General features: G+C 71.9%; 101 protein-coding genes and 1 pseudogene (2 of these 102 running past the window's edge). 64 read left to right on the forward strand and 38 right to left on the reverse strand.

Annotated elements, in window-relative coordinates:
* Positions 1-1533, forward strand: the 3' portion of a protein-coding gene (locus JK364_RS35020; RefSeq protein WP_201855487.1) for a polysaccharide lyase family 8 super-sandwich domain-containing protein. The gene continues 1029 nt to the left of window position 1, outside the view; only the last 1533 of its 2562 coding nucleotides appear in the window; the start codon falls outside the window, past its left edge; it ends in the stop codon at positions 1531-1533.
* Here JK364_RS35020 and JK364_RS35025 read toward each other — a convergent pair.
* The gene (locus JK364_RS35025; RefSeq protein WP_201855390.1) at positions 1514-3124 is read right to left on the reverse strand and encodes an APC family permease; all 1611 of its coding nucleotides are present in this window, start codon (positions 3122-3124) and stop codon (positions 1514-1516) included. The two genes, JK364_RS35020 and JK364_RS35025, sit on opposite strands and share 20 nt — an antisense overlap.
* A gap of 193 nt (positions 3125-3317) precedes the next feature.
* Between JK364_RS35025 and JK364_RS35030 the strand changes: the two genes are divergently transcribed.
* From JK364_RS35030 to JK364_RS35045, 4 genes are all read left to right on the forward strand, one after another.
* Positions 3318-4181: a polysaccharide deacetylase family protein gene (locus JK364_RS35030; RefSeq protein ID WP_201855391.1), complete on the forward strand. Its 864-nt coding sequence runs from the start codon at positions 3318-3320 to the stop codon at positions 4179-4181.
* Between the two features lie 84 nt (positions 4182-4265).
* On the forward strand, positions 4266-4799 hold the full coding sequence (locus JK364_RS35035; protein ID WP_201855488.1) for a DoxX family protein: 534 nt from the start codon (positions 4266-4268) through the stop codon (positions 4797-4799).
* Between the two features lie 113 nt (positions 4800-4912).
* The gene (locus tag JK364_RS35040) at positions 4913-5974 is read left to right on the forward strand and encodes an alpha/beta fold hydrolase (protein ID WP_201855392.1); all 1062 of its coding nucleotides are present in this window, start codon (positions 4913-4915) and stop codon (positions 5972-5974) included.
* 65 nt (positions 5975-6039) lie between these two features.
* Complete coding sequence (locus tag JK364_RS35045) at positions 6040-6510, forward strand: hypothetical protein (RefSeq protein ID WP_201855393.1); 471 nt, start codon at positions 6040-6042, stop codon at positions 6508-6510.
* 109 nt (positions 6511-6619) lie between these two features.
* Here the strand turns inward: JK364_RS35045 and JK364_RS35050 are convergent, their stop codons facing one another.
* Positions 6620-7387, reverse strand: a complete 768-nt coding sequence (locus tag JK364_RS35050; protein WP_201855394.1) for an NPP1 family protein — start codon at positions 7385-7387, stop codon at positions 6620-6622.
* Between the two features lie 280 nt (positions 7388-7667).
* Here JK364_RS35050 and JK364_RS35055 point away from each other — a divergent pair, with 280 nt between their 5' ends.
* The 11 genes from JK364_RS35055 to JK364_RS35105 all read left to right on the forward strand — a co-directional run bounded on the left by JK364_RS35055 (position 7668) and on the right by JK364_RS35105 (position 20962).
* Positions 7668-8870 carry an ROK family transcriptional regulator gene (locus JK364_RS35055; protein ID WP_201855489.1) on the forward strand — a complete coding sequence of 401 codons (1203 nt, stop codon included), beginning with the start codon at positions 7668-7670 and terminating at the stop codon, positions 8868-8870.
* Between the two features lie 53 nt (positions 8871-8923).
* A complete protein-coding gene (locus JK364_RS35060) occupies positions 8924-9733 on the forward strand; it encodes an ABC transporter permease (RefSeq protein ID WP_201855395.1) in 810 nt (269 codons plus the stop codon).
* Positions 9730-10509 carry an ABC transporter ATP-binding protein gene (locus JK364_RS35065; RefSeq protein ID WP_201855396.1) on the forward strand — a complete coding sequence of 260 codons (780 nt, stop codon included), beginning with the start codon at positions 9730-9732 and terminating at the stop codon, positions 10507-10509. Before JK364_RS35060 ends, JK364_RS35065 begins: the two co-directional genes overlap by 4 nt.
* 44 nt (positions 10510-10553) lie before the next feature.
* The gene (locus tag JK364_RS35070; protein WP_201855397.1) at positions 10554-11531 is read left to right on the forward strand and encodes an aliphatic sulfonate ABC transporter substrate-binding protein; all 978 of its coding nucleotides are present in this window, start codon (positions 10554-10556) and stop codon (positions 11529-11531) included.
* Positions 11528-12994 (forward strand): sulfatase family protein, encoded by a 1467-nt coding sequence (locus tag JK364_RS35075; RefSeq protein ID WP_201855398.1) that lies wholly within the window; start codon positions 11528-11530, stop codon positions 12992-12994. Before JK364_RS35070 ends, JK364_RS35075 begins: the two co-directional genes overlap by 4 nt.
* Positions 12995-15391, forward strand: a complete 2397-nt coding sequence (locus JK364_RS35080; protein ID WP_201855399.1) for a glycoside hydrolase family 43 protein — start codon at positions 12995-12997, stop codon at positions 15389-15391.
* 87 nt (positions 15392-15478) lie between these two features.
* Positions 15479-15712 carry a hypothetical protein gene (locus JK364_RS35085; RefSeq protein WP_201855400.1) on the forward strand — a complete coding sequence of 78 codons (234 nt, stop codon included), beginning with the start codon at positions 15479-15481 and terminating at the stop codon, positions 15710-15712.
* A 122-nt stretch (positions 15713-15834) separates the two neighbouring features.
* Positions 15835-17730, forward strand: a complete 1896-nt coding sequence (locus JK364_RS35090) for a glycoside hydrolase family 2 protein (RefSeq protein WP_201855401.1) — start codon at positions 15835-15837, stop codon at positions 17728-17730.
* Entirely contained in the window at positions 17727-19034 is a 1308-nt protein-coding gene (locus JK364_RS35095; RefSeq protein WP_201855402.1) for an extracellular solute-binding protein, read from the forward strand. Before JK364_RS35090 ends, JK364_RS35095 begins: the two co-directional genes overlap by 4 nt.
* A gap of 34 nt (positions 19035-19068) precedes the next feature.
* Positions 19069-20016, forward strand: a complete 948-nt coding sequence (locus JK364_RS35100) for a carbohydrate ABC transporter permease (RefSeq protein WP_201855403.1) — start codon at positions 19069-19071, stop codon at positions 20014-20016.
* A 7-nt stretch (positions 20017-20023) separates the two neighbouring features.
* Positions 20024-20962, forward strand: coding sequence for a carbohydrate ABC transporter permease (locus JK364_RS35105; protein ID WP_201855404.1), 939 nt, complete (start codon positions 20024-20026; stop codon positions 20960-20962).
* On the opposite strand, the gene JK364_RS35110 is transcribed toward JK364_RS35105, so the two are convergent.
* Positions 20956-22053, reverse strand: a complete 1098-nt coding sequence (locus JK364_RS35110; RefSeq protein WP_201855405.1) for a LacI family DNA-binding transcriptional regulator — start codon at positions 22051-22053, stop codon at positions 20956-20958. The two genes, JK364_RS35105 and JK364_RS35110, sit on opposite strands and share 7 nt — an antisense overlap.
* Before the next feature lie 667 nt (positions 22054-22720).
* Between JK364_RS35110 and JK364_RS35115 the strand changes: the two genes are divergently transcribed.
* Genes JK364_RS35115 through JK364_RS35155 form a run of 9 tightly spaced genes read left to right on the forward strand, consistent with a single transcriptional unit; the run spans position 22721 to position 32692 of the window.
* Positions 22721-24052: an SUMF1/EgtB/PvdO family nonheme iron enzyme gene (locus tag JK364_RS35115; RefSeq protein ID WP_230992968.1), complete on the forward strand. Its 1332-nt coding sequence runs from the start codon at positions 22721-22723 to the stop codon at positions 24050-24052.
* Between the two features lie 9 nt (positions 24053-24061).
* The gene (locus JK364_RS35120; RefSeq protein WP_201855407.1) at positions 24062-24775 is read left to right on the forward strand and encodes a class II aldolase/adducin family protein; all 714 of its coding nucleotides are present in this window, start codon (positions 24062-24064) and stop codon (positions 24773-24775) included.
* 4 nt (positions 24776-24779) lie between these two features.
* Positions 24780-25844, forward strand: coding sequence for an LLM class flavin-dependent oxidoreductase (locus JK364_RS35125; protein WP_201855408.1), 1065 nt, complete (start codon positions 24780-24782; stop codon positions 25842-25844).
* Positions 25841-27235, forward strand: a complete 1395-nt coding sequence (locus JK364_RS35130) for a condensation domain-containing protein (protein ID WP_201855409.1) — start codon at positions 25841-25843, stop codon at positions 27233-27235. Before JK364_RS35125 ends, JK364_RS35130 begins: the two co-directional genes overlap by 4 nt.
* Positions 27219-28976, forward strand: a complete 1758-nt coding sequence (locus tag JK364_RS35135) for a non-ribosomal peptide synthetase (protein WP_201855410.1) — start codon at positions 27219-27221, stop codon at positions 28974-28976. Before JK364_RS35130 ends, JK364_RS35135 begins: the two co-directional genes overlap by 17 nt.
* Positions 28973-30193 carry an aminotransferase-like domain-containing protein gene (locus JK364_RS35140; RefSeq protein WP_201855411.1) on the forward strand — a complete coding sequence of 407 codons (1221 nt, stop codon included), beginning with the start codon at positions 28973-28975 and terminating at the stop codon, positions 30191-30193. Before JK364_RS35135 ends, JK364_RS35140 begins: the two co-directional genes overlap by 4 nt.
* Positions 30190-30681 (forward strand): pyridoxamine 5'-phosphate oxidase family protein, encoded by a 492-nt coding sequence (locus JK364_RS35145; RefSeq protein ID WP_201855412.1) that lies wholly within the window; start codon positions 30190-30192, stop codon positions 30679-30681. Before JK364_RS35140 ends, JK364_RS35145 begins: the two co-directional genes overlap by 4 nt.
* Positions 30678-31931: an MFS transporter gene (locus tag JK364_RS35150; protein ID WP_201855413.1), complete on the forward strand. Its 1254-nt coding sequence runs from the start codon at positions 30678-30680 to the stop codon at positions 31929-31931. The genes JK364_RS35145 and JK364_RS35150 overlap by 4 nt, the downstream gene beginning before the upstream one ends.
* Before the next feature lie 17 nt (positions 31932-31948).
* Entirely contained in the window at positions 31949-32692 is a 744-nt protein-coding gene (locus JK364_RS35155) for a class I SAM-dependent methyltransferase (protein WP_201855414.1), read from the forward strand.
* A 4-nt stretch (positions 32693-32696) separates the two neighbouring features.
* Here JK364_RS35155 and JK364_RS35160 read toward each other — a convergent pair whose 3' ends face one another.
* The gene (locus JK364_RS35160; protein WP_201855415.1) at positions 32697-33719 is read right to left on the reverse strand and encodes a Gfo/Idh/MocA family oxidoreductase; all 1023 of its coding nucleotides are present in this window, start codon (positions 33717-33719) and stop codon (positions 32697-32699) included.
* Between the two features lie 69 nt (positions 33720-33788).
* The gene (locus JK364_RS35165) at positions 33789-34571 is read right to left on the reverse strand and encodes a TIM barrel protein (RefSeq protein WP_201855490.1); all 783 of its coding nucleotides are present in this window, start codon (positions 34569-34571) and stop codon (positions 33789-33791) included.
* Between the two features lie 255 nt (positions 34572-34826).
* Here JK364_RS35165 and JK364_RS35170 point away from each other — a divergent pair, with 255 nt between their 5' ends.
* A complete protein-coding gene (locus tag JK364_RS35170) occupies positions 34827-35858 on the forward strand; it encodes a LacI family DNA-binding transcriptional regulator (RefSeq protein ID WP_201855416.1) in 1032 nt (343 codons plus the stop codon).
* Positions 35859-35889: 31 nt separating this feature from the next.
* On the opposite strand, the gene JK364_RS35175 is transcribed toward JK364_RS35170, so the two are convergent.
* A complete protein-coding gene (locus tag JK364_RS35175) occupies positions 35890-37011 on the reverse strand; it encodes an FAD-dependent oxidoreductase (RefSeq protein ID WP_201855417.1) in 1122 nt (373 codons plus the stop codon).
* Positions 37012-37396: 385 nt separating this feature from the next.
* On the opposite strand from JK364_RS35175, the gene JK364_RS35180 reads away from it, so the two are divergent.
* A complete protein-coding gene (locus tag JK364_RS35180; protein WP_201855418.1) occupies positions 37397-39460 on the forward strand; it encodes a phosphorylase family protein in 2064 nt (687 codons plus the stop codon).
* Here the strand turns inward: JK364_RS35180 and JK364_RS35185 are convergent.
* Positions 39444-40139, reverse strand: coding sequence for a type 1 glutamine amidotransferase domain-containing protein (locus JK364_RS35185; protein WP_201855419.1), 696 nt, complete (start codon positions 40137-40139; stop codon positions 39444-39446). The genes JK364_RS35180 and JK364_RS35185 overlap by 17 nt on opposite strands.
* A gap of 205 nt (positions 40140-40344) precedes the next feature.
* Here JK364_RS35185 and JK364_RS35190 point away from each other — a divergent pair, with 205 nt between their 5' ends.
* Positions 40345-41298 carry a LysR family transcriptional regulator gene (locus JK364_RS35190; RefSeq protein ID WP_230992969.1) on the forward strand — a complete coding sequence of 318 codons (954 nt, stop codon included), beginning with the start codon at positions 40345-40347 and terminating at the stop codon, positions 41296-41298.
* 32 nt (positions 41299-41330) lie between these two features.
* Here the strand turns inward: JK364_RS35190 and JK364_RS35195 are convergent, their stop codons facing one another.
* Both JK364_RS35195 and JK364_RS35200 read right to left on the reverse strand, forming a co-directional pair.
* On the reverse strand, positions 41331-42056 hold the full coding sequence (locus tag JK364_RS35195; protein ID WP_372462048.1) for a response regulator transcription factor: 726 nt from the start codon (positions 42054-42056) through the stop codon (positions 41331-41333).
* On the reverse strand, positions 42049-43299 hold the full coding sequence (locus JK364_RS35200) for a sensor histidine kinase (protein WP_201855421.1): 1251 nt from the start codon (positions 43297-43299) through the stop codon (positions 42049-42051). The genes JK364_RS35195 and JK364_RS35200 overlap by 8 nt, the downstream gene beginning before the upstream one ends.
* Positions 43300-43559: 260 nt before the next feature.
* Here JK364_RS35200 and JK364_RS35205 point away from each other — a divergent pair, with 260 nt between their 5' ends.
* The 3 genes from JK364_RS35205 (at position 43560) to JK364_RS35215 (ending at position 48619) form a co-directional block, all read left to right on the forward strand.
* Positions 43560-46019 carry an ABC transporter permease gene (locus JK364_RS35205; protein ID WP_307841469.1) on the forward strand — a complete coding sequence of 820 codons (2460 nt, stop codon included), beginning with the start codon at positions 43560-43562 and terminating at the stop codon, positions 46017-46019.
* 127 nt (positions 46020-46146) lie between these two features.
* Positions 46147-47580, forward strand: a complete 1434-nt coding sequence (locus tag JK364_RS35210) for a cytochrome ubiquinol oxidase subunit I (RefSeq protein ID WP_307841470.1) — start codon at positions 46147-46149, stop codon at positions 47578-47580.
* Positions 47581-47596: 16 nt separating this feature from the next.
* Entirely contained in the window at positions 47597-48619 is a 1023-nt protein-coding gene (locus JK364_RS35215; RefSeq protein ID WP_201855423.1) for a cytochrome d ubiquinol oxidase subunit II, read from the forward strand.
* 53 nt (positions 48620-48672) lie between these two features.
* Here the strand turns inward: JK364_RS35215 and JK364_RS35220 are convergent, their stop codons facing one another.
* The 7 genes from JK364_RS35220 to JK364_RS35250 form a co-directional block, all read right to left on the reverse strand.
* Positions 48673-49542 carry an FHA domain-containing protein gene (locus tag JK364_RS35220; protein ID WP_230992970.1) on the reverse strand — a complete coding sequence of 290 codons (870 nt, stop codon included), beginning with the start codon at positions 49540-49542 and terminating at the stop codon, positions 48673-48675.
* Positions 49539-51479, reverse strand: a complete 1941-nt coding sequence (locus tag JK364_RS35225) for a serine/threonine-protein kinase (RefSeq protein ID WP_201855424.1) — start codon at positions 51477-51479, stop codon at positions 49539-49541. The genes JK364_RS35220 and JK364_RS35225 overlap by 4 nt, the downstream gene beginning before the upstream one ends.
* 214 nt (positions 51480-51693) lie before the next feature.
* The gene (locus tag JK364_RS35230) at positions 51694-52128 is read right to left on the reverse strand and encodes a septal ring lytic transglycosylase RlpA family protein (protein WP_201855425.1); all 435 of its coding nucleotides are present in this window, start codon (positions 52126-52128) and stop codon (positions 51694-51696) included.
* A 79-nt stretch (positions 52129-52207) separates the two neighbouring features.
* Entirely contained in the window at positions 52208-53056 is an 849-nt protein-coding gene (locus JK364_RS35235; RefSeq protein WP_201855426.1) for a glycoside hydrolase family protein, read from the reverse strand.
* Between the two features lie 2 nt (positions 53057-53058).
* Entirely contained in the window at positions 53059-53856 is a 798-nt protein-coding gene (locus JK364_RS35240; RefSeq protein ID WP_201855427.1) for a thaumatin family protein, read from the reverse strand.
* Positions 53857-53878: 22 nt separating this feature from the next.
* Positions 53879-54634 carry a chitinase gene (locus tag JK364_RS35245; protein ID WP_201855428.1) on the reverse strand — a complete coding sequence of 252 codons (756 nt, stop codon included), beginning with the start codon at positions 54632-54634 and terminating at the stop codon, positions 53879-53881.
* A 598-nt stretch (positions 54635-55232) separates the two neighbouring features.
* Positions 55233-55859 carry an alpha-ketoglutarate-dependent dioxygenase AlkB gene (locus JK364_RS35250; RefSeq protein WP_201855429.1) on the reverse strand — a complete coding sequence of 209 codons (627 nt, stop codon included), beginning with the start codon at positions 55857-55859 and terminating at the stop codon, positions 55233-55235.
* A 195-nt stretch (positions 55860-56054) separates the two neighbouring features.
* Between JK364_RS35250 and JK364_RS35255 the strand changes: the two genes are divergently transcribed.
* Entirely contained in the window at positions 56055-56717 is a 663-nt protein-coding gene (locus JK364_RS35255) for a L,D-transpeptidase family protein (protein WP_372462049.1), read from the forward strand.
* A gap of 92 nt (positions 56718-56809) precedes the next feature.
* Here the strand turns inward: JK364_RS35255 and JK364_RS35260 are convergent, their stop codons facing one another.
* Positions 56810-57745, reverse strand: a complete 936-nt coding sequence (locus JK364_RS35260) for a fumarylacetoacetate hydrolase family protein (protein WP_201855430.1) — start codon at positions 57743-57745, stop codon at positions 56810-56812.
* Positions 57746-58011: 266 nt separating this feature from the next.
* Between JK364_RS35260 and JK364_RS35265 the strand changes: the two genes are divergently transcribed.
* Entirely contained in the window at positions 58012-59361 is a 1350-nt protein-coding gene (locus tag JK364_RS35265; protein WP_201855431.1) for an enolase C-terminal domain-like protein, read from the forward strand.
* Positions 59362-59378: 17 nt separating this feature from the next.
* A complete protein-coding gene (locus JK364_RS35270; protein WP_201855432.1) occupies positions 59379-60128 on the forward strand; it encodes a FadR/GntR family transcriptional regulator in 750 nt (249 codons plus the stop codon).
* Positions 60129-60275: 147 nt separating this feature from the next.
* Here the strand turns inward: JK364_RS35270 and JK364_RS35275 are convergent, their stop codons facing one another.
* The 4 genes from JK364_RS35275 to JK364_RS35290 all read right to left on the reverse strand — a co-directional run bounded on the left by JK364_RS35275 (position 60276) and on the right by JK364_RS35290 (position 63757).
* On the reverse strand, positions 60276-61367 hold the full coding sequence (locus JK364_RS35275) for a polyprenyl synthetase family protein (protein WP_372462050.1): 1092 nt from the start codon (positions 61365-61367) through the stop codon (positions 60276-60278).
* Positions 61364-62410 (reverse strand): tetratricopeptide repeat protein, encoded by a 1047-nt coding sequence (locus JK364_RS35280; protein WP_201855433.1) that lies wholly within the window; start codon positions 62408-62410, stop codon positions 61364-61366. Before JK364_RS35280 ends, JK364_RS35275 begins: the two co-directional genes overlap by 4 nt.
* A 210-nt stretch (positions 62411-62620) precedes the next feature.
* Positions 62621-63118 carry a DUF4186 domain-containing protein gene (locus JK364_RS35285; protein ID WP_201855434.1) on the reverse strand — a complete coding sequence of 166 codons (498 nt, stop codon included), beginning with the start codon at positions 63116-63118 and terminating at the stop codon, positions 62621-62623.
* Positions 63119-63196: 78 nt separating this feature from the next.
* Entirely contained in the window at positions 63197-63757 is a 561-nt protein-coding gene (locus JK364_RS35290) for a GNAT family N-acetyltransferase (protein WP_201855435.1), read from the reverse strand.
* Positions 63758-63864: 107 nt separating this feature from the next.
* Here JK364_RS35290 and JK364_RS35295 point away from each other — a divergent pair, with 107 nt between their 5' ends.
* The 8 genes from JK364_RS35295 (at position 63865) to JK364_RS35330 (ending at position 69986) form a co-directional block, all read left to right on the forward strand.
* Positions 63865-64428 (forward strand): TetR/AcrR family transcriptional regulator, encoded by a 564-nt coding sequence (locus JK364_RS35295; protein ID WP_201855495.1) that lies wholly within the window; start codon positions 63865-63867, stop codon positions 64426-64428.
* Positions 64429-64484: 56 nt separating this feature from the next.
* The gene (locus JK364_RS35300) at positions 64485-64871 is read left to right on the forward strand and encodes a tautomerase family protein (protein ID WP_201855436.1); all 387 of its coding nucleotides are present in this window, start codon (positions 64485-64487) and stop codon (positions 64869-64871) included.
* A gap of 166 nt (positions 64872-65037) precedes the next feature.
* Complete coding sequence (locus tag JK364_RS35305) at positions 65038-65505, forward strand: DUF2269 family protein (protein WP_201855437.1); 468 nt, start codon at positions 65038-65040, stop codon at positions 65503-65505.
* Between the two features lie 113 nt (positions 65506-65618).
* Complete coding sequence (gene lplAB / locus JK364_RS35310) at positions 65619-66674, forward strand: lipoate-protein ligase LplAB (RefSeq protein WP_201855496.1); 1056 nt, start codon at positions 65619-65621, stop codon at positions 66672-66674.
* A 121-nt stretch (positions 66675-66795) separates the two neighbouring features.
* The gene (locus JK364_RS35315; protein ID WP_230992971.1) at positions 66796-67425 is read left to right on the forward strand and encodes a TetR/AcrR family transcriptional regulator; all 630 of its coding nucleotides are present in this window, start codon (positions 66796-66798) and stop codon (positions 67423-67425) included.
* 130 nt (positions 67426-67555) lie between these two features.
* Positions 67556-68227, forward strand: a complete 672-nt coding sequence (locus JK364_RS35320) for an enoyl-CoA hydratase-related protein (protein ID WP_201855438.1) — start codon at positions 67556-67558, stop codon at positions 68225-68227.
* Between the two features lie 132 nt (positions 68228-68359).
* A complete protein-coding gene (locus JK364_RS35325; RefSeq protein ID WP_201855439.1) occupies positions 68360-68815 on the forward strand; it encodes a PaaI family thioesterase in 456 nt (151 codons plus the stop codon).
* A gap of 76 nt (positions 68816-68891) precedes the next feature.
* Positions 68892-69986 (forward strand): CapA family protein, encoded by a 1095-nt coding sequence (locus JK364_RS35330; RefSeq protein ID WP_201855440.1) that lies wholly within the window; start codon positions 68892-68894, stop codon positions 69984-69986.
* A gap of 103 nt (positions 69987-70089) precedes the next feature.
* Here JK364_RS35330 and JK364_RS35335 read toward each other — a convergent pair whose 3' ends face one another.
* Positions 70090-70527 carry a TIGR03618 family F420-dependent PPOX class oxidoreductase gene (locus tag JK364_RS35335; protein WP_201855441.1) on the reverse strand — a complete coding sequence of 146 codons (438 nt, stop codon included), beginning with the start codon at positions 70525-70527 and terminating at the stop codon, positions 70090-70092.
* Positions 70528-70744: 217 nt separating this feature from the next.
* Between JK364_RS35335 and JK364_RS35340 the strand changes: the two are divergent.
* Positions 70745-71506 (forward strand): annotated as a pseudogene (locus tag JK364_RS35340) (sensor histidine kinase); the annotation flags it as partial.
* Positions 71507-71537: 31 nt separating this feature from the next.
* Here the strand turns inward: JK364_RS35340 and JK364_RS35345 are convergent.
* On the reverse strand, positions 71538-74291 hold the full coding sequence (locus JK364_RS35345; RefSeq protein ID WP_201855498.1) for a helix-turn-helix transcriptional regulator: 2754 nt from the start codon (positions 74289-74291) through the stop codon (positions 71538-71540).
* Between the two features lie 78 nt (positions 74292-74369).
* Here JK364_RS35345 and JK364_RS35350 point away from each other — a divergent pair, with 78 nt between their 5' ends.
* The gene (locus JK364_RS35350) at positions 74370-75266 is read left to right on the forward strand and encodes an MBL fold metallo-hydrolase (RefSeq protein ID WP_201855443.1); all 897 of its coding nucleotides are present in this window, start codon (positions 74370-74372) and stop codon (positions 75264-75266) included.
* Positions 75257-76426, forward strand: coding sequence for a carboxylesterase family protein (locus JK364_RS35355; protein ID WP_201855444.1), 1170 nt, complete (start codon positions 75257-75259; stop codon positions 76424-76426). The genes JK364_RS35350 and JK364_RS35355 overlap by 10 nt, the downstream gene beginning before the upstream one ends.
* A 132-nt stretch (positions 76427-76558) precedes the next feature.
* On the opposite strand, the gene JK364_RS35360 is transcribed toward JK364_RS35355, so the two are convergent.
* Positions 76559-77455, reverse strand: a complete 897-nt coding sequence (locus JK364_RS35360; protein WP_201855445.1) for an MHYT domain-containing protein — start codon at positions 77453-77455, stop codon at positions 76559-76561.
* Positions 77456-77750: 295 nt separating this feature from the next.
* On the reverse strand, positions 77751-77993 hold the full coding sequence (locus JK364_RS35365) for a hypothetical protein (RefSeq protein ID WP_201855446.1): 243 nt from the start codon (positions 77991-77993) through the stop codon (positions 77751-77753).
* A gap of 197 nt (positions 77994-78190) precedes the next feature.
* On the opposite strand from JK364_RS35365, the gene JK364_RS35370 reads away from it, so the two are divergent.
* From JK364_RS35370 to JK364_RS35380, 3 genes are read left to right on the forward strand one after another with little or no spacing between them, the layout of a single operon-like run.
* Positions 78191-82024, forward strand: a complete 3834-nt coding sequence (locus tag JK364_RS35370) for a CHAT domain-containing protein (RefSeq protein WP_201855447.1) — start codon at positions 78191-78193, stop codon at positions 82022-82024.
* A complete protein-coding gene (locus tag JK364_RS35375) occupies positions 82021-82707 on the forward strand; it encodes a hypothetical protein (protein ID WP_201855448.1) in 687 nt (228 codons plus the stop codon). The genes JK364_RS35370 and JK364_RS35375 overlap by 4 nt, the downstream gene beginning before the upstream one ends.
* A 26-nt stretch (positions 82708-82733) precedes the next feature.
* Positions 82734-83360 (forward strand): RES family NAD+ phosphorylase, encoded by a 627-nt coding sequence (locus JK364_RS35380; RefSeq protein WP_230992973.1) that lies wholly within the window; start codon positions 82734-82736, stop codon positions 83358-83360.
* Between the two features lie 50 nt (positions 83361-83410).
* Here JK364_RS35380 and JK364_RS35385 read toward each other — a convergent pair whose 3' ends face one another.
* From JK364_RS35385 to JK364_RS35400, 4 genes are read right to left on the reverse strand one after another with little or no spacing between them, the layout of a single operon-like run.
* Complete coding sequence (locus tag JK364_RS35385) at positions 83411-84049, reverse strand: FHA domain-containing protein (RefSeq protein ID WP_230992974.1); 639 nt, start codon at positions 84047-84049, stop codon at positions 83411-83413.
* Positions 84046-86109, reverse strand: a complete 2064-nt coding sequence (locus JK364_RS35390; protein ID WP_201855450.1) for an AAA family ATPase — start codon at positions 86107-86109, stop codon at positions 84046-84048. Before JK364_RS35390 ends, JK364_RS35385 begins: the two co-directional genes overlap by 4 nt.
* Positions 86106-87752 carry a hypothetical protein gene (locus JK364_RS35395; protein WP_201855451.1) on the reverse strand — a complete coding sequence of 549 codons (1647 nt, stop codon included), beginning with the start codon at positions 87750-87752 and terminating at the stop codon, positions 86106-86108. The genes JK364_RS35390 and JK364_RS35395 overlap by 4 nt, the downstream gene beginning before the upstream one ends.
* Entirely contained in the window at positions 87749-90223 is a 2475-nt protein-coding gene (locus tag JK364_RS35400; protein WP_201855452.1) for a protein kinase domain-containing protein, read from the reverse strand. The genes JK364_RS35395 and JK364_RS35400 overlap by 4 nt, the downstream gene beginning before the upstream one ends.
* A gap of 235 nt (positions 90224-90458) precedes the next feature.
* Between JK364_RS35400 and JK364_RS35405 the strand changes: the two genes are divergently transcribed.
* Complete coding sequence (locus JK364_RS35405) at positions 90459-91616, forward strand: macro domain-containing protein (protein WP_230992975.1); 1158 nt, start codon at positions 90459-90461, stop codon at positions 91614-91616.
* A gap of 244 nt (positions 91617-91860) precedes the next feature.
* On the opposite strand, the gene JK364_RS35410 is transcribed toward JK364_RS35405, so the two are convergent.
* Positions 91861-92568 carry a 4Fe-4S single cluster domain-containing protein gene (locus JK364_RS35410; RefSeq protein ID WP_201855454.1) on the reverse strand — a complete coding sequence of 236 codons (708 nt, stop codon included), beginning with the start codon at positions 92566-92568 and terminating at the stop codon, positions 91861-91863.
* Positions 92569-92902: 334 nt separating this feature from the next.
* Between JK364_RS35410 and JK364_RS35415 the strand changes: the two genes are divergently transcribed.
* Genes JK364_RS35415 through JK364_RS35430 form a run of 4 tightly spaced genes read left to right on the forward strand, consistent with a single transcriptional unit; the run spans position 92903 to position 97352 of the window.
* Positions 92903-93589 (forward strand): hypothetical protein, encoded by a 687-nt coding sequence (locus tag JK364_RS35415; protein WP_201855455.1) that lies wholly within the window; start codon positions 92903-92905, stop codon positions 93587-93589.
* The gene (locus JK364_RS35420) at positions 93586-94377 is read left to right on the forward strand and encodes a hypothetical protein (RefSeq protein WP_201855456.1); all 792 of its coding nucleotides are present in this window, start codon (positions 93586-93588) and stop codon (positions 94375-94377) included. Before JK364_RS35415 ends, JK364_RS35420 begins: the two co-directional genes overlap by 4 nt.
* Positions 94352-95887 (forward strand): hypothetical protein, encoded by a 1536-nt coding sequence (locus JK364_RS35425; protein ID WP_201855457.1) that lies wholly within the window; start codon positions 94352-94354, stop codon positions 95885-95887. Before JK364_RS35420 ends, JK364_RS35425 begins: the two co-directional genes overlap by 26 nt.
* A 49-nt stretch (positions 95888-95936) precedes the next feature.
* Positions 95937-97352 (forward strand): hypothetical protein, encoded by a 1416-nt coding sequence (locus JK364_RS35430; protein WP_201855458.1) that lies wholly within the window; start codon positions 95937-95939, stop codon positions 97350-97352.
* Positions 97353-97370: 18 nt separating this feature from the next.
* Here JK364_RS35430 and JK364_RS35435 read toward each other — a convergent pair whose 3' ends face one another.
* The 3 genes from JK364_RS35435 to JK364_RS35445 form a co-directional block, all read right to left on the reverse strand.
* Entirely contained in the window at positions 97371-98195 is an 825-nt protein-coding gene (locus JK364_RS35435) for a MerR family transcriptional regulator (RefSeq protein WP_201855459.1), read from the reverse strand.
* A gap of 53 nt (positions 98196-98248) precedes the next feature.
* A complete protein-coding gene (locus JK364_RS35440) occupies positions 98249-99142 on the reverse strand; it encodes an ROK family protein (protein WP_307841471.1) in 894 nt (297 codons plus the stop codon).
* A gap of 76 nt (positions 99143-99218) precedes the next feature.
* On the reverse strand, positions 99219-99653 hold the full coding sequence (locus JK364_RS35445) for a type II 3-dehydroquinate dehydratase (protein WP_037956014.1): 435 nt from the start codon (positions 99651-99653) through the stop codon (positions 99219-99221).
* Positions 99654-99879: 226 nt separating this feature from the next.
* Between JK364_RS35445 and JK364_RS35450 the strand changes: the two genes are divergently transcribed.
* The 4 genes from JK364_RS35450 to JK364_RS35465 all read left to right on the forward strand — a co-directional run bounded on the left by JK364_RS35450 (position 99880) and on the right by JK364_RS35465 (position 104055).
* On the forward strand, positions 99880-101046 hold the full coding sequence (locus tag JK364_RS35450) for a DegT/DnrJ/EryC1/StrS family aminotransferase (RefSeq protein ID WP_201855460.1): 1167 nt from the start codon (positions 99880-99882) through the stop codon (positions 101044-101046).
* Positions 101043-102194, forward strand: a complete 1152-nt coding sequence (locus JK364_RS35455) for a Gfo/Idh/MocA family protein (RefSeq protein WP_201855461.1) — start codon at positions 101043-101045, stop codon at positions 102192-102194. The genes JK364_RS35450 and JK364_RS35455 overlap by 4 nt, the downstream gene beginning before the upstream one ends.
* A 177-nt stretch (positions 102195-102371) precedes the next feature.
* A complete protein-coding gene (locus JK364_RS35460; protein ID WP_201855462.1) occupies positions 102372-103055 on the forward strand; it encodes an HAD-IA family hydrolase in 684 nt (227 codons plus the stop codon).
* Between the two features lie 358 nt (positions 103056-103413).
* Complete coding sequence (locus JK364_RS35465) at positions 103414-104055, forward strand: DJ-1/PfpI family protein (protein WP_443732268.1); 642 nt, start codon at positions 103414-103416, stop codon at positions 104053-104055.
* Between the two features lie 53 nt (positions 104056-104108).
* Here the strand turns inward: JK364_RS35465 and JK364_RS35470 are convergent, their stop codons facing one another.
* A complete protein-coding gene (locus JK364_RS35470) occupies positions 104109-104630 on the reverse strand; it encodes a hypothetical protein (RefSeq protein WP_201855464.1) in 522 nt (173 codons plus the stop codon).
* 83 nt (positions 104631-104713) lie between these two features.
* Here JK364_RS35470 and JK364_RS35475 point away from each other — a divergent pair, with 83 nt between their 5' ends.
* Complete coding sequence (locus tag JK364_RS35475; RefSeq protein WP_201855465.1) at positions 104714-105055, forward strand: PadR family transcriptional regulator; 342 nt, start codon at positions 104714-104716, stop codon at positions 105053-105055.
* The gene (locus tag JK364_RS35480; protein WP_230992976.1) at positions 105052-105777 is read left to right on the forward strand and encodes a permease prefix domain 1-containing protein; all 726 of its coding nucleotides are present in this window, start codon (positions 105052-105054) and stop codon (positions 105775-105777) included. The genes JK364_RS35475 and JK364_RS35480 overlap by 4 nt, the downstream gene beginning before the upstream one ends.
* 131 nt (positions 105778-105908) lie before the next feature.
* Here JK364_RS35480 and JK364_RS35485 read toward each other — a convergent pair whose 3' ends face one another.
* The 3 genes from JK364_RS35485 to JK364_RS35495 form a co-directional block, all read right to left on the reverse strand.
* On the reverse strand, positions 105909-106550 hold the full coding sequence (locus JK364_RS35485) for a sigma-70 family RNA polymerase sigma factor (protein WP_504942249.1): 642 nt from the start codon (positions 106548-106550) through the stop codon (positions 105909-105911).
* Positions 106551-106713: 163 nt separating this feature from the next.
* On the reverse strand, positions 106714-106878 hold the full coding sequence (locus JK364_RS35490) for a hypothetical protein (protein ID WP_201855467.1): 165 nt from the start codon (positions 106876-106878) through the stop codon (positions 106714-106716).
* A 43-nt stretch (positions 106879-106921) separates the two neighbouring features.
* Positions 106922-107617: a hypothetical protein gene (locus tag JK364_RS35495; RefSeq protein WP_201855468.1), complete on the reverse strand. Its 696-nt coding sequence runs from the start codon at positions 107615-107617 to the stop codon at positions 106922-106924.
* A 217-nt stretch (positions 107618-107834) separates the two neighbouring features.
* On the opposite strand from JK364_RS35495, the gene JK364_RS35500 reads away from it, so the two are divergent.
* Positions 107835-109325 carry a PepSY-associated TM helix domain-containing protein gene (locus JK364_RS35500; protein WP_201855469.1) on the forward strand — a complete coding sequence of 497 codons (1491 nt, stop codon included), beginning with the start codon at positions 107835-107837 and terminating at the stop codon, positions 109323-109325.
* A gap of 99 nt (positions 109326-109424) precedes the next feature.
* Positions 109425-110456 carry an NAD(P)/FAD-dependent oxidoreductase gene (locus JK364_RS35505; protein ID WP_201855470.1) on the forward strand — a complete coding sequence of 344 codons (1032 nt, stop codon included), beginning with the start codon at positions 109425-109427 and terminating at the stop codon, positions 110454-110456.
* Between the two features lie 157 nt (positions 110457-110613).
* Here JK364_RS35505 and JK364_RS35510 read toward each other — a convergent pair whose 3' ends face one another.
* Positions 110614-111579, reverse strand: coding sequence for a S1 family peptidase (locus tag JK364_RS35510; RefSeq protein WP_201855471.1), 966 nt, complete (start codon positions 111577-111579; stop codon positions 110614-110616).
* A 189-nt stretch (positions 111580-111768) separates the two neighbouring features.
* Here JK364_RS35510 and JK364_RS35515 point away from each other — a divergent pair, with 189 nt between their 5' ends.
* From JK364_RS35515 to JK364_RS35525, 3 genes are all read left to right on the forward strand, one after another.
* A complete protein-coding gene (locus tag JK364_RS35515; protein WP_201855472.1) occupies positions 111769-114444 on the forward strand; it encodes a SpoIIE family protein phosphatase in 2676 nt (891 codons plus the stop codon).
* A gap of 101 nt (positions 114445-114545) precedes the next feature.
* Positions 114546-115202 carry a hypothetical protein gene (locus JK364_RS35520; protein ID WP_201855473.1) on the forward strand — a complete coding sequence of 219 codons (657 nt, stop codon included), beginning with the start codon at positions 114546-114548 and terminating at the stop codon, positions 115200-115202.
* Positions 115203-115307: 105 nt separating this feature from the next.
* Positions 115308-115343, forward strand: partial view of an ATP-binding protein gene (locus JK364_RS35525; RefSeq protein WP_201855474.1) — the 5' end (the start) only. The gene runs 3600 nt beyond the window's last position; the window shows 36 of its 3636 coding nt (coding positions 1-36); its start codon is at positions 115308-115310; its stop codon lies beyond the right edge, outside the window.

Genomic DNA, 115343 nt, shown 5'->3' on the forward strand with positions numbered 1-115343 from the left:
GGGGTGTCCCGGCCGGCCACCGGATACGCCGACGCGGCCGAGGTGGTGGAGGCCGTGGTGGGCCTCTCCGCCCATGCCACCGGCGCCGACGCCACGGCGCTCAAGGGCTATGTGGCGTATCTGCGGCAGACCTCGAAGGCCACGCTCGACCCTTCGGCGTTCGTGTCCCCGGTGAGCGTCGCGGCCTACGCCGACATCCTCGCCGACTCCTCGATCCCGGCGAGCGACCTCGGGCCCGCCGAGCGCCATGTGGCGTTCAACGCGATGGACAGAACCGTCCACCGGCGCCCCGGCTACGCCTTCGCCCTGGCCCGGAGCTCGTCCAGGATCAGCAGATACGAGTACATGAGCGGGGAGAACCTGATGCCCTGGTTCCAGGGGGACGGCGCCCACCATCTGTATCTGTCCGGCCAGGACCAGACCCAGGCGTTCGGCATCGACTACCTCACCACCGTCCCGCCCCAGCGCCTCGCCGGTGTCACCGCCCCCGTGGAGACCCGCCGCACGATCCCCGAGCTGTACGGCACGCTCTGGTACGACAACCCCGAGCGTGGCTTCACCTCCTCCTCGGAGGCGCAGAACACCTATGTCTACTTCCCCCGGTCCACCCACCCGTTCTCCGGTGGCGCCGCCCTGGGGCCGTACGGGGTGGCCGGGCTCGTCCAGTCCGACGACGTGGCGTACGCCGCGAAGCGGGCGGGCGACCTGCCGGAGGACTTCGTGGTGTACCGCAACGCCGACGCCACCAAGTCGTGGTTCCTGTTCGACGACGAGATCGTGGTACTGGCCGCGGGGGTCGGCGATGCCACCGGCCGCGCGGTGACGACCACCCTCGACACCCGGATCGCCGCCCCCTCGGACACCCTCACCCTCACCGGGCGGCTCCGCGGCGGCGCGCCCTGGTCCGGCACCGGCACCGGCTCGCTCACATGGCTGCGCTACGCCAATGCCACCCGGGCCGCCTCGGTCGGATATGTCTTCCTCGAGGGGCCACCGCCCACCGTCACGCTGGACACCGTCACCCGCAGCCGCCGCGCGGTCCGCCTCGCCAACCCCGACACCCCGGTGACCAAACGGCTCTTCGCCCTGGCCGTGGACCGGGCGGCGGGCGCGCCGCACACCTCGATGGCGTACGCCCTCGTCCCGAATGCCACCGAGCGCCGACTGGGCGGCTACGCCCGTCGCCCGCTCACCGTCCTGGCCAACACCACCCGGCTCCAAGCCGTGGCCCACCGGGGCCTGCGGATCACCGCGCTCAACGCCTTCACCCCCGGCAGCCACCACGCCGGACGGCTGTCGGTGCGCGGGCCCGGCTCGGTGATCCTGCGGGAGACGCGGGACGGCGGTGTGGCGGTCGCGGTGTCCGATCCGACCACCGAGCGCGACACGGTCTCGGTGGTCGTCCGGGGCCGGAGGATGAGGGCCGTGGCGGTGGACGAGGGTGTCCGGGTGGGCCGGGTCCCCGGCGGCACCCGGATCGTCGTCACCACCCGGCACGCCTACGGCCGGAGCTTCACGGCGACGCTGCGCTGAGCCGCGAGGTGCGCAGGTGCTGGGCGCCCGCGCGGACCGCCCACAGGAACACGGCGAGCGCGAGGACGCCCACCGTCACGGTGTCGTACGGCGCCGGTAGGCGGCCGGAACCACCGAAGGTGCCCAGCCACGACAGCACGGTCAGCGCGGCCAGATGGAAGACCAGCCAGGCGCCGCGCCGCAGCTCCTCCCCCAGCGGTGTGCCTCCGTCCTCGCGGCGCTGCAGCAGGAACAACACCGCGCCGACCAGGACGAAGGGCAGCGCGAGCCGCAGATCGTGCCAGCCGGACCAGTAGACGAACTCGCTGGCCACCACGAAGCTCACCGGTGCGATCCAGCGCACCCCCGGCACCTGGCCCTCGGCCCGCGCCACGCCCCGCTCACGGTCGTGTGCCCGGAACGCCGCGACGGCCACCGCCGAGGCCGCGTAGATCAACAAGTACATGTCGCCCATCACGCTCACGATGTCCTGCCAGCCGCCGAACGGCAGCATGAAGACGACGATGACCGCGAGGTTGAGCAGCAGCGCCCGGCGCGCCACCCCGGACCAGGGGTGGATGCGCATGAAGAAGCGGGGCAGCAGACCGTTCTTGGCCAGGGCGTACGTATGGCGAGCGTCGATGGCCACGCCCACATAGGCCGATCCGCCCGGTGAGATCACCGCGTCCGCGTAGAGCAGCGTGGCCAGCCAGTGGAGGTTGAGCACCAGGGCGAGCTGTCCGAAGGGCGACTCGAAGTCGACTCCCTTCCAGCCGTGGCCCAGCAGCGACTCGGGCACCGTGTAGAGGAACGCCAGTTGGAGCCCGAGGTAGACCAGCACGGCGAGGCCGATGCCGGTGAGCACCGCGGCCGGTACGGTACGGCGCGGATTGCGGGCCTCACCGGAGAAGTCGAGCGGGGCCTGGAAGCCGTTGACGGAGTACACGATGCCGCCGCCGGCGAGCGCGGTCAGGCAGGCCGCGTAGCCGTACGGGGCGAAACCGCCGTGATCGGTGAGGCGCCCGGAGTGGGTGCCGGACAGGAACAGCGCGACGATGGTGAGGATGGGAACGACGACCTTGAACACCGAGATCAGGTTGTTCAGCCGGGCGAATATCCGTACGGCGAACCAGTTGCACGCCGTCAGCACGACACTCAGAGCCACGGCCACCGCGAGACCCGAGGCGCTCAGAGTGCCGCCGTTGTAGAGCCCCGGCAGATAGTGGGCGGCGTACTGCATGATCGCGCTGATCTCGGCCGCCGTACCGCCCACCGAGAGCAGCACCGACCAGCCGATCATCGTGCCGACCAGCCGTCCGCTGGCGTACAGCGGCCAGCGCACGGTGCCGCCGCCCTCCGGGCGGGTGGCGCCGAGTTCCACCATGACCAGCGCGATCAGGGCACACAGCACACCCGCCGCGATCCAGGACAGCAGGGCGGCGGGGCCGGCGGTCTGGGCGGCGTACAGGGCCGCGAACAGCCACCCGGACCCCAGGATGTTGGAGAACCCGATCGCGGTCAGGGCCCAGAATCCGAGGTCCTTGTGGAGTCGTCGCTCCTCGGCGAGCACCGCCGGCTCGGCGATGGACTCCGGTGGGTGGTTCTGCGGCACGGTGGCTCGTCTCCTCGGTGGTGCACGAACAGGCAAAGGCCCAGCGTGCCATGCGTGCCGACGGGCTCCGGCGACGCGCCCCGGACCTCGGACCCCTGGCCCCGGACCCCGGTGCGAGCCCGTGCGAGGCGATCGACGGAAAAACACACTCCACCGGAGAGGAATCGCCGGATATCGGCCGGGGCGTGTTCTCATGCTGCAGGTGTCCTCTCCCTCCCGCCGTGATGTCCTGCGGTCCGCGAGCGGTGCCGTGGCGGCCACGACGTGCGGCGCCGGCTGCGGCCACCACGCCGACTCCTCGTCGTCCCGGCCGGCCGGTCCCACCGAGGCGCCCTCCTCCGGTGCGGCCTCGGACCCGGCCATGCCCGCCGGGCACGCGCCACGCGGACCGGTGCGCTTCCCCGGGCTGCCACCGGAGATCGCCCACGGGCCGCGCGGCGGAAGCGCGGTGGCCCTCACCTTCCACGGCCAGGGCGACGCGGAGCTCGCCCGCTCGCTGCTGTCCGAGGCCGAGCGGGCGGGGGCCCGTGTCACCGTCCTCGCCGTCGGCACCTGGCTGGACGAGCATCCGGAGCTGGCCCGGCGGGTCCTGGACGGCGGCCATGAGCTGGGCAACCACACCATGCGGCACCGCGCCGTGTGCGCCCTGCCGGCCGACGAGGCGTACGCGGAGATCGCCGAGTGCGCCGACCGGCTGCGCCGCCTCACCGGGACCATCGGCAGCTGGTTCCGGCCGTCGCGGGCCCGGACCGCCACGGACCTCGTGACCCGTCTCGCGGCCCGCGCCGGATACCCGCACGTCCTCTCCTACGACGTGGACTCCCTCGACTTCCAGGACCCGGGGCCGGACGCGGTGCGGGAGGCGGTCCTCGGCCAGGTCCGCGCCGGTTCGGTGGTCAGTCTGCACTTCGGCCACTCCGGGACCCTGACCGCGCTGCCCGCGGTCCTCGACGGTCTGCGCCGACGGGGTCTGCGCGCGGTCACCACGACGGAGCTGATGCACTCCGATGGCGTAGCAGCGACGGCGGGACCCGGGAGGCGTACCGAGACTGGGTGAGACGCCGGGCGGCCGCCCGTGGTGTGCCCGTACGGGAGCGGAGGAGACCCCATGCCGCGGAGCGGAGGAGACCCCATGGACCCCATGCCCCACCGCAAGGACCTCGGACTGCTCGCCCTGCGCCTCGGCGTGGGCGGGGTGCTGGTCGCGCACGGCACGCAGAAGCTCTTCGGCTGGTGCGGGGGCGACGGCCTGGACCGTACCGCCGAGGCCATGGAGGCGATGGGCTTCCGTCCGGGGCTGGTCAGCGCCGTGGTGGCCGGGCTGGGCGAGGCGGGCGGCGGGCTGCTGCTCGCGCTAGGGTTCGCCACTCCGGCGGCCGGGGCGGCGGCCGCGGGCACGATGGCGGGGGCGGTGTCGGTGAACGCGCCGGCCGGGTTCTTCGCCCAGTCCGGAGGATATGAGTTCCCGGCCCTGCTGGGGTGCTCGGCGGCGGCGCTCGGGATCGCGGGGCCCGGCCGCTACTCCCTCGACCACCTCACCCGCCATGTGCTGGACCGGCCGTGGCTGATCGCGACGGCGTTCACCACGAGCGCGCTGGCGGCGGCCGCCGTGATCAAGCGCAGGATGGCGGTGACCGCGGAGCGTGAGCTCGCCGAGGAGGAGGAGTACGAGTAGAGACCCGACCGCCCGAGTAAAGACCCCTCGCACGGCGTGCGAGGGGCAGCCGTGTGCGCCATGGTGGATGCCAGGGCCGGGGAGCGGTTCGCACTGGTGGAGGGTGGGTGCGGATGTTCAGCAGGCGCAGCTTCTGGAAGATCGTGGGTGCGGGTGCGGTCGGGGCACCGCTCGCCGTCCGGGCCGCCACCGGCCCGGCGGAGGCCGCGGGGATGCTGTCGGACTCGGTGGAGCAGGGGATGTCGGCCGCGCGGCCGCCCCCGTCCTTCGCCGCCCTGCGGCAGATCAGGGCCGGGGTGCTGAACGTCGGCTACGCCGAGGCCGGTCCGGCCCATGGCCCCGCGGTCGTCCTGCTGCACGGCTGGCCCTATGACATCCACAGCTATGCCGAGGTGGCGCCGTTGCTGGCCGCCAAGGGCTATCGGGTGATCGTCCCCTATCTGCGCGGCTACGGAACGACGCGCTTTCTGTCGCCCCGGACGTTCCGCGACGGCCAGCAGGCGGCGTTCGCCGTCGATCTCATCGCCCTGATGGACGCCCTCGGGATCGAGCGGGCGATCCTCGCCGGATTCGACTGGGGCTCGCGAACGGCCGACATCGTCGCGGCGCTGTGGCCGGAGCGCTGCAAGGCCCTGGTCTCGGTGACCGGCTATCTGATCACCAACCGGAAGGCGAACAGACAGCCGCAGCCACCGAAGGTCGAATGGGCCTGGTGGTATCAGTACTACTTCGCCACCGAGAGAGGTGTGCTCGGGCTGGAGAACCCCGACTACCGACGCCAACTGGCGCGGCTCGTCTGGCGGTTCAACTCCCCGACCTGGCATTTCGACGACGCCACCTTCGCGCGCACCGCCGCCGCCTTCAGGAATCCGGACTATGTGCGCGTCGTGATAAACAACTATCGCTGGCGGCTGGGGCTCGCGGCGGGCGATCCCCGGTACGACGGTCTGGAGCGGCGTCTGGCCAAGGGTCCCGTCATCGGTGTCCCCACGGTCACGCTGGATGGCGGGCGCGATCCGTTCACTCCGCCGGGGGGCGGTGCCGCGTACCGGGACAAGTTCTCGGGCCCGTACGCCCATCGGACGCTGAAGGGCATCGGCCACAATGTGCCCCAGGAGGCTCCGGAAGCCTTCGCCGATGCCGTGGTCGAGGCCGACCGTCTACGACGGCGCTGAGCAGCGCGGCCGGGCCACGAGAGGCCACGGGAGGCCGCGGAAGGCCAGGTCGAGGGGGGCAGGGAATGGCGGAGTTCGAGGTGGCCACCGGCGCCGCGGAGCTCCCCGCCGGCGACGACCGGGGCCGCGAGGCCGCGGTGCGGACCGCGTTCGAGGGGCTGCTGCAGATCCGCCGGCTGATGAACGCCGACACCGCGGGCCCCGAAGGGGTGCCCGCCGAGTGGGAGCGGCGTCAACCGGTGCGGGCCGTGGCCCTGGCGCTGGAGGCCGCCGGTGTTCCGCCGTCGGCCGTCGACGCGGCGGGCCGCCGTACGGCGACCGGATACTGCCTCGGCGCGGCGGAGCGGACCGGGGTGGTGCGGGTCGAGTGGCTGGGGCCGCCGGGAAGTGGCGCCGGCTACGCGGCGGAGGACGCGCTGCGGAACTGCGCGGCCGTACTGCGGAGGCTGGGCTGGGAGGCGCTGGAGTACCGGGGGCCGCGCCGCCACCGCTACCTCGAGGTCGAGCCGCCCCCGGCCGGGCCTCCCCGGCGCTGACCGGACCGGTGACCGGGCCGCTGACCGGGCCGGTGACCGGACCGGTGGGTCGCACCCGGGCCCCGGGAGGCGGGGGCTGGCGCCATGTCGCCTCCCGGGGCGGTCTCGCTCACGCGTTGGGGTCGAAGGGGATGTCGGACGGCTTGGCCTTCGCGAGGTGGGAGTTGAGCGTGCTGTCCTTCAGGCCGAGGGTGGCGCTGCCGAAGTCGGCCTGGCTCAGCTTGTCGCGCAGCCCGGCGGGGTAGCCGTTCCAGCCGACCAGCGCGGGGTACTGCCAGGCGTGGTAGTGGTTCTCCGGCGGCTCGTCGTTGGAGTTCGCCGGGCGGAAGCAGTGGGTGCTCAGGCCGTCCTTGTGGTACACGACCTTGGGGTGGGTGCCGTCCCAGCGGATCTGGTCCCGGTTGTAGATGTTGAAGTTGCCGTGGGCCGAGGTGGCGACGTACTTGGCCTCGTTGTTCTGCACCCACACCACGACGTGTTCCCAGTCGTGGCGGTGGCCGCCGAGACCGCTCCCGGCCACGGCCTGGTCCTTCTCGAAGTACAGGCCGTAGATGATCGCGCACCAGCCGTTGTTGCACTTGGAGCGGGAGTAACTGTTGGTGTTGTCCAGGTCCGAGGAGTCGTGGCACTGGCCGTTGAGGGCGCCACTCGGGTTGAGCCCGCCCGCGATCGTCCCGTCGGGGCTGATGGCGGGCGTGGGGTAACAGCCGTCGGTGTCGTAGTCGAAGGCCGGCTGGAACGTCTGCTCCGTGCCGTCCGCGTTGGCGGGCAGGGCCTTGGGCGGGTCCGCGAGCGCACTGCCCGGGAAGGCCACGACCAGCACGATGGCACTGCCGAGGATGGCGGACACTCTGCCGATCCGCGAACTCTTCTTCACTGGGTCCTCCTGAACGACCGCGGCGTGGCGGCACACCGGGAAGGTGGGGGGTTGGCATGCTCAGGTCAGCATGATCGCATTCCTTGAGCGGCGGCGGGAGATGTCGCCGTGATGAAGAGTCAGCCAACAGCTATAGCAGGTGTGGTGGGGCGGGATGAAGGAGGGCGCGAGCACCGGGCGGGGAAGGTGAGCGCCGCCCGGCGACCTCGGTTTCCGCCGCGTCCGCGGCGCCCGAGCCCTCTTTTATTCCGGGGTGTTGACGAAATAGATTGGCGTGCGCATGCTGGTCGGCATGCACCCCCATCAGGACGGCCCCCTGGCCCGGCTACGGCGGGGACACGAAGACTTGGTACTCGACCTGTTGCGCAAACACGGCCCGCTCAGCCGGGCCGAACTGGGTCAGCACAGTGGGCTCTCCCGGACCACCTTGAGCGATATCGTCACCGAGCTGATCGAGAGCGGCGCCGTGGTCGCCACGGCGCCCGGAACGGCCCCGCGCAGGCGGGGGCGGCCGGTGGAGGCGCTGACGCTCAACCCCAGCGCGGGCCAGGCCATCGGTATCGACTTCGCCCGCCGGGCGGTGCATGTCTCCGCGGTCAACGTCGCCCACGAGGTGATCGGTTCGGCCGGCGAACCGCATGACCCGGGGCTGCCCTGGGAGGAGCGGATCGCCCTGGCCGAACGGCTGGTCGGCACGCTCGCCGACGGGGCCCTGCGGCTGGGCGCGCTGAACGCCATCGGTGTGGGTGTCGTCGGCCCGGTTGAGGACCCCGACGCGGGGCCCGACACGGGGCCCGCGCAACCCTGGCCCTCCGCCGAGCTGCCCGCCCTGCTGCGCAAGCGCTTCGAGGCCCCGGTGCTGGTGGACAACAACACCCGGCTCGCCGCGCTCGCCGAGGCCACCTGGGGCGCCGCGGCCGGCGGTCAGGACGTGCTGTATCTGCGGCTGTCGCACGGTGTGGGCGGCGGGCTGGTGGTGGCCGGCGCCCTGCACCGCGGGGCGTACGGCCTGTCCGGCGAGTTCGGGCACATCGCGGTCGAGTCGGGCGACGGACGATGTTCGTGCGGCGCCACCGGCTGCCTGGAAACGGTGGCCTCGGTGGGCGCCGTGCTCGCCGCCTACCGCCGCGCGGGCGGCCACGCGGACGGCCTGGCCGCGCTCCTCGGGGCGCTGGAGGCCGGCGATCCGGTGGCGCTGCGCACGCTGGAGGCGGCCGGCACCCATATCGGCACCGTGCTGGCGGCGGTGTGCAACGCGATCGGCCCCGGGGTCATCGTGCTCGGAGGCGAACTCGCCGCGGCCGGCCCACCGCTCTTCGAGCCGGTCGAACGGGCGCTGCGCGCACACATCATGCCGATCTCACGGGACCGTGTGGACCTGAGGCCGGCGGCGCTCGGCGAGGCCGGCGGCGCCCTGGGCGGTATCGCCCTTGTCCTGCGTGAATCCCCCCTGCTCAGCCATTACCCGGCCCGTCCGGGCTGATCCGGCCCGGTCCCGGGCCGAAGAGGAGGACCCATGTACCCCGCGAGGCGTCCATGACGGTGGTCACCGCGCCCGAGAAGACCCCCACGACACCGCAAGCGCCACGCGGCGCACGACGCACCGTCCACCCCCTCGTGTTCAATCTGATCGCCCTCGTCCTGGCCATCGCCCTCTGGGCGCTGACCGCCGCGGCGGGGCTCGCGGACATTCCCGGACCGCTCTCCGTGAGCTCCCGAGCGCGGGAACTGCTCTCCGACGGAACCCTCACCGAGGACGCGCTGGCCAGCCTCCAGCGGGTGCTCCTGGGGTTCGCGCTGGGCACCCTGGTCGCCGTGCCCGTGGGATTTCTGATGGGCTGGTATCCGGTGGCCCGGGGCCTGCTGGAGCCGTACGTCCAGTTCTTCCGCACGATCCCGCCACTCGCGCTGATCCCGCTGGTGATCGTGTTGATGGGCATCGGCGAGACACCGAAGATCTTCGTCATCTTCCTGGCGGCGTTCATGTCCTGTGTGGTGGCCGCCTTCCAGGGGGTGACCGGAGTGGACCGGACGCTGATCGACGCGGCGCGGGTGCTCGGCGCCTCGGACCGGACCGTCTTCCTCAAGGTGGTCATCCCGGCGTCCACGCCGTTCATCCTGGTGGGCATGCGCATCGGGCTCGGCGCGGCCTGGGCGACCGTGGTGGCGGCCGAGATGATCGGCGCCCAGAAGGGTCTCGGTTTCGAGATGGTCCACGCCCAGACCTACTACGACGTTCCCACGATCTTCGTGGGTCTGATCAGCATCGGTGTCATCGGCCTGGTCATGGACCGGCTGTTGCTGCTGGCCGAACACCGTCTCACCGCGTGGCAGGAGCGTCGATGAGCCCCAAGATCTCTTTTCGGGACGTGGTCAAGACGTACCCGATGAAGGGCACCACCTTCACCGCCCTCGGTCAGGTCTCCCTGGACATCGGGGACCGGGAGTTCGTCGCGGTCGTCGGCCCGTCCGGCTGCGGCAAGTCCACCCTGCTGTCCATGGTGGCCGGGCTGGTGGAGCCCACCTCCGGCACGGTCACGGTGGACGGCACGCCGGTCGCCGGGCCGGGGCCGGACCGCGGGGTGATCTTCCAGCAGTACGCGCTGTTCCCGTGGCTGACGGTGCGCGGCAATGTCGAGTTCGGGCTGAAGCTGGCACACGTCCCCGCCGCGGAGCGCCGGCGGCGCGCCGATCACGCCATCGAGCTGGTCGGGCTCGCCGACTTCGCCGACGCCCTGCCCAAGACCCTCTCCGGGGGGATGAAACAGCGCTGCGCCATCGCCCGGGCCTACGCCGTGGACCCCGAAGTCCTGCTGATGGACGAGCCGTTCGGGGCGCTGGACGCGCTGACCCGGGTGCAGTTGCAGGACCAGTTGCTGGACACCTGGACTCAGGAGCGGCGCACCGTCCTGTTCATCACCCATGACGTCGACGAGGCGGTGTATCTGGCCGGCCGGGTGGTCGTGATGGCCGCGAGGCCCGGCCGGATCCACCGGGTCATCGATGTGGACCTCCCCTACCCGCGGACCGAGGAGATGCGGCTCTCCGCGGAGTTCGCGCGCATCCGCAACGACGTCTGGACCGACGTCTACCACCAGTCACCGGCCGGCTCCGCCGCCTGACCTCACTCACCGACCGCACTTCTTCCCGAAAGGACTCACCCGAGATGAGGATGAGCCGACGCGACTTCATGATCTCACTCTCCGCAACCGGGGCGGCACTGTCGGTGGCGGCGTGTTCGTCCTCCGGCGGCGGCGGCTCCGCGGTCAGGTTCGGCTATATCGCCGACTACAACGGCGCGAGCCTGCTGGCCATCGCCGAGGAGCGGGGTCTGTGGAAGAAGCACGGCCTGACCGCCGAGCCCAAGGTGTTCGTCAACGGCCCGGTCCAGATCCAGGCCCTGCGCACCGGCAATCTCGACTACGGCTACATCGGGCCTGGCGCCCTGTGGCTGCCCGCCTCCGGCAAGGCCACCATCGTGGCCATCGACACCCTCACCTACGCCGACCGGGTCATCGCCAGGCCCGGTATCACCTCGATCCAGGGTCTGAGAGGGAAGAAGGTCGGCGTCCCGGAGGGCACTTCCGGTGAGATGGCGCTCAATCTGGCGCTCCAGAAGGCCGGGATGACCATGAAGGACATCTCGAAGGTGGTGATGGACGCGCCCACCGTGGTCTCCGCGTTCTCCTCCGGGCAGATCGACGGCGCCGGGATCTGGTATCCGCTCATCGACACCATCAAGGAGAAGGTGCCGGGGATGAAGGAGGTGGCGAGCACCGAGGACCTCCCCGGCTCCTCCTTCCCCACCGCGTTCGTCTCCGCCGCCAAGGCGAAGCCGGAGCGCGATCAGAAGGTCGTGAAGGTCCTCCAGGAGGCCAACGACTGGCGGGCCGCGCACCCCAAGGAGTCCATCGCGCTGGCCGCGAAGCTGCTCAAGGCCGATGAGGCGAAGGTCGCGGCGGACGCGGAGCATGTGAAGACGATGACGACCGCCGAGCTGGTGACCAGGACCAAGGACGGCACCGTCGAGAAGTGGCTGGACGGCATGAGCCAATTCTTCGTCCGGACCGGGCAGCTGCCGAAGGCTCCCGACCCGTCCTCGTTCTACGCCGGTGACCTATACGCGAAGGCGGCCGCCCGATGAACCTGCTGTTCCTGATGACCGATCAGCACCGCGTCGACACCCTCGGCTGTTACGGCAATCCGCATGTGGCCACGCCGAACCTCGACCGGCTGGCGGCGACCGGCACCCGCTTCGACCGCTGCTACACCCCCACCGCCATCTGCACCCCGGCCCGCGCCAGTCTGCTCACCGGGCAGGCGCCCTTCCGCCACCGGCTGCTGGCCAACTACGAGCGCAACGTCGGCTATCTGGAGGATCTGCGCGAGGACGCCTTCACCTTCCCCGGCGCCCTGGCCGAGCGCGGCTACCAGCTCGGCCTGGTCGGCAAGTGGCATGTCGGCACCCACCGCAACGCCGCCTCGTACGGCTTCGACGGACCCGATCTGCCCGGCTGGCACAACCCCGTCGACCACCCGGACTACGCGGCGTATCTCAAGGAGCGGGGCCTGCCGCCGTACCGGATATCCGATTCCGTACGCGGCACCACGCCCAACGGCAATCCGGGCAATCTGCTGGCGGCGCGGCTGCACCAGCCGGTGGAGGCCACCTTCGAGCACTATCTGGCCACCCGCGCCATCGAGCAGCTGGAGCGCTACGCCGCGGACGGGCGGCCGTTCTTCCTGGCCACCCACTTCTTCGGACCGCATCTGCCGTATCTGCTGCCCGACGCGTACTTCGACCGCTACGACCCCGACCTGGTGGACCTGCCCGTCTCGATCGCCGAGACCTTCGAGGGAAAGCCACCGGTACAGCGCAACTACAGCGCCCACTGGACCTTCGACACCATCCCCATCGAGGTGACCCGCAAGCTGATCGCGGTCTACTGGGGCTATGTCACGCTGATCGACGAGCAGATCGGGCGCATCCTCACCCGCCTCGACGAACTCGGGCTGGCCGATGACACCTCGGTGTTCTTCACCGCCGACCACGGCGAGTTCACCGGCGCCCACCGGCTGCACGACAAGGGCCCGGCGATGTACGAGGACATCTACCGCATCCCCGGCATCATCCGCGTCCCCGGGGAAGCCCCCCAGGTGCGCCAGGAGTTCGTCAGCCTCACCGACTGCACCGCCACCATCCTGGACCTCGCGGGCTGCGACACCTCACCGGCCGTGGACAGCCGGAGCCTGGTGCCACTGGTGCGGGGTGAACATCCGCGGTGGCCGGCCGAGCTGCTCGCCGAGTTCCACGGCCACCACTTCCCGTATCCGCAGCGGATGATCCGCGACGAGCGCCACAAGCTCATCGTCAACCCCGAGTCGGTCAACGAGCTGTACGACCTGGACACCGACCCCCATGAGCTGACCAACCGCTATGAGCACCCCGAGCTGCTGCCCGTGCGCCGCCGTCTGATGCGCCGCCTGTACGACCTGCTGCGGGAGCGCGGCGACAACTTCTACCACTGGATGACCCCGATGTTCGACATCGGAGATCTGGACTACGACCCGAGCCTGAGCTCCTTCGAGCCGGAAGGGACCGCGTAGATGAGACGAAGCCGTAGACGAATCCGTAGCCGGAGCCCTCGGCACAGCCCCGGCACTCTCGTCGCCGCGCTGCTGTGCGCCCTGCTGACCGGACTGTTGCCCGCGGCCCGGGCGACGGCCGCCCAGCGCCCGGCGGCGGAGCACAGCACGACGGCCCACCAGGCGCCCACCTACCAGAACCCCCTCACGGCCGGAGTGGTCGACACCTTCCCCGACCCGGTGATGATCCGGGGCAAGGACGGCCTGTGGTACGCGTACGGCACCCAGAACCCGGTGTTCCAGAGCAAGGGCGAGGACGGTGAGCGGATGCTGCCCATCCTCCGCTCGGCCGACCTGGCGCACTGGGAGTACGCCGGGGAGGTCTTCACCCCGGAGACCAAACCCGCCTGGCACAAGGGCGCCCGGCTGTGGGCCCCCGACATCCGCTATGTGAACGGCCACTACAACCTCTACTACTCGGTGTCCTCCGAGAACACCGTCGGAGTGGCGACCGCGCCCACCCCCACCGGCCCCTGGACCGACCGGGGAGCCGTGCTGCCCTCGCCGAGCGGCTGCGCCACCGGCAACATCGACCAGGCCCAGTTCACGGACGAGGGCGGTCAACCGTATCTGTACTGGGGCAGCTACGACACGATCTGCGTGGCGAAGATGAACGCCGCCCGCACCCGCATCGAGGGTGCGGTGACCGAAGTGGCGCAGGGCCGCCGGATGGAGGGCGGGTTCGTCGTCCGGCGCGGTGGCCACTACTACCTGTTCTACTCCGACGCGGGCTGCTGCGACGGCGCCTACAGCGGCTATCAGGTCAAGGTCGGCCGGGCGACCAGCCCGACCGGGCCCTTCGTGGACGACCAGGGTGTTCCGCTGACTGCCGCCACCAGTAAGGGCGGTGTGGTGCTGACCGCGAACGGCAACGGCTGGATCGGCCCCGGGCACAACGCCCTCCAGACCGATCTGGCCGGCCAGGACTGGCTCGTCTACCACGCCATCTCCTCCGACGACCCGGATCTGAAACCGGCCGCGGGCGGCACCCTGAAGCTGTCCAAGCGGCCGATGCTGATGGACCGGCTGGACTGGATCGACGGCTGGCCGGTGGTACGGGCGGGGGCCGACGCCTCCCAGGGCGCGCAGCGGGCCCCGGTGGCCTCCTGGGCCGCGGGCGGCACCTTCAACGACGGCTCGCTGAAGGGGTGGCACGGCGGTGGCGACACCGGCACCGACGGCTGGAGCGTCGGCCATGAGCAGGACGCCCGAGGCTTCGTCACACCGCGCGGGAATCCCACCGGCCCCGCCTACCTGGTATCGGACCGCTCCGCCCCGGCGGCCCGGCGCGCCGAGGCCGATCTGCGGGTCACCTCGGCCACCGGCGCGGCCGGGCTGCTGGTCGGCTACACCGGCCCGGACGACTTCGTGGTGGCGTGGCTGGACCGGCGGCGCGACGCACTGGTGACGGACGTACGGGTCGACGGCCGCAGCCGTGGCACCCGTACGACCCCGCTGCCGCCGGACTTCGCCTGGGACACCTGGCACAACGTGGCGGCGGAGATCCGTGGCACCCGGTTGACCGTGGAGGTGAGCGCGGACCGGCTGCGGGACGCGGTGGCCACCCAGGAGCGGCCGCTGCCCGCGGCGGCGGTCCGCTCCGGCAAGGTCGGCGTGGCCGCCCGGGGCGCCGGTGCGGCGGCCGACAACGTGGGGGCGGCGGCGCTCCACACACCGGTCACCAGCCGCGTCCCCGACCATGTGCCGGGCCCGCCGCTGCCCGCCTACAGCGATGACTTCGACACCGCCACCGTCCCCGGCACCACCGCGGATTCTCCATGGTCCTGGGTGCGCGGACCGGCGTCCGGTGTCGCGATGTCCGATGGCGCCCTCTCCTGGCCCACTCAGGGTGCCGAGCTCTATCTCGGCACCAATACGGCGTCGGTGCTGACCCGGGACGCTCCCCCGGGCGACTACACCGTGGAGACCAGGCTCCGGTTCGCCCCGGGACGGACCAATCAGCAGGCCGGGCTGGTGCTGTACGGAACCGACGACCGCTACGTCAAGCTGGTGCACGCGGTGCTCCCGGTGAGCCACGCCGACGGGAAGGCCACGCATGTCACCGAGTTCGCGAAGGAGGGCGAGCGTCCCACCACCACACCGCCGACGCCGGTGGCCTACGGGCCGATGTTCGGCGGCCCGGCCGCGGACACGCTGTGGATGCGGCTGTCGTACCACGCCGACACCGCACGGGACGAGACCGAGGTGCACGCCGCCACCAGCACGGACGGTGTGCACTGGGTCCACACCGGCGTCTGGACCCTGCCGACCGTGAGCAAACTCAGGATCGGCCTGCTCGCGCAGAACACCGCGGGCGCGGTCGCGCGCTTCGACTATCTGCACACCTATCGCGGCTGACCGGCCGAGTGGGCCCCCGTCCTATGCTGATCACCGTTGTTGACTCGAGACGGGGGCCACTTCGGTGGCCGGAAAAGGTGAGAGAGCGTGGCCAAGCCTGTACATGCGGCTATCGGGGACGTGTGGATCACATGTGTGTTCTGCAAGGGCGATCTCTTCCGGGATCGCGAGGTGAAGCTCAACAGCACCGGCATGGAGCTGTTCAAGTTCGGCTGGGCCAACGAATCCGCCACCGGGTTGATCTGCTGGAACTGCGGCTATGTGCACCTTTTCGCCAACAAGGACGTCGAGCTGTACAAGGTGAGGAAGGGCGAGATCTAGCCACGCCCACCGACGGCCGTCCGAGGTCATGGCAAAAGTTGCTGCGCGGGATCTTTACATCGATGTAAACGGGTGATGGCATACCCCTGCCCGGTCAAATCCCCCGCCCTCCCGGAGATCCCATGGCCCACCCGGACATCACCTCGCCCGGAGTGTCGAACGACGTTCCACGACCCGAATATCCCCGGCCCAGTTTCGTCCGTGAGGACTGGCTCAATCTCAACGGCGCCTGGCAGTTCGCCTTCGACCCCGGCGACAGCGGACTCGAGCGCGGCCTGGTGCACCAGGAGCTGGAGGGGCGGATCCTGGTCCCGTTCTGCCCCGAGTCCGAGCTGTCGGGGATCGGGGACACCGACTTCCACCCCGCGGTCTGGTACCGGCGCACGGTCCGGATACCGGCGGGCTGGGCCGGCCGGCGGGTGCTGCTGCACTTCGGGGCCGTCGACCACGACGCCACCGTGTGGGCCGACGGCCGCGAAGTGGCCCGGCACAGCGGCGGCTTCACCTCCTTCACCGCCGATCTCGGCGTGGTGGCGGGCGCGACCGGCGGCGACGCGGAGGTGGTGATCGTGGTACGGGCCCGGGACGCCCGCCACGGCACTCAGGCGCGCGGCAAGCAGGCCACCGACTACGCCAACACCGACTGCCACTACACCCGCACCACCGGCATCTGGCAGACGGTGTGGGCGGAGCCGGTGCCCGAGGCCCATCTGCGCAGGCCGCGGATCACCCCCGACCTCGCGTCCGGGGCCTTCCACCTCGAACTGCCGCTCAGCGCCAACCGCCCGGGCCACCGGATCACGGCCCGGGTGAGCGACGCGGACGGCGGGACGGTGGCCGAGGCGAGCGTCCGCGCCGACCTGGATCTGGCCCCCCGTCTGGTGCTCACGCTGCCCGAGGACCGGCGCCGGCCGTGGTCTCCGGAGGACCCCCATCTGTACCGGGTGCGGATCGAGCTGCTGGACGGTGCCGGCGAGGCCGTGGACCGCGCCGAGTGCACCGCCGGGCTGCGGTCGGTGGCCATCGACGGCAAGCGGCTGCTGCTCAACGGCCGCCCGGTCTTCCAGCGGCTCGTCCTGGACCAGGGCTGGTACCCGGACGGGCTGATGACCGCGCCCGACGACGCCGCCCTCGTCCGGGACATCGAGCTGTCGCTGGCCGCGGGGTTCAACGGGGCGCGGCTGCACCAGAAGGTGTTCGAGGAGCGTTTCCTGCACCACGCGGACCGGCTCGGCTATCTCGTCTGGGGCGAGTTCGGCGACTGGGGAGCCAGCACCGGGCGCACCACGGCGGACAACCAGCAGCCCACCGCCGGATTCATCGCCCAGTGGCTGGAGGCCGTGGAGCGGGACTACTCGCATCCGTCGATCGTGGGCTGGTGCCCGCTCAACGAGACGCACCAGGAGCTCCACGACCGGCAGACCGTCCTGGACGATGTCACCCGGGGCATGTTCCTGGCCACCAAGGCCGCCGACACCTCCCGTCCGGTGCTGGACGCCTCCGGCTACTCCCACCGCGTGGCCGAGACCGATGTGTACGACTCGCACAGCTATGAGCAGGACCCGGAGGCGTTCCGCCGCCAGATGGCGGGGCTGGACAAGGACGACCCGTATCTCAACCCCGACAACCGGGGGAACCCCGGAAGGAAGGACACCGACGCGGTGTGGTCGCTGCCGTACCGCGGCCAGCCCTACTTCTGCAGCGAGTTCGGCGGCATCTGGTGGAATCCGGAGGAGGCGGACGCCGCGGCCGGTGACGACCGCGAGGTGTCCTGGGGGTACGGGCAGCGGCCGCGGACCGAGGAGGAGTTCCAGACCCGCTTCGCGGGGCTGACCGGGGCGCTGCTCGACGACCCCCTGATGTTCGGCTACTGCTACACCCAGCTCACCGATGTGTTCCAGGAGCAGAACGGCGTCTACCGCTTCGACCGGAGCCACAAGCTGGACGTGGAGCGGCTGCGCGCCGCACAGCAGCGCCCGGCCGCCTTCGAGCGCCCGGCCGGTGAGGAGGGGCGATGAGCGGACTGTCACGGCGTGGTCTGCTGAGAGGCGCGGTGTACGGGGCGGGGGCCGCCGTCTCTGCGTCCGCGCTCAGCGGCTGCGGTTCGATCGCCGGAAGCGTGCGGAGCGCCGACGAGATCGAGTACTGGACCCTGTTCACCGGCCCCGACGGCGAACTGATGAAGACCATGACGCGGAACGTGGAGAAGCGCGTCCCGGGTCTCAAGGTCAGGACGACGGTGCTGGACTGGGGCCCGCCGTACTACACCAAGCTGGCGATGGCCTCGGCCGGTGGCCGTTCGCCGGATGTGGCGATCATGCACCTGACCCGGCTGGCGGGCTACGCCCCCGGTGGGCTGCTCGACCCGTGGGACATGGATCTGCTGGCCGAGTTCGGCCTGAAGCAGGAGGACCTCAACAAGACGCTCATCAAGCGGAGTCTGTACGAGGGCGCCCCGTACGCCGTTCCGCTGGACACCCACCCGTTCGTCGTCTTCTTCGACCGGGACGTCCTGGACAAGGCGGGGCTGCTCACCGGTGACGGGCGGCTGGTGCCCTTCGAATCGCCGAAACACGCCCTGGAGCTGATGGACAAGCTCCGCAAGGACGGCGGCAAGCTCGGGCCCGTCTTCGGCCACGCCAACGACGCGGCGATGGGCTGGCGGATGTTCTGGACGCTGTTCAGCCAGACCGGCGCCACCTTCGACCTCACGGGGAAGCGGGCCGAGATCGACGAGGACACCGCCGTCGAGGTGGTGCGCTTCATGGCCGACCTGACGCGCGACAGCCGCACCATGGACGTCCAGACGGCCATCGCCGCCTTCGCCAACGGCCGCTCGCCGATGATCTTCTCGGGCGAGTGGGACATGGCCACCTACAAGTCGGCCCTGAAGGACAAGCTGGGCGGCTCCCCCATCCCCACCTTCTACGACCGTCCGGCCGGGGCCTCGGACAGCCACGCCCTGGTGCTGCCGCACCAGGACAACCCGGATCCGGAGCGCAGGCGGCGCGCCCACCGGTTCGTCGCCGAGCTGGTCCGGTCCGGGCTGACCTGGGCCTCGGCGGGCCACATCCCCGCGTACACACCGGCCGTCTCGTCCAAGGAGTACGCGAAGCTGCGCCCGCAGTCGGAGTACGCGGGCGCCGCGAAGCAGCTCGTGCTCGACCCGCCGGTGTGGTTCGCGGGCTCCGGCTCGGACTTCCAGACCCGGATGTGCCAGGCGCTCGATCCCGCGCTCGGCGGCTCGTCGTCCGCGCAGAGCGCGGTGCGCACGATGGCCTCCCAGATCAACACCCTGCTGGCCCAGCCGAATCCGGCCTGATCGCGACGGAGTCGCAATGGAAAGGAGCGATGTCATGGCTTCCGTCTCCACGCCCGCGCGGCGGGCCGCGGCCGGATCCCGGCGCCCCGGATTCCGGCGGGCCGCCGCCACGGACCGGCTTCGGTCGGGCCGCGCCGGGTGGCTCTTCGCCACCCCCTTCCTGGTGTTCTTCACGCTCTTCCTGATCGTGCCGATCGGCATCGGCCTGTGGATGAGCTTCACCAACGCCAGCCTGACCGGACACGGTGACAACACCCTCGTCGGCCTGGACAACTACACCGAGGCGTTCGGCGACAGCCAGGTGTGGCAGACCCTCGGCAACACGGTCTGGTTCACCGTCCTGACCACCGTCCCCCTCGTGCTCGTCGCCCTGGTGATGGCCCTGCTGGTGTACACGGGGATGCCGGGGCAGTGGCTGTGGCGGCTGGCCTTCTTCGCCTCGCATCTGCTGCCGGTCGCGGTGGTCTACCAGATCTGGAGCATGCTGTTCCAGCCGGACCGGGGGATGCTCAACGGCCTGCTGAAGATCTTCGGGATCGACGGCATCGCCTGGCTGACGGACGAGAAGTACGCGATGTGGTCCATCGCGCTGGTGACCCTGTGGTGGACCGTGGGTTTCAACTTCCTGCTCTACCTGGCCGCGCTGCAGGCGATCCCCGACCACCTCTACGAGGCGGCCGCGCTGGACGGCGCCGGGGCATGGCGCCGGCTGTGGTCGGTCACCCTGCCGCAGCTGCGCCGGACCACCGGGCTGATCGCGGTGTTGCAGGTGATGGCGTCGCTGAAGGTGTTCGACCAGATCTATCTGCTGACCAAGGGCGGCCCGAACGGGGCCACCAGGCCGATCCTGGAGTACATCTACGACACCGGCTTCACCAACTACCGGCTCGGCTATGCCTCGGCGGTGTCGTATGTGTTCTTCGGGCTCATCATCATCCTCTCGATCGCCCAGCTGAAGATCTTCTCGCGCAGGGAGGACTGAGCGCGCCATGACCACCGAGACACTCTCCCCCCGTACCCCCGGAAAGCCCCGCTCGACCATGCCCCGGGAGGTGGTCCGGCGGCGCCGCTACGGCGGCCATGCCTGGCACCCCTCGCTCGGGGCGGGCCCCCTCCCCCGTGTGCTGACGCTGCTGGCGCTCGCGCTGATGACGGTGGTCTGGCTGGTGCCGTTCGGCTGGGGGGTGGACACCTCGTTCAAGACGGAGGTCGACGCGAGCGCGTCGGGCACCGACTGGATCCCCAAGGCGGGCTTCACCCTCGACGCCTACCGGACCATCTTCGGCCAGGGCAATCTGCCGGTGTGGGCGGTGAACAGCGTGGTGATCGCCGTGTGCGTCACGGCCATCACCGTGGCCATCTCGGCGATGGCGGCGTACGCGTTCTCGCGGACGCTCTTCCGCGGCCGCCGGGTGCTCTTCGCCGTCACCGTCGCCTCGATCATGGTGCCGCCGCAGATCCTGATCGTGCCGCTGTTCCGGCAGATGCTCGCGATGAACCTCGTCGACACCTATGCGGCGGTGATCCTGCCGCAGGTGGTGGCGCCCGCGATGGTGTTCATCCTGAAGAAGTTCTTCGACGGCATTCCGCGTGAGCTGGAGGAGGCGGCCCGGATCGACGGCGCGGGCAGCTTCCGGGTGTTCTGGAGCGTGGTGCTGCCGCTGTCCCGGCCGATCCTCGCGGCGGTGGCCATCTTCGTCTTCATCAACACCTGGAACAACTTCCTCTGGCCGTTCATCAGCACGAGCGATCCGCAGCTGATGACGCTGCCGGTGGGGCTGTCGACCGTGAAGGACTCCACCGGGCTCCGGAACGCCCAGGAGTCGGCCGCCTCGATCCTCGGCTCCATCCCGCTACTCATCGTCTTCATGCTGTTCCAGCGTCAGATCGTGAAGTCGGTGGCCACCACGGGTCTGGGAGGTCAGTGAGCGACAGTGGCGATACCGCCCTCGGTGGACTCGCGGGTGTGCAGGGTGTGGCCGACGACGACCTCCTGGGCCGGGCGGTCCGGTGTCCCGATCCGCTCCAGCAGCAGATCGACGGCGTGCCGGGCGATGGCGCTCTTGTCCGGTGCCACGGTGCTCAGGCTCGGTGTGCTGTAGCGCGCGGCCTCGATGTCGTCGAAGCCCATCACGGCCATGTCGTCCGGCACCCGCAGTCCGCGCTCGTACAGGGTGCGCAGCGCGCCGAGGGCGAGCGCGTCGTTGAAGCAGAACACGGCGTCCGGCGGTTCGGGCCGGTCCAGTAGCGCCGCCATCGCCCGGGCGCCCTCGGCCAGGTGGTAGCGGGGGGTCTCGCGCTCCAGGAGGGGGTCCAGCGGCAGCCCGGCCTCCTCCAGGGCCTGGCGGTAGCCGGTCCTGCGCAGCAGCGGGGTGCCGATGTACGGCTCGGGCTGGACGCCGATGGCGGCGATCCTGCGGCGCCCGCCGGCCACCAGATGGGCCACGGCCTCCTTGGCGGCGGCCACGTTGTCGATCACCACATGGTCGGCGAGGCCGCCGCTGGGGCGTTCGCCGATGAGCACGAGCGGCACGGTGCCGAGGTGATTCGCCAGCGCGCTGCCGTGCAGGGCGAGCGGGCTCACCACCATGCCGTCCACGACCTGGTCGCCGAGGCCGTGGATCACCGCCGCCTCCCGCTCGCGGTCGCCCAGGGTCTGCTCGATCAGCAGGGTGCGGCCGTGTTCCTCGGCCGTGGTGAGGAAGTGGCGTCCCAGCTCGGCGAAGTACGGGACGTCCAGTTCGGGCAGGACCAGCCCGATCATGCCGGTGCTGCCTCGGCGGAGGTTGCGGGCCACCCGGTTGGGCCGGTAGCCGAGCTCCCGGATGGCCCGCTGGACCCGCTCCCGGGTCGCCGGGGACACATGCACAAAGCCGTTGATCACATTCGACACGGTCTTCGGGGAGACCCCGGCGAGCGTCGCCACGTCCTTGACGGTGGCGCTCCGGCCGGCACCGTCCGAGCGCTTCCGCCCCGGTGCCGCTTGGTCCCTGCTGGTCTGCTGTTTCACGGCGGTCACCGACCGATCCTAGAGCGTGCCGGTGGCGGGCCGCACCGCCGGGCACACGACCGCGGGCCGACGCGAAGATCGAAACACAACCGGAATGGAATACTCATTTCAGCTTGAACACCAAGATTACATAAAGCCGAAAGGCTTTTTGGCTCACATCCGTTGTGACCGAGGTGACGGATCCCTATAGTGCCGTGAGGTGTACATGCGACTCCCCGAGCGGATGCTGGACGTCACGCAACGGAGGAAGTGTAGTGCCGCTGATTTCCTGGGTGTCCGATCTTCTCGGACTCATTCGAAGATGCAGATGACCATGGTGCGCCGCTGACCCACGGCGCCTGTCACTGACAAGACCCCCGGCCCGGTGCTGTCGCGGCCGGTGGGCATCTCTCTCAGGAATCTTCGAAACGGGAGACCTTCTCGTCACCGCGCCCTCGGGCGCCCATGAGTGGCCACGCCGTGCGCGTGGCTTGGAAAACTCCTACCGGCGAGCGAATGGAGGTGACTGAGGATGACAGCCGAGGACTTCCTGGCTTCCCGCGAGGCGGGTGAGGCCGCGACGAAGTGGTAATCGTCGCGACCGATAGTAAGGGGCGCCGGGCGGATCTCCGTATTCGCCCGGCACCCCGTCGGGGCAGTGTGTACGAGGGTGGGTGGGACAATGCTGCACGGACTCTTGAACGAGGAATCGATAAACTCCCTTCAGGGCCAGGATTACCGCGATCGGATCCAGCGGATAGAAAAGGCGCTGACCGAAGCCGACGACGGCGACCTCTCGCTGAAGGAACTGGCCGAGTGGGCGGTCGGGCACGGGGACTGGAACGTCAGGCGGCTCGCCGTGGAGACCCTCGCCGCCCGGTTCGCCGACGCGCCCGAGGCACGGGCGGCAATCACCGAGGCGATCCACGACGACGTCGACTGGGTGGCCTTCACCGCCATCAAGGTCGCCGGAGAGCACCGGGTCCCGGAGGCGGTGGGCCACATGATCCGCATCTCCGGCTGGCCCAGCAACTTCACCAAGCCCGCCTACGCCCGCAAGCCCGTGGGCTGCGGTGCCGCCTTCACCAAGCGCGCCCTGCTCGACTTCTTCGACTCCACCGATCCGGACGAACTCCGCGAGCTGGAGGACCGCCACTTCGCCCGGCTGCGGGCCACGGTGGACTCCGCCAGACGCGAACCGGACCTGCGCGATGCCGTACTGATTCCGGCCGGGCCCTTCATCGCCGGGGCCCGGGTGAACGACATCGGCCCCTTCCAGATGGACAACACCGACAATCCGCTGCGCGCCGAGGAACTTCCCGCGTATTACATCGACCGGACCACGGTGACCAACGCCCGGTACGCGGAATTCCTCGACGCGGTGAGTGGCTCCAGGGACTTCGCCCACCCCGATGAGCCCGACGGCAAGGACTACACACCGGCGCACTGGCACGATCCTCGGTTCAACGGGCCGGACTTCCCGGTGGTCGGGGTCGACTGGTACGACGCCTACGCGTTCGCCCGCTGGGCCGGCGGCCGGCTGCCCTCGGAGAACGAATGGGAGAAGGCCGCCCGCGGAACCGACGGCCGGATCTATCCATGGGGCGACGATTGGAGCAATGACAAGACACAAAGCGTCTTCACGGCATACGGCCGCGATGACATCCGGAATCTCGCGGAACTGGAGGAGCTGCTCGTCACCACCACCGTCTCCTGGCCCGAGCGCCCGGTGGTCGCGGCCGACTCCCATCCGGCCGGCGCGAGCCCCTACGGCGTCCTCAACATGGCGGGGAACGTCTGGGAGCTCACCCGCACCAATTTCTTCACCCGGGCCGATATGGCTCCCTTCTTCAAGGGGCGTTCGGGGCAGGAATTCATGAACCGTCCCGAGGCCTTCCATGTGCTGCGCGGCGGGACGTGGACCTCGCCTCCGGTCTGCCTGTCGACCTTCTACCGGGGTAAGGACCTGCTCACCGACCGGCACAACGAAGTCGGCTTTCGCTGCGTATACGACGCTTCTGGAAAGTGAGGACGCACCATGCCGGACCGAGGCGAGCGCGATGTGCTGCGGCAGTCTCTGGTGGAGGGGATCCATCTGCTCGCGGAGCTGGGCTACAGCGAGGGCATCGCGGGCCATGTGAGCGTGCGCGACCCGGAGGACCCGGATGCCTACTGGGTCAATCCCTTCGGTCTGGACTTCCACCATGTGAGGGTCGACGATCTGCTCCTCGTCGGGGCGCGGGGCACCGTCCTTCAGGGCTCGGGCGAGCTCAATCCCTCGGTGGACCCGCTCCACGGTGAACTGCATCGCGACCGGCCGGACCTGGTGGCCTTCGCCCATACCCACTCGATGTACGGCAAGACCTGGTCGTCCCTGGGCCGACTGCTCGATCCGATCACTCAGGACGCCTGCGTCCTCTACCGGCGGCACGGCCTGTACGACCGGTTCACCGGTCTGGTCAACGCGCGCCAGGAGGGCAAGGAGGTCATCGAGGCCATGGGCGACGGCACTGCCGTGATCATGCAGAATCATGGCTTCCTGGCCGGGGGCCGCTCCCTGGGCGAGGCGATCTGGCTGTTCATCGTGATGGAGCGGGCCGCCGCGTCCCAGCTGATGGCCGAGGCCGTCGGCACACCGCGGCTGATCCCGCACGAGACGGCCCTGGAGACCGGACGCGCGCTGGCCAAGCTCGAATTCGCCGACCGGCAGTACCGGAATCTGTACGAGACGACCTGCCGGCGCGGGAAGTGACACCATGAAGGTCGGGCTCAACTTCCTGCCCACCGTGGGCCCCGGCGAGATGCCGGCCGAGCGGTTCTACGACGAGATCATCGAGCTCAGCGAGCTGGCCGACCGGCTCTCCTTCAGCCATGTGAAGCTGGTCGAGCACCACTTCCACGAGTGGGGCGGATACAGCCCGGACCCGGTGGCGCTGCTGTCGGCCATCGCCCGGCGGACCACCCGCGTACGGCTGGTGACCGGGGCGGTCACCCCCGCGTTCACCCACCCCATCAAGCTGGCCGCCTCGCTGTCGGTCCTCGACAACCTCTCCCACGGCCGCCTCGACGCCGGGTTCGGCCGGGCGTTCCTGCCCTCGGAGTTCGAGGCGTTCGAGGTGGACATGGCCGACAGCCGGGCTCTGCTGGAGGAGAACGTCGAGGCCGTCGAGCGGCTGTGGACGGACGAGGACTTCCGCTGGGAGGGCCGCTTCCACCGCTTCGGCCCGCTGCCCGCGATGCTGCCCCGCCCCGCGCAGCGGCCCCGGCCACCGGTGTTCATCGCCGCCACCACCTCCCCGGAGACCTTCACCTGGGCCGCGTCCAAGGGGTACCACCTCATGATCATCCCGGTGGTGGCCAGCCATGAGAAGCTCACCGGGCTGCTCGATCTGTACCGCGCCACCCGGATGGAGCACGGCCACTCCCCCGACTTCCGACTGCATGTCAGCTACCACTGCTATGTGGCGGAGAGCCGGCACGAGGCGGTGGCGCGAGCCGAGGAACACTACGCCGCGTATCGGGCCAAACAGCTTGAGGCTTACGGGAGTTGGCGCGGCATCACATCGGACCAGTACCAGGGCTATGAGCGCATGGAACAGGCGGCTCGCACGACCACGGTGGCCGGTCTGATGGCCGCCGACAACATCATCGTGGGCGGGGTGGCCGAGACCGCCGCCACCATCCGCCGCATCGGCAAGCTCTACCCCGGTGCCGAACTGAGCCTGCAGCTGCGGTTCGGGTCCGTCTCGCACACCGAGGCCATGCGGGCGGTGCGGCTGCTCGGGGAGCGAGTGCTGCCCGAGCTCATGGAGGGCGTATGACCGCGTCCGGCGATCCGGTTCCGCTCAGTCCGCAACAGGAGTGGATCTGGGAGAGCATGCGTTTCATGAACCCGGACGACGCGGCGATGACCAGGACCAATGTCTGTCTGGCGTTCACGTTGCGCGGCCCCCTGGACACCGGGCGGCTCGAACGGGCGCTGACCGATGTCCGCCGGCGGCACGAGGCGCTGCGCACCAGCCTCAGCGACCTGGGCACCGCACCCCGCACCCACGTCCAGGACGCGGAGGACTCGCACCGGCCCCTCCTCGCCCTGGTGGATCTCTCCGGCGTGCCACCGGAGGATCAGGACACCTACTGCGAGCTGGTGGCCGGCGCCGAGGAACACCGCGTCTTCGACTACGTCCGGGGCCCGCTGTGGCGGGCGACGCTGGTGCGCCGCTCCCCGACGGAGCATGTGCTGGTCCTGTCCGCCGCCCATCTGGTGCTGGACGCCCCCTCGGTGCAGCTGGTCGTCCGGCACCTGGCCGAGGCGTACGAGGGGATCGCCCCTCCGGCACGGCAGGAGCAGTACCGCGACTTCGTGCGGCGGGCCGCCCGGCCGCCCGCGGACGCCGACCGGCGTCTGGAGCACTGGCGCCGGGTGCTCAGCCCGCTGCCCGCCCCGCTCGACGTCCGCACCGACTACCCCGCGGCCCCACCGCCGGTCTTCCTGCGGGAGACGACGCCGTTCCGGGCCGAGGCCGATGCGGAGGCCCTCGCCGGGCTCCGCGGCCGGGCGGGCGTCACCCCCTATCTGATCCATGTCGCGGCCTATGTGGCCGCCCTCGCGGACCTCTGCGGGGCGCGGCGCGTCGTGGTCGGATCCACGCTGACCCGTCTGGAGCTCAAACCGGATCCGCATACGGTCGGGCACTTCGCCGATCTGGTGCTGCTGCCGATCGAGGTGCGCCCCGAGCACACCTTCGGCGAGCTTCTGGAACACGTCAGGGACACCGCCCTCGACGCCTACGACAACCAGTTGCCGTATCTGCGCATCGCCGGCGCGATCGACCCGGACTTCACGGCCAGACGGCCCTGGCCGGCGAGGGCGCTGTACCACGTGTGGGTGCGCGGCAGCGTCCTCGACGCCGACCTGGGCCCGCCGAAGCGCATCGGCGACGCCGAGGTCCGTCCCCTCGAGTTCACCAGGGAGACCTGTTACCCCATCGAGCTGGACGGCGATCGGTACGCGCATGTCTACGGCCAGAACGTGGTGCCCACCCTCTACGCCGGCCCGACCGGGCTGGCGGGCGAGATGACGTACAACCGCGCGGCCTTCACCCCGAGCGGCGCTCAGCGCTACGTCGACCGCCACTGCCGGAACCTGGAACACATGCTCAAGGACCCCCGGACGCGGATCGGAGAGGTGTGGCATGACAGCGGCCGCTGACCCGCCCGGACCCGGCCGTCCGGTCCGCACCCACGATCTGGTGCGCGACGCCGCACTACGGTGGCCGGACCGGCCGGCGCTGATCGAGGGCGACACCGTCCTCAGCTACCGCCAACTCGACCGGCGCGCCGATGACTTGGCTCAAGTCCTGGTGGCACGGGGGGCGGCCCGCGACATGACCATCGGGGTCGGCGCGCCACGCTCGGCCGAGCACGTGATCGCCGCGCTCGCCGTGTGGAAGGCCGGTGGCGTCTGTGTGCCACTGGCGACGGATCTGCCCCCGGCCCGGATCGCGGACATGCTGCGGATCGCCGGGGTGCGGCTGACAGTGGGTCCGGGACTGACCATCGGCGAGGTCGCGGATCCCCCCGAGGGCCGGCCACTCGCCGGTCTGCCCCCGGCTCCGGAGGGCGAGGACGGCGCCGTCGCCTGCGTCTACTTCACCTCGGGCTCGACCGGCGGTCCCAAGGCGGTGGCCCTCACCCACGCGGGCATCGTGAACGAGGCGCTGTGGTCCCATGACGCCTTCTCGATCCGCCCCGAGGACCGCAGCGGTTGGCTGGCTTCCCCCGGATTCGCCATCTCACGCTGGGAGTTGTGGACTCCGCTGACCGCGGGCGCCGCCATCGCCGTCTCCGAGGAAGGCGCCGTCCGCGAGCCGGAGGCGCTCCGTGACTGGCTGCTGGACCAGGGGGTGACCTGGAGCATCGTGGTGACCGGGCTCGCGGAACGGCTCTTCGGCGTCCCCTGGCCCGCGGACTGCCCGCTGCGCCTGCTGGTGACGGGCGGTGAGCAGCTGCGGGTCTGGCCCCGCGGGCTGCCCTTCGAGGTCGTCAACTCCTACGGTGTCACCGAGGCGTCCAGCGTCCGCCTCGCGGCCCTGCTCGACCCCTCCGAGGGTTCCACCGGACGTCTCCCCTCCGTGGGCCGTCCGATCCGCGGTACCCGGGTCCATGTGCTGGACGACGCGCTGGCCCCGGCGCCCGACGGGGAGGTCGGGGAGCTGTTCATCGGCGGTATCGGACTGGCCCGCGGCTACCTCGGCGACCCGGAACAGACCGCACGGCGCTTCGTACCCGATCCGTTCCACGGCGGCGGGCGGCGCCTGTACCGCACCGGTGATCTGGTGCGCGTCGACGAGAAGGGGCGGGTGGAATTCGTCCGCCGGCTGAACGACGACCCGAAGGTCGGCGGTGTCCGCGTCGACCTCGCGGCCGTCGAGGCCGCGCTGCTCGCCTCGCCCGGGGTCACCGGGGCCGCGGCCGCGATCCGTGTCCACGACGGGGAGCGGCCACGGCTGGTGGGGTATCTGGTCGCGGACGACGACCGGCCCGCCCCCGATGAGGTGATCGACGCGGTCGCCCGGCGGTTGCCCCCTCAGATGGTGCCCGGCGTCCTGGTGCGCCTCACCTCCCTGCCGCTGCTGTCCAGCGGGAAGGTGGACCGCGGCCGGCTCCCGGAACCCACGGCGGAGATCGTGTTCCGCGGTCGTCGGGCCACCGCGCGGGACGAGACCGAGCAGCGGGTCATCGACGCCTTCCGGGAAGTCCTCGGCCGCGCGGACATCGGCGCCCACGACGACTTCTTCGGCTTGGGCGGGGATTCCATGGGCGTCGCCCGGGTGCGGCAGTCCCTCCTGGAACGGCACGGCATCGACGTCCCCTACACCCTCATCTTCCGTCAGCGGACCCCGCGCCGGATCTGTACGGCCGCGCGCGACGGCGGGGAGGAGCCCCGGTGACCTTCACGGACGCGCCCAGCAGGCTTCCGGCTCTGGCGAGCCGTACGGACCAGCTCGCGGACTCCGCCGTCGGCGCCGTGCTCCGGCTGACCGACGGCCACGGTGTGATCGCTCTGGCGGCCGGCAGCCCGGCGCCGGAGACCTACTGCCACCAGGAGTTCACCGACGCCACCACCCGCCTGCTGAGCCAGGGCGGCCTGCCGCTGCGGTACGGCGACGCGAGCGGGCTGCCCGAGCTCCGGTCGTGGATCGCGGCCCGGGAGTCCGCCGAGCTCGGGCGTCCGGTCGACGCGGGGCAGGTGCTTCTCACCCATGGCTCACAACAGGGCCTCGACCTGCTCTGCAAGGCGCTGCTCGATCCCGGGGACGTGGTCTTCGTGGACCGGCCCAGCTATGTGGGGGCACTGCAGGTCTTCCGTCTCTTCCAGGCCCGGGTGGTGGACGTTCCCCTGGGGTCGGACGAGGGTCTCGACCGGCTCGAAGCGGCGCTGTCGGTGGCGGAACGGGCCAAAATCATCTATGTGGTGCCCACCTTCGCCAATCCGACGGGCGCCACCCTGGACACCGCGCACCGGCGCCGGCTGGCCGCCCTCGCCCAGCGGTACGGCTGCGTCCTCGTCGAGGACGACCCGTACCGGGATCTCGGCTACGACACCGTCGCGCCCCGGCCGGCCGCAGCGGCCTCCGCCGTGGCCGGCGCCGTACGGATGGGTACCTTCTCCAAGGTGCTCTTCCCCGCGGCACGCCTGGGCCATCTGGTCGTCCCACCGTTTCTCACCGATGTGCTGATGAAGTTCAAACAGGCGGCCGACCTGGGGAATTCACTTCTGATGCAGCAGGTGGTGCATGAGCTCGTCCGGGAGCCCGGCTTTCTGACCACCCGGCTGGAGCGCGCCCGTCATCTCTATCGCAAGCGCCGCGACGCACTGGTGAGTGCCCTGGCCGGCTCCTTCGAGGGGGCTTTGGAGTTCGAGGTGCCCCACGGTGGCTTCTTCGTCTGGGCGAGGCTTCCCGGGGGCGCCGACGCCACCGAACTGCTGGCCGCAGCGGTCGGGGAAGGTGTCTCCTTCGTACCGGGGACCGATTTCTACGCGACCGGGCCCGACCCGTCCACCCTCCGGCTGTCGTTCTCCTGCACCCGTGCCAAGGACATCGTCGAAGGCGTCGCCCGGCTGGAACGGGCGTGGCGGACCCTGCGCGAGGGACCCCGCTCATGAAGCTCGCCAGGGACGACGACGGAACCTTCGCGGGCCTCGACAAGGCCCCGTTCGACGTGGCCGCGTTCCTGGCCCGGCCCCTGGTGGCCCGGCTGGCCACCGAGGGCCCACGGGTGCGGCCCGTGTGGTTCCTGTGGGAGGACCACGCCTTCTGGGTGCTCACGGGCCCCTGGTCCCGGCTGGCGGAGCGGCTGGACCGCGCCCCGGTCTTCGAACTCGTGGTGGACGCGTGCGACCTCGCGACCGGCACCGTTCACCAGGTCATCGCCCGTGGCCACGGCCGGGTGGTGAACTTCGACACGGACCGGGGCCGCCGCAAGCTCACCCGGTACCTGGGCGAGCGGGAGGAGCTGTGGGACGCCCGGTTCAGCCTGCGCGGCGACCCGTCCGCCCGGGGCACCCGCTGGGCCCTGCTGGTGCCCGACACCCTGTGGATCGCGGATCTGTCCTTCCGCCCGCCCGGCGAAGCGCGAACGGACCGCCCATGAGCACGGACACCACGGACGAGACGGCGGACGGGGCCGCCGGCCACCGGTCCTACCGCCGGGTGCTGACGGGGAACCCGCGCCTGGCCGTACTGCTCGCCGGTTATGTGATCTCCAGCGTGGGCGATGGCATCCTGCTGATCGCCCTGCCGCTGCTGGCCATACGCCACCACGGGCAGCTCTCCGCCCCCGTGGCGGTCGGCCTGGTGATGACCGCACCGTATGTGCTGTCGACCGTGCTCGCCCTCAGCATCGGCCTGGGACGGCTGCGACTGCCCACCCGGGCCGTGGTCATCACCGACAGCGCGCTGCGCACCGTCCTCTTCACCGTGGTGGGCCTCGCCGCCATGGCCGACCGGATCGACATCCGGTTCCTGGTGGTGGCGCTGCTCCTCGGGTCCGTCCTGCATCAGACGGCGTCCAGCAGCCGGCGCCTCGTCGCCACCGGTATGGCCGGGAAGGGCGAGCTCTTCACCGTCAACGGACTGCTGGGCTTCGCCAACAGCCTGGCGCTCTACGTCGTGGGGCCGGCGGTCGGTGGCGCGGTCACGGTCGCGTTCGGAGCGGACGTGGCCGTCCTCCTCGAAGCACTCAGCTTCCTGTTGCTGTTCGGGGCCGTCGCGCTCGTCGTGCCGCCACAGCCGAGAACGCCCCGGGCGGAGCGGTCGACGGAGTCCGGGTGGCGGATCCTGCGGCTGCGTCCCGTGGCCGCTCGCCTGTTCTTCGTGGTCTTCTTCTTCAATCTGTCCTATATGCCGGTGGAAGTGGCGCTTCCCGTGCTGGTCAACGGAGATCTCCACGGGGACGGAAACACACTGGGCATCATCTGGACCGCCTTCGGCGCCGGGGCGCTGCTCGGCGGGGCGCTCACCGGTTTCCTGCGGAAACTGCACCAGCAGGCCGTCCTGGTGGCGGTCATCGCGCTGTGGGGCGGTTCGGTGGTGCTTCTCGCGCTGGCCCCCTCCGGGCCGGTCGCGATGTGCGCCTTCGCCCTGGGCGGATTCATCTACGCCCCGTTCACACCGATCGCCTACACCTTTGTGCAGTCGGAGCTCCCGCCCCATGAGCAGCAGCCGGTGATCACACTCTGGACCACCGGCTCGACGCTGGCGGCCCCGATCGGCCTGCCGCTCAGCGGCCCGCTGGTGAGCGCGCTCGGTGCGCGCGGCGGACTGCTGCTCTCCGCGGCACTCACCCTCGTTCTCGTTCCGTTCGCCGCCAAGGGCCTGCTGGGCCCGCGCCGAGCCGCATAGCCATAAGGAGTGCGCACGTGCAGGGATACGAATCGTCGACCTACGGCGACCACATGGCCGACCACGACGCCATCGGCTGGCCGGTCGCGAAGGACGAGGACGCGGCGGTGGGGTTCCTCGTGGACGTGGCCAAGCCCGGCCATGCGCTGGAGCTCGGGGTGGGCACCGGGCGGGTGGCCCTGCCGCTGGCGGAGCGGGGGGTGCGGGTCACCGGCATCGACGCCTCCCCCGTCATGCTCCAGCAGATGGCCGACAAGCCCGGCAGCGCACAGGTGCGGGCCGTCCAGGGCGACTTCGCGGAGGCCGCCGTCGACGGGACCTTCGACCTCGTCTACGCCGTCCAGCACACGTTCTTCCTGCTGCGCGACCAGGAGACCCAGATCCGCTGCTTCCAGAACGTGGCAGCGCGGCTGGCCCCCGGCGGCGCCTTCGTCCTCCAGCTGTTCGTCCCCGATCCGCACCGGCTGATCCAGCCGCAGGCCAGCGACGCCCTTCATGTGGCACTCGACCAGGTGGTCCTGCGGGTCTCGAAGTTCGACCGGGTGGCGCAGACGGTCAACCGGCAGTACGTCGCCATCACCGAGGGCGGGACGAAGCTGTACCCCATGGTGTTCCGCTACGCGTGGCCCACCGAGCTGGACCTGATGGCGCGGCTGGCGGGCCTCCGGCTGGAAGGGCGCTGGGACGGCTGGTCGCGGGCGCCCTTCAGCGCGGAGGGCGGGTATGTCGTGGTCTACCGGAAGCCCGCCGAGGCGGTGTGAGGGCCTACGCCACGGTGTCGCCGACCCGGACGGGTCGGTTGGTGGCGACCGACTCGATGGCCGCGAGCGCGACGGACAGGGCGGCGCGGGCGTCCTGTCCGGTGACGGAGGGGGCGCGGCCGGTGCGCACGCACTCGGCGAAGTCGGCGAGTTCGGCCACGTAGGCGTCGTGGAAGAGGTCCTGGTCGTAGGTGACGCATTCGGCGGCGCTGCCGTCCGGGCCGTAGGCGGTCAGATGGTCGCGGCGGATGTCGCCCATCGTGAGCATCCCCGCCGAGCCGAAGACCTCACCACGCACGTCGTACCCGTACACCGCCTGGAAGTTCGCCTCGGCGGTGGCGAGGGCGCCGTTGTCGAAGCGGATGGTGACGACAGCGGTGTCGAGCAGTCCGCGCTCCTTGAAGTCGGGGCGGACCAGGGCGTCGGCGAACGCGAAGACCTCGACGGGCGCGGCGCCGGGGTTGAGGTAGCGCAGAGTGTCGAAATCGTGGATCAGGGTCTCCAGGAAGATCGTCCACGGCGGGATACGGCCCGGATCGGCCAGCTCGGGGTCGCGGGTGAGCGAACGCAGCAGCTGCGGGGTCCCGATGGCGCCCGCGCGGACCTTCTCGTGGGCGGCGTGGAAGCCCGGGTCATAGCGGCGGTTGAAGCCCACCTGGAGGGGGACACCGGCGTCGGCCGCGGCCGCGATGGCGCGGTCCGCCTCCTCGAGGGTGACGGCCATGGGCTTCTCGCAGTAGACGGCCTTGCCCGCCCGCGCCGCGGCCTCGACCAGCCCGGCGTGGGTACGGGCCGGGGTGGCGATGACCACCGCCTCGACCCCGGGGTCGGCGAGCAGCCCGGCTATCTCGGTGTACGCCGTGGCGCCGCCCAGCCGGTCGCCGAGCCCCTGCGCGGCACCGGGGGCCGGATCGGCGATGGCGGCCAGACGGACGCCGGGGAGACGGCGAGCGAGGGTCTCGGCATGGAAGGAGCCCATGCGTCCGGCGCCGATGAGGCCGATGGGGAGGGGGTGTGGTGTGGTCATGCGGATGCTCCATGGGGTCTGTGGGTGGCGGCGTGCGATGAGGGCTGGACGGCCTCGCGGGCGCGCGCTTCAGCGGCTGAAGGCGGTGCGGAAGCGCTCCAGGGCGAGGTCGCTGTCGCCGGAGGCCCACGCCTCCATGGCGACGGTGCCCTCGTAGCCGAGATCGGCGAGGGTTCGGGCGAGGGCGGGGTAGTTGATCTCTCCCGTTCCGGGCTCGCGGCGGCCGGGTACGTCGGCCACCTGGATCTCGCCGATCAGGCCCCGGCCGTGGGCCCGGCGGACCAGCTCGATGAGGTTTCCCTCGCCGATCTGCGCGTGGTACAGGTCCAGGTTCATCCGCAGCCCCGGCCGGTCCACGGCCTCGACCAGGGCCAGAGTGTCGGCGGCCGTCGCGAACGGCACACCGGGGTGGTCCACGGCGGTGTTGAGGTTCTCCAGGGTGAAGGTGACCCCGGTGCGCTCGCCCAGCTCGGCGAGGCGGGTGAGGGTGCGGTGGGCGGCGATCCACATCGGTCCGGTGGCCCCGCCCGCCACCGGCACCACCGGCAGGCCGTCGCCGTCCAGCCCGGTGCCGTGCAGATTCAGCCGGGGGCAGCCGAGCCGCTCGGCCACCTTGACCGACTCCTCGGCGGTGCGCAGGAGTTCGGCCGCCCCGTCCTCGTCCGTCAGGCTGCCGCGGAGGTAGCCGGTCATGGAGGAGAACACCGCACCGGTCCGCTCGAGGGCGGTCGGATCGTGTCGGCTCCAGTCCCAGATCTCGACCTGGAAACCGGCGTCGTGGATGCGCCGCGCGCGTTCCTGGATCGGCAGATCCAGGAAGACCATCTCGGCGCAGACCGCCAATGTGTACATCGCCACTGCTCGCTCTCTCTCCGGCCCCGGCAACGCGGACCAGAACGTTCCAGCTACTAGAACGTTCCAGCCACTAGAACGTTCTAGGGAATGAGCAGCAGTACGCCAGTCGCCGACCACCCCTGTCAAGGGTGGACGGCGGAATCACTAGAACGTTACAGAAGCGAGGGCGCGTGGGCCGGGCCCTGGGCTACGATCGTCGCGCCCGGAAACGAAACCCGACCGAAGACGACACCTCGACCAGGGAGACCAGTGGTGCCACCGACGCCGGCCGCCCCCCACGGGAAGCGCCCGACCCTCGCGGACGTGGCGGCGCGGGCAGGCGTGTCCACGGCGCTGGTCTCCATCGTGATGCGGGACGCCAAGGGCGCCGGTGCCGCCACCCGTGAGCGGGTCCTCCAGGCGGCACAGGAGATCGGCTACCGGCCGGACGCCCGCGCCCGGCTGCTGCGCAGCCACCGGTCCCATCTCCTCGGGGTGCAGTTCGGCCTCCAGCACCCCTTCCACTCCGATCTGCTGGAGGGCGTCTACGCGGTGGCCGAACCCGCCGGGTACCAGATCGCGCTGAGCGCCGTGGCCGCCGGGCGTGGTGAGCAGCGGGCCACCGACACTCTGCTCGCCGACCGCTGCGAGGCCCTGATCCTGCTCGGCCCGCAGGCCCCGGCCGCGCGGCTGGCCGAACTCGCCGCACAGCTCCCGGTGGTCTCCGTGGCCCGGCGGCTGCGCGGATCCGCCCCGGGGGTGGAGGTGGTGCGGACCGCCGATGACGAGGGCGCCCGCCAGGCCGTGGACCACCTGGTGGCCCTCGGCCACCGCGACATCGCCCATATCGACGGTGGCCGGGCACCCGGCGCCGCCGACCGGCGCCGTGGCTATCGCACCGCCATGAGCCGCCACGGCCTGGCCGACCGCGTCCGCGTCCTGCCCGGCGGTCTCACCGAGGAGGACGGCGCCGCGGGCGCCCGCGCCCTCCTCGACGCCACTCCCCGGCCCACGGCCGTCCTCGCCTTCAACGACCGCTCCGCCACCGGCGTCCTGGACACGCTCCTCCGCGCCCGGGTCCCCGTCCCCGACGAGGTCTCCGTCATCGGCTTCGACGACAGCCACTTGGCGCGCCTGGCCCATATCAACCTCACCACCGTCGGGCAGGACATCCCCCGCCTCGCCGAACTCGCGGTCGGCCGGGCCATCGCCCGCCTGGAGGGAGAGCCGATCCCCGACGGGGAGGCCGTGGTCGCCCCCCATCTCGTCATCCGGGGCACCACGGCCGAGCCCGCCTCCGTCTGAGGCGCGAGGACCGGGCCGTTTCACCGTTGCCTCAGAAGTCGGGTATATCGGCGGACAGCAGGTGCTCCGCGCCGCCTTCGAGGGCCTTGGCCATCTCGCTGGAGCGGGGGAGCATGGTCTTCTCGTAGGTGCGGATGGCGTCATCGACGGTGGCCGCGTTCGCGAGAGCGAGGGCGAGCTCGCCGGCGTCGAGCATGGCGAGGTTGACGCCGACACCGAGCGGAGGCATGAGGTGGGCGGCGTCGCCCAGCAGGGTCACGGTCGGGTTGTGCTCCCAGGTGTGCGGGGCCGGGAGGGCGAAGAGCGGGCGGTCGACGTAGCGGCCGTCGTTGGTGGTGATCATCTGGCGCATGCGGGGCGACCAGTGGGCGTACTCGTCGAGCAGCAGGGCGCGGATGCCGTCGGTGTCGTCGGCGGTCAGGCCGCTCATGGTGAGCCAGTCGACCGGGACTCGCCGGATGACGTAGACGCGGATGTGGTCTCCGCTGTTGCGCTGGGCGAACAGGCCACGGTCGCCGTCGGCCGCACCGGCGCTGCCCGAGCCGACCAGCTCGGCGATGTCGGGGTGCCGGTTCTCGACGTCGGAGAACCATGCCTCCAGGAAGCTCACTCCGGTGTACTCGGGGACGGCCGAGGACACGGCCGGGCGTACCCGGGAGGAGGCGCCGTCGGCGCCGATGACCAGATCGGTCTCGGTGGTCGTGCCGTCGGCGAAGGACAGCCGCCGCGGCCCATCGGCGGGCCCGCCGACCCTGTCGAGGGCGCGGCCCCAGTGCACGGTTCCCGGGTGCAGGGAGTCGAGCAGCAGGTTGCGCAGCTGGCCGCGGTCGATTTCCGGTTTGAACAGGTCACCGGCCTCGGGGACGTGATGGAACGTCAACGTGCCGGCCGGGTCCATCTGGCGCATTTCCTGCCCTTCGGGGCGGGCCAGCCTGAAGAACTCGTCGAGCAGGCCGGCTTCACGCAGGGCGATCTGGCCATTGTCGGCGTGCAGGTCGAGGGTGCCGCCCTGGTTGCGCGCGCCGGGGCCCGGGTCACGGTCGTAGACGGTGACCGCTATGCCGCGCCGCTGGAGGATACGGGCGCAGGTCAGTCCGCCGGGTCCGGCACCGATGATGCTGATGCGGGCGTGGGCAGGTGCTGGGGAGGTCATGGCGGTTCCATTCTTCGGCGAAGAGGGGCACGGGGCGAGCAGGGCCGGTCGTTCCGGCGTCGGCCTCAGCCTCGGACACGCCTCGCACCGCCTTCTTGATGAACAGGACGGCGACCAGCGATGCGGTGCGGACGATGACCATGCCGAGGAAGAGGTGTCGCTCGGGTACTCGCAGACCCCAGAAAAGCAGACCCGGTAGAAAAGTGCAACGAGTCAACTTAGTCATCGATGCAACTATCGGATACGCTCAAGCCATGACCGGCGCCATCGCCGACAGGCTGGCAACCGCCGAGCGCCCGGGACGCCGCGGCGACACGGCGATAGAGTGCCCGGGAATGTCCCTCGATCACTGGAGAGAGCGCGGTTGAGCGACACAGTAGTGATCTTGACCGCACTGGGCCTGGAGTATGAGGCGGTGCGGGCGTACCTCAGGAATCGGGACTTCGTCCGCCATGAGACCGGCACCGTCTTCGAAGTGGGCACGCTCGCCGGGACCGCGTGGCGGACGGCGCTGGCGGAGGTCGGAGAGGGCAATGACTCGGCCGCCGTCGTCACCGAGCAGGCCCGCCAGCTCTTCTCGCCCAGAGCGCTCCTGTTCGTGGGAGTCGCGGGCGCGCTCAAAGACGACCTGGCACTCGGTGATGTCGTCGTCGCCACTCGGGTGCATTCCGTTCACGGCGGCAAAGACGCCCCCGAAGGATTCCTGGCCCGTCCGGAGGGCTGGGCCGGTTCACATGAGCTGGTGCAGTCGGCCCGGCACGCACTGCGTGGCCAGTCATGGCACCCGGAGCCGACACCGGGTGACACCGACGGGCAGCGCCACCCACGCGTGCACTTCAAGCCCATCGCGGCCGGTGACGTCGTGCTCAACTCCGCCACCTCCGTACTACGCCGGCAGCTGCGGACGCACTACAACGACGCCGTGGCCATTGAGATGGAGAGCGCCGGAATGGCGCATGCCGCCCAGATCGGCCATGTCGAGGCCCTGACCGTCCGGGGCATCAGCGACATGGCCGATGGCAATAAATACGCGGAGGCCGACACCGAGCACCAGCCTCGCGCCGCCGCCCACGCCGCGGCGGCCGCGGTCGCCGTGATACGTCATCTGCCACCGCCCCAAGCGCCGTCCGCCCCACTCAGCCGGGCAGCGCTTCCCTCCTCGGACCGCGATGGCCTTCCCAGCACCCCCCGGCGCGGAACGCCATTGTCGCTCCGGCACCTGTTGTCATGCTTCGCGGACGCACCGCTGCCGCTGTATGTGCTCTCCCCCGCGGCGATCTCGGCAGTCGGCATACCCGAGCTCTCCGCTGACCGGGTGGCGGACGAGATAAGTGAGTTCACCGTCGAGCCCGTCACGGCATCCGGGGAACCCGGCGAACCCATGGTGCCCTGCATCAGGGCGGGCGCCGCAACGCCGATGGACGCCGCATGCGAAACGCCCGATGAACGTGCCCGCCTGTGCACATATGCGGGCGCGCTTCTGGATCACGCCGTGGCGGCACCCCCGGACGACTCCGGCCTGCCCCTCCTGACCCCGCACGTACTGGCCCTGCTGTGGCGCCGCGACGGCGATCCGGCACGGTCCATCGCGGCCGCGCGCCGAGTGCGGGACGCGTACCTGGCGCGCGGCCGCCACGAAGACGGGCTGCCCCTCGCCGTCCAGCTGGTGATGAGCGGCCAGGGTGACCTCAAGGACGACCTCGCTCTCGGCCAACTCCACAGCGGGCGGGGGGACTTCGGCGAAGCCGAAGTCGTGCTCCGCCGGGTCCTCGCCAAGGCGGAGAAGGACGCCGCCGAACACGGGCTGTCGCTGGCCGGGCGAACCGGGCCCAGCATGAGGGACGTGCTCACCAACGACGCCGAAGGCCCGTTCACCCGAGATCTCTCCCAGACCCAATGCGACGTGCTTGGTTTCGCCGCCAGAGTTCAGCACGCCCTGGGCAACGCGCTCTACGGCCTGCGGCGGTACCCCGAGAGCGAGAGGCTGCTGCAAGCCGCCGTAGGGCTGCTCTGGAGAACCCAGGGGGCGGAGCATCCGGGACGCATGCTCGCCCAGATGCACCGAGCCCAAGCGGTCGCGCGGCAACATCGATGGGAAGAGGCACTGGGTCTGGTGCACGATGTGATCCCCTGCGCCGCGCGGCTTCGGCTCGACCAGGACAGCCCGGAGGCGGACGCGCTGATCCGCCTGGCGCATGCCGAGGTGACGGCCGAGATCGTCGCCTCTCGCCAGCGCGGCGACGTGCAGCGCACACGGGGCGTCGGGATGTTTCCGGCCCCGGTGGTGAAGTGGCTGGAGCGCACGGTCACCCCCACTCGACCGGACAGACTCACCTGGGCCGACGTGCGAAGTCTCCGCGACGACGCCATCCGAGCCTGTGAGCGCGCCTTCGGCGGCGCCCATCCGCGGACAGCCGAGGCCAGGGCGGTGGTCAGCCGAGCTTCTTGAGCAGTTCTTCGGCGAGCGGGCCGGAGGAGGCCGGGTTCTGGCCGGTGATGACATTGCGGTCGACTTCCACATGCGGGGCGAAGGGGTCGCCGACCCGCACCGTCAGGCCCGCCTCGGTCAGCCGGTCCTGCAGCAGCCACTTGGCCTTGTCGGCGTTCCCGGCCAGCTTCTCCTCCTCATTGGTGAAGGCGGTGATCCGGTAGCCCGCGTACGCGTGGGTGCCGTCCTCCGTGACCGCCGCCAACAGCGCCGCCGGGCCGTGGCAGACCACGCTCACCGGCATGCCGCCGCGCACCGCGAGGGTGAGGATCCTGCCCGAGTCCGCGTCGCCCGCGAGGTCCTCCATGGGGCCGTGGCCACCGGGCACATGGACGGCGTCGTATTCGTCCAGCGTTACGTCGCTCAGCGCGATGGGGGCGCGGAACTCCGCCGCGGTCTCGGTGACGCTCCTGACCCTGGCGGCGTTCTCCGGGCCGCCGTTGGCCTCGGGGCTGAGGCTGGCGGAGTCCACGGGCGGGACGACGCCGCCGGGGGTGGCCACGGTGATCTCGTGGCCCGCGGCCTTGAACGCCTCATAGGGGACCACGGCCTCGTCGGCCCAGTAGCCGGTGGGGTGCTTCGTGCCGTCGGCCAGTGTCCACTGGTCGGCACCGGTCATCACAAACAGGATCTTCGCCATGCTCACTCCTCGACGCGATCACGTGCGGTGCGTGTGATCGCTGGATTCTCCTGGGGCGTCGTCGCCGCCCCGATGTGGCGCCGCCGTCCTGGCGGCGTGCTCGAAGGTAGATCCACTGGGCATCGGAACGCCAATAGATCAGTCGATCGAAGGCATCGGGTTTCCGATGGAGGGAAGCGCCGGGCACCGCTCTATGCTGGGCCGCATGGCGGACGGAACACACCAGGACGGCGACATCGTCATCGGCGGGGCGCCCCCGCAACATGCCGATCTGAATCTGCTGCGCACCTTCCTGGCCGTCTACCGCTCCGGCTCGTTCACCGCTGCGGCGCCGCTGCTCGGACTCTCCCAGCCGACCGTCACCGCCCAGATCCGCGCCCTGGAGCAGCAGACCGGACGCGCGTTGTTCACCCGGCTCCCGCGCGGTGCGGAGCCCACCCACCTCGCCCATGACCTGGCCGGACACATCGCCGGGCCACTCGACGCCCTCGCCTCCCTCGGCGGCCGGAACACCGTACTCACCGACCGCACCACCCCCGTCCACCTGGCCGGGCCCGCCGAGTTGCTGTGCGCCCGCGCCCTGCCCGCACTCGCCCCGCTGGTGGCCGAGGGGGTGCGGTTGCGGATCACGATGGGGCTGACCGATCCGCTGCTGGAGGCGCTGCGCGCGGGACACCACGACCTCGTGATCGCCACCAGACGCCCCGGCGGCCGCACCCTGGCCTCGCTCCCGCTGGCGGACGAGGACTATGTGCTGGTCGCCTCGCCCGGCTGGGCCCGGCGCATCGGGGAGCGGCCGGCGGCCGACGGGCCGTGTGCGGCCGTTCGTGACGTACCGCTGATCACCTACGCGGAGGACCTCCCCATCGCCCGCCGGTACTGGCGCAATGTCTTCGGCAAGCGGCTCACCGCCCAGGCCGCGGTGACCGTGCCGGATCTGCGCGGGGCCGTGTCGGCCGTCACCGCGGGCGCCGGTTACAGCGTGCTCCCCCGTTATCTGTGCCAGGACGAACTCACCTCCGGCGGACTCGTCCTGCTCCATGAGCCCGAAGAGCCACCGCTCAACACGCTCTTCCTCGTACAGCGGCCGGGCGCCGACGCCAACCCGGACGTCGCCCGGGTCCGGGAGCGGCTTCAGCGCGCCGCCCGCACCTGGTAGCGCGCATACGCCGGGGACACCCATCGGGCGGTTCAGCGTCCGCCGTTCGGCGAGGACTCGTCCACCATGCCGTGCTCCCAGGCCCAGGCCGCGATCTCGACGCGGTTGCGGGCGGCCAGCTTGCGCTGGACGTTGCCGAGGTGGGTCTTGACGGTGGACAGGGTGACATGGAGATCCGCGGCCACCTCCTCATTGGTACGGCCACGGGCGACCCGCCGGACCACCTCGACCTCGCGCTGGGTCAGCGGCTCGATCAGATCGTCGGGCCCGCTCCTCCCCCGGCGGGCCGGACGGACCTCGGAGGGGGCCGGCCGGTCGCGGTGGGGTGCCATGTGCGCGAGCAGGCGGACGGTCACCGACGGGGAGATCAGCGAGTTGCCCGACGCCGCGGCCCGTACCGCCTCGGTGAGCAGACCGGGTGCGCCGTCCTTGAGCAGAAAGCCGCACGCGCCGTTGCGCAGCGCCCGGTAGACGTATTCGTCGAGGTCGAAGGTGGTGGCGATGAGGACGTTGAGAGGATCCGGCACATCGGGCCCGGCGAGGAGCCGAGTGGCTTCCAGGCCGTCCAGCTCGGGCATGCGGATGTCGAGGAGGCACACATCGGGCCGCAGGCGGCGCGCCTGCTCCACCGCCTCCGCGCCGTTCGCCGCCTGGGCGACGACCCGCATGTCCGGCTGGGAGTCGAGAATCATGCGGAAGGCTGCACGGACCATCTCCTGGTCGTCGGCGATGAGTACCTGGATCGTCATGTCACGCATGATCGCAGGCGATCGTCTCCTCCGTGGCCGTCTTGTCCAGCGGCAGGACCGCCAGGACGTGCCAGCCGCCGCCGTCCCGTGGCCCTGATGTGAGATGCCCGTTGACCTCCTCGGCCCGCTCGGCGAGCCCCACCAGACCGTAGCCGCTCCCCTCGACCGACCGCTCGGCGGCGGACGAGGCGCCACCCTGCCCGTCGTCGGCGACCGACACCTCCAGCCGCTCCGGATCGCCGGGCCGCACACCGATCCGCACCTCCACCCGGCCGGCCCCGGTGGCGTGTTTGCGGACGTTGGTCAGGGACTCCTGCACCACGCGGTGGACCGTGGTGGCGATGCCGGGCGGCAACGGGCGGTCGGCGAGTTCCGGGTCGAGGATCAGTTCGGCGGCCGGCCCCACCGCGGAGAACTCCTCGGTGAGGGCACGCAGATCACGCAGCCCGCGCAGCCTGTGCGGACCCGCCGGATCGCCCGTGGGCCGGGTCGTGGCGGAGGCGGTGGCGTGGTCCCGCAGGCTGGTGACCATGGCCCGCATCGAACCGAGCGCCTGGGATCCGGCCCGCTCGATCTGGGCGAGCATCCGGTCCAGGTCCTCCGGGGACTGGGTGTGTCCGGCCGCGGCGGTGAAGCGCGCGGCTTTGGTCTGCGCGACGATCGCGGTGACGTGGTGGGCCACGAAGTCGTGCAACTCCCGGGCGTGCTCAAGTCGTTGGGCCTGCCGGATGGTCTCGCGCTCCCGCTCCCGCAGTGTGTCGTACAGACGCAGACACAGCCCCACCGCCACCATGAACGGCACAACGCAGACCGCGATGACGGCGATCAGGTTCTTGAGGACGTCGTCCCACAGCTCGATCCGCAGCGGAAGGACCACGGCGGCGAGGGAGGACGCCGCGACCAGCCCGACCGCAGGCAGCGGCGGACAGCGCCGCACGGCGCGGGTGCTGAGCAGCAGCAGCGCGCCCAGTTCCACCATGCCCGGGGTGTTCGGGGGACGCGCGGACAACTGCGCCTCCGTCGCGGTCAGCACGCACGAGACGGCCGCCGCGCCGAGGGCGTAGCGCGCGAAGAGGCGTTCCGGCACGGCGAGCGCGGCCAGGCACAGCACTCCGGACACCATCGTCGCCGCGGCCATCGCCGGACGCGGCGCGTTCAGCCCCTCCAGGACCACGAGGACGACCAGAGCGATGCCCACCAGGCCCTGCCGGAGGTGCCGGAAGCGGAAACGGGACCGGAACTCGGAGATCATGGCAGGTCACGCTACGGTCCGGCCGCCGTCGCCACATCAGACTTTCGGCCGAGGAAACCGGGGAAGCAGCGGGGGCCGCTTCGGCATTCCGGTGGATCCGCCGCGCCACGTCCGCACGAAGGATGGCATCCGGGGCGACCGGAGAGCGCTCAAGCCTGATGCGCCACGCCCCTGCCCCCCTTGCCCGCCAACCCTTCCGAAGGCCGTCGATGTTCCGCACCGCCCTGCGCACCCTCCGATCCCATCGGCTCCGTTTCGCGATGCCCGCCCTCGCCGTCGTGCTCGGTGTGGCCTTCGTGACCGGTTCGCTGCTCTACGGCGACTCCGTCAGAGCGGCCGTGAACCGCGCACAGTCCAACTCCCAGCCCGACGCGTCCGTCTCCATCACCGCGGACCCCGCCGTCCCACACCGGCTCGATGACACGCTGCTGCGGCGGCTGCGCGCGCTGCCGTCGGCGGCCGCGGCGCGCGGTGTGGTGGAGGGCCGCTCCTTCCTCGTCGGCTCCGACGGCACTCTGGTGGGCGATCTGAACCAGGCCGCGGGCGTCAACTACGTGCCCGACGGCAGCGGCGAGGACGTCCGCTATCCGCTCGCCGAGGGCCGTGGCCCCCGCGGCGCCGCGGAGATCGCCGTCGACCGGCGGACCGCCGAGCGGGCCGGGTACCGGGTGGGCGCCCGGGTGCGCCTCGTCGTGGCCGGCACGGCCCGCGACGCCCGGCTGGTCGGCGTCTTCACCGCCCATGACAGCCGGGTGGACTCCGGTGGCACGCTCACCGCCTTCGACACCGCCACCGCGCAACGGCACTTCGCCCCCGAGCCGAAGGGCTACTCGGCCATCACACTGACCGCCGCCGAGGGCACATCGGATGCCCAACTCGCCCAGCGGGCACAGAAGTCGCTGCCGTCCGGGCTGCGGGCGGTCACCCGCGCCGATCTGGAGTCCGGTGCCGCCTCCGACGGGGACGCGGACAAGCTCACCACACTGCTGCTGAGCTTCGCCGGGGTCGCCCTGTTCGTCTCCACCTTCCTGGTGGCCAACACCTTCACCATGCTCAGCGCGGCCCGCGCCCGGGAACACGCGCTGCTGCGGGCCATCGGCGCCACCACGAACCACGTGATGCGCATGGTCCTGACCGAGGCCGCCGTGGTCGGCACGGCGGCCTCGGCCATCGGCTACGGCCTCGGCGTCGGCGCCGCGCACCTGCTGGGCAGCCTGTTCGACGCCTCCGGAGCGGGGAACGCCACCGTGCCCGCGCTGTCCGCCAAACCGCTGCTCGCGGCCTTCGCCGTGGGCATCGGCGTCACCGTCCTCGCGGCCTACGTCCCGGCCCGCCGGGCGGCGGCCGTACCGCCGGTGGCGGCGCTGCGGACCGTCCAGCCGTCCACCGCCGCCTCACTGCGCCGCCGCAACACCATCGGGCTGATCACCACCGCGTGCGGCACACTGCTGATCGCCGCCGCCGTCGGCGAGCCGAACCTCCTCTTCGGCGCCGCGCCCCTGCTGCTGGTGGGCCTGATCGTCCTCACTCCGCTGCTCGCGCTCGGCGTCACCGGGTTGCTGCGCTCCCCGCTGACCCGCCTGGCGGGCGTCCGGGGCAAGCTGGCGGTGGAGAACGCCCGCCGCAATCCACGGCGTACGGCGGCCACCGCGACCACCCTGATGGTCGGTCTGGCGATGATCACCGCCGTGACCGTGGCCGTCACCTCGGTGAACCGCTACGACGAGCGGGAGGCCGACCGCTCCATGGCTTCGGACCTGCGCATCACGGCCGTCGACTTCGGGGAGGTCGGCGGGGACACGGCGGCCCGGGTGGCGCGGCTCGCCGACGCCGAGGCCGTCACCCCCGTCATCCCCACCTACTTCGACCTCTCCGACAAGACCCCCCTCTCGGTCACCGCGGTCGATCCCGCCACGGTGGAACGCGCCGCGTCGCTCACCGTCCGCGAGGGGTCGCTGGACCGCCTCGGCCAGGGCATCGCCGTCACCCAGGAAGTGGCCGCCGCCCACGGCTGGCGGCTCGGCTCCCATGTCACCGGAAGCTTCACCAGTCCGAGCGGCCGTACGCCGGGCACCAAGGCCGGCCTGCCCGTGGTCGCGATCTACGACGGCCCGGAGGATCTGACCCCCGCCCTCGTCTCCGAGCGCGTCCTGCCACGTCCGACCGGCGCCGAGGACCGGCCGAACATCGGCTCGGTCCTGGTCAAGGCCGCCCCCGGCCGCACCGCCGCGCTCCAGGAGGAGATCCGGCGCGCCCTGGACAACCCGGCGCTGCTCGTCCAGGACCGCGCCGACGCGAGGGCCGCCGCCACCGCGCAGACCGAGCCGTTCCTCAACATCATGTACGCCATGCTCAGCGTCACCGTGCTGATCGGCGCCCTCGGGGTGGTCAACACCATGGGCATGGCCGTCTTCGAGCGGGTGCGGGAGATCGGGCTCCTGCGGGCCATCGGGCTGGACCGCGGTGGCGTCGGATCCGTGCTGCGCCTGGAGTCGGTGACCATCTCCCTCTTCGGCTCCGCGCTCGGTGTCGTCGCCGGTACGGCCATCGGCGCGGCGGCCGTCCTCGGCCAGGAGGCCGTTCCGCTCGTCATCCCCTGGGACAGGACGGCCCTCTTCTTCCTCGCGAGCGCCGCGATCGGCGTCCTGGCCTCGCTCCGGCCGGGGCGGCAGGCCGCGCGCATCCCGATGCTGGAGGCCATCGGCGCGGACACCGAGTGACGGTCGTGGGGCGACCGCCCGTTGCCCCACCCCGGCGTGTCGCGGCCGGGGAACCACCGCGACACGACAAAGGCGGGTAAAGGTGTTTTTCCGGGATGGGGGGCTCAGCGACGAGTGAGGAGCGGCCGTGCCCGCTGTCGACCAGCATCCGTGGCCGCGGGCCGCGGCCGTGGTGAGGGACTGGCTGGCGGGACCGGCCACATCCGGCGATCTGTCCGCGGCCCGCGCCCAGATGGGCTTCTCGCTCGCCTGGCACATCATCCTGGCCTGTCTGGGTGTGGGGCTTCCGCTGCTCACCCTGATCGCCGAGTGGTGGGGCGTGCGCACCGGCGACTCCTCGTACCGGCTGCTCGCCCGGCGCTGGGCGCGGGCCATGGGGGTGCTGTTCGCCGTGGGCGCGGTCTCCGGCACGGTCCTCAGCTTTGAGATGGGGCTGCTGTGGCCGGGGCTGATGGGCCGTTACGGCCAGGTCATCGGGTTGCCGTTCGCCATCGAGGGGATCGCCTTCTTCATCGAGGCCATCTTCCTCGGCATCTACCTCTACGCATGGGACCGGCTGCCGCCGCGCGTCCATATGCTCACCGCGATCCCCATCATCGTCGCCGGTGTGGCCTCGGCGTTCTTCGTGGTGTGCGCCAACGCGTGGATGAACCAGCCGCGTGGCTTCACCGTCCGCCACGGCAGGGTCGTGGACGTCGATCCGCTCGCCGCGATGTTCAACCCGGCCAGCCCGCCACAGACCGTCCATATGATCCTCGCCGCGCTGATGGTGGCGTCCTTCCTGACGGCGAGCGTGTACGCGGTCGCCCTGCTGCGCGGCCGCACCGACCGCTACCACCGCGCGGGGTTCTTCATCCCGTTCGTCCTCGGCGCCGTCGTCTCGCCCGTCCAGCTGGTGGTGGGCGACTGGATCGCCCGCTTCGTGGCCGACTACCAGCCGGTCAAACTCGCCGCCATGGAGGGCGTGTTCACCACCTCCAGCCATGTACCGATCACCCTGGGCGGCATCGCGGGCGACCACGGCATCAAGTACGGCCTGGAGATCCCGAACGGCCTGTCGCTGCTCGTCGGCTTCAGCCCCAGCACGGTCGTCGAGGGGCTGAACCAGGTGCCACCCGCGCTACGGCCCCCGGTCACCGGCACCCATCTGGCATTCGACCTGATGGTGCTCGGCGGGCTGTTCCTGCTCGGGCTCGGGGCCTGGCTGCTGCTGGCCTGGTGGCGCACCCGGCGCCGGGGCGAGACCGACCCGCTGGCCCGCCGGGGCACGCGCCTCTTCCTGTGGCTGGCGTCGTTCAGCGGTCTGGCGGCGGTCGTCTCGCTGGAGTGCGGCTGGGTGGTCACCGAGGAGGGCCGCCAGCCGTGGGTGGTGCAGGGCGTCCTCAGCGTCCGGGACGCGGTGAATCCCGCCCCCGGCCTGATGATCGGGCTGTGGCTGCTGCTCGCGGTGTACGCCGCGATGACGGTGGCCACCGTCTACGTGTTGCGCCGGCTCGCGGGCGAGCGCCCGGTGCCGGTGGCCCCGCAGGAAGCCGATGTGACCGGCTATCCGGTCGTGTGAACCGCTGGAGGTCCTGATGCTCGCGGACACCGTCCTGGCGGTGATGTGGCTGGGTCTGATGTGCTACGCCCTCTTCGCCGGCGCCGACTTCGGGGCGGGGCTGTGGGATCTGGTGGCCGGTGGCAGCCATCGCGGACGGTCGCAGCGCGCGCTGATCGAGCACGCCATCGGACCGGTCTGGGAGGCCAACCACGTGTGGCTGATCTTCGTGGTGGTGATGTTGTGGAGCGGCTTCCCCGAGGTGTTCGCCGCCGTGATGTCCACCCTCTATCTGCCGCTGACCCTGGCGGCGCTCGGCATCATCGCGCGCGGTGCCGCGTTCGCGTTCCGCAAGGCCAGCACCCAGCTGTGGCAGCAGCGGCTGTTCGGGGCCTGCTTCGCCACGTCCTCGGTCGTCACGCCCTTCTTCCTGGGCACGGTCGCCGGTGGTGTGGCCTCCGGGCGCGTACCCCCGGGCCTCGCCGCGGGGAGTACGGTCACCAGCTGGCTCAATCCGGCGTCCTTCCTCGGCGGTGTGCTGGCCGTGGTGACCTGCGCCCATCTGGCCGCCGTCTATCTGTGCGCGGACGCGGCGCGCGGGGGCGGGCCCGGCCTGGTGCGGGCGTTCCAGCGGCGCGCCCTGGTCAGCGGGCTGGCCGCGGGTGCCGTGGCGCTGGCGGGCATCGCCGTGCTGTACGCCGACGCGCCACGGCTGTTCCAGGGGCTCACCCATCGCGCCCTGCCCCTGGTGGTGCTGTCGGCCGTCACCGGGGTTGCCGGGCTGGTCCTGCTCATGCGGTCGCTGTGGGGCTGGGCGCGGGCCGCCGCCGCCCTCGCCGTGGCCCTCATCATCTGGGCCTGGGGCGTGGCGCAGTACCCGCTGATGCTGGTGCCGGACCTCACCGTGGCACGGGCGGCCGCACCGCCGTCGGTGCTGGCCGCGGTGCTGATCGTGTTCGCGGTCGGGGCGCTGCTGCTGATCCCGTCCCTGGGCTGGCTCTACGCGCTCTTCCAGCGCCCGGAGACCGGCGTGGCGGCGGGCGCCGAGGACACGCGCTGAGCGGTCGACGGTCGGGGCACGGCCACGCTGAACGGAAGGAACGCGCTGAGCGGTCAGGCGGCGTCGATCAGGGCCAGGTCCGGGGGAACGAGCGTGGTCGACATCATCAGGGCGCGGATCAGATGGTCGTTGAGCGCGTTGCCGACCGGTTCGCCGACCTCCTCGCGGGTCAGCCAGGGCACTCCGTCCCGGGACAGCATCGTGCGGACCCGGTTGACCAGGTGCTCGACACGCTTCTCGCTCCAGGCCTCACCGGGGCGCGACTCCGCCAGCTGGGCGGCCGTCTGCCTCCAGGTGAGGGGCTGCGGCCGGGGCTCGTGGAGCAGATACCGCTGGCCGAGGACGACGACCGCGAGCTTCTCCTCGTCGGTGAGCACCCATACGCGGGGCGGGCGGGTGACATCCCCGGGCAGGGCCACCGGCCGCTCGGTCTCGGGGCCGCTGACGAAGACCTCCAGCAGATGCTCACGGTCGCGCGAGCCCCGGACGAACAGCGGGGTGTAGCCGGTCTCGAGGGGCAGTGGCTCCTCGCCCGTGAAGAGCAGCCGGGACGGGAACCGGAGCGGCAGCCGGCCGTTGTTGGCGACCCACCAGCGGCCGTGGCGGTGGGTCAGTCTGCCCTGACAGCGGCTGACCTGGGGGTCGTCCTCGCCCACACAGATGTGCACCTCGGGGCGGTTCCGTCCGAAGAGCAGCTCACGGCCGTCGCCGGGGCCTAGGGTCATGCCACCGGTCAGCGCGAGGGCGAAGGCGGTGCCCGGCACCGGCGCGGTCACCCCGCGGGCCAGGCTGCCGTGCGCGGCGGGCAGCGGACGACCGTCTGCGGCGGGACGGCTGGTGGCCGGACGGCCGGTGGCGGGGCGACGGGCGGCGGGTGCCCGCCCGGTGGCGGGGCGGTCGCTGCCGGGAGGTGTTGTGGTCATGATGCCGGGAGTTTCTTCGCGGCCGTGGCGGCGAGCGCCTTGGCGGTCTCGCAGAGCTTTTCGGTGGACTCGGGCCCGTAGACGTTCAACGACATGAACTCGACGGTGTCGTCACCGAGGGAGTTGCGGTACGAGCGGTGCAACATCCGGACCAGGCATGAGTCGTCGTCCCATTCGTTCGGCGACACGGAGCTCCGCTTGCCGGCGATGACCGCCCGCTGTCCGTCGTCCGTGGTGAACTGGTTGTCCCGGTTGAACACCACCTTCACCCCCGCGTCGCCCGAGCCGTCCGTCCACTCGCACTGCCAGTCCCCGAAGCCGGGGTCGCGGTCCGCCACCCGGACACCGGCGATCCGCTTGAGCTCATCGCTGTTCAGCAGCCGGCATGCGTGCCCCCGCAGCAGGGAGCTCGCCACCGGCCGCCCGGAGCGCCGGGGGACCTGGCCGCGGTCCAGCACACTGACCACGTAGTCGGTGGCGGCGTCGCCCAGTTGGCAGGGGTCAGGCGCCGGGGTGTCGAGCCGCTCGGTGATGATCCAGATCTGCTTTCGGTCGGCGGACGCGATGTTCCGCAGGCACTCGTCCCCATCGCGCTGGTACGCGCCGACGGTGACATTGCCGACCCTCCTGGTGGGCACATCGCCACCCGGCTCCGGCGGATCGGAGCTGAAGTTGAGCTGGACGTCGGCGATGTCATCGCCGCTTTCGCCCTGCAGCAGGACATCACAGCGATCGATCTCGCCGTAGTCCGGGTCGAGCACGGTCTCGCCGAAGCGGCTGAGCGAGGCGGGGTTGAGCAACGTACAGGGATCGGCGGTCCGCGCGTCGCCTATGGTGCCGGCCGGGCCCGTCCGGGCCGGCGAGTCGGCCGTACCGGACGCGCCACGCCCGCCGTCCTTCCCGGACCCGCGGCTCTCGTCGGAGCGCCCGTCACCCCAGGGGCCGAAGAGGGTGGCCCAGGCCACCAGGACCGCGGCGGTGCCCAGCGCGGCCGCGGTGATGACCACCCGGCGGCTCGGGCGGCGCCACAGCCCTCGGACGGACGGCGGCACCAGCCGCATCGTGAAGGGCGTGCGGTCCAGCGTGTCACCGTCGTGTGGGTCCTCGAGGCCCTCGAGGTCCTCGATCCGCGGGGACGACGGGGCGACCCGCCGCAGCAGCCGTACGGCCTGGTCGGCGGCGGGGCGCCGCCTCGGCTCCAGATCCAGCAGCCTGGTGAGCGCGTCCACCAGCGGACCGGCCCGGTGCGGGGTCTCGATATAGCCCTCGATGGCCCGCGCCACATAGGCCATGGGATGCGATGCCTCGCCGTACGGGGACCGCCCCTCGATCGCCGCGTAGAGCGTCGCGCCCAGTGAGAAGACATCGGACTTCCGGTCGGCCGCCTCTCCCCTGGCCACCTCGGGCGGCAGATACGGCGGTTTGCCACGCACCCCGCCCGTCTGGGTCATGGTGGCCTCGCTCCACAGCGCCCGGGAGATGCCGAAGTCGGTCAGCTTGGCGACCCCGTCCTCGGTGATCAGGACGTTCTCCGGGGTGACATCGCCGTGCACCACGCCCTCGGCGTGCGACTTCGCCAGCGCGGCGGCGATCTGGCAGCCGATGGAGGCCGCCTCCTCCGGGGGGAGCGCGACCCGGCCGCGCACCATGTCCGCGAGGCTGCCCCCGGACACGTACTCCATGACGATCCAGCAGATCTCGCCCTCGTCCACGAAGTCGAACACCGAGACGATGTGCGGATGGTGCAGCCGTGCGGCGTTGCGCGCCTCGTTGGTCAGGCGCGCCACCGCGCGGTCGTCGTCCGGACGCGCACACTTCACCGCGACCTGGCGGTCCAGCAGTTCATCGTGGGCCCGCCAGACGATGCCCATCCCGCCTCTCCCGATGGGCTCCTGGAGGAGATATCGGTCGGCGACCTTGTCACCGGCCTCCGCCATCACCCGCACCCCCGCTACCCCGCTTCATCACCCGTCACGTTCCAGTGTCGCCACGGAGAGTACTTGCCCGCGAGGTCAGTGGGTAGCGCTACCGGTGGATAGCCCCGGAAAGAGGGAAGCCTCCGGCGCACGACGGTCGCTTCGCGAGCGGGGTGTCAGGGGGCCGGGGTGGAGCGCCGGCACCGGCGCTCCACATCCTTCACCAAATACCCTTTCACCTCACGATTTCTTCCTTGACGACGATGTGGCCGGAGTCGGGATCGAGGACTCCGCCGAGCCGGGAGTACGCGCCGTCGGTCAGGTCCAGACACTTGGGCACGGACGGCGTCCAGCCGAAGGTGCCGCGGTCGTTGACGCGCACGACCAGTGATCTGCCGTTGGCCACGTTGGTGACCTTCACCTTGGTGCCGAACGGCAGCTGCGGGCTACGGCTCAGGGAGGTGGCGGCGGTGTCCGCGTTGTTGTCGAAGAGTTCGCCGCTGGCGGTGTAGGCGCCGGGCGGTATGTAGCCGTAGTGCGTGGCCCAGCAGTTCTGCCCGGGCGGCGGGGTGTCGCTGGTGGCCGCGGTGCTCGTCGGGGCGACGGTCACTACGGCGGTCAGTGCGGCGGCTCCGACCGCCAGTCGGCCGATCAGCGTTGCCTTGCGCATGGCGGAGGACCTCGTTTCGGTTGTCGTGGTGTGGGGTGGTGTGAGTGGTGTGAGTGGTGTGAGCGCGAGTGGCCTTGTCTCAGCCGGCCGCGCGATAGGCGGTGCCGATCTGGTTGGGCGTCGCGCCGTTGTAGAGACCGGTGCCGCCGCGGTCCGCGGAGAGCGTGAACCACGCGTACCGCTGGACGAAGGACAGGCCCTGCAGCATGGCGGTGGACTTCTTCACGAACGCGGCCTGCTGGGCCGGGGTCGGATACCTCGGGGTACCGCTCGAGAAGTCGATCAGCGCGTATTCGGTGAGCCAGATCGGCTTCTGGTAGCGGTTGTGGGTGGCCTGGAGATAGCCGCGCAGCTGTTCGGTCGCGCGGGTGGCGTCGAAGTCGGCGCCGTACCAGTGCAGGGGGATGAAATCGACCTTGTAGCCGCGGTCGGCGGCGCCCTTCATGAAGCGGTCGAGCCAGCCACCGGCGACATCGCCGCCGTAGGCCACCGCGGGCGCGCCGAGCCGCATACCGGTCGACTGGAGCCGGGGCCACAGGTCGAGTGCCCTGGCGACGGTCATATTGGCCTGGCCCGCCATGTCCGGTTCATTGAAGCCGAGCAGGGTCGTGCCCTGGCTCTTGGCCTGGTTGAGTTCGGCGTCGGTCACCGAGCCGGGACCCCAGATCATGGGCACGAATTCGACCCCGGCCGGGGGCTGGATCTGCTGCTTGCCCGAGGCCCAGGTGTAGAACCAGCCGACCTTGGCATCGGACATCGCCGCCGTGACCCCGTTGAACTTCCAGGCGCTGACCCCCTTCTTCTGCACGGCGGCGGTGGATGCCTCGGCGCTCACCGCGGCGGTGGACGCCTCGGCGCTCGCCCGGCCTCCCGCGGTCAGCGCGGCCGGACCCGCCAGGAGTGCGGCGAGAACGCTTCTCCTTCTCATGGTCACGCCCCCGCGTTGAAGGTGATGGTGAAGCCACTGCACTTGCCGCAGTTCTGCATCACCTGGTTGCCGGGCTCCTGGTCCTGCTTGGAGTAGGCGTACGCCTTGGGACACCGGGAGGCGATCGCGTTGCTGTACGGCGTCTTGACGTCCCGGTTGGGGTTGGTGCACAGCATCGGTGTGCCGTCCGGCCAGCGGGTGAGGTTGGCGGCCGGGCAGAACGGCAGCAGGTTCTGTGTGCAGCCCTGGGTGCCGCAACCTCCGCCACCGGCGGGGTTGTTGGGGGCGATCGTGATGGGGTTGGAGAACGCGTTGACGTAGCTCACGTTGTACCAGGGAGCGAGCGTGTCCTTGGTGTCGAAATTGAACTCGGCGAGGCTGACGGGCTGCTCGCCCAGCTCACAGCGGTCGGCGAACTTGCCGCAGTCCCCCACCTCGCAGTGGAAGGTGCTGCCCGAGGCGCCGGTGCATCCCAGACGGGCGAAGAACTTTCCACGCCAGTGGCCGGGGTCGGCGTTCTCGGGGATCGTCACCGACGCCGACTGTCCGGGTTCCAGGATGGGCAGTTTGGCGAATTGCTTGGATCCATCGGCGTTGACCGCGCTGCCGATCCACACCTTCCGTCCGGTGTGATTGACGAAGGTCACCGTGTGGTTGGCGGCGAGAGTGGTCTTGGCCCCGGCGGGTGCGTTGCGGGTCGGCATCGCCACGCTCGTGGCCGCGCTCGTCCCCGCGGTCGGCAGCAGGGCCGCCAGCACCACCAGTGCCGCGGCGGCCAGGCCGATCAGCGTTCTGCGCATGACTCCTCCGTGGGAAGGGTGCTCAGCAGGTCAGATTGGCGCCCGGGGCGACGCCGAGGAGGCTGGTGAACTTCTTGTAGAGGTTGACCCGGTCCTGCATCTGGGCGGGGTTGGCCCCGTTGCACTCCAGCGCGCCGTTGATGGCGCGTATGGTCTGGCCGAATCCGGCGCCGGTGGTCATGGCCTTGTGTGCGGGCATGGAGCCGGGCCCGGACTGGGTGGTCCAGTACCAGAGCGCGGTCTTCCAGGAGATGACGGCGTCCGTCCGCACCAGGCCCGGCTTGTTGAGCAGATTGACGCCCAGCGCGTCGCCCGCCGCCTTGTAGTTGAAGTTCCAGCTGAGCTGGATCGGCCCGCGCCCGAAGTACGCGGCCTTCCCTGCCGGACATCCGTAGGGGCGCGTCGTGTCGCAGTACTTCGGGTAGTTGGAGGTGTCCTGCTCCACGATGTGGCGGAGGCCACCGGTCTCATGGCTCACGTTGGCCAGAAAGGCCGCCGCCTCCCGCTTCTTGACCGTCCCGGTACCTGTCCTGGCGAAGCCGGGGAACCGGTTCATCGCGCTGACCAGCGCGTCATACGTGTAAAACGCGTTCTTGTTCGGAAACATCCGCTGGTACTGGGCCCGGCTCACCACGAAGCCGGCGGCCGGCGCCCGGACCGACGACGAGTCCCGCGCCGTGGCGGAGGCCGCGTCAGCGGCCGAAGGGGGAAGCGCAAGCGCCGATATACCGGCCGCCGCCGTCGCGGCCGTGGCCACGAGGGCACGTCTTATGGGCATGTCTCATCTCTCTTTGGTGGCGGATCTCTTTCGTGGCGGAACATTCGGATGCCACCGCGCCGATGACGCACGGGGACGCGCTCTTCGGGCAGTCATCGGGCGTGGCGACGCACGGGCGACGCGCCGCCGCCCTTGGGGCGGGAGGCCCGTGGGAAGGTGCCGCGTGATGGCGCGGCGGGAAAGGTGCTACGGAAAACTGGTGAATCCACTAGATGTCATGCGCCGCGGCCCTGCCACGGCGGACCGGGGCTCGGTCCGCTCAGACCCTTCGTGGCCGCGACCTGAGGGGGCACACGAAGGAAAAGATTGTCACGATCATGACAATCTCCCAGATCAGACACAGGCTCTGCGGCCCGGTCCGTCCATAATCGGCCCAGCGACGGCGTGGCCACCGCGGCGGCCGACACCCCTGAGACGGGACGTCCATTCACGGGGAACTCTCCGAGGTCCGGCCCCGGATGACGACTTCCACCCGAGGCGCTCTCAAGAGCTGACGGGCCCCATGACACCGCCCCCGAACATATATGTCAATGGTCTGTACCAAAACCGGCAGGTGTCATCCCACGCCACGCGGGCGTCATCCCCCGCCACGCGGGTGTCACCCCACGCCGCTGGGGCGGAACTGGACGCTGATGCGTGGGCCGGTGGCGCGGGAGGATTTGGGTATGGCGTGTTCCCACGTCCGCTGGCAGGAGCCGCCCATCACCAGCAGGTCGCCGTGGCCGAGCGGCCGCCGCATGGCCTTGCCGCCGCCACGTGGGCGCAGCAGCAGGTCCCGGGGCGTGCCCACGGACAGGATGGCCACCATGGTGTCCTCGGTCCTGCCGCGGCCGATGCGGTCGCCGTGCCAGGCCACGCTGTCCCGGCCGTCGCGGTAGTAGCACAGCCCGGCCGTGGTGAAGGGCTCCCCCAGCTCGGTGGCGTAGTACGTGGAGAGCGCCTCCCGGGCCTCGGCCAGGACGGAGTGCGGCAGCGGATCCTCGGCTCCGTAGTAGGCGAGCAACCGTGGGACGTCCACCACCTGCTCGTACATGTGCCGCCGCTCGGCCTTCCAGGGGACCTCGGCGACGAGCTGGGCGAAGAGGTCGTCCGCTCCCCTCAGCCACCCGGGCAGCAGATCGATCCAGGCCCCGGCCCCGAGCTCGGTCCGGTGCGTACCGCGCAGCGAGCCGAGACCGATGCCATCGGTCTGGCCGAAGAGCGAACCCTGGAGGTACGTACCCATATGTGCAGCGTACCCGCGTAATCGAGCAAGCGTTCTACTGGTGAACCCGGGCGGATGCGCCCATGGCCGCTTCGGCGACAACACCGCAGGTCAGTGGCCGGTCGCCGGGGAACAGCGGCAAGGGCGACATCATTCGAGCCGTCGCGCGACACTTGGCCTGACGCGTTGCTCCCCGTCCAGGCCGGGGGTCGGCCCATGACCATGCGCACACCACGTGGCACATCCCGTGGCACATCGCGTGGCACACCACCACGCACACCGTGTCCGGCGCCCTCCCGGCCACCGGGGCTGGGGCCCAGGACCTGGGCCCAGGTGCCGCGCCGGTCCCGGCAGGTGCTGGTGGTGACCGGCCACGACCGGAACTCACCGGTGTCCACGGCGATCCTGTACGAGCACACCGAGGCCGGGTGGCGGGCCGGGGCGAGCCGGGCGGCGCACAACGCGCTCCACGGCTGGACCGACGACCACCGGGAAGGCGATCTGCGCTCCCCGATCGGCGTCCACACCCTCACGGACGCCGGCGGACGGCTCGCCGACCCCGGAACCCGGCTGCCCTACGAGCGGTCGGCCCGCTTCACCACGAGCGGTACGGGCTTCGAAGGCGAGCCCCTGTCCGGCTCGTTCGACCACGTGATCGCCATCGACTACAACCGCCGGCCCGGCACCTCCCCCCTGGACCGGACCCGCCCCCTCGGCCCGGACCGGGGCGGCGGCATCTGGCTGCACATCGACCACGGCGGCCCCACACGCGGCTGTGTCAGCCTCTCGGAGGGCGCCATGAGGGAGTTGCTCCGGGCGCTGGACCCTGACCGCGAGCCCGTCGTCGTCATGGGCGACGCGGCTTCACTGGAGCGCTGAGGGCCGGGCCATCCACGGGACCACTTCCCGGGCCATTTCCCGGGCCATTTCCCGGGCCGCTTCCCAGGCCACCTCCCGGGCCGCTTCCCAGGTCACTCCGAGAAGCGGCCGCGGTGGGCACGGCGGGTCAGCGGCTCGGCGATGGCCTCCACCAGCCAGTCCAGTTCGGTCTGATGGGCCCGTACCGGGTTGCGCAGGACGCCGACCCCCTCGATGGAGATCTCCACCACGTCCCCGGCGCGCAGGGTGAAATCGAGGGCGGGCACGATGCCGGTGCCGGTGGACAGCACGGCGCCGTCGGGGAAGGGCTGGGAGCGCCACAGGTGGTCCACCAGCCCCTGCGGGGTGCGATGGAACGCGGCGGTCGAGGTGGCCGCCCGGTACGCCGCCTCGCCGTCGCGCCACACCGCCATGGTGATGTCCAGCGCGTCGGGCGCGTCGATCTCCCAGGCGGGCACGATGGCCGAGGACACGGCGGCGCTTCCGGCGTAGATCTTGGCCTGCGGGAGGTAGAGCGGGTTCTCGCCCTCGATGGACCGTGAGCTGACGTCGTCGGCGACCAGATAGCCGACGGTCTCGCTGTGCCGGTTGAGGACCAGCGCCAGTTCGGGCTCGGGGACGTTCAGCTCGGAGTCGTCGCGCACGGCGATCGGCTCGCCGTCGGTCACCACCCGCCACGCCGGGGACTTGAAGAACAGCTCCGGGCGCTCGGCGTCGTAGATCCGCTCGTACACCGACCGCTCGGTGCTCTCCTCCACCCTGGCCTCGCGCGAGCGTTCATACGTCACCCCCGCCGCCCACAGCTCCATCAGCCCGTCCAGCGGCGGCAGCGGCAGGACGTCCCGCTCATGGGCGGCGGCCGGGCCGGACGCGGTGTTCTCCACCAGGGCCCGCAGCTCCAACGTGGGCAGCCGCAGCAGTTCGGCGATGAGCGGCGCACCGGGGAAGGCCCGGATCCCGCCGGCGTCGTCGGCCACTCCGGTCCGGACCGTCCCGGCCTCATCGGCGAAGCGCACGATGCGTGTCATCTGTCGTCCTCTCCTCTCGTGACGGTGTGGTCGGTGCTCCTGCCCGGCGGAGGGTGGTGGCCGGGTTCATCGGACCTCCCTGCGGACCACACTGTCTCGCGGAAACATCTGACCTGTGGAACGTAGGTGCCATCTGCAGCCTTTGACAAGGCCTCAACAACCACGAGCTTTCCTCCAGGTGACCCTTGGCGACCACAGCAGACATCTGACATGTTGGTCGGCGTTGCTCGCTTTCCCTCGCCCTTTTGCCCCCAGGAGCGCGTGCCATGACCCTTCGTGTCGTTGACGTCGAGACCATCGATGTCCGCTTCCCGACCTCCCAGCACCTCGACGGCTCCGACGCCATGAACGAGGCACCGGACTACTCGGCGGCGTACGTGGTGCTCAAGACCGCCGATGACGCCCCCTCCGGCCGAGGGGGAGCGGAGTCCGCGCCCACCGCCGAACCCCTGGCGGGCCATGGCTTCACCTTCACCATCGGCCGTGGCAACGACCTGGCGGTGCGGGCGGCGCGCGCCATCGGGGAGCGGGCCATCGGCCTGTCCGTGGCGGAGATCACCGGCGATCTGGGCGCCTTCTCACGCCATCTGCTGGGCGACAGCCAGCTGCGCTGGCTCGGCCCGGACAAGGGCGCCATCCACCTGGGCAGCGCCGCGGTCATCAACGCGGCCTGGGACCTCGCCGCCCGGCGGGCGGGCAAACCCGTGTGGAAGCTCCTCACCGGCCTCTCGCCCCGGCAGGTGGTCGACCTGGTGGACTGGCGCTACCTCAAGGACGCGCTCACCCCCGAGGCCGCCCTGAAGATGCTCGAATCCCGCGCCGGGGGCCGCGCCGAACGCGAGGCGTACGTCCGCGAGCACGGATACCCCGCGTACACCACCAGCGCGGGCTGGCTCGGATACGACGACGCCAAGCTGGCCCGGCTCTGTCAGGAGGCCGTGGACCAGGGCTGGAACTCGGTGAAGCTGAAGGTGGGCGCCGATCTGGCGGACGACATCCGGCGCTGCCGTATCGCCCGCGATGTCATCGGGCCGGACCGCCGGCTGATGATCGACGCCAATCAGACCCTGGGCGTGGCGGAGGCGGTCTCCTGGGCCGAGGCGCTCCGGGAGTTCGACATCTGGTGGTTCGAGGAGCCCACCAGCCCCGATGACATCCTCGGACACGCGGCCATCGCCCGGCGGATCGACCCGATCCGGGTGGCCACCGGCGAACACGCCCACAACGCCGTGATGTTCAAGCAGTTCCTCGCGGCCGACGCGATCGGCGTCTGCCAGATCGACGCCTGCCGCCTGGCCGGTGTCAACGAGGCGGTGGCCGTTCTGCTGCTGGCCGCGGCGTACGACGTGCCGGTGTGCCCGCACGCCGGCGGGGTCGGCCTGTGCGAGCTGGTCCAGCATCTGTCGATCTTCGACTATGTGGCCGTCAGCGGTTCCATGGACGACCGCGTCATCGAGTACGTCGACCATCTCCACGAACACTTCCACGACCCGGTCCGCATCCGTGGCTCGCGCTATCTCGTCCCCGAGGCACCCGGCTACAGCGCCCGGATCCGGCGGGAGACCCTGGAGACCTACCGCTACCCCGACGGACCGGTCTGGAGCCGCCGCGGCTGAGTGGCATCCTGGTCGCCATGTCCACCAATCCAGACCGCTCCGGCCCCGGCGGCGACGGTGTCCCCGCCGCCGGGAGCAGTGTCGTCGACATAGCCATCGACCGGCTGCGCAAGCGCATCGAGAGCGGTGAGTTCACGCCCGGCCACCGGCTGCCGCCGGAGGCGGTGCTGGCGAGCGAGCTCGAACTCTCCCGCCCGTCGCTGCGGGAGGCGGTCCGCGCCCTGGCGATGGCCGGGGTCCTGGACGTACGCCGCGGCGACGGCACGTTCGTCACCGATCTGCGCCCCGACCGGCTGCTGCGCGCCCTCGGCAGCTTCCTGGACCTGGCCCAGGACACCGGTCTGAACGAGATGCTGGAATGCCGCAAGGTCCTGGAGCCGGGCGCCACCGCGCTGGCCGCGACCCGCGTCGACGAGGCCGCTCTCGACCGGCTCCAGGAGCGGATCGAGCGGATGCGCGGTCTGCGGGACCCGGAGGAGCTGGTCCACGAGGACATCGCCTTCCACGCCGACATCGTCGCCGCGTCCGGCAACCGCACCCTCGCCTCCCTGGCCGACTCGGTCACCCAGCGCACCGCCCGGGCCCGCATCTGGCGCGCCCTGGTCAAGTCCGATGTGCTGTCCTGGACCCACCAGCAGCACATGGACATCTACACCGCGCTCCGCGCCCATGACAGCCTGGCCGCGTTCACCGCGGCCAGCCGGCATGTGGGCGATGTGGAGCTGTGGGTCCGCGACCGGCTGGACGCGGTGCGCGAGCGCCGCTGACCATGCGGGAGGGGTGGTCCTCTCCTTGGACCGCCGCTGACCATGCGGGAGGGGTGGCCCTCCCCTTGGACCGCCGCTGACCACGCGGGAGGGGTGACCCTCCCCTTTGGACCGCCGCCGACCACGTGGCGGTGAGCCCTCCGCGGATCAGATGTCGCGCCGTACGAGAAAGCCCAGCAGGGTGCGCAGTTCCGCGCTCGCCCGGGGCGCGAGCGGCAGGCTCTCCAGGCATGTCTCCACGGCCGCGATGTGGCGGTCGGCCTCCTCCAGGGCCGCGGAGCGGCCACCGGCCTGCTCGACCAGGGCGGCGGCCCGGCGCGTGGTGGCGTCGTCCGGGGTGTCCGGGAACTCCTCCAGCAGCGTGGCCAGCCGCGCGGCGGCCGGGGCGCCGGGGCCGCGGGTGCTCAGCGCGGCGAGCACGGGGAAGGTCTTCTTGCGCTGCCGCAGATCGCGGTGGACGGGTTTGCCGGTGACCGCGGGATCGCCCCAGATGCCCAGCAGATCGTCCACCACCTGGAATGCCACGCCCATGTGCCGTCCGGCCCGGTCCAGGGCGGCCACGGTGGGCTCCGGCGCCCCGGCGAGCGCGGCGCCCAGGGCGGCGGCGCAGCCGAGCAGCGCGCCGGTCTTGTGCTCGGCCATCGTGCGGTACTCCTCCGGCCCCACCGCCTCGGGTCCCGTCCAGGGGCGCGACTCGAAGAGCAGGTCATCCGCCTGGCCGCGGACGAGGTCGCCCAGCGCCGCGCTCAGCTGCCGCACGGCGGCCGCGGCTCCGGCGCCGTCCACGCCGGCCAGCGCCTCCACGGCCAGCGCGAACAGGGCGTCACCGGCGAGCACGGCCGGGCCGGTCCCGTACGCCTTCCACACGGTGGGGCGGGTGCGGCGGGTCTGGTCACCGTCCATGATGTCGTCGTGCAGCAGTGAGAAGGTGTGCACCAGCTCCACCGCCACCGCTCCGGCGACCGCCGACTCACCGGATGCCCCGGCCGCCTCCGCGCACAGCACGGCCAGGGCCTGCCGCACCCCCTTGCCGCCCGATCCCTCGGCAGGCGTACCGCCCACATCGCACCAGCCGAACGAGTACGCGGCCATCTCGGCCACCCACGGGTGCAGCCGCCCGACCGTGTCGGCCAGCGCGGGGCGCACCAACTCCCGGCAGCGGCCCAGGATTTCGCCTGCGGTGGCGGTGGTCTCCTCGGCCCCGAGGAGCTCGGGGAACTCGGGGAACGTCGTCGTCACAGCGCCACCTCCAGGACCTCCGTGAGGCCGAACTCCTCGCGGGCCCGGTCCACCATCCGGCGGGCGTGCCGCAGCCCGATCCGCTCCAGCACACCGGCCAGTTCGGACAGGTCATCGGCGGTTTCGGCACGGTCGCGGCCCAGCCGGGCCAGGGACTTGATGAGCCCGAGCCGGGCGAGGCCCTCGCCACGCGGCTCGCTCATGTCGCGGAACTCGTCCAGGGCTCGCTGGTACATCGCGCGGGCCGCCTCATAACGGCCCGCGCGGTAGAGCACATTGCCGCGCATCTTGTGGTTGTAGGCCAGCGCGCTCACCAGGTTCATCTCGCGGCAGGTCAGTTCGGCCTCGGAGAGCAGCTCCAGCGCGCGCTCCACGTCCCCGTCACGTACGGAGACGATGTCGGCCATGCCCCGCAGCGCCCATGCGTGTCCGCGCCGGTCCTCGGCCTTCGCCGCTATCTCCGCGGCCTCCTCGAACATCGCGTAGGCCGAGTCGTACGACCCGGTGTTGCGGTGCATCTGGGCGATGCCCTCGAGCGCCCAGACGGTGTGGCGTGCCTCGCCGCGTTTCCGTGCCTCGGCGAGGAGTCGCTCGTGCAGCGCGCCCACGGCGTCGTAGTCGCCCTGGATACGGCCGGTCTCCGCCATCCCGGCCAGTGAGTAGCCACGGACGACGATGTCCCCGCCGCGCTCGCCGAGGTCGGCCGCGAGGCCGAGCAGCCGCCACGCCAGCGCCAGCGCGCCCCGCTGCCGGGCGAGGGTGCCTCCGCTCCACAGCGCCCATGCCATCGCGCCGAGGTCCCCCGCCGCGCGGGCCGCGCGGTAACTGGCCTTCCACTCGCGGTCGGCCTCGCCCACCTGCCCCAGCCTCCGGTGCGCCTCGGCGACCGCGAGCCCCGCGCGGGCCGCCTCGCCCGGGGAGCCGCCCCGCTCGGCCGCCCGCAATTGCTCGGTGCCCGCCGCCAACACCTCGACCAGGGACGAGTTCACGGACAGGGTGGTGAGGGAGCCCTGGTACTCAGGGGCGAATGCCTTGCCGTACATGGATGCCTTTCCGTCTGTTGTTCCCAGGAAGCGCACGCCTCTATGCACCGAGTGCATACACCGGGTGTATGCACCCCATGTATACACGGTGTGTATAGAAGCCGGGAAACCGGCCCCATCAGGGGCACCGATGTTGTGCGTCCGTTGTCGATCTAGACGCGATCGGACCCGGAGAGGTTCACCGCCCGGCTCCGTCGATGGCAAAAAACCTTATGGACCTGGTCTGGTCTGCGCCCCCGCCACTTCGCGCTCGATCCAACGGCAGATCACGTCGACCACATAGGCCCGCTCCGCGCGACTCAGTTCCCGCCCCTTGGGGATCTCGTGCCAACGCTGAAGACAGCTACGGCAGCAGGTGGCCGTCGCGTGCTGGGCGACGAACACGGGGTGGCCGCGATAGGGCGTCTGCTTGCCGTCCCTGTAGGGCGCGGCGGGGGCCAGCCGCTTGGCGATCAGGTCGTAGGCGTGCCAGCGCAACGTCGACGGTCCGCTCAGCTCGGCCGTGGCCCGATCGCGACCGCGCAGATGGAACTTCGCGCGGAACGGATGGCGCGCGATGGCGGCCAGCCGCTGGTCGAGCGACTCGGGGCTCGGACCGGACGAATCAGGCGCCGGACCGGACGAGTCGGACGTCGGCTCGGACGAGTCAGGCATCGGCTCGGACGAGTCAGGCGTCGGGTCGGACGAGTCAGGCGTCGGGTCGGACATGGAAGGCTCCCGGAGACGAAGGCGTCGGTCCAGGTTCCCATTCGGTCCAGTCCAGCTTCCCATTCGGTCCAGGATCCGTCAGGAGGGGTGCCGGACCGCCCGCCACTCCGGCGCGAGCACCGACCAGATCTCCATGTCATGCCGCTTGCCCCGGTGCAGACGGCCCTCCCGCAGCACACCGTCCTTGGTCATCCCGAGCCGCCGGGCCACGGCGATGCTGGCCTCGTTCGCGGTCGCCGCCCACCACTCCACGCGGTGGATGCCCCGCTCCTCGACGGCCCAGTCGATGATCACGCGCGTGGCGCGGGTCACCAGTCCCTTGCCCACCGCCGACGGCTCCAGCCAGCAACCCGCCTCCGCCGTGCGCTGTTCGACGTCCATCGTGCGGAAGAGGACCCCGCCGACCAGTTTGCCGTCCGTCCAGATGCCGTGGATCCGTCCGGCGTCGGCCGCCGCCTTGTCCGCGTACCCCTGGAGGAACGCCCGGGCCGACTCCAGGTCGGCCGCGGCGTCCGCCAGTGCGATGTGCCGCCCGATGAACTCCCGTCCCCGGTCCATATGGGCGAGGAACTCCTCGGCCTGCCACGGCTCCAGCGGGCGCAGCTCCGCGCCGTCCTCGCCCAGGGGTATCGCGTACATCGTCACCTTCCACCGTCCGAACCAGCGCGCCCAGTACGGGGGATCCTCTCACCGAAGGGCCGTCCGCGCGTTTCCTTTTGTACCTACTAGTATGTAGGGTCATGTCCATGGACACCCGGGAACGACTCATCGCGAGCACCCGTGAGCTGCTGTGGGAGCGCGGCTATGTGGGCACGAGCCCGAAGGCGATCCAGGAGCGCTCCGGAGCGGGCCAGGGCAGCATGTACCACCACTTCCGCGGCAAGCCCGACCTGGCGCTCGCCGCGATCAGCCGCAGCGCCGAGGAGCTGAGGGGCAGGGCGGAGGCCGAGTTCGGCGGCCCCGGCACCGTGGTCGAGCGGATCACCGCCTATCTGCGGCGGGAGCGGGACGCGCTGAAGGGGTGCCCGGTCGGTCGTCTCACCCAGGACCCCGATGTGATGGCGGATCCGGAGCTGCGCCGACCGGTCGAGGAGACCTTCGCCTGGCTCACCGACCGGCTGGCCGGGCTGCTGGCGGAGGGCCGGACGAGCGGCGAGCTCGGCACCGGGCTCGACCCGGTGGCCACCGCCACCGCGCTGGTCGCGGTGTTGCAGGGCGGCTATGTGCTGGCTCGCGCCGCCGACTCGGCCGAGGTGTACGCCCGGGCGATGGACGGGGCGCTCGGCCTGCTCACCGCCCATGTCCGCTGAGCCCCTGGCCTTCCCTCAATCCCTCGCCACCCCTCGCCCGAACGGGAGCCCCCGACATGCCCTTCGTCCGCATCGACGCGCTACGGGCCGACGCCGACCGGCTCGACGCGCTCGGCCGCGCCGTACACGACGCGCTGGTGGAAACCATCGGCTTCCCGCCCAACGACCGGTTTCAGGTCCTCACCAGCCATGACGGCACCAGCGGCACGCTGCGCTATGACGACTACCTCGGTGTGCCGCGCGACGACGGCATCGTCTGCATCGCCCTCACGATGCGCTCGGGGCGCACACCGGCACAGAAGCAGGCGCTGTACCGGCGGATCGCCGAGCTCGCCGAGGAGTACGCGGGGACCGAGCCGCGGAACGTGTTCATCACCCTGACCGAGAACGAGTCGGCCGACTGGTCGTTCGGACACGGGGTGGCGCAGTACGTCGAGGGATGAGACGTCGCCATCGGGTCCGGTATGGCGAGAATCCGTTGGCTTCTGTCATTTCAGCCCCTGGGTGATCTTCTCCCGGCTCCCTAGCGTGGTGCGGGCACTGCCCGCCCCACGCCCGGAAGGAGACGCTGGTGCCTGCCACGTTCGAAAGGGAGCCGGACGCCACCCGATGACCAAGATCCTGCTCTCCCTGCACGTCCTGGCCGCCATTGTCGCGATCGGCCCCGTCACCGTAGCGGCCAGCATGTTCCCGCCCGCGGCCCGCAACGCCCACGCGGCCGCCGGCGAGGGCCAGGCGGACCTGGGCACGGTCCGGCTGCTGCACCGCATCTGCCGCGTCTACGCCACGATGGGCCTGGCCGTCCCCGCCTTCGGCTTCGCCACGGCCGCCGTGATGGGCGTCCTCGACAGCGGCTGGCTCACCGCCTCCATCGCCCTGACGGCCGCGGCCGCCGGTGTCCTGGTCGCCTTCGTCCTGCCCCGCCAGGGCGAACTCCTCGACACCCTCGGTGCGAGCAAGGCCCTTGAGCGGTCCGACACCGCCCAACTGGCCATGTTCACAGGCGTGTTCAATCTGCTGTGGGCGACGGTGACCATCCTCATGATCGTCCGCCCGGGCTCGACCACCGGAGCGTGACCCCGCCCCCTCTCCCGCGCTGTGGCTTGAAGCCGGTCACTGCGCGGGATCCGGCCATTGGCGCGCGATAATGATCGGAAGCGCCGGGGCGGAAACAGGAGGCGGTGCAGGACATGCACGGTGAGTACAAGGTGCCGGGCGGCAAGCTGGTCGTCGTGGATCTGGAGGTCCACGACGGCGCGCTGCGCGAGGTGCGGGTGGCGGGCGACTTCTTCCTGGAACCGGACGAGGCGCTGCACGCCATCGACCGGGCCCTGGAGGGCGCGCCCGCCGACGCGGACGCACAGGCGCTCGCCGCCCGAGTCAAGGCGGGGCTGCCCGCCGACACCGTGATGTTCGGCTTCTCCCCCGAGGCCGTCGGCATCGCGGTGCGGCGGGCGCTGGCCCGTGCCACCGACTGGACGGACTACGACTGGCAGCTGATCCACGAGGGGCCGCAGGACCCGGCGCTGCACATGGCCCTGGACGAGGTGCTGACCGACGAGGTCGCCGCCGGACGGCGGCCACCCACACTGCGGGTGTGGGAGTGGGGCAGCCCGGCCGTCATCATCGGCAGCTTCCAGTCCCTCCGCAACGAGGTGGACCCCGCGGGTGCGGCCCGCCACGGAGTCACGGTGGTGCGGCGCATCTCCGGTGGCGGCGCCATGTTCGTGGAGGCCGAGAACACCATCACCTACTCCCTTTCCGTACCGGCCTCGCTCGTCTCCGGCCTGTCATTCGCCGACTCCTACGCCTACCTCGACGACTGGGTTCTGACCGCGCTCGGCGACATGGGCATCAAGGCCTGGTACCAGCCCCTCAACGACATCGCCTCCGAGGAAGGCAAAATCGCCGGTGCCGCGCAGAAGCGCCTGGCCAGCGGTGCCGGCGCGGTGCTGCACCACGTGACGATGGCGTACGACATCGACGCCGGCAAGATGCTCGATGTGCTGCGCATCGGCAAGGAGAAGCTGTCCGACAAGGGCACCGAGAGCGCCAAGAAGCGCGTCGATCCGCTGCGCCGCCAGACCGGTCTGCCACGCGGCGAGATCATCGACCGCATGCTCACCTCCTTCCGCGCCCGCTACGGCCTCGCCCAGGGGCGCGTCACCGAGGAGGAGATGGCACGCGCCGAGGAACTCGCCCTCACCAAGTACACCAGCGAAGAGTGGACAGCGCGGGTGCCATAGGAACCACCCTCGGCGCGGTGCTCGGCGGCCTCGTTCCCCCGGCATGATGCGCACGACATCTCTTGCATGTTCTATGTCATGGAGCATAAGTTACCCACACGTAAGGGAGGTGGTGGGTGGCATGGTCCGGCGCAAGAGCGACAGTCGCGAGCGGATGGTGCTGAGCGCCGCGGCGCTGCTGCGTGAATACGGCGCGAGCGCCACGAGCATCGACCGGGTCCTCGCACACAGCGGAGCCCCGCGTGGCTCGGTCTACCACCATTTCCCGGGCGGGCGGGCGCAGTTGATCGATGAGGCGGTGGCGCTCGCCGGTGACTTCATCGCCGGGCTGATCGAGACCGGTACGCGGGCCGATGACCCGGTGGAGGCGGTCGACGCGTTCTTCACGCTGTGGCGCGGACGGCTCCTCGAAAGCGACTTCCGGACCGGCTGCCCCATCGTGGCGGTGGCCGTCGAGACCAACGACGACGCCCCGCAGCTCGCCCGCTCCGCGGCCGCGGTGTTCACCCGCTGGCAGGAGGCGCTGGCCGCCCTGTTCGTCCGGCACGGTCTGTCGGAGGAGCGGGGAAGGCGGCTGGCCGCGTTCATCATCGCCGCCGTGGAGGGCGCCGTCATCATGTGCCGGGCCGAGCGGAGCACCGCTCCGCTGGAGGCGGCCGCCGCCGAGATCCATGACCTTCTGGCCCACGCTCTGCGTACCACCGGCCCGTTGGCGGACCCCGCCCGCGACCGCGACGCGCCACCACCGTGAAACCACGCCACCACCGTGAAACCACGCCGCCACCGTGAAGCCACGGTGAACCACCGCCGTGATCCGCGGGCCGCCGGACGGGTGGCGCGCGGACCCGTCCGCCGACTCAGCCCTGTGTGAAGGAGCAGCCATGCCCACGCTGGACCGCCAGGACAACGTCTTCGTGCTCGATCTCGGGGACGGCGAGAACCGCTTCCACCCCGACTGGCTCGCCACTGTCAACAGTGCCCTGGACGAGGTGGAGAAGGCCGAGGGGGCGCGTGCCCTGGTGACGGCCGCCACCGGAAAGTTCTACTCCAACGGCCTGGACCTGGAATGGCTGTTGGCACACGCCGACCAGCACCAGGACTATGTCACCTCCGTCCACGGACTCCTGGCCCGGATGCTGTCGCTGCCGCTCGTGACCGTGGCCGCGCTGCAGGGGCACACGTTCGCGGCGGGCGCGATGTTCTCCCTGGCCCATGACATCCGGGTGATGCGCGCCGACCGTGGCTTCTGGTGTCTGCCCGAGGCCGACATCAACATCCCCTTCACCCCGGGCATGTCCGCTCTCATCCAGGGCCGGCTGAGCCCGCGGGCCGCCCACGAGGCCATGGTCACCGCTCGTCGTTACGGCGGCCACGACGCGCTCACCGCCGGGATCGTCGACCACGCGGTGGCGGAGGACTCCGTCCGGTCGACCGCGGTCGAACTCGCCGCGGCGCAGGCGGGCAAGGCCGGTGACACCCTCGGCACCATCAAGAGCCGGATGTACGCCCCCGTACTGGCCGCCCTGCGTGCGAAGGACAACCCCCTCGGCTGACAAACCCCTTGGCTGACAAACCCCTTGGTCGACAACCCCCTTGGCCGACCCCCCCCTGGCCGACAGCCCCACCGGCTCCCGCGCCGCGCCCCTCCCGAACGGCGCGGCCCACCACGACCGCAAGGAACGCCTGTGACCACCACCGACCTCACCACCCTCTCCGGCCTCGATCTCATGCGATGGGTGCAGTCCGAGCGTCCCACCGACGTTCCCACCATCGGACGGCTCCTCGGCATGCGCTTCGACGAGGTCGACCCCGGACGCGTCGTCGTCTCCCTCGACACCCGCCCCGACTTCGCCAATCCCCTCGGCACCGTGCACGGCGGTATCGCCGCCACTCTGCTCGACTCGGCCATGGGCTGCGCCGTTCACACCACTCTCCCGGCCGGGGTGGGCTACACCACCCTGGAGCTCAAGGTGAACTACATCCGCGCCGCCCGCACCGACGGGCAGACCCTCATCGCCGAGGGCACCGTCCTCCACGCCGGTCGCCGCACCGCCACCGCCGAGGGCAAGGTGCTGGACGAACAAGGGAAGTTGATCGCCCATGCGACCACCACCTGCATGATCCTCGGCGCGGACGGCTGACACCCCGGCGGACGGCTCCCGGCCTCCCACGTAGCCTGATCCTGTCGCGGACCGGCCCGAGTGGGGGGAGTGGCATATGAAGCTGATCGCCGTGGGGGACGTGGTCGTCGCCCGGAGACCGGCCGTGGCTCTCGACGGGGACCTCTCCGCCGGCACCTCGGCGCTGCCGCTGCTGCGGGACGCCGATCTGACGATCGGCAACCTCGAGGTCCCGCTGACCGACACCGGGTACCCGGCCGAGAAGCCGGTCGCCTTCCGGGTGGGCAGCGACATGGCCCCCGAGCTGGCCCGGCTCGGCTTCGACGCCTGTTCGCTGGCCACCAACCACGCGCTCGACTACGGCATCGACGGTCTGCGCGGCACCAGGGCCGCCCTGGACACGGCCGGTGTCGCGCACGCCGGGGCCGGGGAGAACCTCGACGAGGCGCTGCGTGCCGTCCGGCTCTCCGGCCGGGGCCGCGCCGAGGTGGCCTTTCTGAGCCTGTGCTGTGCCCTGCCGCCGGGCTTCAACGCCACCTCGCACCGGCCCGGGATCGCGCCGGTGCGGGTCGAGCAGTCTTATGAGTTCGACGGCGTGCTGATCGAGGAGCAGCCCGGGACCGTGCCGTATGTCCGCACCAGGGCGCGCGAGGCCGATGTGGTGGGTGCCGAGGAGGCGGTCCGGCGGGCCAAGGAGCTGGCCGCCACGGTGGTGGTGGCGGTGCACTGGGGCGTTCCCTGGTGCTATCTGCCCAGCAACCAGGGGCCGTTGGCCGAGTACCAGCAGCCGCTGGGGCGGCGTCTTGTCGACGCCGGGGCGGATCTGGTGATCGGACACCATCCGCACTGCCTCCACCCGGTCGAGCGGTACGGGGACGGCCTCATCCTCTACTCGACCGGGAACTTCCTGTTCCATCCCTGTGAGGAGGTGGCTCCCGCCGACCGGCGCCCGCCCTCCCGCTACAAGGAGCGGATGTTCGACCGGCCGTGGTTCGAGAGCGCGGTGTTCGAGGTGGCCCTGGGGGACGGCCCGCCCCGGCTGCGTCTCCATCCGGTCGAGCTCACCGCGGACGGCGAGCCGGTGATTCCCTCGGCCTCGACGGCGCGGCGGATCCTGCGGCAGGTCGAGGAGGTCTCCCAGGAGCTGGCCCCCGCGACGAGGGTGGACGGGGACGGCCGCGTCCGTTTCTGACGACGCCGGTGTCACACCGGGTGACGGTTGTGGCCGCGGGACGGGCCCCATCGGAGTGACTGAGCCTGGATGCCCGATCCCATCGGTGGACGAGACGATCGTGTCAGTTGCCGTAGACGCGCTCGGGGTGGACGAAGACGGCGGCGCGGCGCTGCTCGGCCATCACCCGGTCGTAGGCCGCCCAGTCGTCGTGGGTGCCGCCCGCGGCGGTGAAGATCTCGCGCAGCAGCAGCCGCAGACGCTCCGGGTCGATCCCGGGGAACGGGTCGTCGGGCCCCGCGATCTCGGTGCGGCCCTCGACCGCGGCCCAGTTCCATCCGGCGCGGAAGACCACGGTGGCCCGCGGGCGCGCCCGCAGATGGGCGAGTTTGGCGGGGCCGTAGGTGACGAAGGCGACCACCTGGTCACCGGAGACCGGATGGCCGACGATCCCGGCGTTGACCACGGACGCCTGGACCGAGTTGTCGGCGCGTGTCGTCGACACGACCGCCAAGTGGTGGTCGGCCGCGGCGATGCGGTCCACTTCCTGAAGATCCGTCATCGGGTGCCTTTCTGGGCGGACCGGTTCCTCCACCCTGACTCCCCCGGCCCGTACCCGCACCCTGATGCGTCCATGCCGGTGAACCCCGGGAGGAGGGGGGCTCGGGGTGTAGCGGGCTCCACCGTCGAAGGGGCGGCTCGCTCTCCCGCGTGGGTCCGGCCGGTCTTCTAGCCTCGTCGGTATGGGTAGGCGAATACGGCACGCGGCGCGGGCCACGGCCCGGCTGGCCCGGCGGGTGGAGGAGCTGGTGGAGACCCGGGCGGGTGCCATCGCCGCACACGGTGCCGAACTACGGCGTATCGAGTGGGAGTTGCACGACGGCACCCAGGCACGGCTGGTCTCCCTGTCCCTGCGGATCGGGCTGGCGAAGCGGGCGTACGACCGGGATCCGACGGCGGCGCGCAGGATGCTGGACGACGCGCAGGACCTGGCCGACGAGGCGCTGGCGGAGCTGCGCCATGTGGTGCGCGGCATGCATCCGCCGGTCCTCACCGACCGTGGTCTGGCCGGGGCGGTACGGGCGCTCGCCGCGAGCGGCGGGCTCGATGTCAGCGTGCGGGTGGACGGTCTGGAGGACGGTGCGCGGGCACCGGCGGCGGTGGAGGCGGCCGCGTACTTCGTCGTGGCGGAGGCGCTGGCGAACGTGGCCGGGCACAGCGGCTCCGACCGGGCCGAGGTCCGGCTGGCCCGTACCCCGAGCGGGTTGTGTGTCTCGGTGTGTGACGAGGGACGAGGCGGCACCGAGGCCGCCACCGGCGGGCCCGCCACCGGCGGGCCCGGCGCGGACGGGCCCGGCGCGGACGGGCCCGGCGCGGACGGGCCCGGCCCCCGGGAGACGGGTGGCCCGGGACGTGGCGCCGGACATGGTCTGGGGCTGCTCGGGATACGCCGCCGTATCGCCGCGCTCGATGGAACGGTGACGGTGACCGGCCCGCGCGGCGGGCCGACGGTCATCGCGGTGGAACTGCCCTGCCGGTGGCGGTCGCCGGGAGCGCACGTGGCCACCGCCACTACGGCCGGCCGGGCGCCTCGATCAGGTCGCGCAACTGGGAGCGGGCGGTGACGCCGAGCTTCGGGAAGCTGCGGTAGAGGTGCGAGCCGACGGTGCGGGGAGAGAGAAAGAGCCGTTCGCCGATCTCGCGGTTGCTCAGCCCCTGCGCGGCCAGGCGGATGATGTGCTGCTGTTGCGGGGAGAGCGAGGTGAGGGCGTCGGGGCCGGCGGGGGCGGATTCGACACCGGCGGCGCGCAGTTCGGCCTGGGTGCGGTCGATCCAGGAGGGGGCGCCGAGGCGGCGGAAGGTTTCCAGCGCGGTGTTCAGCTGGTGGCGGGCCTCGGTGATGCGGTGGCGGCGGCGCAGCCATTCGGCGTGGTCCAGCAGGATCTGCGCGCGTTCGAACGGCCATTGGCCGCCCGCCGGTTCGGCAAGGGCCGCGATGAAGTGCGGCTCGGCCCGGGACGGTTCGAGCAGTGCGCGGGCGCGGTGGATCAGGATGCGCATCCGGGGCGAGGGGTCCTCGGCGAGCCGGTCGGCGGTGCGCTCCACGATGGCGGCGGCCTCGGCGCCGTGGCCGGTACGGACGGCCGCGGCGGCCAGTTCGGCGACTCCGGGGTAGGAGCACGCGTAGTGGACGGGGTCGCCGTCGGTGGTGAACAGCAGCCGGAACTGCTCGTACGCCCCGACGTGGTCGCCGTCGGCCACCGCGGCCATGCCCAGCGCCCACCGGGCCCGGACCGCGACGGCGCGGCTGCGGTGCGGGTCGACGAGGGACAGCGCGACCGAGCCCGCGGCGCGGGCCTCGTCGGTCCGTCCGGTCAGCGCGAGCGCGGCGGCTTCGAGCGACCGTGCGGCGGCGTCGAGGTGCGGCAGCCCGGCGCCCGCGGAGTTGGTGTTCACGGCGGCGGTACGGGCCTGTGCCCATCGCCCGTGGTCCAGGTACGACCATCCGGCCGAGCAGCCGAGACCGATGGGCAGGGTGCCGCCCAGCCGCCAGCGGTGGAGGGCGTCGTCGAAGATCCGTACCGCGAGTGCGGTCTCGTCGAGCAGCCAGGCCATGGCGCCGAGCGAGATGAGCCGGGCGGGGTCGCCGTCCGCCCGCTCGACCAGCGCCGGGATCGCCGCCACCCGCTCGGACCGGTGCCCGGTGGGGTCGGTCACCGCGAGCGTCCAGGGGTCGTCCTGTGCCCGGGCCCGTACGGTGCGGCGGTACTCCTCGTCGCCCGAGTAGAAGCCCGCCACCGACGCCGAGGAGAGCGCGGCCCGGCGCAGCTTGGGGTCCTCCGCCGCCCGCAGCAGCAAGGACATCGCGGTGTCGTGCTCGGTGCTCAGCGTGAGCACCTGACCCACGCGCAGCGATGCCTCAGCCGACAGCTCCGGGTCGTCGGTGAGCGCGGCGGCCTGCGCGGCGAGCCGGCGCACCCAGTGCGGCTGTCCGGTGGACACCGCGGCACCCGCCGCGGCCACCAGGCGGCGGGCGCGGTCGCGCCGCCCGGGGCTCAGCTCGGCGGCCCGCTCCAGCGCGGTGGTGGCGGCGGTGTATCCGCCACGCTCCCGGGCCCTGGCCGCCGAGTCCTCCAGTGCGGCGGCGATCTCCTCGTCCGGCCCCTCCGCCGCGGCGGCCAGATGCCAGGCGCGGCGGTCGGGCTCGGCGCTGAGCAGCGTGGCGAGGTCGCGGTGGGCCTGACGGCGGGCGGCCAGTGGTACGGAGTGGTAGATGGCGGATCTGATCAGCGGATGCCGGAAGCGGGCCCGCCAGCCGTCGCGGCCGCCGCCGGTGATCCGCAGCAGTCCGGCGGCCTCGGCCGGGGCCAGCGCCTCGACCCGGCCCGCCACCGCCCGGTCGTCCGCCGCGGCCAGGAGCAGGGCCTGCCGGGTGGTCTCGGGCAGGGTTTCGAGGTCGGCGGCGAAGACCCGCATCAGGCGGTCGGTGGGCGGCAGGAGCTCACCGTCGGCGGAGCCGGCCGGGTCCGCGCCGCAGGCGCCGTTCGCCCGGGCGAGCTCGATCAGCGCCAGCGGATTTCCGGCGGCCTGGTCGAGGATGCGCAACCGGCGGCTGCCGGTCGGCGGATACGGTTGCCGGTCCAGCAGGAGGCCCGCGGCGGTCGCGTCCAGCGGGTCGAGCGTGCGCAGGGGAAAGCCGGAGAACGGCGCCGTGGCCCCGCCCCGGGCGCCCTCGCCCGCCCTGTCCCTGGTTCCGGCCAGTGCGGCCAGGGGTTCGTCGCCGATGCGCCGGGCGGCGAAGGCGAGCAGTTCCAGCGAGCCGGCGTCGATCCACTGAAGGTCGTCGGCGACCACGAGGACGGGCGACTGCCGGGCGAGGTCCGACAGCAGCGTGAGCAGCGCGACCCCGAGCAACAGCCGATCGGGCGGGCCGCCGCGTCCGGCGTCAACGCCGTCGGGTCCGGCCTCCCCGAGGTGGGCGTTGTCGGGCTCGGCCTCCCCGAAATGGGCGTTGTCGGGCTCGGCCCGCCCGAAACCACGGCCCCCGAAGTCGTCCCCCAGGCCCATGGCCCCCAGCAGCGCCGACCGCTGCCGCCCCGGCAGCCGCGCGGTCTCCCCCAGCACCGGCCGCAGCAGCTGGTGCAGCCCCGCGAACGTCAGGTTCGCCTCGCTCTCGCTGCCCGTCATCCGCAGCACCCGGCCCCGGTGACGATCCGCCGCGAGGCCGAGCAGGGTGCTCTTGCCCGCGCCCGGTTCACCCGTAAGGATCAGTACACCGCTGGTCAGACCGAGCACGGCCGCGCTCTCCTTCTCCCGCCCGACCATGGTCATCCTTTGACTCTAGCCCGTGGTGCAGTCAGATGACCGATACCGCCGGCGCCCGCGGACGCGCAGGCTGGAGACATGGACACCATCACGCTTGGAAACGTCGAGATCACCCGCGTGGTAGAGGTGGCCCCGAGGGGGCTGGCACGTGGCTTCATCTTTCCCGACGTGGCCCCGGAGCACTGGCGCGCGCACGAGAGCTGGCTGGCCCCCGAATTCCTGGATCCGGCCGCCGATGAGATCCGCACGATGATCCAGACCTGGCTGCTCCGCAGTGAGGGCCGGACGATCCTGATCGACACGGGCATCGGCAACGACCGGGAGCGGCCGGGCATGCCGCACTTCCACCATCTGCACACGAACTACCTCGGGGAGCTGGCCGCGGCCGGGGTCCGCCCGGCCGATGTGGACCTGGTGATCTGCACCCATGTGCACGGGGACCACGTCGGCTGGAACACTTCATGGGCGGACGGTGAGTGGCGGCCGACCTTCCCCAACGCGCAGTACGTGATCCCCCGCGTCGACTTCGACTACTGGAACCCGGAGAACGGTCACCGGACCCGCTCCGGCTCCCGGATGGCGAATGTGTTCGAGGACAGCGTCGCCCCGGTCCACCAGGCCGGGCAGACCGTGCTGTGGGAGGGCGACCACTACGACGTCAACGCCCAGCTGCGCATCGAGTCCGCCCCCGGCCACACCCCCGGCTCCGCCGTGGTGCGGCTGCGGTCGGGTACGGATCGGGCGGTCTTCGTGGGCGATCTGATGCACAGCCCGCTGCAGATCGTGGAGCCGGACGCCTGCCCCTGCTTCGACGAGGACGAGCCCCGGGCGCGGGTCTCCCGGCGCCGGGTGCTGGGCGAGACCGCGGACGAGGGTGCGCTGTTGTTCCCCGCGCACTTCCCCGGTGCGAGCGCGGCCGAAGTGCGGCGTGACGGCGAGCGGTTCGCGGTGAAGGAGTGGGCGGTATGGCGGTGAGGGTGTTCCGGAACATCCCGTACGCGGCCGGGCCGACCGGCGCCGCGCGATTCGCCGCGCCGACCCCCGTACCCGGTGGACCCCCCGCACCCGGCGCACCCGGCGCCGACGGGCCCGGCGCCGACGGGCCCGGGCCGACGGCTCCGGCACCCGACCGGCGGTTCCCGGCGGATCTGAGCCCGCTGACGGGCCCGGGCTGGGTGCGCGGCGAGGACTATCTGACGCTCAACGTCTGGACGCCACGTACCGACGGAAACGCCCCGGTGATGGTCTTCGTGCACGGCGGCGCGTTCCTCTCCGGCACCGGTCAGGCGCCGGTGTACGACGGGACGTCCTTCGCCCGCGACGGCGTGGTCCTGGTCACCCTCAACTACCGTCTCGGCGCGCTGGGTTGGCTCGATCTGCCGGGCGCCCCGCGCAACCGGGGCCTGCTGGACGTGCTCGCGGCGCTGCGGTGGGTGCGTGAGCACATCGCGGATTACGGCGGGGACCCGGACCGGGTCACGGTGTTCGGGCAGTCGGCGGGAGGGATGATCATCAGCGCGTTGCTGTTGATGCCCGAGGCCGCCGGGCTGTTCCGGGGCGCGATCAGCCAGAGCGGTGGGCTCTACGCCCTGACCGGCGCCGAGGCGGCGGAGACGACCCGGGCCCTGGCGGACCGGCTGGGCGTTCCGGCCACGGCCGAGGCATTCGCCGGCATCCCCGACGAGCGCCTGGTGTCCGCGCTCGCCGAGGTGCCCGGCACGGGGCCGAGGCTGTCGCCGCTCGGTGTGGTGCTCGACGGGCTCGACGACGCGCCACCGCCGCATCCGGTGGATCTGCTGGTCGGCACGAACACCCAGGAGTCGCTGCTCTACCAGCGGCCGGAACAGAGCGCGGCCATCGACGCGATCTTCCGCGAAGCTCGTGAGCGGCTGGTGTCCCGCTACGACAGGGCGTTCACCTACGACTTCGACTGGCGGGGCGGGCCGTTCGGCGCGTGCCACGCCGTGGAGCTCCCGTTCGTCTTCGACACCACCGGTCTGCCCGCCCTCCGTACGGCGAACGGACTGCTCGGACCGGACATCCCGCCGTCGCTGGCCACCGAGATGCACGGCGCGTGGGTGCGCTTCGCCATGAGCGGGGATCCCGGCTGGTCGGGAACGCACCGGTTCCATTAGGGCGCACGGGGTGCGGCGGGGTGGCCGTGGCGGCGGATCGGTGTCCGCTCCGCGCGCGGGTCACGGCCGCCTCGTCGTGCCCCGGAACCGGAACGGTCGTGGGTCCGGTCGTGCCCCGGAACGGTCGTGGGTTCACCAGTCGCGGTACTCCTGGCGGCCGTGGCGCGGGCCCGGGCGGCTCGTCCGGGCCCGGGCGGGCTCCTCCTCCGGTGGCCAAGCCGGCCAGACCGGCCGGGGCGGTGGTGGCGGCGCGGTCCTGCGCGCGCTGTCCGCCTTCTTCTCGTTCCACTCCCCCTCGCCCAGGACGAGCAGCGGATCGAACATGATGATGGTCCCCGCGATCACCAGGAAGATCACCGGGCCGATCAGCATGGGGAGGATGAGCGAAGCGGGCGCCTCACCCCCGACGGAGGCGCTGAGCACATCGTCCAGCCGCACGCTGACCGCGGCCATGCCCGTGTAGTGCATCCCGGTCACGGCGACCCCCATCACCATGCTCGACGCCAGGCTGGCGCGGAAGCCGTGGATGGTCACGGCGGCCCAGAGGGCGGCGGTCGCGGCCACGACCGCGATCAGGACGGAGAGCAGGACGGTCGGCACGGAGTACTCCAGATGCCCCTGCATGCGCATCGCGGACATCCCGATGTAGTGCATGCCCGCGACGCCGAGTCCGGTGAACACACCGGCCGAGAGCAGCACCCCCGGGGAGGTGCCCCGGTAGCCGACCATGAAGACGCCGATGCCGACGACGACGATCGCCACGAAAAGGCTGAGAAGGGTGATCGGTATGTCGAAGCCGATCGGCGTCTCCTTCACATGGAAGCCCATCATGGCGATGAAGTGCATCGTCCAGATGCCCGAGCCGATCGACGCGGATCCGAGCGCGAGCCAGCCCGCCTTCCAGGAGCGCTGGGTGCGCACCGACCGGGCCGTGCAACGTAAGCCGAGGGCTCCGCCGAGACAGGCCATGAGGTAGGCCGCCAGCGGGGTGGCGGCCCCGTAGTTGAACCCGTCGATCGTGCCGTACATGTACGCTCCACCCTTTTCGCCGCGGGGATCCTGTGCAGAAACGTTGTGTCACCGGCGAGAGTAGGGCTCGGCCGAGCACGCCACCCACACATTTGGTCACGCATCGATAAAGGTGTCTCACCAGGGGTGACGGGATGTCACGCGATTCACCGCATGTCCGTTTTCCCCTTTGCCGCAGATGGGCGGTGTTGTGCCGGTGGCACGTGCCCGGCGGGAGGGTCGCCCGGGGGCGGTTCGAGAGCGGCGAGAGCGGCGAGCCCGGGAACCATCCGCGCCGCCCTCACCCCGGGAGCGGCTACGCCGCGGACGAGTCCTCCGGATGTCGTACGGCTCTCTTCACCGCCCGTTCCACCTCGAATCTGCTCAACCCGGCCGACACGGCGTGCTCCGTGATCGCCGCCTGCACCCGCTCCGCCGCCGCGCGCCACCGCTCCCACTGGCTCCGGCGCTCATCGCCGTCCAGCCCGGACACCAGGCGATGCTCCGCATCGGCGGATTTTTGCAGGTCAATCAGCTCATCAGTCACCAGATCAGACATGCGAGCGATTCTAAGGAAACCGTACGAAGAAGAGCGCGGAGGCGCCGCGGGAGTTTTCACGCGGCGCCGCACCCGCGTATCCGGCCGGGCGATTCGCGGACGTCTTCTGGTCGGTTTCCGGAAAGAGCGATCAAAGGACTCCTGTGCTCGCACGGACGGGCGGATGATGAGAGCGGCATGACGAAGGGGGACGTTTCATGCACGGCAGGGATCTCGCGGCATTGCGTGACCGCGCCGAACGGGCCGCGGCCGACGCGCTGGCGTGCATCGCCCCGCCCCCACCGGAGAGCCCGGCGCCCGGCGCCGGTTCGAAGGGCCCCGGTTCGGACGGCCCCGGTTCGGACGGCCCCGGTTCGAAGGGCCCCGGTTCGGACGGCTCGTCCGACAGCCCGGCGGCCACGCGAGCGCCCGACGGCACTCGGTCGCCCGCCACCGCCGACCCCGCCCTGCTCGACCAACGCATCACCGAACTCGACGGCCTGGAAGTCGAGTTGGCGGCGGCCGTACCGGACGGGGACGCGCTGCTGTGCACCGTACGCGCCCGGCTCGGCGGTCTGTACGCCGAGCGCTACGGGCGCAATCCCACGGACGACGACCGGAGCAGGGGCCTGCGGGTGCTGCGGGCCGCCCGCGCCGCTGAGGCGCTCGGCCCACGGGACGAGCGGGCCTCCGCCTTCCACCTGGTGCGGTTGCTGCTGACCCCGGCCATGACGACCGGATGGGACGGCACGCTGTCCCATCTCCTGGAGTCCTTCGACATCGGGCGCCGAGTGGCGTTGGGGGACCCCGAGCTCACCGCCGATCTGACCGAGCTGCGCGGTCTGGTGACCGACCTGGCGCCGACGCTCCCGGAAGACGCCGCCGAATCCCTGTTCTGGGCGGCCGACATCCTCGAGCGGATACCCGCCATCGTGCGCTCCCGGGACCTCGGGCAGATGGCCGACCTGGCCGCGCAGATGGCGCAGCGGCTGCCGGGCCGCAACTCCGAGCTGATGCGGGCCGTGAGCGGCCTGGCCGCCGAGTTCTCCGGAGCCCGGGAGGCGGGCGACGTCGATGCGGTCAAGGCGATGACGGAGTCCGAGGAGGACACCGCCCTCACCTTCGCACAGGCCGCCCTCATGCTGGAGCTCGAAGTGCCCGGCACCATCCGGCCCGAGGATCTGGAGGCCCTGGTCAGTGAGGTGAGCAAGGGGCCGGCCGGTGAAGAGGCGGAGACCGCGATGCGCGCGGCGATGAGCCGCATGGCGCACGGCATGCGCACGGGGGACGCCGACCGGCTGGCTGAGGCGGCCGAGTTGATCGGCACGGCCGCCGGTACGGGATCCGGCCGGGTGGACTGGATGGCCGGGGTCATATCGCCCGGACTGCTGGCCGCGGCCACCATCCTGGGCGGCAACCTCACGGACCGCGACCAGGCGCGGGCCCGCCTCGACGCGATCTTCGGTCCCACCTCCGCGGTGTTCGAATCCGCCCACGCGACCGGGCCCGGCGCGGAGGGGCTGAGGGTGTGCGCCCGGAGCATGCACCTACTGCTGCGCCTCAACGAGGCGCTGGACGAGCGGGACATCGAAACGCTGGAGAACCTCCTGGACGAGCTGCTCGACCTGCTGGAGGAGGCCGGCGAGAGCAGCGAATGGCAGTTCCTGGTGCTCTTCCTGCTCGGCCTGGCCCAGTTGAGCCTGGCCACGCTGGACGGCGGGATCCCCGCGCTGCGGGCCGGCATGGCCTACTTCGAGGAGGCGGCGAACCACCCGAGGCTCCCGACGTTCGCCCAGCCCCTCATGGACGCGCAGGGCGCGCCCCTGCTGGCCCTCTTCTCCATGATCGAACCGGATCCCGAGCGGGTCTCCGAGGCCGTGGCCCGGGCCCGCCGGGCCCTGGACGGCCCCGTCTCGACCCCCGACCAGCGGGTGTGGATCCAGCAAGGCATCGGGCTGGCGCTGCGCACCGTCCACAGGTCGACCGGCGACCCCTCCGACCTGGAGAAAGCGGTCGAGGAGCTGGAACGGGCCAGGGGCGGACTCACCGAGCGCACCAGCCCGGACATCCGGCAGAAGCTGCTGTGGGAGCTGGCCGAGGCGTACCGGCTGCGCGACGACCGGGAGCGCGATGACACGGGGGCGGCCGTCGCCACCGCCCATGCCTCGCTGTGGGTGCTGGCCGAGGACGTGCTGCTGCAACTCGGCGCCGAGCACGGCCTCGAGGTGGCCAGGGCGGGGGCCAGCCGTGGGCTGCTCGCCGCCCACTGGGCCGCCGTGGACGGCCGGATCGAGGAGGCCCTGACGTCGCTGGAGAACGGGCGGGGCCTGGTGCTGCGCGCCGCGGCCGCGGCCGCCGGGGTCCCCGAGCAGCTGGCCGCCCGGGGCGAGGCGGAGCTGGCAGAGCAGTGGCGGACCGCCGTACGGGACCTCCCGCCCCAGGCCGCGCCGACCGGCGGCGCACTCACGCCGGGCATCGGCGGCGCCCCGGAGGAGGTCCGGAACGCGCTCGCGCGGGTCATGCCGGCCGGGGCCGCCCCCGGCGTCGAGATCCCCAGCACGCTGCGCCGCCGCGCCCTGGACGTACTGCGGCGGGACAGCGGCGAGGCGCCGCTGCGCGGACTGCTCGGCGCCCCCGCCATCGGGGAGTTGCGGGACGGGCTGCGCGCCACCGGCTCCGACGCCCTGGTGTATCTGGTGCCCGGGCAGGGCACCGCCGATGGCGTGGCCGTCCTGGTGCGGAGCACCGCCGAGCCGACGGCGCTGCCCCTGCCGGGGCTCGGCGCGCTCGGCCGCGAGCCGCTGGAGCGCTATCTGGACGCGGGTGCCCGGCGGTCGGCCGTGTCCGAGCACGGCATGGACGCCCACGCCGAGGCCCATCGCGACTGGGAGGCGGCGCTGGAGGGGCTGTGCGACTGGGCGGGCCCGGCCGTCCTCGCCCCCGTCCTGGACGCGCTGGACGCCCGGACGGCGGACGCGCTGGACGCCCGGACGGCGGACGCGCTGGACGCCCGGACGGCGGACGGGCGCGGGAAAGCGGAGGACCGCCCGCGGAAAACGGGGGACGGGCACGGGGAAGCGGGGGACGGGCCCGCGGCACACGACGCGCCGGTCCGGCTGGTCCTCGTGCCGTGCGGCAACCTCGGTGCCGTGCCGTGGCACGCCGCCCGCCTCCCCCGGCAACGGGACGGTGCGCGGCGCCCGTACGCATACGCCTGCGAGAGCGCGGTCATCTCGTACGCCGCGTCCGGCGGTGAGTTCCTGCGGGCGGCCCGGCGCGGCCGGGTGCCCGCGAGCGAGCGCGCGGTGCTGGTGGCCGACCCCAGTGGGGATCTGACCTGGGCGCAGGACGAGGTGACGGCCCTTCGTACCGCGTACTACACCGAGGCCCTGCTCTACGGCTGGCACGAGGACGCGCCCGGGAACGCGCTGGGCACGCCCGATGACGTGCTCTCGCACCTCCCCGGACGCCCGGCCGCGCCCGCCGCCTCGCTGCTGCATCTGGTGGTGCACGGCCTGGCCGGGCTGCGGCCCACCGACTCGGCCCTCCACCTGGCCGGCCCGGACCCCTCAGAGGTCCAAGTCCCCGCGGACACCCCGGACCCGGGCAGGCTGACGGTGACGCGCATTCTCGACGTACCCGCCGGGGAACGGGCCGCCACCGGGCCGCTGATCGTGCTCAGCGCCTGCGAGACGGACCTCAGCAGCCGTGACCACGACGAGGCGCTGACCCCGACCACCGCACTGCTGGCCCGCGGCGCCACGGATGTGGTCGGCTCGCGGTGGAAGGTCTCGGACAGCGCCTCGGCCGCGCTGATGGTGGTCTTCCACCACCATCTTGCCGTCGCCGGGCTGGCCCCGCCGGACGCCCTGCGCGCCGCCCAGCTGTGGATGCTCGACCACGACCGCCACCCCGTCCCCGGACTGACCGGGCTCCTGCTGGCCGAGACGCAGAGCGACGCGGGGGGTCTGGCCCGGGCCGTCTCCTGGGCCGGATTCATCCACCAGGGCAACCCCGCTCCCCACGCACCCGTGGAAGGACGACAGCCATGACCACCGACGATCTCCTGGAGCTGCTGCGCCGGCATCTGCCGGAGATCCGCGCCTCGCTCACCGCCGCGCAGTTCGGCGGTTTCCAGGACAGTGTGCTGCGGCTGCGGGCCGCCGGAGACGACACCAGGGCCGTGCGCGGTGCGGTGCGGCAGGTGCGGCTGGCGCTGCTGCCCCTCCCCCGCGAGATGGAACTGCGCAGAAAGCTGGACCAGTTCAGGTCCGGGGGCGCGGCGCCCTCCGCGGTCCTGCCGGACACCGACCGGCTGGCCGAGCTGATCCGGCTGCTGGACTCCGTGGACTGGCCGGCCCTGGACCCCGAGAGCGCCGAGATCGCCCGAGCGGTACGGCAGCGGCTGCTGACCGCCCCCGCGCGGGGTCCGGAGCAGCTCACCGGCCCGGCCGCCGAGGATCCCGCCGGGGCCGGGCTGATCCGGCTGTCCGATCCCGAACGCGGCGATCGCTACCCGGAGTTCCAGTTCGACCCGGACACCGGTGAGCCACGGCCGGTGGTGCAGCGGATCAACAGAATGCTGCTGTCGGACCAGGACCCGTGGGGCGCCGCCGACTGGTGGCTCGGCGGCAACACCTGGCTGCGCGACGCGCCCGCCACCCTGGTGGGGCGGGTGCCGGACGCACGGCTGACCGAGGCCGCCGCCGCGCTGATCGGGGACGGCGGATGGTGAGGCAGGCGCCCCCCGAGGGCGCGCGCATGAGCCCGAACCTGTTCGTCCTGAGCGCGGGCACCGAGCTGTGGAGGTGCCATGAAACGGCCTACGCCTGCACCGAGTTCAACCCGAAGCCCGCGCACTCCTTCTTCGGCGGCAACCGCTTCGACGCCACCACCGAGGACCGGTATCCGTATCTCTACGCGGCCGTGGAACCGACCACCACCCTCGCCGAGGTGATGCTGCGGGACATGGAGTTCACCGGGCCGGAGGGGCGGCGCCAGGTGCCGTGGGCGCTGGCGGCCACCCGTTCGCTGTCCAAGGTGCGGGTGACCGAGGATCTGCTCCTGGTGCGGCTGGTCGAGGAGGCGGACCTGGCCGCGGTGTTCCAGACCTCCTGGCTGCTGGAGACGGACGAGTACGCGCAGACCCGCGCCTGGGCGAGGGAGATCAGGCGTCAGGTGCCGGACGCGCAGGGGCTGGTGTGGCAGTCGCGGCGGCACCGCCCGCAACCGGCCCTGGTGCTGTTCGGCGACCGCTGCGGTGAGGAGCCGCTGAAGTCGGTGCCCGGCCAGGCCCACAACCTGGGCACGTTCGAGGGGGCGGGCGAGGCCAACCGGCTGCTGGCACCGCTGCGGGCGGTCATCATTCCGCCCGGTATGCGGGTATGAGCGCGCGGGGCGGCACGGGGGTCCGCCCCGCGACCCCGCCCGGCACCGGCTCAGCCGGTGCCGGGCTCCGGTCCGTACAGCCGTATGGCGAAGCTGATCCGCAGTCCGAGCCGCAGCTGGTCGCCGTCGCGGACGGGGGTGGGCACACCCGCCGCGATCCGGGCGCCGTTGAGATACGTACCGTTGCGGCTGCCCGCCTCGGGCTCCTCGACCCAGGCGGTGCCGTCCGGCTCCACCGTGATCGAGGCATGGTGGCGGGAGACCTTGTTCCAGCCCGCGAACGCGGCGGCGGTCCGCGGCGCCCAGTCCGGGTGGCGGCCCAGGCGCAGCGGTGGACCGGGGCCGTGGCGGAGCTCCAGACAGGGCTCGGTGCAGACCAGCAGCGCATGGGTGGGCCCACGGCCGCAGGACGCGCAGCGGGTGTCCCGGGGGGCCACCGGCGCACGGCAGTTCCAGCAGGGCGCGGACACCTCGACCCCGGCCGGGGGCGGTTCGGGCCGGGGTTCGGGCCGGGGTTCGGACTGGGGCCGCGCCTCGGGGGTCTCCGCGTCCGCCTTCCCCGCCGCGGCCGGTCCGGCCGGTCCCGCCGGACCGGCCGCTTCCGCCGGACCCGCCGGACCCGCCGGTGCTGCCCCCTCCTCGTCGTCCGGCTCGCGCCACCACCCCGCCGGAGCGGCCCCACCGCTCATCGGCCGCCGCCGGGGCCGGGATCCGCGGCCCCGGTGCGTACCACCCGCAGGTCCAGCGCCACCGTTCCGTCCGCGGCGGGCCGGACACCGGTGACGGTGACCGCCGTGCCCGACAGCTGCTCCTGGTCGAACAGCGCCCGGGCCAGCGGGTTGATCAGATGCGTCTCCAGCAGCATGCCGATGCCCCGGCCGCCGTTGTCGACATCCGACGTGCAGTAGGTGGACAGCGCCTGCTGCGCCTCGTCGGAGAGGCGCAGATGCACCCCTTGGTCCTCGCGCAGCACCCGCTGGATGTTGCCCACCTGGGAGTCGAAGATCTCGGCCGCCACCTTGGCGTCGATGTAGTCGAAGACCACCACATTGCCGCCGAACCGGTTCATCAGCTCCGGACGGCCGATCCCCTCCACGAAGTGTTCCTTCACATTGGCCAGGATGATCTCCTCCAGCTGGTGGTACGGCATACCGGGCTCGGCCACCCGCCCTTCGCGACCGCCCTCGCCGGTCCGTTTCCTGACCCCGAGGTTGGAGGTGAAGATCAGCACACATTCACTGAAGTACGTGGTGACCCCCTGCCCGTCGGTGAGCCGGCCGTCCTCGAGCACCTGGAGGAACTTGTCCAGTACCCCCTTGTCGGCCTTGTCGATCTCGTCGAACAGCACCACCCGGAAGGGGTCGTTGCGCACCGCCGTGGTCAGCTCGCCACCCGCCTCGTAGCCCACGTATCCCGGCGGCGCGCCGAGCAGCCGGTCCACCGAGTGCGGTGCGGAGAACTCGCTCATGTCAAAGCGCAGACAAGCGTCCTCGGTGCCGAACAGCAGCTTGGCCACCGACTTGGCCAGCTCGGTCTTGCCGGTGCCGGTCGGCCCGGCGAAGAACAGCACACCGCGCGGCCGGCTGCCGGGGTGGGACGCCTGGGCGCCGGACAGGCCGAGCGCGGCGCGCTTGAGGATGTCGAGGGTCTTGCCGACCGCCTTCTCCTGGCCCTTCACCCGCGCCCGCAGATCCGCCTCGCCCTTCTTGATCTGCTCGCGGATGTAGTCCGCCTGCCACGGGTTGTCCTTGACGCCGAGCTGGTAGACCCGGACCGCGTCCCGCATCTCGGCGAACGACAGCCCGCGGTCGAGTGCCATCCGGGCGCTCTCCCGCATCGCGCGCAGGGTCAGCCCGGCGGTGGCGCGGGCGAAGGTGTCGAGGTCGTGCTCGTCCGGCCGCCGTTGCTTGCCGAGCCGCACCCGCCCGTCGTCCCCGGTGTCCTCGGGCGCGGACGCGGCGGTGTGCTCCGCGGCCAGCAGTTCGGCCATGCGCCGTCTGCTGCCCAGGTCGGGCAGCGGGATGCCGATCGTACGGACCCGTTCGCTGCCCGCCACCAGCCAGGTGGGCAGGTCGCGCTCCCCGTCGGCGAGCCAGATCACGGGGTTGAACAGCCGCCGTCCGCTGCCCGGGGAGGAGATCGGCCGCGCGTCCTCGGCCAGCTTCAGGCAGTTGAGGAAGAAGTCCCGTTCCGCATCGCTGAGCCGGGTGACATCGGTGGGGATCCGCGCCGCGTAGTCGATCAACAGCACCACCCGGTAGGGCTGTTGGCGCTGTGCGGTGTCCGGGCGGGGGCGGCCGTCCGGTGCCTTCGGCTGCCGCCCCTGCCGCTTCCAGCCGGTGACGATGTCGCCCAGGGTCCGCTCCGCGTCGGCCAGGTGGACGGGGGTGTCGGCGCGGCGGGCGCGCCCGGGTCTGGTGGCGTCCCGCCCGTGCAGCAGCTCGCGGACCTCCTTGTCCGCCGGGCCGGCGACGACGGTGAAGCCGTCGGCGATATCGAAGCGGATCAGCGCCTCGTACCCCTCCTGCCACAGGGCGTTCCACAACACTTCGGTGAGGGTGTGGTGGGCGTCGTACGACCGCTCGGGGCCGCCCTCGTCGGGGTCCTTGTCGTGGCGGACGAGGTGGATGTCCCGGATGCTGCCGTGCAGGACGTACTGGGAGTGGACACTGAGCGTGCCGACCAGTTCCTCGGCGAAGGCCGGGAGGCTGCGGTCCGCGCGGCCCGGGGAGTTGGCTGCCTCGCTCATGACTGCGTCTCCTGGTCATGGTGGCGGACCTTGGGTCCGGTGCGTTGGTGGTGGGCGGGGCGGGCCGCCGTGCGCGGGACCGGCCGCGCGGGTGGCTCGTCGAACTCGAACGGCACGCTGAGCCCGGCCCGTTCGGCCAGCTTCCGCAGCTCGCTCAGGTGGTCGCGGGCCTCGACGCACCGCTGCCAGTCCAGGTCCAGGTCGTCGTCGGTCTCCTCGGCGGGATCGCGCTCGCGGTGCATGGTGGAGACCCGGGCGGTGCCCTCGGCGTCCACGCTGATGCGCAGCCAGTGCTCGTCCCCCCAGCCCGGCGGCGTCCAGTCGATGAACTGCACCGGTCCGGAGGTGGCGTATCCGGCAGTCTCGGGCTCCGACCGCTGAACCGCCGCGCGGATCACCTCCGCGGCGTACATCCGCTGGTACGCGTCGACCCGCTCTCCTACCCGGGCCGCGACGCGGGCGCGCTCGGCCTCCTCCAGCGTCCCGCCCTGGTGCAGAAAGCGCTCCAGGACGGCGATCTCCGCCCCGGCGTCGGGCAGCGGAACGGGGGTGTCGGGGTGGTCTGTGCGGAGGAAGGCGAGCTGCTGGGCGGCCCACTCCTCGGTCTCCTGCCGCCGCTCGGCGTCGCGCGTGACCCGCTCGGCGAACCGGGCGGCCTCCCGCAGATGGCGCTTGGCCGCGGCGGGCCGCTGGGCGGCCACTTCCGCGGCGACGGTGACCTTCTCCTCCACCAGCCGGTAGTCGGCCACCGCCACATTCCGCGGCAGCATGGCCAGCAGGTCCGCGCCCAGCCGCAGCACCTCCTCCTCGCTCGGGGCCGCGGTGGCGGCGGGCGGCGACTGTGGCAGCGCATCGCGCGCCTCGGCTTCGGTGGCGGCCTCCTCGTATGCCTCCAGGGCCTTGACGCGGCGGGCGCGCAGGGTGGCGTGCCAGCCGGTGTCGGCGGGGTGCGCTCCGGCCACCGGGCGGGCGGCGGCCTCCATGGTGGCGCGTGCGTACGCGGCCTCCGCGTGGCGCAGCCGGCGGTCGGTGTCGGCCAGCCGTCGCCACACCTCGTCCAGGCACATGCCGGTCGGGGAAAGCGGCGGCGGCAGGTCGGGCGGTTCCGGGGGCCCGTCGGGTCCGGCGGCCGTGGCGGCCCGCCGGATCCGCGCGCGCAGTGTGTCGATGCGGGCGTTGGCCCGGACGGCGGCGAAGGCGGCGTCCCGCCAGCACTCGGCGGCCTGCCGGGCGTCCAACTGCCGCTGCCGCAGCTCGGCCTGGTATTCGGCGGCGCGGATGGCGGCGGCCGCGAGCACCTGCGCCCCGGCCATGGTGGCGCGGCCGACGAGCAGCGCCCCGCTGAGCGAGCCGAGGCCGATCAGGGCGGGCACCATCAGGTCGTGCAGCTGGTCCATGGCGGCGTCGAGCGCATGGCCCCCGGCGCTGTGCACGGCGTCGCCGAGGTGCTGGCCGACGCCGGTGCCGATGTGGTCCGAAAGGCCGGTGCCCTGGACCGACTGGTGCGGCACCCCGGTGTTCTGGACGGTGTCCTGGACCGTGTTCTGAAACGTCTGCTGGACGGTCTCGGCGGCCGGAGGCTGGGGGAAGTACACATCCGGCATCACATCGCCGATGCTGGGGATCGCCTGGCCTGAACTCATGTGACCCTCCCTGACGTGGGCGGGGCGGCCGCCCTCGGCCGGCCGGGGCGGACCCGGTCGTCCCTGCCGCGCAGCTCCGCCACATAGCGGCGCCAGCACCGCGTCCGGTGCCAGGTCCACCAGAGAAGAACGGCCACCGTGGCGATCGGCCACACCCAGGGGGCGTAGGCCGCGGTGGCCCACAACAGGGCGATGGCCGGGAGGATCAGCAGGCCCTGGACGGGGAATCGCGAGCCGGGGCGGCGGATGAACCGGGCCATGGGCAGCGCACGGTCGATCAGCAGCCCGGCCAGGGAACGGTCCGGGTGGTAGCCGGGGCTGCCGATGCGATACGCCGTCCACAGCTCCAGCGCCACCACGGCGGCGGCCGCCGGGACGGCCAGCATCCACGCCGTCAGCACCGCGCGCTGGGCGGGCCATCCCGTCAGATCGCCGAGGCCGATCACGAAGATCCACGGGAAGACGAGGCCGACGGCTCCGCCGAGGGCCCAGCCGAGCGTGGGCAGCATGTCCTGTCTGCGCACCCATAGCGTGGCCACATCCAGGTCGCGCTCCTGGCGGAGGACGGCGCGCTCGTCGTTCACCCGGCCCTGCGCCTCCGTGGACTCCTGCTCGGCGAATCCGGCCAGCCACTCGGCCAGTTGCATCCGCACCAGGTCGTCGGGGTCGCGTAGCAACCGGCCGTACCAGGCCACCGGCTGCGGGAGCGCCGCCTGGATACGGGCGGTCCGCTCCTGGAGCCTGCGCCGGTGCGCGGTGGGGGCAGCGGCGAGGGCGAGGAGGGCGGCCAGCCGGGAGCGGTCGAGCCGGGTGGCGGCGCGCACCTCGGCGCGGCGGTCGCGCAGCCAGGGCGACGCGTGCAGCGCCTCGTCCACGGTGTGCTGCCAGCGGGAGCGGGCCGTCAGCCAGCGCTGCTGCACCTCGGCGAGCCCTTCGCCGCCGGGCCGGGAGTCCAGCAGCGGCAGGATGGTGTGGTCCCGCAGGTCCTCCACGACCGAGAGGGCGAACTCATCGCCGCGCCCGGCCTCCCGCACCAGATCGCCCAGCCCAGCGTGGTCCAGCGGCACCCCGCGGTAGGAGGCGTCGAGGGTGGGGCCGAGCCAGGAGATCAGCCGCACCATCGTGGGCGGCTTGGGCTCACGCGGCGGCGTGGCGGGGTGGTGTGACTCCAGGAGGCCGAGCAGCGCCGTCAGTTCCTCGGCGTCGCGGCCCGGGCGGCCCTCGAACTGCCGTAGCCAGCGGGTGAATTCGCCACGGCCGCGCCGCCGGGAGAGGAGCTGCCGGGCGGGCCGCCAGTTCTCGCTGAACGCCCGGGCCAGCTGCTTCGGCCGGGTGTACCGCTCGTCGAGGAAGGCGAACGGCTCGATGTCCGGGTCGTCCGCCGGATCCGAGGCCCCGGGGGCCGCGCCCGTCTCCCAGGGGGCGACCGGCGGCGAACCGCCCACCAGCCACTGCGCCACCTCATCGGTGCCCCAGCGGTGGTCGGGGTCGCGGGTGAGCAGCCCCCGGCACAGCAGCCGCAGCCGGTGGTCGGTGACCAGGGACAGATCCGGGGCGCGGGAGCTGATCTCCTCCCGGACGAAGTCGTTGTCGGTGAACCGGATGGGGTGGCGTCCCCCGGCCATCTCGGCGACGATCATGCCGAGCGACCACCAGTCGGCGGGCGGATGGATCAGCTGGTGGCGCAGCGACGCCTGCGGGGACATGTAGAGGGCGGTGCCGACCCAGCGCTCGTCCCGGGTGTAGCGCTCGGCGGGTTCATGGGCGGACACGGCGAAGTCCACGAGGACCAGGTCCGGGGCGGCCGGGTCGAGGCTGCCGAGCACGATGTTGGCGGGGCTGATGTCCCGGTGCACGATGTCGAGTTCGTGCAGGGTGGTGAGGGCCTCGTGCAACTGCCGTACGACGCTGTGGATGAGCACGGGGTCGGCCGGGCCGGGATTGTCCCTGAGATATCCGGCCAGGTCGGTCTCGCCGTAGGAGGGCGCCAGGTCGTACGGATGGCCGTCGGCCCCGGTGTCGCTGGTCTCGGTGAAGTGGGTGAGGTGGCGGCGCGGGCGGTCCCGCAGCGGCTCCCACACCCGGCGGTCCGGGGCGTGGCCGCGGTGGTACCACTTGAGGATGTGGCTGCCGCGGTCGTCCTCGACGCGGTAGACGGCCGCTTGGTGCGGATGGTCGGGGCGGCGCAGTACGGCCCTCAGGCGGAACCGGCCGCGCAGCGAGACGGGCAGCGCTCCGGTGTCCCCGCGCAGGTCGCGTCCCCCGTCCGCGGCCTGCGCGGAGGCCGCCGAGGGGATCTCGTCCTCGGTGGGCCCGGCCGATGCGGCGGCCGCCGACGGCGGCTCCTCGTGTTCGGTGGGCGGCGGCCCGGCGCCGTGCGCGCGCCGCTGCTCTTCGGGCGTCCCGGAGACCCCGTACTCCTCGTCGTCCTCGTATTCCGTGGGGGGCGGTGGCTGGTGCGGATGGGTCACAAAGGTCACCTCGTGAACGGGCAGGCGTTGTCGGATTCATGGCGGCGACGACGGCCGGGGGCCGCCGGGCCGTGGATCAAGAAAGCGGAACCCCGGAAATCGGAAATCTGTTCCAGCGCGGTGTGAATTACCGCGGCACAATGCCCGGCGGGAACGGCCGCCGGGCGACCGATTTCCTCTTTCTCGGCCGGTCGCTAGCCTGGTGACCATGAGTCAGGAGTCATTTGAGTCAAATTTGCCCACATACGATCAACTCCTGGAAGAACTCAAAAACATACGCAGACCCGGACTTCCAGATCTGCGCAGCATCGATCGGCCGGCGCTGCGCGCCGCGGCCGTGGCGGGCGGCTTCTGCGATGGCTCCGACGACGCCCCGGCCGGTATCGAGGCGCTGCTCAAGGAGGCGGTACGGCGCCTCGGCGAGCGCGATCTGCTCGGTCGGGCCGCGGCCCACACCTTCGGGCTGCTCCCCGACCGCCGGGGCGCGCCCGCCCATGACCGCCGTAAGACGGCCGCCGCCGTGTACGGAGTCACCCCCGAGCGATTCCGCAAGCACCAGGAACCGCAGGTCATCCAGCAGCTCGCCGAGGCCGTGCTGACCATCCTGCGCGAGCCGCCGCCCTCCACCGGCGGACAGGGCTCGCCTGAACGCGGCCCCGGACCGGGCGCCGGGGCACAGCTCCCCGGCGGACCGACCGCGGCCGGGCAGAGCGCGCTCGCGCGCGGCGGCCGGACCGGCCGGACAATCCGGACCGGCCAGGAGCCTCCGCTGCGGGTCGACAGTGTGCCGGTGGACGCGCAGAGCACGTTCACCCTCCATGTCTCCCCCATCGAACTGCTGCGGGACATCGAGGTGCTGGTCTCCTCGGAGAACGTCTACCTGGAGATGTCCAAGACCTTCCGCCCCACCGTCTCCGGCGCGCTGCGCCTGGCCGCCGCCGTACGCGACCCCGCCGGGGAGATCGTCGACGATGTGCTCGCCCGCGAACTGGCCGCGTGGCTGCGCGCCCACGGCCGCCCGGGGCTGCCGATCCGGCCGGGCACGGTGGTGCCCACCTCGCCGGGAGCGCTCGCCGCGCGCGGCGTCCGGCGGATCTACCACGCCGCGGTGGCCACACCGCTGGACGATACGTACGAGGTCCGACCGGAGAGCATCGCCCGCGCGGTCAGCGCGTGCTTCGCGCTCGCCCGGACCGAGCGCGACCGGTACGAACCCGCCCTGTCCTCCATCTGCTTTCCGCTGCTCGGCGCGGGCCGGGGCGGACTGGCACCGGCGGTCAGCGCGACCTGGCTGCGCTGGGCGATCCGCGATGAACTCGCCCGGGACGCCCGCTGGCGGGTGCACCTGGTGGTCCGCAGCCGGGAGATCGCCGAGGCCGTGGGCGCGCTGTGAGCACAGCGGCGGGGGCCACGGCGGCCCGGACCACGGCAGCGGGGGCCACCGCCACCCAGCCCACAACCGCCCGGCCCACAACCGCCCCGGCCACCGCCGCCCGGCTCGCCGCGCCCCTGACCACAGCCGCCGGACCCGCCGCACGCCGTACCGCCCGGCCCACCGCATGCCCTGCCGACCGCCCCACCACGCGCCCTGGCGACCGGCCCACCACGCGCCGTACCAGCCGGGCGGGCGCCGCCGCTCAGGGGCGCCAGCTCGCACCGGTGAGAGCGATCCCCGCGCGCCGCAACCGACGCTCCAGCGCGGCCAGTTCGCCGCGCCGCGGCACTCCGTAGAGCCGCACATCGCCGTCCCCCTCGACCATCTGCAGACGCGGCCCGCTCTCCGTCCGGGCCAGATGTTCCTGGTAACGCGCCCGCCCCCGCGCCGTACGCGGCCGCATGCGCTGGTTCGCCGAGCCGCGCCACACCAGGGCGGTGGGCTCGGCCACCCGGAAGCGTCCCGTCACCAGCACATCGGCGTGGCGGACGGCGGCCGAGCGCACCGCGTCGGCTTCCACTTCCTCCCCCTCGTATCCCGTGTACAGGAGGATGTCGATCTCGCGGCCCGCCGCCGGGCCGCCCGGTGCCATCGCCTCCGCACGGGCCCGCACCGCCCCGGCCAGCAGGGCCTCCAGGGCGGCGGGCTGGTCGAGCGGCTCGCCGCCGCTGACCGTCAGCCCGTCGGCGCCCCGCGCCAACGCCTCGCGCCACAGCCCGAGCAGGGACGACACCGTACGGGAGGCGCCGCCCGACGGATCCCAGGTGTGCCGGGACATACAGCCGGCGCAGGCCAGCCCGCACCCCTGGGACCAGATGCCCAGGCGCCGCCCCGGGCCCAGGGTCTCCACCGGAAAGTGCGTCTGGCTGATCCGGAGCGTGGGCTCCGCGCACCCTGGAACGTTCTCCACCGACCCATCTCCCATTCCCCCGAGGTCGTGTTCCGAGATTCATGATCAAAGAGGCGTTGCCCCGGAACCGTTCCAGTATGACCCGGCGTCAGGCATCGACGAGGGCGTTCTCCGGTCGACTTCCGGGCGTTTTCAGGATCGTGTCCTATGGGGAGCATTCCCGGGTACGACCTCATCGATACGGTCTGACAGGGAATCGAATCGACAACGACATCGCCGGCGTCATCCACATCGACTGCGAGCCCTTTGCGGGAGAAAGCGGAATTTCACTGTCCGCAATGCGGCTGTCCGGAGCGGGAATTTCCGCACCAGGGAAATCGGGGGATCCATTTCCATGATCACAACCGACAGTGTCAACGGGGTGGTGCGCCGGGGAAGGCTCGGCCGCACCGCCCGCTTCGCGGCCCGATGGCGGGGCAGGCGCGACGGCGCCCGCGGCGTCCCCCGCGTCCCGCTCCCGGCGCCGCCCGAGGAGGAGCGGGGCAAGACGCCACCGCCGCCCATCGAGCCACCGGCTCCTGAACTGCTGATCACCCCCTATGTGATGGAGGTGCGCACCGGCGTCCGCCGGGCCACCGAGCAGATGCGCGCCGCCCTCATCGGGCGGGAGCACGCCCTGCTCAGCAGGTTGCGCGCGGAGTCGGTGCGCGTCGTCACCCAGTACGACGTCCGGGAGGACCCCCGGCCCGCGGCGCTCGCGCGGTACGGCCACTGGATGGGCCAGTGGCGCACCAGCGTGGACCGGTGCCGGTCGCATGCCCAGGCCGTCGTCGACCAGGCGAATCAGCGACTGGCCTGCTATTGGGACGCGGTGCGCGAGACCCACCCCCAGCTCTCCCGCCTCCCCCGGCGCCCGCCCGGGGAGTGGCTGCCCGGCCGGGTGGAGTTGGACGGGTCCTGGCACCAGCCCGACGTCTGGCTGCTGGACGACGACGACAGCGCCCGGACGGCCACCTCCCGGGCGCTGCGCATACTCGAACGGCAGAACGCCGACCGCGTCGACGGGAGGACCGTACGATGACCGTCCAGACCGTCCACAGCCCCGCTCCGGAGCGCCCGGACGCCCGGCGGCGCCGGAACCGTCGGCGCGCGCTCACCGCCGTACTGGCGCTCGCCCTGGCGGCGGCCGGCACGGCCTGCGGCTCCGACGAGCCGTCACGCTACTCCCGGACGTGTGGCGTCGTGGTCGACGGATCGGGCTCCGCGGCCGCCTCCCGGACCGGCTTCGACGCGGAGGCCAAGCTCAAGGCGACCCTCCAGACGTTCCTGGCGGACAAGAAGTGCCGCAAGACGTCCTTCGCCCCGATCACCAAGGTGTCCAAGGCGTCCAAGTGCCAGGTCAGCCCGCTGGACCTGGACCCGAACACCTCAAAGACCGCCGACCGCGAGCGGACCCGCACCACCATGCGCGCGGTGGCCCTCTCCAACGCCCTGAAGCTGCTGCGCTGCGCCCAGAAGGAGGAGCCCGGCTCCGATGTGCTCGGGGGCCTGTCGCGCATCGCGCTGTCCAAGCCGTCCGGCGCCGACGCGTCGTTCGACGTCCTGGTGGTGAGCGACTTCGACCAGGGCGACACCGACTTCCGGCTGGGGCGGCAGGACCTGTCCACCGCCGCGAGCCGCCGGACCGTCATCGACGGCTTCCTGAAGTCGCACGGCAGGCCGGAGCTGTCCGGCGCCGACATCTACCCGGTGGGCTACGGCATGAAGTACGGCACCGACACCTCCCGGTACGAGCGGTTCGACTCCTTCTGGACGGAGCTTCTGGAGGGGAGGGTGAAGGCACATGTCCACACCACCTACCGCCGGTGACGACGAGGCGCCGCGGCGGCTGAGGCTGCGCCGCCGCAGGGCCGACGCGGACCGCGGGCGCCGCGGCGGGCGGACTGCCGCGCGGCGGTTCCCCGACGGGGCGCTGCCGCAGCCCGAGCTCGTCGCCTCGGATGTCATCCGGGCCGGTGACAGCACCTGGCTGCTGGACCGGGCGCGCAAGCACGGCGCCTCGGCGGCCACGCGCAAGGTCTTCGACCCCTGGGTGCTGGCCAGCCCCGACCGGGTGCCCTACTTCGCCGAACTGGCCAGTCTGCGCAACAAGGTCAGGCACCGGCTCGCCGAGAAGCAGGCGCGGGCCGAGGAGGACGGCGCGCTGGAGGCGAGCCGGGTGCGGGCGGCCGCCACCGCCGCCGGAGTGCGGCTGGAGCGCGCGGACCGGCGGCGGGCCGCCCTGGAGCAGCAGCAATCGGTGACCACCGACCAGCTGGACCGGCTGGCGCGGCGGGCCGACCGGTGGCAGACCTTCCGCGACGCCGTACGGGGCGGTTTCGAGCGCCGGTGGCTGCGCGCCCGTATGCCCGCCGACGCCAACGACACCACCGACGCCACCGGTCCCGAACGGCCGGACGCCACGCGGCGCGAGGACGAGCCGGAGACCACCGGTGGCCACGCCCGCTGGCAGGCGGTGTCCGACCACGATCCGGTGGCGGAGGCGGACGCCGCCCAGCGGGCCCTGTCCACCAGGGCGGCGTGGGAAGGCGCGGCGGCGCGCCCCGGTATGCCGCGCTGGATGAAGTTCGGGGTGCTGGCCGCCCTGATCGTGGTCGAACTGCCCGTCTACTACTCGGTGTTCGAGAATCTGCACGGTGTCGGGCGGTTCGCCGATCTGCTCTCCTACAGCCTCATGGTGGCCGTGGCGGTGGCGATGATCCTCGCCCCGCATATCGCGGGCTGGATCCTGCGGCGGCGCTCCGCCACCGGCGGGGTCCGGCTGTCGTCCGTGCCCGCCCTCGCCCTGCTGGGCATATGGGCGTACGGGGCCTGGGCGTTGGGGGATCTGCGGGCCAAGGTGGCGTTCCGGGAGGAGCCTCCGCTGGATCTGCCGCCCGATGTGGCCGCGGATGTCGGGGACAGCGTGAGCAACCCACCGAGCCTCATCGAGTCCCTGCACCTGGACCCGCACTCCGTGTCCTGGATGTTCGTCGCGCTGCTGCTGCTCTCCGGTGGCATCGCCTTCCTGATCGGGCTGAGCGAGGAGCACCCGTATCTGGCGGCGTACCGGACCACGGCCGAGCGGCTGCGGAAACTGGAGCAGGACATCGAGACGGATCTCGCCGGGTCCGAGCGCGCCAGGGAGGCCGAGGCCACCGTGGGCGCCCGCGCGGGCGCCCGCCGCGCGGCCCATGAGGAGCGGCTCTACGCGGTCGACGAGCTCTACGAAGCGGCGGCCCACGCCTACCTGGACGGCGTGGCCATGGAATCCGGCGATCCGGCGGTCACGGAGGCCGCCATGCGGCTGTCCAGTCAGTGGCCGCTGCTGCCGCGCTGACGGCGTGCGGCACACCGAAGAGACACACTCGGATCCACGGGGGGTGGCGATGGAGCCGACGGCACCGTCGCAGTACATACTCATCACACAGTGTCTGCAGAACGACTTCTTCCTCAACCTGGACTGCCAGTTGTCCCTGCCGGACAGTGCGGTCTCCAAGCTGCTGCTGGACAGCGAGAGCGGTGCGTCCCTCCGCACGGAGGGCCACCGCCGGGTCCTGTCCGAAGCGGAGCTGCGCCGTTCGCCACTGGCCCGCTTCCTCGACGCCACCGTCGGCTCCCGGATGCGCGGACACGGCGACGGCGTCCTGCATCTGATCAACATCCGTGACTGGCATGTCCCGGGAGAGACGTACGACCTGGAGCGCAGGCAGTACGGGGCGCATTGCGAGGCCGGCACCTGGGGGGCGGCGTACGTCGACGGGCTCACGGACGTGCTGGCCCCGGAGCTGCGCGCGCCCGCGGACGCCGAGGACGGCTGGGGTGGGAAACTCCGTGTCCACCATGTGCGGTCCAACACCCTCTTCGACTTCCAGCACAGCTCCGGCGGACGCCCCGACCTCAGCGAACCGGCGCCGCTGACCACGCTGCTGGACGGTCTGCTGGGTGACGGACGGCAGGAGACCACGCATGTCGTGGTGATCGGTGTCCTCACCGACATCAAGGTCCAGCTGCTGCTGACCGGCATCCGCTCCCGCTACGACGTGCGGCAGCTCGTCGTCTCGGACGCGCTCACCGCCAGCAGGACCCTGGAGCGCCATCTGACGGCCCTGGACTTCTGCCAGCGTGTGCTGCACACCGAGGTGATGATCGGTCTGGCGGAGCTGGCCCGTTTCCTGGGCTCGCGGCCGGACGACGACCGGCCGCTGTCCCGTGGCGGGGACGCGGAGTTCGTGGGCTACTCCTCGTACATCCAGGACAAGCAGGGCATCCTGTCCTACGAGGACGCCAGGATGCGGGACTATCGCATCCAGACCGCCGAACGCCTCCGACGAGCGCAGCACACGGTGGGCTTCGCCAGCAAGTTCCTGCTGGGGCTGGGCACATGTCTGCTGGCCAGCGCACTTCTGCTGTCGCTCGTCGGGGTCTTCCTCCCGGACCGCATCGGGTGGCAGAGCCCCGCCGTGCTCGGCGCGCTCGGGGTGGGGCAGATCGTCACGTTGTTCTTCGCCCGGCCGGTCCGATCGGTGCAGGACGCGCTGGCGGAGGAGACCCGCTACCGGATGATCCTCGAGAGCCGCAGTCTGAAGGTGGCCCTGGCCCGCTTTCACATCACCACGGCGGCCGCGCTCAGACGGCATGACGATGTCGAGGGCCAAACCGATGCCCTGGCACGGCAGTTGGAGATTCTGGAGAGGATGGACACGGCCGATTTCGAGCAGCTGAGGCAACTGGGGGTGGATCCGCGCACCGAACCGGCCGGGGCGGGCCGCCCCCGCAGAAGGAGCCGCTCACAGGCCTCCTGACCACCTCGTCCACGGCCGTCAGGCCCGGACCACCGGTGCCTGGAGTTCCGTGACCCACTCGTCGCGGTTCTCCGGGCACTCCAGGTTGATCTCCCGGGGGTAGCCGGCGGACCGGTAGCCGTTGCCGTCGATCCAATGGGCCAGGGCCTGGGCCGTGGGCACCACGGCGTCCATCGGACCGCGGTGCACGATGGTCGCGGCCCGGTCGACGGGCGGCAGATCGAGGATCCTCAGGTCCGCACCGTCCCGGAGCGGGGCGGAGACCTGGACGGCGGCGTGGACGGTGACGGCGCCACCGCCGTCCGGGGCGTCCTCGTAGTACGCGACACCGGGGCCCGTCGGGGTGATGCCCGCCGTGTCGAGGCGCCGGAACAGCTCGTCGTAGAGGGGTGTGATGACCGGGCCGATGTCCTGGGGCTCGAAACCGGCGGCGGTCGCGGTGAGCTCGGCCACCCGCACCGCGGGGAGGGTCTTGATGACGACGTCGTTCGTGGGCATGTGCCCCTCGCTCTCGATCGACCGGAGCCTCGCCTCGACCTGCGTCAGCCGTGCCGCCGTGGCGGCCACCGTGGCCTCCAGCTCGGCCCGCCGCAACCGCAGCATGCCGCGCAGCTCCTCGGTGCCGACCTTGTCGTCCACGATGTCCCGCACCTGCTGGAGGGTGAAGCCGAGCTCTTTCAGCGCGATGATCCGGTTCAGCCGGCTGAGCTGGGCGGCCGAGTAGGAGCGGTATCCGGTGGCGGGGTCGACATGGGCCGGGCGCAGCAGTCCGGTGGCGTCGTAGTGGCGCAGCATCCGGACCGAGACACGGCCGTGCCGGGCGAAGTCTCCGATGGTGAACATGATGGCTCCGAGTTCAGCGCCTGACACGGTGTGAGGGTCAAGGGGCGGCCGGATCAGGCCGGCAGTCCCCTGGCCAGCAGAACGGCGCCGTGCAGTGACGACAGTCCCCCCAGTGTCGCAGGCCGAACCGGTGGCAGCGGATGCCCCGGCCGCTCCAGCGCCGTCGTCCGCTCGGCCACCATCGCCACGAGCTCCGGCATCGCCGCGGCGAACCCTCCGCCGATCAGTACGAGCGAGGGATGGACCAGCTCGCACACACCGGCCACGGCCGTGGCCAGGGCCCGGCCGCTCTCCCGCAGCGCCGCCACGGCCCACTGCCTTCCGTCCCGCACGGCCTCGCGCAACGCGGTGAAGGCCACCTCCTCGCCCCGCCGCCGCGCAGCGCGGCGCAGGGTCGCCGGGCCCGAGGCCGCCGCCTGGACGCAGCCGCGCCGTCCGCAGTCGCACAGCGGGCCGTCGCGGTCCACGATCAGGTGGCCGACCTCGCAGGAGCCGCGGCCCACGCCGGGGACGGGCTTTCCGTTCAGCACGATGCCACCGCCGATCCCCGTGCCGACGCCCAGGTAGAGCAGATCGGGGCAGCCCGCCTCGTGTGCTTCGGCGAGGGCGGCCAGATCACCGTCGTCGGCGCAGCGCACCTCGGCGTCGCCGAAGAGCGCGGACAGCGCGCCCCGCAGATCCGCTCCGGCCCAGCCGGGGCGGCCGGGCCAGGCGGTGACCGCGCCGGTGGCGTCGAGGGTGGCGGGCAGCGCGACCCCGACGCCGGTGAGCCGCTCGGGGTGGCCCGCGCACAGCTCCCTGATGTGCCGGGCCAGCAGCTCCAGGTCGCGGGGGGCGCCGCCGGACGTGATGGCGTCCGTACCGTCCGGCTCCGCCCAGCGGAAGGAGGATTCGCGGATGCTCAGGTCGTCATGTTCGAGGCGCAGCGCCACTTTGGTGCCGCCCACGTCGATTCCCAGATGACTGATGGTCGTCTCCCGGCTCGTCAGCCTTCGCGGTGTGGGGTGACGGCGTGGCGGGCGCTCAGTCCGGCACCTTTTCGAGCAGGGCGCGGGCGGCGAGCCGATAGCCCACGGCGCCGAGTCCGAAGATGACGCCCGCGGCCAGCGGTCCGGTCACCGACTCATGGCGGAACTGCTCACGGGCCCAGACATTCGACAGATGCACTTCTATCCAGGGCCGCGGATAGTTGGCCAGTGCGTCCCTGAGGCCCCATCCGGCCATCATGAGCGCGGCCGGATTGATGATGGCGCCGACCGTGTCGTAGTTCCCCTGAATGGTTTGGATGATCTCCGCTTCGCCATCGAACTGGTAGGAATCCACTTTCCAGCCGCGCTCCGCGACCTCTTCTCCGACCCAGCGCTCGATGTCCTGCAGCGTATCCGTGCCATAGATCTCGGGCTGACGCTTCCCGAGGATGCCGAGATTCGGTCCGTTCACCAACAACAGCCTGCTCACTGCGCACCTCACCATGTGGGATCGGCTGAATTACAGCGACTCATCACGGAAGTGCATTTATAGCACGGCCCTCTTGGCCTCGGTGTGGGAGTTTGGTCAACCGCGTTTTTAAGGGGGCTATAGGGGGGCCCTGAGGGGGAATGACGTTTCGCCCGCCGTCCGGTTAGCGTGCTAATGCGTCCGCCGCGGACCTGCCTCCATAACGCATTAAGGGAGTAGGGAAATCATGAGCAATGATGTGCGACTGCGATCCGAGCTGCCCGCTTGGCCGACTTACGGCGACGAGGAGCGCGAGGCCCTGATCCGGGCCCTGGATCAGGGGCAATGGTGGCGCATCGGGGGCGGTGAGGTCGATGCCTTCGAGGCGGAGTTCGCCGCGGCCCATGGCAGCGAGCACGCCCTGGCGGTCACCAACGGGACGCACGCGCTGGAGCTCGCCCTCGAGGTGCTCGGCGTCGGCTCCGGCACCGAGGTGATCGTTCCCGCGTTCACCTTCATCTCCTCCTCGCAGGCCGCGCAGCGGCTGGGCGCGGTGGCCGTTCCGGTGGACGTGGACCCGGACACGTACTGCATCGATCCGTCGGCGGTCGAGGCGGCCATCGGCCCGAAGACCCGCGCGATCATGCCGGTGCACATGGCGGGCCAGATGTGCGACATGGACGCGCTGGACAAGCTGTCCGCCGACTCGGGGGTGCCGCTGATCCAGGACGCGGCCCACGCCCACGGGGCGCGATGGCGCGGCAAGAGGGTCGGTGAGCTGGGCTCGGTCGCGGCGTTCAGCTTCCAGAACGGCAAGCTGATGACCGCCGGTGAGGGCGGCGCCGTGCTCTTCCCCGACGCCGAGATGTACGAGAAGGGCTTCGTCCGGCACAGCTGTGGACGTCCGCGCACCGACCGCGGCTACTTCCACCGCACCTCGGGCTCCAACTTCCGGCTGAACGAGTTCTCCGCCTCGGTGCTGCGCGCCCAACTCACCCGGCTGGAGGACCAGATCACCACGCGTGAGCAGCGCTGGCCGGTGCTGAACCGGCTGCTCGCCGAGATCCCCGGTGTCGTACCGCAGTCGCGCGACGACCGCGGCGACCGCAACCCGCACTACATGGCGATGTTCCGGGTGCCGGGCATCACCGAGGAGCGCCGCGCCAAGGTCGTCGACGTGCTCATCGAGCGTGGGGTGCCCACGTTCGTCGCCTTCCGCGCGGTCTACCGCACGGACGCCTTCTGGGAGGCCGCGGCGCCGGATCTGACGGTCGACGAACTCGCCCGCCGCTGCCCGCACTCCGAGGCGCTCACCCGCGACTGCATATGGCTGCACCACCGGGTGCTGCTGGGCAGCGAGGCGCAGATGCACGAAGTGGCCGCCGTCGTCGCCGACGTGCTCGCGGACGCATGAGCGCCCCGTACATCGGCGAAAGGCCGATCCGGACCGCCGTGGTGGGGCTGGGGTGGGCGGCCCGCTCGATCTGGCTGCCCCGGCTGCGCCGCAATCCCGCCTTCACCGTGACCGCCGCGGTGGACCCCGACGAGCGCGGCCGCGCGGCCGTGGAGGCCGAGTCGGAGGGCGCGGACCGGTTACCGGTGCTGGCGGCGGTCCACGACCTCGATCCCGCCGAGGTGGATCTGGCGGTGGTCGCGGTGCCCAACCATCTGCACTGCGCGGTCGCCAGCGAGCTGCTGCTCAAGGGGATTCCGGTGTTCCTGGAGAAGCCGGTGTGCCTGACCTCGGAGGAGGCCGAGCGGCTGGCCGCCGCGGAGCGCTCCGGCGGCGCGGTGCTGCTGGCCGGAAGCGCGGCGCGCTACCGCGCCGATGTGCGCGGACTGTACCGGATCGCCGCCCGGCTGGGCCGTATCCGCCATGTCGAACTCGCCTGGGTGCGGGCGCGTGGCGTACCCGACCGGGGCGGCTGGTTCACCCAGCGGTCGCTCGCGGGCGGCGGGGCGCTGGTCGACCTGGGCTGGCATCTGTTCGACATCGCGGTTCCGCTGCTGGGCACCGCCGCGTTCCGGCACGCCATCGGCACCGTGTCCGCCGACTTCATCACCCAGCGGTCCTCCCGGGCCGCGTGGCGCGGCGACGATGGCGGTCCGGTGCCCCCGGGCGCCGCCAATGCCGCCAATGCCGCCAATGCCGCCACCGATGTCGAGGACACCGCGCGCGGGTTCCTCATCACCGACGACGGCCGTTCGGTCGTGCTGCACGCGAGCTGGGCCTCGCACGAGGAGCTGGACACCACCCGGGTCACGATCGACGGCAGCGGCGGCAGCGCGACCCTGCGCTGCACCTTCGGGTTCAGCCCGAACCGCCTCGAGAGGTCCACCCTGACCCGTACCGTCGACGGTACGACCCGCCCGGTGGCCGTACCCACCGAACCGATCGGCACCGAGTACGACCGGCAGCTCGACATGCTTCCCGGGCAGCTGCGCGACCCGGCGGGGCGGGGGCGGGTGATCGAGGAGGTCCGCCGGACCATCAGCGCCATCGAACGGGTCTACACATCCGCCCGGATTCCCCGGGAGGTCCGGGAGTCGGCACCGGTGTGAACCCCGCCGGCACCGGTGTGAGCCGCGCCGACACCGGTTGCCCCGTACCGCCTCCTCGGCTCCGCCCTCGTCATTTCCTTCCACGGACCGCGTTTCCGGTCCACGTTCTCCGGACCGCGTCCGAGACCCGGACCGGCGGTCCGTCTACCGGCCGTGCCCGCACTACGGGAGTGCTCAATGACCAGCCATCCGATCAGTCACGGCGGCCCGCCCTCCGGCGCGGGTACCGCCCCGGTCACCTCGGTGGTCTTCGACCTCGACGGTGTCCTCGTCAACAGCTTCGCGGTGATGCGCGAGGCATTCACCCTCGCCTACGCCGAGGTCGTGGGCGCCGGTGAGCCGCCCTTCGAGGAGTACAACCGCCATCTGGGCCGCTACTTCCCCGACATCATGCGGATCATGGGTCTGCCCCTGGAGATGGAGGGCCCGTTCGTCCGCGAGAGCTACCGGCTCGCCCACCTGGTGGAGATGTTCGACGGTGTGCCCGAGCTGCTGTCGGAGCTGCGCCAGCGCGGTCTGCGGCTCGCCGTGGCCACCGGGAAGAGCGGCCCGCGGGCCCGCTCACTGCTCAACACCCTCGGTATTGACGGGCAGTTCGATGTGATCCTCGGCTCCGACGAGGTGGCCCGGCCCAAGCCCGCGCCGGACATCGTGCTGAAGGCGATGGACGTCATGGGCGCGGATCCCAACCGGACCGTGATGGTCGGGGACGCGGTGACCGACCTGGCCAGCGCGCGAGCGGCCGGGATCACCGCCGTGGCCGCGATGTGGGGTGAGACCGATGAGAAGACCCTGCTCGCGGCGGAGCCCGATGTGATCCTGCACAAGCCGTCCGAACTGCTGTCGCTGACGGTTCCGTAGGTCCTTCCTTCCTTCCGTCCTTCCGTCCGTCCATCCATCCGACCGACCGACCGGACCGATGCCTCCGCCCGGGGTCCGGGTCCCCGCACAGGGCCCGGGCCCCGGCTCGTACCTTCCGGGAACTCGGCCGTCCTCCGGAACGACTACCTGGTTCGCCGGCACTCGTCGGCTCATCCATCGAATCGGGGAGTCATTGATGACAGGTGTGGACCGAGGTCGTCGCAAGCTGCTCCAGGCGGCAGCGGCAGGCGGATTGGGCGCGGGGCTGGTGACGTCGTTCGGAGCGGTGGCGCCCGCGCGGGCCGAAGGTGTCGAGAGGGCGGAGGAAACAGAGGGAGCCGAGGGAGGCGAGGGCACGGTGCGGGTGGCGGTGCTGCTGTACGACGGGGTCACTGCGCTGGACGCCGTCGGACCGTACGAGATGCTGTGCCGGGTGCCGGGCGTGACGGTGACCATGGTGGCCGAGCGGGCCGGGCAGGTCCGTACCGACACCGGCGAGCTGGGGCTGGTGGCCGAGCGCTCCCTGGACAGCGTGTCGCGGGCCGATGTGCTGCTGGTGCCCGGAGGTGTCGAGCGCGGCACCACGCCGCCGAGGACCAACCCCGCGGTCCTGGACTGGATCCGCCGTATCCACCGCGGATCCACCTGGACGACCTCGGTGTGCACGGGAGCCCTGATCCTGGGCGCCGCCGGGCTGCTGCGCGGTGTGCCCGCCACCACGTACTGGGCTTCGCGCTCGTATCTGGCGGACGTCGGTGCCATTTACACGCCGGGGCGGTTCGTCGAGGCCGGGAAGATCCTCACTGCGGCCGGGGTGTCCGCCGGTATCGACATGGGGCTGCACCTCGCGGCCCGCCTCTCCGACGAACGCACCGCCCAGGCCATGCAGCTCGCCGTGGAGTACGACCCCGACCCGCCCTTCGACACCGGCAGTCCGGAGAAGGCGGACCCGGAGCTGCGGGAGTTGGCGCTGAAACTGATCGCGGACGCGGCGCGCTAGCCGATCGGCCGTCCGGGGCGTGGCGTGGCGTCAGGCGCAGGCGGGGACGGACGTCACGCTCCGGTGGTCGAGCCCGGCCGGACGATCATCAGCACGACGACGATCGCCCAGAGGAGGTTGAAGACCCCGGTGAGCATGGCCAGCCGAGCCGCCACCGCGGAATTCCCCTTCGTGGCCGTGTCCTCGGGTGCGGTGAGCAGGCCCCGCTGGGCCGGGATGATGGCCAGCGCGAGGACGAGCGCGGCGACCGTGGTCAGGACGATCGACGCGATGAGCCAGACGTCGGTGAGCACACCGAGTTGGGCGGCTGTGGCCAGACCGAAGAGCGGCACGGCGATCCCCACGAGGGTGTAGCCACGGCAGATCCGGTGCAGGAGCGCGGCGACCGCGGTGGCGCGTTGAGCGTCGGAACCTTCGGGCCGCGCCGATGCGGACTGGGTGGAATGGGCGGACTGGGCGGACTGGGCGGATGCTGACTGGCGCGCATAGCGCGGGAAGAGCGAGCCGGCCACCGCGATCGGCCCGATCGCCAGGATCGCCGCGAGGACATGTATGGACAGCAACAGCTTGGTCATGGGAAGCCTTCCGACCCGGCGGTCTATATGTTGGCTGCCAATACATAGCACGCCTACACCTCCTATAGGTAGGCTGCCTATCTATGAGGGCAGACAGAGTGCGAGGACACCTGGACGGGCTGCTGATGGCCGTTCTCGAGCAGGGACCACTGCACGGGTACGCGATCATCACCGCGGTTCAGCAGCGCAGCGGAGGCGTGCTCGACCTGCGCACGGGCACCATCTACCCCGCGTTGAACAAGCTGGAGCGGCTGGGGCTGCTGACCAGCAGCTGGGAGTCGGTCGGCGAACGACGACGGCGCAGCTACCGGCTCACCGACGCGGGACGGAGAAGTCTGGCCGAGGAGCGCACCGCATGGCGGGAGTTCACCATGGCGATCGGCTCCGTTCTGAACCCGGGGGCACAGCCCCGGTCCGCCATATGAGCGCCCACGGCCGGCAGACCGGTCCCGCCGAAGCCCATCCCCTCGAAGCCCATCCCCTCGAAGCCGAAGCCGATCCCGTCGAGAAGCACATCGCCGACCTGACGGCCGTCCTGCACGGTCCGGCGCGGGCCAAGGCTCGGATGATCGAGGAGATACGCGACGGCCTTACGGAGACGGTGGCGGCGCACATCCGCGGCGGATCCACACCCACCCGGGCGGCGGACGACGCGGTCCGGGAGTTCGGGACGCCGGAGGAACTCGCGCCCGGCTGTCAGCGGGAGCTGACCATCGCGCAGGCGCGGCACACCGCCTGGGCCGTCGCCCTCACCGCCCCCCTCCTCGCCGCATGCTGGTATCTGGCCTCGAGCACCGCACCCGGCCAGGACGGTCCGGTGCCACGCGCCGCCCAGCTGTTCGCCACGCAGCTGGCCACGGCCGTCGGCGCCATCGCGCTGCTCGCCGCGCTGGCACTGGCCGTCACCGGCACCCTGGCCCGTCGACTGCCCACACCGCCCCGGCTGCCCCTGGCGATCGCCTGGGCCGGCACCACCGCGGGCGTGGCCATGGGGGTCGCCACGCTCACGCTCACCGTCGCGTCCCTCCTGGCCACGGACTGGCCGCTGGTCGCGCTGGCCGGGGCCTTCGCCGCCGTATCACACGCGGTCGTGGCTCCCTCGGCCCGCGCCTGCCGCCGATGCGCCCGGCTGGCCCGCGCCCTGTAGGGCTCGCGTTCCTCAGGCCCCGCGTCCCCCAGGTCACCAGCCGGGCAGGCGGTGCAACCGGTGACGTACGGGGCGCGGCGGGCAGCCACTGATGGCCTGCCACCCGCCGCGCCCCGCATCGCCGCTTGGGCTCAGCCCGCCAGCCGCACCGGTTCCGCGGCCTTTTCCGCCGCGGCCAGCAGTGCGTTGATGTCCTCGCGGGCGCGGGCCACACGGGAACGTACGGTGCCGATGGGGCAGCCGGTGGCGGTGGCGGCGTCCGCGTACGGCAGACCGAGCACCTTGGTGAGCAGGAACATCTCACGGCGCGCCGGGGCGAGCGCCGCCAGCAGATCCATCAGCGCCACCCCCTCGTCGAACCCGGGGAGCCCGACGGGCTGCGCCCGTTCGGCCACCTCCTGCCAGTCGTCCGCGTCCAGGGTGCGAGGACGGGCGGCGGCCATGCGGTAGCGGTCGACCACCACACGACGGGCGATCGACAGCAGCCATGTCCGGGCCGACGAGCGGCCCGCGAAACGCGACAGCCCGGTCAGCGCCCGTAGATACGTTTCCTGGGCGAGGTCCTCACAGCCGTGGGGATCGGCGCTGAGATGGAGTACGAAGCGGCGCACGTCGCGGTAGGTGGCGCGGATGAAGTGGTCGACCGCGTCACGGTCGCCGTCACGGGCGGCCAGCGCCCATTCGGTGACCTGGCGGTCATTCGCCGTAGTGGCGAAGCCGTGCCCGTGCACGGCGGTGGACTGCACGGCTCTTCTCGGTGCGGCGGACCGCATGGGGGAAGGCATCGTGGGGGAAGGCATCGTCAAACGTCCTTCGGAAGGCGGTGAACGGCACACCGGCATGCGCCACCGGCGCGCGAGGGCGCGGCGGGGCAGCGAGAGGCCGGCGGTGCCGACGGATGGGGCCGACGCCGGGCAGGCGCCGGTACTCCGCCCGTCACCAGCGCTCACCCCGGAACGGGGCGGTGCCCCACATCGGGGCGGTGCCCCACATCGGGGCGGTGCCCCACATCGGGGCGGTGCCCCACATCGGGGCGGTGCCCCACATCGGGGCGGTGCCCCAGATCGGGGCGGTGCCCCAGATCGGGTCAGGACCCCGCATCGGGGCGCGACCACCTGACAGGAGCAGGGAAAAGACGGGCGGTTCAGCGGACGGCGAACCGCGCCGGTGGCCCTCTGCGGAGGATGACGTGCCGTAGCAGGACTCCGCGCAACCGGCGGGCGATGGCCGGTGCGGACGGCCACGTGGGCAGCGGAGTGGCGCCCGCGCCCAGGACGCGCAGGGCGAGAACGAGCGGGACGAACAGCAGGGCCGCGAGCGCGCGGCCGAGCCGGAAGACGGCCCGCTCACCGCGCCACAGCCACAACCCGCAGATCAGCGCGGCGAGAAGGTGGGCCGTGGCCATGCCCGGCCCGCCCGGACCCGCCCAGGGCCACGGCAGATGGCCCAGGGACGGTGCGGTGGCGGACATCGCGTCCGCGCCATGGTGCATATGGCCCATGGTGGCGCCGCTCATCGGGGCGGCACCCATGTCCCGCGTCCCCGGCACCCCGTCGCCCGTGGCGCTTCCCGCCACGGGGGCGGCTGTCGCCTCCGCGAACCGGAACGCCATGTGCAGGCCGAGTTGCGCGACCACCGTCGCACCGGTCACGACCAGCGCTCCACGCTCGCGCCCGGTGACCCACCACGCGGCCGCCGTCGTCCCGGTGAACGCGGCGGCCACGGCCCACACCGGCAGGGTGTCACCGGACATCAGGGTGTGTCCGAACGCCGTCACCACGACGCACACCGCCGCGAACACGGCGGCTCGTGCGAGGCGGAAGGGTGGCCCGGCGGACATGGCAGCCATGGTGCCAGCCGTGGCCGATGAGCGTGACGGTGGCTCAATCTTCATCACGCGGATGACAAGCGTGGCCGGTGAATCGCCTCCACCCGACCCCTGTGAGCCAGCTCACAGAAAATGCCCGGAACTCATCCACGTGTTCCTCCGACGACTCAACCGGCGCGGTCAGCAATGCGTCCGCCTCCCGCCGTTGCCCCCGAACCAGGAGTCGTCCATGTCCGCCGAACCCCTCGCCCCGGCCACGGGCGACTCCCCGGACGATGCCACCGACAAGGAACCGCACTCCCCCACCGGACCCGACGGGGCCGAGCCGGGTGGGTCCGTATGGGCCGCCCTGCGGCCGCTGGTGCTCCGGCTGCACTTCTACGCAGGCGTACTGGTCGCGCCGTTCCTGCTGGTCGCGGCCGTGACCGGGCTGCTGTACGCCGGATCGTTCCAGGCCGAGAAGCTGGTCTACGGACATGAGCTGAGCGTCCCCGTGGGCGACCGCGAACTGCCCATCTCCCAGCAGGTGGCGGCCGCGCGCAAGGCCCACCCGGAGGGTGAGATCAGCGCCGTACGCCCGTCCCCCGAGAACGGCGCCACCACCCGGGTGCTGCTCTCCGGCGTCAAGGGCGTCGATCCCGACCATACGCTGGCCGTCTTCGTCGACCCGTACACCGGGAAGGTGCGCGGCGCGCTGGAGCAGTACGGCTCCACCGGAGCCCTTCCGCTGCGCACCTGGATCGATGAATTCCACCGCGATCTGCACCTCGGGCAGACCGGCCGCCTCTACAGCGAACTCGCGGCCAGCTGGCTGTGGGTCATCGCGCTCGGCGGTGTGGTGCTCTGGCTCAGCCGTCGCCGTAAGAAGCGCACGCTGCGGGCGATCGCCCTGCCCGACCGCGCCGCCACCGGCCGCAAGCGCACCATGTCCTTCCATGGCGCGGTCGGGCTGTGGGTGGCGCTGGGGCTGCTGTTCCTGTCCGCCACCGGTCTGACCTGGTCCACCTACGCGGGGGCCAACGTGGAGGACCTGCGCACCGCCATCGGCCAGACCACCCCGGCCGTCTCGGCCACCGTCGGCGGCGGCGGCGAACACGCCGGACACCACACAGGCTCCGGCTCCATGCCGGGGATGGACATGGGCGGTACGGGTGAGAAAGCCGGGCACACCGCTGATGTGGGCCTGGACACCGTCCTGAAGGCCGCCCGCGCCGAGGACCTGGACAACCCCGTCGAGATCGTCCCGCCCGCCGAGCCGGACAGTGCGTATGTCGTCAGCCAGATCCAGCGCAGCTGGCCCGAGAAGCAGGACTCGGTGGCCATCGACCCGGCCACCGGCGAGGTGACCGACGTTCAGCGGTTCGCCGACTACCCGGTGCTCGCCAAGCTCACCCGCTGGGGCATCGACCTCCACACCGGAAACCTCTTCGGCCTCGTCAACCAGATCGCCCTGGCCGGTCTCGCGCTCGCGCTGATCCTCCTGATCGTCTGGGGCTATCGCATGTGGTGGCAGCGTGGCCGCGCCTCCGCGTTCGGCCGCCCGATCCCGCGCGGCGCGTGGCGGCGGGTGCCGGTGTATGTCCTCCTCCCCCTGGCCGCGGCCATCGCCGTGATCGGCTACTACCTGCCCCTTCTCGGCATCCCACTCGCCGCCTTCCTTGCCGTCGACATCGTCATGGGCGAGGTCGCCCGTCGGCGCGGCGCCACATCCGCCGTCTGAGCCGACCGGTCTCTGCCGCCGGCTGCCGTTTGCCACCTCGGCAAGACGGTTTGCCTCGCTCCGGGCAGGCTCGCATGGTGGGCCGTGGAGGTGGTCAAGGTGACCGATGAGCTGAAGAAGTCGTACGACGTGGTGGTGATCGGCGGTGGCGCCGCGGGGCTGAGCGGGGCGCTGATGCTGGCCAGGGCGCGGCGCTCGGTGGTGGTGATCGACGCGGGCGACCCGCGCAACGCCCCGGCCTCGGGGGTGCACGGACTGCTGGCCCGGGACGGGACCCCCCCGGCCGAGCTGGTGGAGCGGGGCCGGGCCGAGGTCCGCGACTACGGCGGTCAGCTGGTGTCCGGCGAGGTGGGGGCCGTGACCAGGGAGGACACCGGGTTCCAGGTGACCCTGACCGACGGCCGGACTGTCCGCGCGCTCCGGCTGCTGCTGGCCACCGGGCTGGTCGACGAGTTGCCGGACGTCCCCGGGCTGCGGTCCCGGTGGGGCCGGGATGTGGTGCACTGTCCGTACTGCCACGGCTGGGAGATCCGCGACCAGGCCATCGGCGTACTGGGGAGCGGGCCGCTGTCGGTGCACCAGGCGATGCTCTTCCGGCAGTGGAGCGAGGATGTCACCTTCTTCGCCCACACCTTGCCGATGCCGACCGGCGAGGAGGCGGAGCAGCTGGCCGCCCGTGGCATCCGCGTGGTGAACGGCGAAGTGGCGTCCGTGGAGATCGCCGAGGACCGCCTCGTCGGCGTGCGCCTGCGCGACGGCAACGTGATCAAGCGCGAGGCACTGGCCGTCGCGTCCCGGATGGTGGCGCGCACCGGCTTCCTGGCGGCGCTCGGGCTGCGGCCGGTGGAACATCCGAGTGGCGCCGGTGAGCACATCCCGTCCGACGCGACCGGCCGCACCGATGTGCCCGGGGTGTGGGTCGCGGGAAATGTCACCGATCTCTCCGCCCAGGTGGGTGCCGCCGCGGCGGCGGGCGCGACCGCGGCCGCCCATATCAACGCGGATCTGATCGCCGAGGAGACCCGGCAGGCGGTCGCCACGGCCCGGGCCCACGGCGAGGTGGCGTTCTCCGCGGAGGTGGAGTCGCGGGTCTGCGAAGCGGTGTTGGGCGACCGCCGCCACGGCCTGTGACGTGCGGTGTACGGCGTGCGGTCCTTCGTCGGCCCGCACCGGCTCACGCCGAGCGGGCCGGGACCTCCGGCGGGCGATCCCCCGGCGGGCAGTCCCGGCCCGGCACGGGCGGTCCCGGCCCGGCAACGCATCACGGAGCCACCACCGCCGGGCGGCGTCAGTAGACGGTGAGGCCGTAGGCGCTCAGCACCTCCTGGATCGGCTGGTAGTAGGTGGTGCCTCCGGAGGCGCAGTCCCCGGAGCCGCCCGAGAGAATGCCGATGATCTTGTCGCCCGCGTAGAGCGGACCACCGCTGTCGCCCGGCTCGGCGCAGATATTGGTCTGGATCAGGCCGTAGACGATGTCACCGCCGCCGTAGTTGACGGTCGCGTTGAGCGCGGTGACCACACCGCACCGGACACCGGTCGTGGCACCCCGGCGGCAGACCTGCTGGCCGACGTGGGCGGTGGCGGTCCCGGTGATGTCGACGGTCCCCACCGTCCCGGGGTGCGGAACGGCCGTGTTGGTGTACCGGACGACGCCGTAGTCATCGCCCGGGAAGCTGGTCCCGGTCGTCGGGCCGACCGGGGTGGTCGTACCGGAGCCGGTGTACCAGGTGGCGTTGCCATCGGCGCAGTGGCCGGCGGTGACGAAGTAGTACGTGGCGCCGCTCTGCACATTGACCCCCGCGGAGCAGCGCACCCCCGCGGAGGAGTAGATCCCGTCGCCACCGGAGAGGAGGGTCCGCAGCGGGCCGTCGAGCCGCTCGACGGTGATGGCGCCGCCGGAGCGCTCCGCGGTGCGGTCGAGCCTGGCCAGGTCGGCGCCCCGGACGGTGGAGCCGACGAGGACACGCAGCGTTCCGGTGCGCTCGTCCACGGTCCAGGCGGTGCCCGGGACATCCAGGGACTCCACGGCCGAGGCGGCGCCGGACACGGCCGTCGACGCGGACGGGGACGGGAACGTCGACGCGGACGGGGACGGGAACGGGAACGTTGACGTGGACGGGGACCCGGCGGTGGACGCGGAGGAAGCCGCCGCACTTGTGCCGACTGTCGCGAGGGCTGCCGTGACGAACAGACCGGACACCGCGGCGATCAACCGGAACCGACCACGTCTTCTGGTACGGCGTGCTGTTCTCACCCGAACCTCCTTGAATGGGGCGGTAGTTGGTCCAGCCGCCTCATTGTGCCCGTGGCCGGGCGGACGCGTAACCCACCTCCCCGCGCCATCGCGGACCGCCCTTGATCAGCACATTGATCGATCAGGCGATGCCGCGGACGCCGCGGACTCCTCGCCGACTGCGACGACGAGAGTGTTATAAATGCCGTTATGAGCAGACATGCTCGTCCGGCCCGGAGGCGGCTGGGGCCCCTGCCGCATCTGCGCAGCGTCGCCGGGCAGGCGTTCATCCTGCAGCTTCTGCTGATCCTGGTTCTGGTGGCCGCCGCGGTGGCGGCCGTCGCCGCGGATGCCCGGGTTCACGGCACGGTCGACGCCCGTCGGCGATCGCTCGCGGTCGCCGAGACCTTCGCGCATGCTCCCGGCATGGCCCGGGCCATGAGCGGCGACAAACCGACATCGGCGCTGGAGTCGCATGCGGAGGCGGCACGGAAGGGCTCCGGCGTCGACAGCGTCGTCGTGTTCGACACTCGTGGCATCCGCCTCACCCACCCCGACAAGCCCTTGATCGGCAAGCGGATCGTCGGACCCGCCGGGCTGATCCGGGAGGAGTTGCGCGGAAGGACGATCTCGCAGGCCTTCCGGGCCAGCCAGGGCCCGTCCGTCGTCTCGGCGGTCCCCGTCACCGGGGCCGATGGCACCTTCCTCGGCGGAGTGTCGGTCGGGGTCAAGATCCAGAGCGTGCACAGCACGGTGGACCGCCGGCTGCCGATGCTGCTCGGCAGCGGCGCCGGGGCGCTGGCCCTGGCCACGGGCGGGGCGGCGCTGCTGAACAGGCGGTTGCGCCGGCAGACCCACGGCCTGGGCGCCGCGCAGATGACGCGGATGTACGAACACCATGACGCGGTGTTGCACTCGGTCCGCGAAGGGGTGCTGGTCCTGACGGCGGACAAACGGCTGCTGCTCGTCAATGACGAGGCCCGGGAGCTGCTCCGGCTGGCTCCGGACGCGGAGGGCCGCCACGTCGGCGCGCTCGGCCTCGAACCGCACCTGACCGAGCTGCTGGCGTCGGGACGGCACGTCACGGACGAGGTGCACCCCTGCGGGGAGCGGCTGCTGTCGGTCAATTTGCGGTCCACGGACCGTGCGGGCGCCCCCGCCGGAAGCGTGGTGACACTGCGGGACACCACCGCGCTGCGGGCGCTCTCCGACCGGGCGGTGGCGGCGAGCGAGCGGCTGAAGCTGCTGTCCGACGCCGGTGTACGGATCAGCTCCACCCTGGAGCTGACGGGCACCGCCGAGCAGCTGGTGGACGTGGCCGTCCCCCGGTTCGCCGACATCGCCGCCGTCGAGCTGCTGGAGCCCGTACTGCGCGGCGAGGAGCCCGAGCCGCCGTACGAGCCCCTGGCACCGCACCGGACCGCCGTCGGCGGGACACCCGCCGAAGCCCCCCTCTTCCGGGTGGGCGAGCGGGTCGTCTACGCCCCCTCCACACCGCAGAGCCGGGCCGTGCGGACCGGAGCCGCCGTCCTCCTCCAGTCCGATCCGGCCGGTACCGGCGAGTGGCCGGCCGGGGAGGCCCGCCGCCTCCGCGACCACGGGATCCACTCGCTGATCACCGTCCCGCTGCGGTTCCGCGGTGTCACCCTGGGCCTCGCCACCTTCTGGCGGACCCGGCACCGTGCGCCGTTCGACGAAACGGACCTGGCGATCGCCGGGGAGCTCGCCGTGCGCACCGCCGTGTGTGTCGACAACGCCCGCCGCTACGCCCGCGAACACGCCATGGTCACCGCCCTCCAGCGCACCCTCCTTCCCGGCGGTCTGCCCGATCAGAACGCCGTGGAGGTGGCGGCCCGATATCTGCCCGCGCCGGGCGGGACGGGCGGGAGCTGGTTCGATGTGCTCCCCCTCCCCGGCGCCCGGGTCGCGCTGGTCGTCGGGAAGGTGGCCGGGCAGGGCCTGCACGCCGCGGCCACGATGGGCCGGCTGCGCACGGCGGTGCAGAACTTCTCGGCCCGGGACGTGCCCCCGGACGAGCTTCTCTCCCATATGGACGAGTTGGTCGCCCGTCTCGACATGGAGCACAACACCGACGCGCACGGCACCCGCATCACGGGCGCCGGCTGTCTGTACGCGATCCACGACTCGGTGTCGGGCCAGTGCACCGTGGCCCGGGCCGGCGATCCGGGCCTCGCACTGGCCCACCCCGGCGGCATCGTGGACATCCCCGCGGTGCCGGCCTCCCCGCCCCTGGGCCTGGGCGGGGAGCCCTTCGAGGCGGTCGGCTTCGCCCTGCCCGCCGCAAGCCGCCTGGTGCTCTACACCAACGGTCTCCTCGAAGGCCACGACCGAACCACCGGCACCGGCCTGAACCTGCTGCGCCGCGCCCTCGCGGCCGAGCCGGGCCTCGACCCGGACGAGACCTGCCGGAGCCTGTTCCAGACCGTGCTGCCACCCCGCCCGAGCGACGATGTCGCCCTGCTGGTGGCCCGCACCCGCCTGCTCGGCCCGGAGAACGTGGCCGAGTGGGACGTGCCGTCCGACCCGGCCGCGGTCGCCCCGGTACGCGCCGCCTGCGCCCGGCAGCTACGGGCGTGGGGCCTGGAGGACGCCGTGTGCACCGCCAAGCTGATCATCAGCGAACTGATCACCAACGCCCTGCGGTACGGCACCCCTCCCGTGCGCCTACGACTGCTGCGCGACCGCAGCCTGATCTGCGAGGTCTCCGACAACAGCAGCACCGCACCCCATATGCGCCGCGCCGCGACCACCGACGAGGGCGGGCGCGGGCTGTTCCTCGTCGCCCAGTTCGCCCAGCGCTGGGGCACCCGCTACACCCCGCGCGGCAAGGTCATCTGGGCCGAGACACCCCTGGACGACCGCTGAGCGCGGCAGCCCGCGCATGCCCTGGCGACGACCGCCGATCACCAACTCCCCGTAGAACTGGATGCGTTGGCAAGCCCGGCGGACAACCAGCAGGAAGGGGCTTGGCTTTCCCCACCCCGGTGGTCGAGACTGTGATCATGTACGAGGGACAGGGCCGCCGAGAGTACATCGTGACGTCCGACCCCGAGGCGGTGTCCCGCGTGCGGGCCTCCCTGCTGCGCACCCTGCCGGTGGCCGCGTGGGCCGGGGTGGCCGGTGCCGCCGTCATCATCGCGGCCATGGTCCTCCTCCTCGTCACCCTCGGCCTCAGCGCCTCCCAGCTCTGGGTGCTGGTGTTCGCCTGGCCGGCGGTGTTCATCCTCTACGACGCGAGGCGCCGGTTCACCGCCCTACGGCGCCTGAAGCGGACCTGGGCGGTGAAGGACGTATCCCCCGTGGCGATGCGCCTCTCCCCCGAGGGCCTGCGCTGCACCATCGACGCCGCCCCCGACCCCGTCGTCCTCCCCTGGTCCGCGATCGCCCGGATGCGGATCAAGGGCCAGGGCCTCAGCGCGGTCCGGGTCGACCTCACCCCCGGCGTGTCCGCCACCACCCCCGGGGTCAGCGGACTGGACCAGCCCGAGACCCGCGTGCGCATGCGCCGCACCTGGAAGGGCCGAACGCGGCTGGGTTTCGCCATCTACGCCCTCCGCGAGCCCCTCAGCGACATCGACCAGGCACTCGGCCACTTCTCGAACGGACGAATCGGCATCCGCTGACGCGAGGGCGCGGGGCGAACCGGGCCACGTTGCGTGCCGTCCCGGGCGTGGGTTTCATGGAATGAGAGACATCCGTACCGCGAACATCAGCTGGGAACGGACCTCATGACCAAGGTCGTCCGAAACCCTGAAGGAAAGGTA

The sequence above is a fragment of the Streptomyces endocoffeicus genome, from assembly GCF_016741935.1.
GTDB classification, from domain to species: Bacteria; Actinomycetota; Actinomycetes; order Streptomycetales; family Streptomycetaceae; genus Streptomyces; species Streptomyces endocoffeicus.

Coding starts and splice junctions, on each gene's coding strand:
- JK364_RS35030 (WP_201855391.1), top strand. CDS start 3,318: ATGCTGCAGGTGTCCTCTCCCTCCCGCCGTGATGTCCTGCGGTCCGCG.
- JK364_RS35035 (WP_201855488.1), top strand. CDS start 4,266: ATGCCCCACCGCAAGGACCTCGGACTGCTCGCCCTGCGCCTCGGCGTG.
- JK364_RS35040 (WP_201855392.1), top strand. CDS start 4,913: ATGTTCAGCAGGCGCAGCTTCTGGAAGATCGTGGGTGCGGGTGCGGTC.
- JK364_RS35045 (WP_201855393.1), top strand. CDS start 6,040: ATGGCGGAGTTCGAGGTGGCCACCGGCGCCGCGGAGCTCCCCGCCGGC.
- JK364_RS35055 (WP_201855489.1), top strand. CDS start 7,668: ATGCTGGTCGGCATGCACCCCCATCAGGACGGCCCCCTGGCCCGGCTA.
- JK364_RS35060 (WP_201855395.1), top strand. CDS start 8,924: ATGACGGTGGTCACCGCGCCCGAGAAGACCCCCACGACACCGCAAGCG.
- JK364_RS35065 (WP_201855396.1), top strand. CDS start 9,730: ATGAGCCCCAAGATCTCTTTTCGGGACGTGGTCAAGACGTACCCGATG.
- JK364_RS35070 (WP_201855397.1), top strand. CDS start 10,554: ATGAGGATGAGCCGACGCGACTTCATGATCTCACTCTCCGCAACCGGG.
- JK364_RS35075 (WP_201855398.1), top strand. CDS start 11,528: ATGAACCTGCTGTTCCTGATGACCGATCAGCACCGCGTCGACACCCTC.
- JK364_RS35080 (WP_201855399.1), top strand. CDS start 12,995: ATGAGACGAAGCCGTAGACGAATCCGTAGCCGGAGCCCTCGGCACAGC.
- JK364_RS35090 (WP_201855401.1), top strand. CDS start 15,835: ATGGCCCACCCGGACATCACCTCGCCCGGAGTGTCGAACGACGTTCCA.
- JK364_RS35095 (WP_201855402.1), top strand. CDS start 17,727: ATGAGCGGACTGTCACGGCGTGGTCTGCTGAGAGGCGCGGTGTACGGG.
- JK364_RS35100 (WP_201855403.1), top strand. CDS start 19,069: ATGGCTTCCGTCTCCACGCCCGCGCGGCGGGCCGCGGCCGGATCCCGG.
- JK364_RS35105 (WP_201855404.1), top strand. CDS start 20,024: ATGACCACCGAGACACTCTCCCCCCGTACCCCCGGAAAGCCCCGCTCG.
- JK364_RS35120 (WP_201855407.1), top strand. CDS start 24,062: ATGCCGGACCGAGGCGAGCGCGATGTGCTGCGGCAGTCTCTGGTGGAG.
- JK364_RS35125 (WP_201855408.1), top strand. CDS start 24,780: ATGAAGGTCGGGCTCAACTTCCTGCCCACCGTGGGCCCCGGCGAGATG.
- JK364_RS35130 (WP_201855409.1), top strand. CDS start 25,841: ATGACCGCGTCCGGCGATCCGGTTCCGCTCAGTCCGCAACAGGAGTGG.
- JK364_RS35135 (WP_201855410.1), top strand. CDS start 27,219: ATGACAGCGGCCGCTGACCCGCCCGGACCCGGCCGTCCGGTCCGCACC.
- JK364_RS35145 (WP_201855412.1), top strand. CDS start 30,190: ATGAAGCTCGCCAGGGACGACGACGGAACCTTCGCGGGCCTCGACAAG.
- JK364_RS35150 (WP_201855413.1), top strand. CDS start 30,678: ATGAGCACGGACACCACGGACGAGACGGCGGACGGGGCCGCCGGCCAC.
- JK364_RS35160 (WP_201855415.1), bottom strand. CDS start 33,719: ATGACCACACCACACCCCCTCCCCATCGGCCTCATCGGCGCCGGACGC.
- JK364_RS35165 (WP_201855490.1), bottom strand. CDS start 34,571: ATGTACACATTGGCGGTCTGCGCCGAGATGGTCTTCCTGGATCTGCCG.
- JK364_RS35175 (WP_201855417.1), bottom strand. CDS start 37,011: ATGACCTCCCCAGCACCTGCCCACGCCCGCATCAGCATCATCGGTGCC.
- JK364_RS35185 (WP_201855419.1), bottom strand. CDS start 40,139: ATGGCGAAGATCCTGTTTGTGATGACCGGTGCCGACCAGTGGACACTG.
- JK364_RS35190 (WP_230992969.1), top strand. CDS start 40,345: ATGGCGGACGGAACACACCAGGACGGCGACATCGTCATCGGCGGGGCG.
- JK364_RS35195 (WP_372462048.1), bottom strand. CDS start 42,056: ATGCGTGACATGACGATCCAGGTACTCATCGCCGACGACCAGGAGATG.
- JK364_RS35200 (WP_201855421.1), bottom strand. CDS start 43,299: ATGATCTCCGAGTTCCGGTCCCGTTTCCGCTTCCGGCACCTCCGGCAG.
- JK364_RS35205 (WP_307841469.1), top strand. CDS start 43,560: ATGCCCGCCCTCGCCGTCGTGCTCGGTGTGGCCTTCGTGACCGGTTCG.
- JK364_RS35215 (WP_201855423.1), top strand. CDS start 47,597: ATGCTCGCGGACACCGTCCTGGCGGTGATGTGGCTGGGTCTGATGTGC.
- JK364_RS35220 (WP_230992970.1), bottom strand. CDS start 49,542: ATGACCACAACACCTCCCGGCAGCGACCGCCCCGCCACCGGGCGGGCA.
- JK364_RS35225 (WP_201855424.1), bottom strand. CDS start 51,479: ATGGCGGAGGCCGGTGACAAGGTCGCCGACCGATATCTCCTCCAGGAG.
- JK364_RS35230 (WP_201855425.1), bottom strand. CDS start 52,128: ATGCGCAAGGCAACGCTGATCGGCCGACTGGCGGTCGGAGCCGCCGCA.
- JK364_RS35235 (WP_201855426.1), bottom strand. CDS start 53,056: ATGAGAAGGAGAAGCGTTCTCGCCGCACTCCTGGCGGGTCCGGCCGCG.
- JK364_RS35240 (WP_201855427.1), bottom strand. CDS start 53,856: ATGCGCAGAACGCTGATCGGCCTGGCCGCCGCGGCACTGGTGGTGCTG.
- JK364_RS35245 (WP_201855428.1), bottom strand. CDS start 54,634: ATGCCCATAAGACGTGCCCTCGTGGCCACGGCCGCGACGGCGGCGGCC.
- JK364_RS35250 (WP_201855429.1), bottom strand. CDS start 55,859: ATGGGTACGTACCTCCAGGGTTCGCTCTTCGGCCAGACCGATGGCATC.
- JK364_RS35255 (WP_372462049.1), top strand. CDS start 56,055: ATGACCATGCGCACACCACGTGGCACATCCCGTGGCACATCGCGTGGC.
- JK364_RS35260 (WP_201855430.1), bottom strand. CDS start 57,745: ATGACACGCATCGTGCGCTTCGCCGATGAGGCCGGGACGGTCCGGACC.
- JK364_RS35265 (WP_201855431.1), top strand. CDS start 58,012: ATGACCCTTCGTGTCGTTGACGTCGAGACCATCGATGTCCGCTTCCCG.
- JK364_RS35270 (WP_201855432.1), top strand. CDS start 59,379: ATGTCCACCAATCCAGACCGCTCCGGCCCCGGCGGCGACGGTGTCCCC.
- JK364_RS35280 (WP_201855433.1), bottom strand. CDS start 62,410: ATGTACGGCAAGGCATTCGCCCCTGAGTACCAGGGCTCCCTCACCACC.
- JK364_RS35285 (WP_201855434.1), bottom strand. CDS start 63,118: ATGTCCGACCCGACGCCTGACTCGTCCGACCCGACGCCTGACTCGTCC.
- JK364_RS35290 (WP_201855435.1), bottom strand. CDS start 63,757: ATGTACGCGATACCCCTGGGCGAGGACGGCGCGGAGCTGCGCCCGCTG.
- JK364_RS35295 (WP_201855495.1), top strand. CDS start 63,865: ATGGACACCCGGGAACGACTCATCGCGAGCACCCGTGAGCTGCTGTGG.
- JK364_RS35300 (WP_201855436.1), top strand. CDS start 64,485: ATGCCCTTCGTCCGCATCGACGCGCTACGGGCCGACGCCGACCGGCTC.
- JK364_RS35305 (WP_201855437.1), top strand. CDS start 65,038: ATGACCAAGATCCTGCTCTCCCTGCACGTCCTGGCCGCCATTGTCGCG.
- lplAB (WP_201855496.1), top strand. CDS start 65,619: ATGCACGGTGAGTACAAGGTGCCGGGCGGCAAGCTGGTCGTCGTGGAT.
- JK364_RS35315 (WP_230992971.1), top strand. CDS start 66,796: ATGGTCCGGCGCAAGAGCGACAGTCGCGAGCGGATGGTGCTGAGCGCC.
- JK364_RS35320 (WP_201855438.1), top strand. CDS start 67,556: ATGCCCACGCTGGACCGCCAGGACAACGTCTTCGTGCTCGATCTCGGG.
- JK364_RS35330 (WP_201855440.1), top strand. CDS start 68,892: ATGAAGCTGATCGCCGTGGGGGACGTGGTCGTCGCCCGGAGACCGGCC.
- JK364_RS35335 (WP_201855441.1), bottom strand. CDS start 70,527: ATGACGGATCTTCAGGAAGTGGACCGCATCGCCGCGGCCGACCACCAC.
- JK364_RS35345 (WP_201855498.1), bottom strand. CDS start 74,291: ATGGTCGGGCGGGAGAAGGAGAGCGCGGCCGTGCTCGGTCTGACCAGC.
- JK364_RS35350 (WP_201855443.1), top strand. CDS start 74,370: ATGGACACCATCACGCTTGGAAACGTCGAGATCACCCGCGTGGTAGAG.
- JK364_RS35355 (WP_201855444.1), top strand. CDS start 75,257: ATGGCGGTGAGGGTGTTCCGGAACATCCCGTACGCGGCCGGGCCGACC.
- JK364_RS35360 (WP_201855445.1), bottom strand. CDS start 77,455: ATGTACGGCACGATCGACGGGTTCAACTACGGGGCCGCCACCCCGCTG.
- JK364_RS35365 (WP_201855446.1), bottom strand. CDS start 77,993: ATGTCTGATCTGGTGACTGATGAGCTGATTGACCTGCAAAAATCCGCC.
- JK364_RS35370 (WP_201855447.1), top strand. CDS start 78,191: ATGCACGGCAGGGATCTCGCGGCATTGCGTGACCGCGCCGAACGGGCC.
- JK364_RS35375 (WP_201855448.1), top strand. CDS start 82,021: ATGACCACCGACGATCTCCTGGAGCTGCTGCGCCGGCATCTGCCGGAG.
- JK364_RS35380 (WP_230992973.1), top strand. CDS start 82,734: ATGAGCCCGAACCTGTTCGTCCTGAGCGCGGGCACCGAGCTGTGGAGG.
- JK364_RS35385 (WP_230992974.1), bottom strand. CDS start 84,049: ATGAGCGGTGGGGCCGCTCCGGCGGGGTGGTGGCGCGAGCCGGACGAC.
- JK364_RS35390 (WP_201855450.1), bottom strand. CDS start 86,109: ATGAGCGAGGCAGCCAACTCCCCGGGCCGCGCGGACCGCAGCCTCCCG.
- JK364_RS35395 (WP_201855451.1), bottom strand. CDS start 87,752: ATGAGTTCAGGCCAGGCGATCCCCAGCATCGGCGATGTGATGCCGGAT.
- JK364_RS35415 (WP_201855455.1), top strand. CDS start 92,903: ATGATCACAACCGACAGTGTCAACGGGGTGGTGCGCCGGGGAAGGCTC.
- JK364_RS35420 (WP_201855456.1), top strand. CDS start 93,586: ATGACCGTCCAGACCGTCCACAGCCCCGCTCCGGAGCGCCCGGACGCC.
- JK364_RS35425 (WP_201855457.1), top strand. CDS start 94,352: ATGTCCACACCACCTACCGCCGGTGACGACGAGGCGCCGCGGCGGCTG.
- JK364_RS35430 (WP_201855458.1), top strand. CDS start 95,937: ATGGAGCCGACGGCACCGTCGCAGTACATACTCATCACACAGTGTCTG.
- JK364_RS35435 (WP_201855459.1), bottom strand. CDS start 98,195: ATGTTCACCATCGGAGACTTCGCCCGGCACGGCCGTGTCTCGGTCCGG.
- JK364_RS35450 (WP_201855460.1), top strand. CDS start 99,880: ATGAGCAATGATGTGCGACTGCGATCCGAGCTGCCCGCTTGGCCGACT.
- JK364_RS35455 (WP_201855461.1), top strand. CDS start 101,043: ATGAGCGCCCCGTACATCGGCGAAAGGCCGATCCGGACCGCCGTGGTG.
- JK364_RS35460 (WP_201855462.1), top strand. CDS start 102,372: ATGACCAGCCATCCGATCAGTCACGGCGGCCCGCCCTCCGGCGCGGGT.
- JK364_RS35470 (WP_201855464.1), bottom strand. CDS start 104,630: ATGACCAAGCTGTTGCTGTCCATACATGTCCTCGCGGCGATCCTGGCG.
- JK364_RS35475 (WP_201855465.1), top strand. CDS start 104,714: ATGAGGGCAGACAGAGTGCGAGGACACCTGGACGGGCTGCTGATGGCC.
- JK364_RS35480 (WP_230992976.1), top strand. CDS start 105,052: ATGAGCGCCCACGGCCGGCAGACCGGTCCCGCCGAAGCCCATCCCCTC.
- JK364_RS35485 (WP_504942249.1), bottom strand. CDS start 106,550: ATGCGGTCCGCCGCACCGAGAAGAGCCGTGCAGTCCACCGCCGTGCAC.
- JK364_RS35490 (WP_201855467.1), bottom strand. CDS start 106,878: ATGCGGGGTCCTGACCCGATCTGGGGCACCGCCCCGATCTGGGGCACC.
- JK364_RS35495 (WP_201855468.1), bottom strand. CDS start 107,617: ATGTCCGCCGGGCCACCCTTCCGCCTCGCACGAGCCGCCGTGTTCGCG.
- JK364_RS35500 (WP_201855469.1), top strand. CDS start 107,835: ATGTCCGCCGAACCCCTCGCCCCGGCCACGGGCGACTCCCCGGACGAT.
- JK364_RS35515 (WP_201855472.1), top strand. CDS start 111,769: ATGAGCAGACATGCTCGTCCGGCCCGGAGGCGGCTGGGGCCCCTGCCG.